This window comes from Sorangium sp. So ce887 (assembly GCF_051521455.1).
In the GTDB taxonomy this organism is placed as follows: domain Bacteria; phylum Myxococcota_A; class Polyangia; order Polyangiales; family Polyangiaceae; genus Sorangium.
Window position 1 is genome coordinate 9,120,683 of record NZ_CP150354.1, and the last position, 115,343, is coordinate 9,236,025.

Below are 115,343 nucleotides of genomic sequence, written 5' to 3' on the forward strand. Positions count from 1 at the left end.
GGCTCAGGGCGATCAGGCTCTGTCGGACGAGCCTTTGCGACGAGCTTTTGCGACGAGCCTTGCATGGATCGCGCCGCGGCCAGCGCGCGGCGCGCTCCGGTAAGGCCCTTCAGCCCATCTCGACTTCGACGCGCACCGTCTTGCCGGCCTGGGCCAGGGGGATCACGTTGCCCGCGACGGTCTTGCCGTCCACGGTGAGCTTCTTCACGCCCTTGCACACCCCCGAGTTCTTGACGCTGATCTCGTAGGTGGCGCCGCGGAAGCGGCGGGAGATGGAGAAGCTCTTCCAGGCCTTGGGCACGCAGGGATCGAGCTTCAGGCCGTCGTACTGGGGCTGCACGCCCAGGATCCCCTGGCTGACGGACACGAAGGTCCAGGCCGCGGTGCCGGTGAGCCAGGCATTCTTCGCTTCACCGAAGACCGGGGCGTCCTTGCCCGCGATCATCTGCGCATAGACGTAGGGCTCGGCCCGGTAGGTCTCGATCTGGCTCTCCTTGGCCGAGGGGCAGATGGAGAGATAGTACTCCAGCGCGCGCTCCCCTTCGCCCAGCAGACACCAGCCCAGGTGGATCCAGGTGTTGTTGTGGCAGAAGATGCCGGCGTTCTCCTTCACGCCCGGCGGGTACGAGGTGACCTCCCCGAGCTCGAGGTGGTAGGTCGAGTACGCGGGCTGCTGCAGCACGATGCCGTTCTTCGTGTAGAGGTGCTTGTGCACGCTCTCGAGCGCCTGCCTGGCGCGGCCGTTGTCCGCGCCGGCGCCGCCCAGCACGCACCAGCCCTGGCTCTCGATGAAGATCTTGCCCTCCTCGTTCTCGTTGGTCCCGACCGGCCGGCTCTCGGCGTCATAGGCGCGGCGGTACCACTCGCCGTCCCAGGCCTCCTTCTCGACCACGGCCAGCATCTCCGCGTACTGCTCGCGCATGCGCTCCGCGTCGGGCTTCTGGCCCATCCAGTCGTACAGGGCGGCCATCTCGCGGCTGGCGTAGAGGAAGAGGCCGGCGATCATCACGGACTCGGCCTTCGAGTCCTTCACGTCGCCCGCGGTCTGGAAGCTCTCGTTGGGCTCGGTGCTGAAACAGTTCAGGTTGAGGCAGTCGTTCCAGTCCGCGTGGCCGATCAGCGGCAGGCCGTGCGGGCCGCGCTTCTTCATCGTGTACGCGATGGACGTCTCCAGGTGGTGCAGGAGGTCCTCCTTGGAGCCCTGCTTGTCGGCGTAGCCCACAGCCTCCTTGAGGATGGCCCTGTCGCCGGTCTCCTTGATGTACGCGCACGTGGAGAGGATGAGCCACAGGTGATCGTCGTAGAAGTCGCCGCCGATGTCGGCGTTCCCCTTCTTCGTCAGCGGCTGGTACTGGTGGTAGCAGGTGCCGTCGCTGAGCTGGGTGGCGGCGATGTCGAGGATGCGCTGGCGGGCGCGCTCGGGGATGAGGTGCACGAAGCCCAGGAGATCCTGGTTCGAGTCGCGGAAGCCCATGCCCCGGCCGATGCCGGTCTCGTACATGCTGGCCGACCGAGAGAGGTTGAAGGTCGCCATGCACTGGTACTGATTCCAGGTGTTGAGCATGCGCCGCGCGTGCTCGTCCGGGCAGTCGGCCTGGAAGTTCGAGAGCAGCCCGGCCCAGTCGTCCTTCAGCTGAGCGAACGCGCCGTCCACGGCGCCGGGCGCCGAGTACTTGGCCAGGATCTCCTTGCCCTTCTGCTTGTTCATGACGAAGGGCGCCTTGAACTTCGGCAGGTCCCCCTGGTCCACGTACGAGAGCACGAAGCTCAGGGTCTCGCTCGCGCCGGGCGCGAGCGAGAGGCTCACCTGGTGGCTGCCGATCGGGTTCCAGCCGAACGCCTTGGAGTTCGTGGCCTTGCCCCTGGCCGGCACCTGGGCCTCGTGGAGGCCGTGGTGGACGCTGCCGCAGAAGGCGTCGCGGCTCGTGTCGAACCCGTCGGCGGCCCGCGTGCAGCCGAAGAGCGTGTAATGGGAGCGGCGCTCGCGGAGCTCGGTCTTGTGGTAGATGGCGCTCCCCTCGATCTCCACCTCGCCGATGGAGTAGGTGCGCTGGTAGTTCGTCATGTCGTTGAGCGCCTCGAAGAAGCAGAACTCCTGGAAGGAGAAGAGCTGGATATCCTTCTTCGCGCCGCTCTTGTTCGTGACCCGGGTGCGCCAGATCTCGACGTTCTCGCCGGGGACGATGAAGAAGAGCACCTCCACCTCGACGCCGTTCTTCTCGCCCGTGATCTTCGTGTATCCCAGGCCGTGGCGGCACTCGTAGCGATCGAGGGCCGTCTTGACCGGCTTCCACATGGGGTTCCACACGACCCCGCCGTCGTTCACGTAGAGGTAGCGCCCGCCGACGTCCATGGGCACGTTGTTGTAACGATACCGGGTGAGCCGGCGCAGCTTGGCGTCCTTCCAGAACGTGTAGCCGCCCGCCGTGTTGGTGCAGAGGCCGAACATCTCGTCCGAACCCAGGTAGTTGAGCCAGGGCAGCGGCGTGTCGGGCCGGGTGATCACGTACTCGCGGCTCTCGTCGTCGAAGTGGCCGTACTGATTGCTCATGGACGCGCGGTCTCCGTGGATTCGGTGGAGTCGAAAGCTGGGTCGAAAGCGGAGGGCTTCTTCCCCATCAGCGACAGAAAAAAACCCGGCGGCAGAGCTGCCCCGGGTCGGTGCCGATGAGTGTTGGGCTTGGGGCCTCCGAGCAAGCTCAGAGGGCCGCCACTCTAGATCCCGGCGCCTCCGGTTGTCAACGGGGCCTGCGGCGGCGTCCGGCGGCGGTTTTCCGGGGGGAATGCGGGGATCCGGGGGCATTCCACGCCACCGCCGGTGTGCGGCAGACAACCCAGGATTGCGACGCGGGGAGAATTTTACACAACGCTTCTCCGCGGGTGGGGGCGCGCCACGCAATGCAAGGAGGTGCAGTCATTTGAACATGAAGGCGGGAAGGCGGGAAGAAAACCTGAACGATCTTCCTGCCTTCCCGCCTTCCCGCCTTCGTGTGGAACCTCTCTGGGCAAATGACAGCACCACCCAATGCAATGAGTTGTTCGAACCGGCGCGTCGCACTCTGCGCGCGTATTCCCGTGATGGCTTAACCACGATCGCGCGACATGCCCCGCGGTCACTTCGTCTTGATACGGAACTCCACGCGTCGGTTCATGGCGCGGCAGCCCTCGTCGTTCGTGAAGCAGATGGCCGCGGCGGCGCCGTACCCCGGCGCCGTCATCGGCGTCGTGACGCCGCGCTGGACGAGGTAGCGGACCACGGCGTTCGCGCGGCGCTCGGACAGCTTGATGTTGTGCTCCACCGTCCCCTGGTTGTCCGTGTGCCCCTCGACCGTCAGCGCGGTGATCTCCGGGTGCGTCCTCAGGATGTGCGCCACCGCGTCGAGGACCGAGAACGACTCGGGCCGGATCTCGTCCTTGTCGAGGTCGTAGAAGATCGGCCGGGCGATCTTGATGCGATCCCCCTCGATGACCGCCTCGGCAGGCGCCGCCGGCTGGACGGGCGCCGGCGGAGGCGGAGGCGGCGGCGTGGCGCTCGCCGCCAGCGACATCTCGGCATTCGCCGACCCGCACCCCGCCGCAAGGACGCCCATGACCACAAGCCAGATCGCTCGGTTCGCTCGCATTTCGCGCCTCTAGCACGGGGCATCGCCCGGAAGAAGCGCCGGCGGCGGCCCGCCGACGTCCGACGCGGGTGCGAGCCGACGCGGCCGCGCGCCGGACCTGCGGAAGGCGCGGCGGCGATCCAGTATCGTTGCTGCGCGCACGCATGTCCGCCCCCGCGAACAACCCGAGCCTGATCGTCGGAATCGACCTCGGCACCACCCACACCGTCGTGGCATGGGCCGAGCGCGACGCCGAGCCCGGCGCGATCCGCGTCTTCTCCATCCCGCAGCTCGTGACCGCCACCGAGGTCGAGGCGCGCCCGCTGCTGCCCTCCCTGCTCTACGCGCCCCTCCCCGGCGAGGCGCCGGCCGACCCGTTCGGCGACGCGCCCTTCGCGATCGGCGAGCACGCGCGCCGGCGCGGCGGCGAGGTCCCCGGCCGGCTCATCGCCTCGGCGAAGAGCTGGCTCTGCCACCCCACCGTCGACCGCACCGCGCCCATCCTGCCGTGGGGCGCGCCCGAGGACGCGGCCTCCCTGCCGCGCGTCTCGCCGCTCGACGCGAGCGCCCGGCTCCTCGCCCACGTGCGGCGCACCTGGGACGACGCCTTCCCGGATCGCCCGCTCGCGGCGCAGGAGGTCGTGCTCACGGTGCCGGCCTCGTTCGATCAGGTCGCGCGCGAGCTCACCGTCGAGGCGGCCCGCAGCGCCGGCCTCTCGGCGCGGCTCCTCGAGGAGCCGCAGGCCGCGTTCTACGACTTCATGCGGCTCGCAGGCGCGGAGGGCCTCGACGCGCTGCTCGCCCGCTCGGGCGGCGACGCGACGGTCCTCGTCTGCGACGTCGGCGGCGGCACCACCGATCTGTCGCTCATCCGGGTCGCACGCGCCGCCGAGGGCCGCCCGGTCGAGGTCTCGCGCGTCGCCGTCGGCCACCACCTCCTGCTCGGCGGCGACAACATGGACCTCGCGCTCGCCCACCTGTGCGAGCCGCGCCTCGTCGGCGGCACGGGGGAGAAGCTCGACCCGGCGCGCTTCGGGCAGCTCGTGCTCGCCTGCCGCGCCGCCAAGGAGCGCCTGCTCGACGGCGGCGCCTCGGCCAGCGGCGTCGCCTCGGCCAACAGCGTCGCCTCGGCCGGCAGCCGCGACGCGCCCGCCCCGCCGGACGAGGCGCCGGTCACCGTGCTCTCGCACGGCGCGCGGCTCGTGGGCGGGGCGCTGACGACGCGCCTCGGCCGCGAGGAGGTCGAGGGGATCGTGCTCGACGGCTTCTTCCCGGAGGCGCCGCGCGACGCCCGGCCGCAGCGCGGGCGGAGCGGGCTCGTCGCGTTCGGCCTGCCCTACGAGCGGGACGCGGCGATCACCCGGCACGTGGCCTGGTTCTTCGCGCGCCACGCCCCCGAGGCGCGGGGGCCGACCGCGCTGCTCCTGAACGGCGGCGTCTTCCGCGCGCGCCGCGTCGCGGAGCGCCTCGCGCAGGTCATCGAGCGCTGGGGCGGCCCGCGGCTCGACGTGCTCCCGCACGCCGACCCCGACCTCGCGGTGGCGCGGGGCGCGGTCGCGTACGGCCTCGCGCTCGCGGGCCGCGGCGTGCGCATCGAGGGGGGCGCGGCGCGCGGCTACTACGTCGGCCTGGAGCCGCCCGCCGGCGGGGGGCCGCGGCCCGCGGTCTGCGTGGTGCCGCGCGGCGCGAAGGAGGGCAGCGTGCACGCGGCGGCCGGACGGACCTTCGCGCTCGCCGTGGGCCGCCCGGTCCGGTTCGACCTGTTCGCGTCGGACGACGCGCGCGCCGATCGCGCGGGCGACCTCGTCCCGCTCGAGGAGGACCGGTTCGAGGCCCTGCCGCCGGTCGCCGTGGCGTTCGACGCGGGGGACGCGGCGCGCGCCGCGGCGGGCAAGCAGGCCGAGGTGCGCGTCCAGATCGAGGGAGAGCTCACCGCGATCGGCACGCTGGATCTCGCCTGCGTCGAGGTGGGCGTCCCGGCGCCGCGCCGCTTCCGGCTGGCGTTCCAGCTGCGCGAGGACGGCCGCGGCGCGCGCGCTGCCGAGGGGGGCGCCCCCGAGGGGGGCGCCCCGGAGCGGGCGCAGGCGAGGCCTCCCGCCGCGGCGACGCTGGGCGGGAGGCGCCTCGAGGAGGCGCGGGAGGCGATCGAGCGGGTGTTCGGCAAGGGGCGGCCCGACGTCGCGCCGCGGGAGGTGAAGAACCTCGTCCGCGAGCTGGAGCGCGTCCTCAGCGAGCGCGCCACCTGGACGACCGAGACCGCGCGGGCGCTGTTCGATACCCTCGCGCCGAGCGCGCGCTCGCGGCGGCGCTCGGCCGACCACGAGCGCGTGTTCTGGTCGCTCGCCGGCTACTGCCTGCGCCCGGGCTTCGGCGACGCGGGCGATCCGGCGCGCGTCGCCGCGATCGCGCCGCTCTTCGCCGAGCGGCTCGCGTTCCCGCAGGAGGCGCGCTCCTGGCAGCAGTTCTGGATCGCGTGGCGCCGCATCGCGGGCGGCCTCGACGAGCCGCTGCAGGTCGCGATCCGGGATCTCGCGGATCCGTTCCTGGCCCCGGCCGAGCAGCGGCTGAAGAAGCCGAAGGGCGTGAAGCCGGAGGCGCTCGACGATCTGCTCGAGCTCTGCGCGTCGCTCGAGCGCGTGCCCGCCGGGCGGCGGAGCGAGCTCGGCGCCTGGATCCTGGAGCGCACGTGGACCGACCGCGACGCGCGGCTCTGGGCGGCGATCGGCCGCATCGGGGCGCGCGTCCCGGCCTACGCGAGCGTTCATCATGTGGTGTCGCCGGCGGCGGCCGAGCGGTGGCTCGACCACCTGATGCGCGAGAAGTGGCAGGAGCTGCCGTCCGCCGCGCCGGCCGCGGTGCAGCTCGCGCGCAGGACCGGCGACCGGGCGCGCGACGTCTCGGACCGGATCCGCGGCGAGGTGGAGCGGCGGCTCGTCAAGGCGGGCGCGCCCGAGGCGTGGGTCAGAGCGGTGCGCGAGGTCGTGGCCGTGGAGGAGGCCGAGCGCGCGGCGTTCTTCGGAGAGGGGCTGCCGGTGGGTCTGCGGCTCGTGAGCGAGTAGGGCTTCGGTTCAGACCGAATTCGCTCAACGAGCCGACAATACGCTGCATGATGGGCAACAGCGAAGAAGGCCTTCGCAACAGGTGGATTGCGCAATCGACCTTCTCGGACGGGCCGATCGGGCGCGTGGTGGCGACGAATTCAGGGGAGCTCTACCGAGTCGAAGATGTCGTATCCGAGCGCCCCCGCCGCCTCGGTGCCGGCCTCAGTTCCAGAAGGTGCAGGCGCCGTCCACGCAGCCGCAGGACAGCCCCGGGCTCGTGCAGTCGCAGGTCGAGGCCCCGCCGCTCACGGCAGGGTTGTAGCAGAGCTCCGAGCCGCAGCCGCCGATGGCGCAATCGGCGTCCGAGGTGCACGCATCACCGCTGTTCCGGATGCAGCGCCCGCTGGCCGGCGTCCTGTCGCCGGAGGCCGCCTCGATGCACGCCTCGAGCTCCGGCGTCGCCCGCCAGCCGCACTCGCCCGACTCGCCCCGCTCGCACTCGCCGTGCTTCGGGTAACACGCGTACTCCTCGCGGAACTCACACGTGGTGATGACGTCCTCGTCCGCGCAGACCTGCCCGCTGCAGCCAGTCACCACGCACGGGGCAGGCTCGCCGCCCCCGAGGCACGCCTCGAGCTCCGGCGTCGCCCGCCAGCCGCACGCGCCCGACTCGCCCCGCTCGCACACGCCGTGATCGGCGTAACACGCGTACTCCTCGCGCCACTCGCACGTGGTGACCACGTCGTCGTCGGCATCGGCGCAGACCTGACCGCTGCAGCCGGTCACCACGCACGGGGCAGGCTCGCCGCCCCCGAGGCACGCCTCGAGCTCCGGCGTCGCCCGCCAGCCGCACTCGCCCGACTCGCCCCGCTCGCATACGCCGTGCTTCGGGTAACACGCGTACTCCTCGCGGAACTCGCAGTCGGTGACCACGTCCTCGTCCGAGCAGACCTGACTGCTGCAGCCGGTCACCACGCAGGACCCAGGCGGGCCACCCGCAGACCCGCCGCCCCCAGGCCCAGATCCGCCGCCCTCGACCGGGCCCTGACAGCCCTTGCCCTTGGCGCCGGTGAGCAGGGGGACGAAGAGCAGAAGCATCGCAACGACGAGCCGATGACGCTTGTTGAACAGATCCATAATCAAGCCTCCTATCCAATGATCGACCCTGCCACCCGGCAGCCGCTGGCGCCAGGATTTGATGGCCGCGTCACCGAACCGGGCCGGCGCGTCCTCGAAGCGTGAACGCGATCTCCCGCCGTGACGAGCCGCTTCTCACAAGGGGCGCGATCCGCCCTCCAGGTCATGAAAGCTCAGCCGGGATCACGGCGCACCGGCGGCGACGAGGCGCACGCTTTGCGGGCGAACCCCGGCCGCGGCTGCCCACGGGGCTGCACACTCTGGCACAGGCCGAACATGCACCGTCGAAATCCGGGCATTTTTGCGGTCTTCTGCCTGGCCTGAGGCTTGCTAGATGCGCCGTGCACGGGACGCGGATAGCGCAACACGCACCGGCGCAGCCATGACGCCCTGTGTCTTCGTGAACGAGGTGAACCATGACCTTCCTGTCTAGAACTTACGCCGGCTGGCTCGTCCTTGTGGCGGCAGCAGCATCGGCCGGACTCGCCGGCTGCAGCAAGGGAGGCGCGACCGGGCCTTCGCCGGAGGACGCTCCGACCGACTTCATCTCTGGCAATCCGAGTGGGAGCGACGACAGAGAGGGCGAGGACGGCGGCAGCGTCGTCGCCGCCGGTAGTACCGGCTCCGGAGACAGCGCCGGGGCGCCGGACGAAGGAGCGGACGACGACCCGGAGCGCGCGATCACCGAGGCCGACATCATCCAGGTCAAGGACGGCAAGCTCTACGCGCTCTCGCAGTACGCGGGGCTCAGCGTCATCGACATCTCGCGGCGCGACCGGCTGAGCCTGCTCGGGCGCTATCGGGCGAGCGGAATGCCCTTCGAGATGTACCTGCGTGACGGCATCGTCTACGCGATGTTCTCGTCGTGGACGCAGTATCTCTACGACGCGGACACCGGCGAGTACACCTATGAGGAGTCGAGCCGCATCGAGGCGCTCGACGTCTCCGACCCGTCGGATATCCGGCTGATCGGCTCGTTCGACCTGCCGGGCACCCTCTCCGACTCGCGCATCGTCGGCGACGTGCTCTATGCCGTCACCTTCGAGAACAACTCGTGCTGGGGGTGCGGAAGCTCGCCGAACACCACCGTCACCTCCCTCGCCGTCGGCGACCCCGCCGAGATCAGCGTGGTCGACAAGCTGAGCTACAAAGACGACGACCCCTACGGCTACGGGTGGCGTCGCAGCGTGAGCGTCACCCAGGACCGCATGTATGTCGCGGGCATCGAGTGGAACGGCTCCGACGACGAGGGACACTCCACCATCCAGGTCATCGATATCTCCGACCCCGGCGGCGACCTCGTCGAGGGCACGAGCGTCGAGGCCGTCGGCCAGATCCAGAGCCGCTGGCAGATGGATGAGCACGAGGGCGTCCTCCGCGTCGTCAGCCAGCCCGGCACGTGGTGGAACAACGCGGCACTTCCCGGCGTCCAGACCTTCACCGTCGCGTCCTCGCAGGAGCTCACGCCCCTCGGCTACACCGAGCTCACCCTGCCCCGGCCCGAGTCGCTGCGCTCCGTCCGCTTCGACGGCGACCGCGCCTACGCCATCACGGCAGAGCAGACCGACCCGCTGTTCACCATCGACCTCAGCGACCCGGAGCACCCCGCCCAGCTCGGCGAGCTCGAGATGCCCGGCTGGGTCTATCACATGGAGCCGCGCGGCGACCGGCTGCTCGCCCTCGGGTTCGACAACGCCTCCGACGAGGGCTCGCTCCACGTCTCGCTCTTCGACGTCTCGGATCTCACGACCCCGACGATGCTGGAGCGCATCCACTTCGGCGGCTCGTGGGGGAACTTCGCCGAGGACCAGGACCGGATCCACAAGGCCTTCACCATCCTGGACGACCTCGGCACGATCCTCGTGCCGTACAGCGGCTTCGAGGTCAATGACGACAAGGGCTGCGGCTCGTACCAGAGCGGCATCCAGCTCATCGACTTCACGACCGACACGCTCACGAAACGCGGCTCCGCCCCCGCGCGCGGCCAGGCGCGGCGCGCCTTCGTCCACGACGAACGGCTCTTCGCCGTCTCCGATCAGGAGGTCGGGACGTTCAACATCGACGACCGCGGCGCCCCGGTCGAGGTCACCGACCTCAGCCTCGCGACGATCGTCAGCAACGCGGTCGCCACCGGCGATCTCGTGGTCCGCATGAGCGCGGACTGGTGGACGAGCGGCCCGCAGCTCGAGGTCGTGTCGGCCGCGGATCCGGCCCGCACCGAGCCGATCGGGAAGCTCGACCTCGCGGCGCTGACCTCCGCGTCGGATGTTGAGTGCTACGGATCCGGCATCGCCGACGCGCGCCTCTTCGCGCACGGGCAATACGCGACCCTGCTCTGGCCCTCGTACGCGGACTGGACCAAGACGCACCTCGCCGTCATCGATCTCAGGGACCCCGAATCTCCCCGGATCGCGAGCCAGCGCGAGCTGCCGTTCAGCAGCCGCGCGCTCTACTGGTACGGGTACTCCGTCGCCGTCATCCCGACGGGCGACTCCGTGGTGCAGGCAGGGAGCACCCTTGTGATCCGCAACGCCAGCGAGGAGTACTACTACTACGACGAAAACGGCGCCCAGCAGCCGGCGCCCGCGGAGACGACGCTCGAGGTCCTCGACCTCTCCAACCCGTCGAACCCGGTGCACCGCTCGGTGGCGCTGCCCTCCGGCGCTGGCTACACGGGCCTGCAGATCGACGGCACCACCGTGCTGACGTCGCACTGGGTGCCGCTGCCGGAGGACCCCTTCAGGGCGCGCTTCTACCTCGACCGCATCGACGTGTCCGACCCGTCCTCGCCGGCCGTGCTGACGCCGGTCAACGTGCCCGGCTCGCTGCTCGCCTTCGACGGCACGAACCGCCGCGCGCTTACGATCGATTACGAGATGGTCGAGTTCGAGGTGCCGAACTATCAGGCGTGTTACAGCGAGTTCGCGCAGAACACCGGCTTCCAGCCGATCGACCAGGAGAACTGGGAGGGACCCGGGATCTGCCGAGGGATGCGCCGCGCGCTCAAGCTCCTCGACGTCGGCAGCGAGACCGCGCGCCTCCGCGACGAGAGCCCGATCGACGACGACACCGGCATCTGGCAGGTGCTCGTGGGCGACGACCGCGTGTTCATGTACACCTACGTGAACTACGCCGTGCCGAACGGCGAGTCCCCGTACGGCATCACCGTGGCCAGCGGGCTCGAGGAAGGCAGCATCGAGCTCGTGACGAAGCCGATCCCGGAGCTCAGCAACGCCTCGCCGGTCCTCGCGGACGGGACGCGCCTCCTCGTGTCCGGCTACAGCCCGCCCTCGCTCGCGGTCCTCGACGCGTCCGACCTCGACGAGCTGACGTACGAGACGAAGGCCGAGCTCTCCTCGTACGTCTACCGGGTGACGCTCGACGGCGACCGCGCGCTCTGCTCGCTCGGGCACCACGGGCTCGAGGTCGTCGACCTCGGGAACTGACCCGCGCGCCGCGCCTTCGCTGCCCGCCGCCCGTCACGGGCAGCGCAGCGAAGGCGCCGCCCGACCCCTACCTCCCCCGTAGATCTGCCCGAGCTTCTGCACGCAATCCCACGCGTACACGGCGCCTGAGCTCAGCAGGAGCCCCGGCAGGATCACCGCCGACCAGGCGAGCGAGAGCCGCACGAGCGGCGCGGGGCGCTCCGCCTCCTCCAGGAACGCGGCGCGGGCGCGGCGCCGGATCGCGTCGGCCCGGGCCGGGTCGAGCGAGACGACCGGCAGCTCGGCGAGGCCTCTCGCCAGCGGATCCTCTTCTGACAACGGCTTCATCGGGAACCTCCCCGCGCGCCTCGGTCCGCGGCGTCCGTGGCGGGGATCGGCGGCATCGATCCCCGCCGGGGCCGCTCAGCATTTCGCTTTTCGAGGCAGGCCGCAAGCTCGGCGCGGGCGCGCGAGAGGCGCTTGCGCGCGGCGTCCTCGCGGAGGCCGAGGACCCGGGCCACCTGCGCCGTCTCGAGCCCCTCGACGGCGCCGAGGAGCAGCACCTCGCGGTGCCCCGCCGCGAGGCTGCGGAGCGCCTCCTCGAGCGCCGCCACCTCGGCGCGGGCGTCCGCGGCGCCCTCGGGCCCGGGCGCGGCCGGCGCGGGCTCGCGGGAGAACAGCGCGGCGCGGGCGAGATCGAGCACGGCGGAGCGGCGGTGGCTCCGGTAGCGGTTCCGGGCGATCGTGAACAGCCACGCGGCGAGATCGGTGTCCTCGGCCAGCCGGCCGGCGGGCGCGGCGCTGCAGTTCGCGCGGCGGCCGGAGCTCGGGAAGCTCAGGTTCATCGCGGCGATGGGGCTGACCACGCTGGTCGCGACGGTCCACGCGACGTGGATCGCGCTCGGCGCGGTGTTCAGCTACCTGTCGGATCCGGCGAAGGTGCCGGACGGCGGGCTTTCGCGGGTGCTCGTCGTGGGGCTGATGGAGAGCACGCGGCCCGGCTCGCTCGGCGGGCTGTTGCTCGCGCTCGCGTGCCTGCTCTCGGCGGTGGGCATCCTGCGCGCCGGACGGGCGCCGTCGGGCGGCGGCGGCGCGCTCCGCGGCGAGGCGCGCGACGCGCACGCGTGAGGGCCGCGCGGCCTGCGCTCCTCGAGGAACGCGCGGCGGGACGGCGCCGGCAGGCTCCGCCCGCCGCCGGCGCTTGGCGCCGGGGCCCGGCTGCGGCACACAAGGTCCATGGGCAGAGCCGAGCTCGGGCAGCTGATCGATCGCGGAGGGCTCGACGCCTCGGACGGCGCGCGGGGGCGCCTCGCGATCGCGGTCCCGGCGGCGTGGGCGTGCGATCGCGCGGACATCGAGATCACCGTGCCAGCCCTCGTCGCCTGCGCCCGCTGCGACGGCGGCGGCTGCGACAGCTGCGCCCGGAGCGGCGCCCACCGCGCCCCGGCCGAGGTCGCTGCGAGGACGCTGCGGCTCCGGCTGCCCCCGGATCTCACCGGCGGCGTGACGCTCCGCCTGGTGCGCCCCTTCGGCGAGCACGCCCCGCTCGACCAGCTCTTCGTCGAGCTCCGCGAAGGCGACGCGGCGTCGCCTGGCGTGCTCCGCGTCACGCCCCCCCCGTCGGACGCGCTCGCGCGCTCCTCGACGCCGGGCGGCGGGCGCCTGCGCGGGCTCGGCGCGCAGCTCAGCACGCCGGCCGTCCTCGCGACCCTCGCCGCGATCGCGGCGGTCGTGGGGCTCCTGCTCGGCCGCTGAGCGCGCCGGTCGCGGGCGTCCCTGGACGCCCCGCGGATCGCGCGCGTCCTCCGTCGGGCGCGGCCGCGCCGCGGATCGCGCGCCGCCGCCCTCGGCAGACGCGGGCGAGGCCGCCCGCAGGGTCTCGCTGCCGTGCAGGGCTCATGCTAGCGAGAGCCTCGCGGAAGCGCGCGGGAGTCGATCGCGCCGCCACGGCCGCGGACGGAGAGCAAGCACATGAGCCTCAGCGAGCCCATGCGGGCCAGGATCGCCACCATCATCCGCGAGAACGACGTCGTCCTGTTCATGAAGGGGACGCGGACCATGCCTCAGTGCGGCTTCTCCGCCACGGTGGTGAGCATGCTCGACGAGCACCTGCCCGAGTACCGGACGGTGGACGTCCTCTCGGATCCCGCGCTGCGCGACGGCATCAAGGAGTTCTCGAGCTGGCCCACGATCCCGCAGCTCTACATCCGCGGCGAGTTCGTCGGCGGCTGCGACATCGTGAAGGAGCTGCACGCGACAGGGGAGCTGGTGAAGACGCTCGGGCTCGCGCAGGGCGAGCCGCAGGCGCCGCCCTCCATCCGCGTGACCCAGGCGGCGATCACCGCGTTCGCGTCCGCGCGGGAGTCCGACGCCGACTTCGTTCACATCGAGATCGACCCCTCGCACACCTACGGCCTCTACTTCGGCCCGAAGCAGGCAGGCGACGTCGAGGTCGAGGCCGGCGGGATGGTGTTCCTGCTCGACCGGGCGAGCGCGCGGCGCGCCGAGGGGCTGTCGATCGACTTCGTCGATGGCGCCTCCGGCGGCGGCTTCAAGCTGGAGAGCCCGAACGACTCGCCGAAGGTCAAGCAGCTCTCGCCCGCCGCGCTCAAGGCGATGCGCGACGGCGGCGAGACGCTCGAGCTCTTCGACGTCCGGACCGAGCAGGAGCGCAAGCTCGCGAATATCGAGGGGGCTCGCCACCTCGACCAGGAAGGCCAGCAGTACCTGGAGACGCTCGCCAAGGACGCGCGGATCGTCTTCCACTGCCACCACGGCGGGCGCAGCCAGGCGGCCGCCGAGCACTACCTCGCGAAGGGTTTCCGGAACCTCTACAACCTCCAGGGCGGGATCGACGCGTGGTCGCAGGACGTGGACCCCTCGGTGCCGCGGTACTGACCGCCCCCGCCCGCGACGCGCTCGCGACGAGGATCGCGCAGGCGTCACACCGAGATTAGATTTTTACAATTACAGCGCAACCTATTCCGCGGATCCTCCAGGGTTGCCCGGGATCGGGTATGCCTACCGTGTGGGTGCTGACGATCAGTCCACGGTCAGGGCGTCCGACGCAGAGGCGGCGCCCACGGCGGCGGCGACGCCCGGCCTCGTGGTCATCTTCACCCGGGGGCGGCCTGCGTGCGCGCCGATCCCGCTCGGGGACGGCGCGGTCGTGCTCGGTCGTGCGTCTGCGGACGACACGGTGGTCGTCGACGACGAGCAGGTGTCGCGCCGGCACACCCGCATCGCGCTCTCGGGCCAGGGCCTGCAGATCACCGATCTCGGCAGCAGGAACGGCACCTTCGTCGACGGCGAGCAGGTCGAGGAGCAGGTCTTCCCGTCGCTGCCGCGCTTGCTCCGGATCGGGGGCACGCTGCTGCGCTTCACCGCCGACGTCGCGCCGTTCCAGCGGGGCGGCGTCCTGGAGCACGTGGACGAGGTCGTCGGCCCCACGCTGAGGCAGACCCGCGAGCTGATCGCCCGCGCGGGGGCGCGCGGCGAGACGCTGCTGCTCACCGGGCCGAGCGGCTCGGGCAAGGAGCTCGCGGCGCGCGCCTTCCACGCGGCGACGGGGCGCGGCGGCCCCTTCGTCGCCGTGAACTGCGCCGCGATCCCGGAGGGCCTCGCGGAGCGGCTGCTCTTCGGGGCGCGGCGCGGGGCGTACTCGGACGCGAACGCCGACGCGGAGGGCTATGTCCAGGCCGCGCACGGCGGCACGCTGTTCCTCGACGAGATCGGGGAGCTCGATGCGTCGGTTCAGCCCAAGCTGCTCCGCGTCCTCGAGACGCGCGAGGTGCTCGCGCTCGGCGACACGCGCCCGCGCAAGGTGGAGTTCCGGCTCTGCGCGGCCACCCTGAGGGATCTCCAGGCCGAGGTCGCGGCGCGCCGTTTCCGGGAGGACCTCTACTACCGGATCGGCCGGCCCGAGGTGCGGATCCCCGCGCTGACGGAGCGGCTCGAGGAGCTGCCCTGGCTGATCGCGGCGGAGCTCCGGCGCGACGGCGCGCGGCTCGCGCAGGGCGTCAGCCTCGTGGAGTCGTGCGCGCTGCGCGCGTGGCCGGGCAACGTGCGGGAGCTGCTCCGCGAGGTGCGGCAGGCGGGCCAGTCGGCGCACGCGGCCGGGCGCGCCGTGGTGGCGGCGTCGGACCTCGCGCCGTCCGCGGGCCTCGACATCACGGAGGTCGCGAAGCGCACGCCGGCGCCGGTGGAGCTGCGGCGGATCGCCATCGAGATGGCGCTGCGGCGCGAGCAGGGGAACGTCACGCGCGCGGCCCGCTCGCTCGGGATGCACCGGAACCAGCTGCGCCGGTGGCTCGTCCGCCACGGGGTCGACGCGGCGACCTTCGCCGGCACGGGCGCAGGCAAGGACAGCGGAGCAGCCAAGGAGTCGTCATGAGCTCACACACCACGGTTCGAACCACGGATCTGTGCGATGACCACCCGGACGCCGTCGCCGTCGCCGATCCGATCTTCCGGGATTACGGCGGGGCTCGCCTGTTTCACGGGCCCGTCTCGACGGTGAAGGTCCACGAGGACAACGTGCTCGTCCGCAAGGCGTTCGAAGAGCCGGGCCAGGGGCGGGTGCTGGTCGTGGACGGAGGCGGCTCGCTCCGCTGCGCGCTCCTCGGGGACAACATCGCCGCGATCGCGCATCAGAACGGCTGGGCCGGGGTGCTCGTGTACGGCTGCATCCGCGACGCGGAGGAGATCGCCCGCATCCCGATCGGCGTGAAGGCCCTCGCGACGCACCCGCGAAAGAGCAACAAGAAGGGCGCGGGGGACCGCGACGTCGCCGTGACGTTCGCCGGGATCACCTATGTTCCTGGCGGGTTTGTCTATGCCGACCACGACGGGATCGTCTTCGCGCAGAGGGCGCTCGTCTGAGGAGCGCGCAGGCGCGCTCGCGCCTCGGCGGGGCAAAAACGCACGTTACCGAGCAATTTCGCCACACCGGAGGAGGGCGCCGCGCGGCAGTTGCTCGCGGGATGGATGGGCTCGGCTCCGGTCTGGACGCGCGGGCGTCGCGCGCCGCGTCGAAGCGCGCTGCCTGGCGCGGCCGATGCATTGGCGCCGGAGCTACCCACACCTCGTAGATACGGGAGGACAAGAATGAGCAACATCACGTCCGAGCTGAAGAGCGATCTGACCAAGAGCCTGGAGTCGCTCCAGACCCTGCGCGACGAGATCCGCGTCAGGCTCCACCTCGCCGGCATGGAGGCGAAGGACGCCTGGGGCAAGCTGGAGCCCACGCTCCTCGACGCCGAGAAGCTCGCCGAGGACGTCTCCGAGACCTCGCGGAACGCGCTGCGCGACATCCTGGAGAAGGTGAAGGAGTTCCGCTCGTCGCTTCCCTCCTGATCGCGGCGTCGACATGACGGCGTGAGTGAAGAGAGCGCCTCTCGACGGCGAGGGCGCGATGGGTGGCGCTCACCAGGAGCCTGGTGGGCGCCACCTGCTTTGTGCGTCCGGGCCTCGCCCGAGCGCCCGGCGCCCCCGCGCTGGATCACCCGCGCAGCGCGGCCGCCACGGCGCGCGCGACGTTGCCCCACCGTGGATCGGCAGCGCAGGCAGCGAGCCGCTCGCCCACGACGTGAGAGCGCCGGTGATCGACGAAGCCGGGCGGCCGAGGGAAGGTGGTGAGCGGCGCGCGCAGGAGGGTCTTCTCGACCTGCCCGAGCATCGCCGTGTTGTGCACGAAGCCGAGCCCGCTCTGGATGTCCGCGAGCGTGGCGCTCGGGTGGCCGCCCCAGGGTGGAACGACGATCGCGTGCGCGGCGGCGGGCGCCTGGTTCACCGCGATCACGCCGTACCGGAGCTCGAGGAGGGCGCGGTCGAGCGCGGCGCCGACGGCGGGGTCCTCCTCGCTGATCGGGTGCGCGATGATCGACGCGCCCAGGGTGCCCTGGAGGCGGTCGTTGCAGAGGCGGGTCGCCGCTTCCAGGAACTCCACCGGATCGCTCGAGCCGATCTCGACGATGGAGAGGACGCCGCAGAGCGGCTCGGTCGAGAACAGCGGCTCGTCGGCGTCCGACGCGGAGAGCCCGGCGATCAGCGTCCACGGGAGCGCGCCCGGCCCGGGCTCGCCGATGCGCACGACGCCGCACGGCAGCGGCGCGTCGGCGGAGCCGTCGAGGCGCTCGCGCTCGAGCGGCGGGCGCCCGGCCGTGAGCGCGGCGTGCCGCGCCTCGGCCTCCGGATGGGCGGCGCGCCGCGGCGGCACCGCGGCGAGCGCGCGGTGGAGCATCCGGAGGAGCAGCGGCCGCTGCACGAAGCCCCTGGGCAGCACGAGGACGTGCGCCGCGGGGTCGCCGAGCGAGGCGCTGCTCACGATCCGGCTCGCGAGGAGCCTCACCTGGAACCAGAGCTCGTCCTCGCCGTAGAGCCACGGCGTCACGAGGACGGGGTGGATGCCGCCGAGCACCGAGGAGACGGGCTTGTCGAGCAGCCGCTCTCCCGACGCCCGCCGGCGCGTCTGCAGAGGGCCCGGGGGCCCCCAGACGAGCGCGTCGTGCGCCGCCGCCGCGCCGTTGACGTGGACCTCCGAGACGGCGGGGTGGGCCGCGAGGTAGGCGGCCGCCTCGGCGCCGCCGTACACGAAGCGGAGGAGTCCGCGCGAGACGAGCGGCGCGAGGGCGCGCTCGAGGAGGGCGCCGAGGGGGGCGCTCCCGGGGCTCATCGCGAGCGCCACGACCCGCCCGTCGACGAAGAGCTCGTGGAGCGCATCCCGGAGCGGGAGGCTCGCGACGTCGCCCGCGCCGAGCACGAGCGCGACGCCGCCCTCGGGGTCGCGCTGCTGGTAGAAGCGCGCCTGCTCTTCCCGGACGCCGGCGCGCGTCGCTCCGGGCTGCATCAGGGCGCGCACGCGGAGGGGCCCGTGGAGCGCGGCGTCCTTCAGGCCCGCCGGGAACACGTCCACCTCGATCCGGCCGTCGGCGCGGGCGCGCACCGCCCCGCGGCCGAGCCGCGGGCGGCCGCGCGCGGCGATGTCCTCGAGCGCCTCGGCCAGGAGGCGCACCTGCGAGAGCGTCGCGCACGGCCCCGTGAGCCACGCCTCGCCGCTCGCCGCCGCGCCGGGGTCGAGCCCCGCGGCGGCGCACGACGCCTCGACCTGCGGGCGCGCGGCGGCGAGCAGGCCCGGGAGCAACGAGCGGAGCAGGGAGGCCTTCTCGCGGGCCGGCATGCGCGCGAACCCGAGGGCCGCCTCGCCCAGCTCGAACAGCGCGCGATCGAGCTCTGCCGGGGAGGTCTCGGCGCCGCGCGCCGCGCCCGGATCGGCCGCCGGCACGGCCGCGGGCCCGCTGGAGGCGAGGCTTCCGGGCGCGGGAACGGCAGCGGTGACGACGTCGGGGACCGGCGGCATTGGGACGGAGACTACAGGCAGCAGATCGCGCGCGCGAGCGCAGCGACGGTTCGCGGCGCGCGTGTAGCCGGCCTGCTCGGGATTCGGTAGAGTCGACCGCCATGGATTGCGCTTTCACCACGGGTCGGGGCCCAGCGCGCGCGCCCTCCTCCGGGATGGCCCCCCGCTCGGCAGCCTGCGGCGTGCTGCTCGGACTCGGCGCGCTCCTCCTCGCGCCCGCGTCGGCGGCGCAAGAGCCCGCTCAGCCGCTCCCGCAAGGCCAGGGACAGCCCGGCGGAGCTGCCCAGCCGCAGACCGGGTATCCTCAGCAGCAGGGTTATCCTCAGCAGCAGGGTTATCCTCAGCAGCAGGGTTATCCTCAGCAAGGCTATCCCCAGCAGCAAGGCTACCCCCAGCAGGGTTATCCTCAGCAGCAAGGCTACCCTCAGCAGCAAGGCTATCCCCAGCAGGGCTATCCTCAGCAGCAAGGCCATCCCCAGCAGGGCTACCCTCAGCAGCAAGGCTATCCCCAGCAAGGCTATCCCCAGCAGGGCTACCCTCAGCAGCAAGGCTATCCCCAGCAAGGCTATCCCCAGCAGGGCTACCCTCAGCAAGGCTATCCCCAGCAGCCGCCCGGCTATGATCAGGGTTACGCCCTCCCGGCCGGACCGCCGCCGCCCCCGATGCCGCCCGAGGCGACCTGCTGCCGCTGGTCGGTCCGCTACAACGCCCTGGATCTCCTCTTCGGCCGGGTGACCTTCGAGGGCGAGATCGCCATCCTCGGACCGCTCACCATCGGCCTCGCGCCGTCCTGGATCTGGGGCTCTCTCGAGGACGCGACGATGGACACGACCGGATACGCGCTCGCGGCCGACATCGGTATCTACGTGGAAGGCAAGCCGCTACGGGGGTTCTGGGTGAAAGGACGCCTCGGCTACGAGTCGTTCGAGGCGGTCTACACGCCTTCCCAGGCCGTCACCGGGAAGCGCGACGTGAGCAGCGCCGTCCTCGGCCTCATCATCGGGAGCACGAACATCTTCAGCCGCGACGGCGGGTTCGCCATGTCGGGCGGGTTCGGGCTCGGCGTCGCGCTCGCCCCCCCGGCGGAGGTCACCGCAGGCAACTACCAGCCGTACGTCTTCTACGAGAAGACGGGCAAGATCAAGCTCATGGGGTCGCTCTCGCTCGGCGTCGCGTTCTGATCACGCCCGCTGCCCCCTGATCGGCGATCGCGCAGGCAGCGCGGCCCCCGCCGCGTCGGCAGGCCGGCGCCGGGGGCCGAGCGCCGCCCCCAGAACTTGGCCCCGCGCGCGGCGCCGTGGGACGTCTGCACCATGCCCTCTCGCATCGCCCGCCGCCCCGGGCCGGCGCTGCTGCTCCCGCTCCTGGCGGCGCTCGTGTCGCTCGCGTTCGCGCTCCCGGCGCGCGCGTGGGTCGAGGTGCACGTCGCCGGAGACGACGTGCGGCTCGCGATCGACCGGGCCGGCGCCGCCACGGTCGAGCACAAGGTCACCTTGAAGATCTCGGGCGGGCCGCTCCGCACGCTCGACATCCGCGGCGTCGACCCGGACGCCGAGCTCGATCCGGGCAGCTACGCCGTGCCCCTCAAGGCCGCGGAGGCGAGCTCGCTCGCGTCCGCGACGCCGGTCGCGCTCGAGCTCCTTCCGCCCGATCTCCGCCCGCGCGAGGACGGGACGCCCCGCCCGCCGGCGCTGCGGGCCCGCTTCGACGGCAAGGGCCTGAGCCGCGGCGTGTTCGTGCTCTTCTTCCGCTACCGCACGGACCTCATGAAGCGAGGGCTCATCCAGCAGGACGGCCCGAGCGCCCGCATCTCGTGGACCGGGCCCCTCTGGGACGACGGCTACGACTCGGCGCGGCTCACCGTCGCGCTCCCGGCCGCGCCCGACGAGCCGCGCGTCGACGAGCCGCGCGCCGACGCGGCGGGCGAGGCGCCGGACGAAGGCGCGTTCGCGGCGCCGACGACGCTCTCCACGCTCCGCCGCTCGGTCGACAAGGACGAGATCGAGCTGCTCCGCCCGTACGCCCCGAAGGCCGAGCCGATGGGGTGGGCGATCCGCGCCGACGCGCGCGCCTTCCAGCCCGAGCCCGCCGCGGCGCCACCGGGCGCCGACGTGCTCGGACGGCTGGCGGACGCCGCGGCCTCGAGCCCCGACCGCAGCCGCACGCTCTACCTCGCCGCCGGCGCGGTCCTCTTCGCGCTCTACAGCGCCCTCGTCGCGCTCAAGGGGCGCGAGCACGAGCGCCTCGCGCGCGCCGCGGGCGTCGCGCCTCGGCCCCTCGTCCCGATCCCGCTCGCGCCGCGCGCCGCCCTCGCGGGGCTCGCGCTCGTCGCGGGCGTCGCGCTGGAGCTCCTGCTGCGGGACGGCACGGCGGGCGCCGCCCTCGTGGTCGCGGCGACCGCGCTCGCGGCGCACCGCACCCCCCGCCCGGAGCGCGCCGGCGCGGCCCTGCGGCGCCCGGGCAAATGGCTCCCCGTCTCGGAAGCCGAGGCCTTTCGCGAGCCTCCGCGGGCGCGCGGCGTCTACCTCGACGTCTCGACGCGCGCCGGCAAGGCGCTGCTCGCCGCGCTGCTCGGCGCGCTCGGCGCGGGCGTCTACACCGTGGCGGGCATCTCGCCGTACCACGCCCACCTGCTCGCGCTCGACGCGACGGCGCTGCTCGCGATCTTCTGCACCGGCCGCCTCGCCGAGCTCCCCGCCGATCCGGCGGCGCGGCCGGTCGCGTTCCTGCGCGACGTCGCGCGGCGCGTGCGGCGGTCCATCAAGGCGCCCGCGAGCGCGGCGCCACGCCCCGCGGCCAAGACGCCCGCGAGCGCGACGGCCAGGGCGACAAGCGCGGCGGCCCGCGCCGCGGCCACGGCGCCGGAGCTCCGCATCGTCGGCCGCCTCCGCATCCCGGACGGCAGCCCCGACGCCGACGAGCTCCGGCTCGGCCTCTCGCCGCGCGCAGCGCTCCCCGGCTTCGTGGCGATCGAGATCGGCGTCGTCTACGCGTCCGGCGCCGGCGGCGCCATCGGGCTGCCCGAGGTCCTGCTGCGCGTCGCCCCGGGCTCGCCGTGCGAGCGCGCCGTCGAGCGGCTCGCGAAGAGCGGCCGGTCCTCGCGCGGCCGGCGCCCCGGCGAGCGCGTGCTCGCCTTCACGCCGCGGCTGCCGACCGCGCGGATGACGGCGGCCATCGCCGCCGCGCTCGCCCGCGCCGTCTCCACCCCGCCCGCGGGCGCCACGCCGACCAAGCCGCAGGGCGCCGGCGCGAGCAGGGCAGCACCGCGGAACGGGAAGAAGGCGGTCTCCGCCGCCGCGTAGCGCACCTGAGGATACCGAGCTCCCGCTCTCCGACAGCGGAGAAGAAGCGGCCAGTCCCAGCTCCCTCCACGCACGCGCCAGCAGCCGGAGCCGGCTCCGCCGCGAGGCTTCAAGCTCCCTACAACTGCCACTCTCTCACGCAGCTCACCCGTCGACGGCGCCGCCCGAGGCGCAAGACGGCGATGCACAAGCGGTGCGTACGTGTGCGACGCAGTCGCGCATCACCGCAGCGCGCCGTGCGTTCACGCGTCCGCGCACGAAAAAGGCGACAGCGACGTTGGATGTCGAGACGGCTCTCTGGCGCTGGCGCCCGCGCTGTTCATCCAAGAAAACGCCCGCGCGCCACTCGAGCGCATAGCAATGTCTGTTGAGACCATGATAGTTTCGTCGTGATCATCATTGTCGCACGCATCGACACTGAAACGGATCGAATCATGCATGGGTCGGCGCTCTCGTTGTCTCTGCAGCGAGGGGTGAGCGCCCCGCTCGACGCTCGGACGAGAAACGCTGGTATCCGGTCACACGGCATTTTCGCACGTGGCTGACGGATCCCGGCGGAGCTCTGCTCTGGCGTCGTCACCCTCGCTTGATATCAGCCGTCCTGGACAGGCCCCCAACAGACAGGGAGCGATCATGACAAGAAAACGCGTCCTCTCCGCAACCACTCTCCCCTCCCTGTCCGCGTGCGCCGCGCTCTGCGCCGCGCTCCCCGCGGGCGAGGCGATGGCCGCTTACCGCTTCGACGCGACCGAGGCGGCGTTCGACGCGACGTACGCGGCGACGCCCATCGATGCCACCGGCGTCGTCGTCGACGAGGCGGGGTCGCCGATCGCGGGGGCGGAGGTGACGGCCATCGGCTGGGGGAGCGGCGCGGTCAACGACGGCGAGCTCGCCTTCACGGACGAGGCGGGCGCGTTCACGCTGGCGGCGCTCGCGCGGCGCTCGGTGCTGCTGCGCGTCGAGGTCGACGGGTACTACAGCGAGATCGTCCCCGCCGACCTGCACCGGCCGCTCGCCGCGGCCAGCGCCGAGGTCGGCCGCGTCGTGCTGACCGAGCAGCGCGCGGGCCGCGCCCGGCTCCTCGTGGGAGGCGATACGATGTTCGGGCGGCGCTTCGTCGACAGCGACGCCGACGGGGTCGAGGGGGAGGCCGGCGACCTGATCCGCCCCGATACGCGGGAGGCGGACGCGCTCGCCGTCCTCTCCTTCCTGCGCGACGTCCTCTCGTCGGCCGACTACACGCAGGTCAACCTGGAGTCCCCCGTCACCGCCAGCGCGGCGACGCCCCACCCGTACAAGTCGTTCACGTTCTTCTCCTACCCCGAGACGGTCAGGGCGCTCGCGCTCTCCGGCGTGGACGCCGTGAGCCTCGCGAACAACCACATGTTCGATTACCTCGAGGGAGGCGTCACCGACACGCTCAGCGCCGTGCCGAGCGCCGGCCTCGACTGGTTCGGCGCCGGGCCCGACGAGACGACGGCGAAGGGCACCGTGCTCTACCGGACGCTCCGCGGCGTCGACATGGCCTTCCAGGGGTTCAACCAGCTCGTCAACGACGGGACGACGGCCTCGGCGTACACGCTCATCGCCTCCGACGGGCCTCCTGCCAAGGCCGGCGCGCTCGAGCTCAGCCTCGCGGAGATCAGCGACTTCATGGAGGAGGACGCGGCCGGGCGCTTCGGCATCCCGGTGCTGCACGGGGGCACCGAGTACAGCGACTATCCGACGTCCGGCATGCGGCGGCGGTTCATCCAGCTCGTCCAGAAGGGCGCCGGCATGGTCGTGGCGCACCACCCGCACACGATCCACGGCGTCGGGCTGTACGACGCCGGCGCCGGCCCCCGCTTCGTCTTCATGTCGCTCGGCAACATGGTCTTCGATCAGGACGTCTTCGAGACGTACCAGTCGTACCTCGCCGCGATCGACATCGACGAGGACTCGAGCGGCAACCGCGCGGTGCACCGCGTGCAGCTCATCCCGTTCCAGAACGAGGACTACGTCCCGAAGCTCGTGGGCGGCGCCTGGCTCGGCCGGGCGGCCCGCCACATCGGCCACCTCTCCACGACGCTGCCGACGGCGCCGTCGCCCAGCGAGGCGGCGGACGGCATGACCGGAGCGGTCGTGTTCGCGAGCGGCCCGCGGGCCGTCGCGGTGAGCGATCCGTCGCAGTACACGACGAGCGAGCACGTCGAGACGCGGATCGTGCCGCTCAAGAGCCGCGCCACGGGGCCCGTCGAGCACGTGCGGTCTTCCGCCGCGGACTCGCTCGCCGCCCTCCGGACGACCGCCGCCGCGAGCTGCGATTACGGCCGGGAGATCATGCTCTACGGCGACTTCGAGGACAGCGACGTCGACGACGCCTTCCACGAAGGCTCGATGTGGTCGGTGAGCGAATACCGCTACATCCAGAACAGCGTCGTCCACGGCGGGACCGGCGCGATGGTGTTCCTGCGCAAGTCGAACAGCACGTCCGAGGTCTCGACGTACATGAACAACCGCGTCAAGTTCGAGCCCGGCCGCAAGCTGACCTTGACCGGATTCGCGAAGGGGGACAACGCCGGGCAGATGCGCGTGCAGGTCTACTGGTACACGAGCGGCGGGGCGAGCGTGTCGAACAGCGTCGTGTTCACGCGCGTGGGCGGCACCTACGACTGGCAGCAGTTCTCCGTCAACCTCACCCCGCCGGCGAACGCGGGCTCCGTGCGGCTCTATTTCCGGGCGGGCGCGCCGGCGAGCGGCGAGGCCACCGCGTTCCTCGACGACGTGTCGCTCGTCGAGTGGGAGGGCACGGTCGCCGACAGCTCCCTCGGGCTCGCGCTCGCCACGCCGAACAACTGGAGCTTCGTGCGCTGCACCGCCGTGGATCCGGCGCTCACGAGCCTCGGCGTGACGATGACGCACCGGTCGTACGCGCTGGCCCCGGCGACGCCCTGAGGGCGTGGCCGCAGAAGAACGACCCCCCCGCGCGATCGCCGGCGGCGTCGACGGCGCCGATCCGGAGGGCCGCGCGCGGGCCCGTGACCTCGACTTCCGTGCTCTGCTTCGATACCATGAGCGCGCGGCGCCGCGTCGTGGACTCGATACCTGCACTGCGCCCGCGCGCCACGGACTCCCCACCATGAAGCCATCGTATCTCGCGCTTTTACTGGCCCTCTCTGCTGTCGTCGCCGGCTGCGGCTCGGACCCGGAGGGCGCAGATCTCGTGTGGCCGATCGGGGGGACGGACGAGCTCCAGCCGATGTCGTCGAGCTTCGGGCCCCGTCTTCAGACCTCGCGCGACGGCGTCTATGACTTTCACCGGGGCATCGATATCCCCACCGTCATGGGCACCCCGGTGTACGCGGTGGCCGACGGGAGGGTGACGCGCGCAGGCCGCTACGACGATTTCGAGGACGTCGTGGTGCAGATCGAGCACTGCGACGAGCCGGGCGCGTGCTTCTACAGCACCTACATCCACCTGGCGTTGCCGCTCGTCGAGACCGGCGATCAGGTCGGGCGCGGAGAGCACATCGGCTACACCGGCCTCGCCGCCAGCAGCCTGTTCCCCCACCTGCACTTCGAGATCCGCGAGGGAGGGACCGAGAAGGTGTATTGCGTGCACCCGCTCCGCTTCCTCCCGACGCCGGGCGGGCTGCCCCCGGCGCTCGCCGTGCGCCGCACCGACGAGGACTCCACGTCGAGCGTCTCGGTCGAGGTCGAGGCCACCCTGCCCGGCATCGCGCCAGGCCTCACCGAGATCTCGGTCGCGACGGAGAGCCGCTCGACCGGCGAGGTCATCGAGGAGCGGGTGTTCAATTACGACGAGTGGAATCGTAAATATACAGCGGAGGGCGACGCCGCGATCATCGACGAACAGAGCCTCGGGGGCATCCGGATCGAGCCGGCGAAGTTCAACGCGGAGTCCTCGGCGTATCTCATCGCGTTCCGCTTCAGCGATCTCGACGGGACGGCGGCGGCGGACGACCTCCGGATCACGGCGCGGGCGCGCGATGTGAACGGTCATGTCGTCGAGGCGAGCGCGCCCTGATCCGCCGCGGCGTCCCCTGAGCCGCCGCGCGCGCCCTGCCGCCGGGCGCGCGCGGCGGCGCAGAGCGCGCGCCCCGCGGCCGCGATCGGGTGAGCCCGCGGCGCGGGGCCCGGCTCAGACCTCGCCGACCAGCGCCGCCATGTCCGCGGGCAGCGGCGACGTCACCACGAACGCAGGCACCGCTTCGCTGCCGCCCCACCCGATATAGTGCGCGTGCAGCGCGTGGCGGCTCAGCCCCTCCACCGCGGGCCCGCCGTAGAGCACATCGCCGGCCAGCGGGTGCCCCACCGACGCGAAGTGCGCCCGGATCTGGTGCCGCAGCGCCCGCGGGGCGCGCGCCTCGACGAGCTCCCAGAGCCCCACCTGCCGCACGCGCTTGTACATCGTCGCCGCCGGCCGCGGCGCGTAGCGCACCACGTCGCGCGGGTGGATGCACGGGTAGACCCGCTTCTTGTCCTTCGGGTGCGGCGCGAGCGGCACCTCGATCGAGCCCATCTCCGGGAGATCGCCGATCTGGCAGATCAGCAGGTAGCGCTTGTCGAGCCGCCCCTCCTTCAGCCCGGCGCCCAGCGCCGCGAACGCCGCGGCCGTGCGCGCCGCGAGCACGAGGCCGCTCGTGTCGGTGTCCAGCCGGTGGCACAGCCCGGGCTCCCGCGGGGAGAAGCCGATCGCCGCCATCTCGGGGTACCGCGCGACGAGGGCGTTCGCGAGCGTCCCGCGCTCCCCGGGATCGAGCGGTGCCGTCGGCATCCCGGCGGGCTTGTTCACCACAACGAGGTCGTCGCGCTCGAGCACCACCTCGAGCGGCACCTCAGGATCCGGCGTCGCCGCCCCGGAGGCCTCGGTCGGCTCGACGTCGACCTCCAGCACCTCGCCCGCCGCCGCAACGTCGCCCTTCGACGCGCGCCGGCCGGCACCGCTCTTCCCCTCGCTGAGCACGCGCACGCGCCCCTCGGAGAACAGCCGCTTCGCACCCGCCCGGCCCAGCCCGGGTAAAAGCTGCACGAGCAGCTTGTCGAGGCGCGTCCCTGCATCCAGCTCGGTGATCGTGATCTTCATAGCTCCTACGGAATCGCCCCCTGCCACCCGAGGCCGAGCGCGGGCGCTCGCCGGCTCCCGACCACGCTCTCTCCTATCACTCCCAGCATGGGCAGGCCGAACCGGTTCCACGAGGGGCTCGCGCCACGGGCGCCTGCCGCGGCCGGACGCGTCAGGCACCACGCGACGCCCGCCCCCAGCAAAAACCCGCCGGCGGCGGCGCCGACCCAGGCCCGCTGCTGGGCCTCGGTCGGAGAATCGAAGACGAGCGGGCTGGCGAGCGCGGCGGCGCCCAGGCCGCCGAGCAGCGCGCCCACGTCGACCGTCAGGACCTCCGATGCGGTGACGTCGAGCTGCGTCGCCGCCGCGGCCGACGCCAGCCAGCCGAGCGCCGCGCCGTAGCCCATCCCCGCGATCGGCGTGCGCTGCACGTCGCCCCGGGCCGCCCACTCGACAAGCCCGCCCAGCAGGAGCCCCAGCCCGCCGCCCGACTGCGCCATCAGCGCGCCGCCCTCGGACATGGGGCCCAGCGAGAGCCCCAGCGCCGCCAGCGTGATCCCGGCGGTGCCCCCGATGAGCCCGGAAGCCCAGCGCTCCTGGCCCGGATCCTCGGCGTGCTTCGCGAAGCGGCCCTGGTAGATCAGGTGGCCCGCGATCGTCGGCCACCACGTGCCGGACCCGAGGTACCACGCGTCGGCCACGCCGACGTCCCACTCCTCCGCGATGATGATCGCCCCGCCGAGCCCGATGCCGGCCCCGACCGCGAGGAGCGGGTAGAGCAGGCGCGGGTCGTCCGAGCCGCTCGATCGCTGGATCGAGAAGCCCACGAGGCCGCCGTAGAGCGTCGCGTTGGCCGCGAGCGTCGCCTTCCCCAGGCTGCGCGCCGGCGTGGCGAGGCGCCCGCGGCACCGCTCGGCGCACGGCGCCTCGTGGCCCGGGAACGGGCCCGCGGCGCCGGCGTCGAGCTCGGCCACGAGGTCGCGGAGCATCACCGCGGCGCGCACCGCGAGGTCGTCGCGCGCGACGCGCTCCACGCGCACCCGCAGCGACCGCGTGCCGCCGGACGCGAGCGCCAGCCTGAGCTGCACCTCGTCGCCGCGCAGGTCGAGGCTCGGCGCGATGAAGAGCCTGTCGCTCGAGCGCGCGCGCTCCATGAGCTCGGCCTCGTCGGGCCGCGATCGCGAGGGGGCGCGGTCGGCCAGATCCACCGACAGGCCGAGGTCCTGCGCGGTGTCCGAGAGGAGCCCGTCGAGCGCGCTCGCGAGCGGCGCGGCGCGCTCCACGGCCTCGGGCGCGAGCGCCGTCGGGAGCACCACGCAAGGCCGCGCGGGCCGCGCAGGTCGCCCGGCGCCCGCCGGGTGCGCGGCTCGCCCGGAGCCCGTGAGCTGCGCGGCCTGGGCGGTTTGCCCGAGCCGCGCGGGCGAGGCTGCGCCCGCAGGCTCGGCCGACGCCGGCAGCGCCGCGGTGAACGCCGCGGTGAACGCCAGGACGCCCGCGCGACCGCGGAGGTGCCAGAGGTCGATCATGGTGTCGATGCTTCGGCCACCGGGCGCGCGCCGCGGTGGCCACCGCCGCTCGGGGCGCCGTTCAGAACATGAACGTGCCGCTCGCGAAGAGGTCGAACGTGTTGCTGTCGTTGACGTAGAAGCGGCGACCGATCGCGTTGATGGTCGGGCGGTAGTTGGGGTTCGGGCTGCCGGTGACGGTGAAGCTCCCGTCATCGTGCTGGCGGCGGCAAGGCCCGGCCGCGCCGATGCTGTCCTTGTACTGCGAGTTGCACGGCTGATCGCCGCCGATGCCGTGCCCCTGGTCGTGGCGGAAGCCGACGCCGAGCTGGAACTTCACGAGCTCGGCCGCCCTCCACGTCACGCTCGCCGAGCCGCGGTACGAGCCGTACGGCTGGATGTCGCTGAGCCCCGTGAAGTACGTCCGCTGCGAGCCCTCGTCGATGACCGACGGCGCGCACGCGCGCGCGTCGCCGCTCCGGCAGGAGGCGACGCTGTACGCCTCGTTCTCGCGGAACGACGCCCACTGCGGCTGCCGCAGCGTCGGCGCGTCGCTCGAGCCGAGCGCGTCGAACAGCTCCGAGTAGTCGCGCCCCTCGGAGTGGTACTCGCCGGTGAAGCGCAGATCGAACGTGAGCCCGGTGAACTTCTCGCGGTTCTCCCAGGGGATGATCATCACGCCGAGCAGCACGCTGCCGACGAGCGGCGGGTGGTTGACCAGCGACGTCTTCAGGTCGGTGAGGCCGTAGTCGCTCGACTCCTGCTGGAACTCGAACAGCGCCTTGAACCCGCCGTACGGCTCGACGTACTTGATCCGCTTCGACAGGAACGTGTGCACCTCGAGGCCGATGGTGCCGCGCGAGACGCCGGGGTCGCGCTGGGCGACGTTCGCCGCCTCGAACTCGCCGTTGCTCGCGCCGTTCCGGTCGATGTCCCCCGGCGCCGCGCACTTCACCTGGCCGCTCTTCGGCGACTCGGTGCAGGCGTGCATCGGCTCGCTCACCGGGAAGCGCCCCTCGACGCCGAACAGCCAGGTCGGCTTCGTCCGGTCGCGCGCCTGGTTCATGATGTTCACGTCGAGGCCGACGGCGAGGTACTCGATGCCGCTCCGGTTCGGTGACGTGAAGGGCAGCGAGAACAGCTGCTCCCCGGGAGCCCCCGCGAGCGCGACGCTCTGGTGGTCGGCGCTGCCGTCGAGATCCGTGAGCTCGCGCGAGTGGTTCAGGATGAGCGGCATCCTGAGGTAGAGCGCCAGGTCGCGGTAGAGACCGACGTCGAGGCGCATGTTGAACTTCGACGTCGCCTCGCTGTAGCTCGCGACGTTGAGCAGGTTCGACGTGTAGCCGCCCGTCGACAGCCCCGGCGCGGCGATGTTCGTCTCGCGGTGGAGCTTCGCGCTCTTCGACGCGTGCTCGAAGCCGAAGCTGAAGTTCAGATCGAAGGTGTCACCCTCGTCGAACGCGTCGACGACGCTCGTGAGCTCGCCGGTCTCCATCATGAGCCGCGGCTCGGTGGCGCTCCGAGGCTCGTCGGCGGCCGCGGGGAGCGCCGAGAGGACAGCCGCCGCAGCGACGGCGAGCGACGCGAACGCCGGGCCCCCAGCCAAGCTGATGGCGAAGCGAGCGAGATGGCCTTCGCAGTACCTTCTGCCGTGCATGCTCATGGTTATCCGTCGGACGGACGCTACCGGCCGGGGCAGGAGGGTGTCAATCCGCGAATCGCTCGCCCGGCACGCACGGCGCCGCCGAGCCCCGTCGATCGCCACCACGGCCCCCGCCACGGGCGCAACCACCGGCGATCGCCGGGCCGCCACGCTCCGTCCGGCGTGTCCGGTCGCGGCCGGCCGCGGGGCGCCGCCGCGGGCGGGGCTCAGCGGGCAGACGAGCGCTCCTCGACGGCGAACGGGTTCTTCCCCTCCTCGCTGTCGGGGAAGATCTCGTTCGTGATGTCCTCCGCGGCGAGCTCCTCGCGGGCGGTGGTCAGGTCGCGCGACGTCTGGTCGAGCCGGTCGGCGAGCACCCCCAGGAACTGCCAGAGCAGCTTGACCGCGAGCTCGTGCTCCTTGCGGAGGATCTCGAAGAAGTCGGCGCGCCGGACGGCGATGAGCTCGCTCTGCTCGACGGCCGAGACGGTGGCCGAGCGCGGCATGCTGCGGATGAGCGCCATCTCGCCGAAGTGCTCGCCCGGGCCGACCTCGCTCAGCACGGCGTCACCGCGGAGGATCCGGACGAGGCCCGAGAGCACGATGAACAGCTCGTCGCCGCGATCTCCCTCGCGGACCACGATCTGGCCGGGCTCGAACGAGAGCACCTCGGCGACCTGCATGACCCGGAGCATCTCGCGCTCCTGGAGGCGCGCGAAGAGCGGCATCTTCGCGAGCACGTCGCGCTTCAGGGCGAGCAGCCGGGCGCGGACGCTGTCGCGGTGATCGCCCTGGCCGAGCCGCACGAGGACGGCGGTGATGTTGTCCTTGCCGCCCTTCCTGTTGGCGAGATCGATGAGGCCGTTCGCGGCGACCTCGCCGTTCTCCTCCTCGAAGAACGGCTCGAGCTCGGCGGTGTGCGCGATGTACCCGTGGAGCCCGTCGGACGCGAGGAGGAACTGGTCGCCCGGGAGCACCTCGATCGTGAGCGTGTCGACCTCGACGCGCTCGTACACGCCGACGGCGCGGGTGATCGCGTTCTTCTGCGCGACCTTCTCGATCTGATCGCGCGTGAGCTTCCCGCGCTTGATGAGCTCGTTGTAGACGGTGTGGTCCTCGGTGACCTGCTGGATGCGGCCCTCGCGGAGGAGGTAGATGCGGCTGTCGCCGACGTGGGCGATGTAGCCGTGCGAGCCGGCGATGAGGAGCGCGGAGAGCGTCGTGCCCATGCCGCGCTTCGTCGCGTCGGCCTTCGCCTCCTCGTGGATCCGGGCGCACGCGCGCTGGACGGCGTGCTCGAGCAGGCTGAGGACCTCCTTCATCGCCGCGCGCCGCACGTTGCTGCGCGCCTGGTTCTCGATGAGGTCCCGCTCCTTCTTCAGCTCCTCGTGGATGATGCGGACGGCGAGGGCGCTCGCGACCTCGCCGGCGGCGTGTCCGCCCATTCCGTCGGCAACCACAAAGAGCGCGAGCTTCTTGTCGACGAGGTAGTTGTCCTCGTTGTGGTCCCGCATGCGGCCGACATCGGTGGCCGCATAAAACCTGATGTTTTCGGACAGGCCCATCGGTTCGGGCAGGCTACCTGAGGGCACGGGAGGAAATCACTAGCGATTGCGCCCGCCGCGAACGGGACGTCCGTCTCGCGTCCCGACGCGCCGCCGCACCGCCGCACCGCCGCACCGCCGCACCGCCGCACCAGGAGCGTGCCGGCGCCGTCGGGAGGCGCTCGGGGTGCGGGTGGGGGATCGACCGCGTGGCCGCGGCTGCGAGCGGCGGTACATTCGGAATGGGTAGAATGGAGGCTCGATGCGGCTCGTCCTCTTCGATAACACCGACCTCGGGTGGGGCAGCGCGCGGCGGGTGAACGGCGCGCGCCGCCGGCGCGAGGGCGCGGAGCATGCGCACGGTCCGGCCCCCGAAGGCGAGGACCTCGCGGTCGTGGGCGAGGCGGTGGGCGCGACGATCGGGCTCACGCCGATCTGGCGCGCCGGAGCGCTCCTCCACCGCCTGCGGGGCGCGGCCGACGCGGGGCTCGCGGCCTCGAGCTGGACCGAGGCGCTCGGGTGGGCGGCGCGGACGGCGCGCGAGCGCGGCCGGAAGATCACGTCGCTGCAGGCCTGGGGGCACGGGGGCTGGGGGTACATGCGCCTCGGAGAGACCCGGCTCGACGAGGCCGCGCTGCGGCCGGGCTCGCCGCTCGACGGGGCGCTCGACGCCCTGAGGGCCGAGCTCGCGGGGCCGGACGCGCTCGTGTGGCTCCGCTGCTGCAGCGCCTTCGGCCACACCGGCCAGGCGTTCGCGCGGGCGCTCGCGGGGCGGCTCGGTTGCCGGGTCGCGGGGCACACGTACATCATCGCGTTCTATCAGAGCGGGACGCACTCCCTGCGCCCGGGCGAGGCGCCGTCGTGGGATCCGCGCGAGGGCGTGCGCTTCTCCGGCGGGGAGCCGGCCGGCGCCGCGTGGTCGTCGCGCACGGCGCCGAACACCGTCTCGTGCCTGACGGCCGATCTCCCGCCGGGCTACTGACGCCGCGCCCGCGGCGCGGCCGGGTCCGCTCCACCGACGCCGCGCGCGCTGCGCGCCCGGCGACGCTCGACCCGCTTCCTCGCGCCGGCGTACCCTTGCCGGCATGACGCCGCCCGAAGCGCAGCGAGCCCGCGCGCTCGATCTGCTGAGCCGAGGAGACATGGCCGGCGGGATCGCCGGGCTCGAGGGGTACCTCGCGGGCGCGCCGGACGACGCGGGGGCGTGGCTCGCGCTCGGGGCGGCGTGCTCGGCGGCGGGCCGCTGGGCGGACGCGGCGCGGGCGCTCGCGCGCTCGGTGGATCTCGACGGCGGCGAGGTCGAGGCGCGCCTCGCCTACGCCCGCGCGCTGGTCCGCCTCGGCCGGCTCGACGACGCGGCCGCAGAGCTCCGGCAGGGCGCCGCGATCGAGCCGCCCGACCCGCGGGTGCTGCGCGAGCTCGGGATCGTGCTCTACGACGAGCACCTCCATGACGAGGCGGCGCGCTGGCTCGCGCGGGCGTGCGAGGCGGCGCCGGAGGACGGGCGGGCGGCCTTCGCGCTCGGGCTCGCGCACGAGGCGCGGCGGGACATCGCGTCGGCCATCGCGGCCTACCGCGAGGCGGTGCGGCGCGCGCCGGCGTTCGCCGACGCGCGGCTCACGCTCGCCGACGCGCTCGCGTCGATCGGAGAGCACGAGCAGGCGCTGCGCGAGCTCGAGGCGCTGCTCGCGCGCGAGCGGAGCCACGAGCGGGCGGCGCGCAACCGCGAGGTGCTGCAGCGCGCGCTCGCCGAGATGCGAGCGCGCCGGCTGCTCGGCAAGACGGAGCGGGAGCTCGCGCGGTCGGCGCTCGTCGTGGAGGCGCAGCTCAGGCGCCGCGAGACGCTGGCGCCGCCCGTGGCCGCGGAGGGAGGCGCGGCGCGGCGGATCGTCCGCTACACGGCGCCGCTCCTCGAGCTCCGCGTGACCCTCGACGCGAGCGGGGGCCCCGGCGGTGGCGCGATCGAGGCGCTGCACCTCGCGCTGACCGATCCGGACCGCGCCGCGCGCGCCGAGGACGATGTCTTCAAGGTCACCGTGATCGGCGAGGACGGCCGGCAAGCGCCGGTGAGCTATGCGACGGGCGCGTCGCTCACGTTCCTGCGCGAGGCGATCGGCTGCCCGATGACGGAGGCGAGCGCGCTCTACGCCTCGCTGCTCCAGGGGAGCCCCTCGGTCGACTGGGGCGGCGCGACGCTGCGGTTCGCGAGCGTCCCGGGCACCGCGGGCAAGCCCGGCGGCGAGCGGCACGGCATCCTGGTCAGCCGGCGCGGCTAGGCGGCCGATCGGCGGCGCCGGGCGGCGCGTCGCCGGCCTTGATCATCCCGAGATCGTGCAGCGACGAGTAGTGGCCGTCCGGCGCGAGGATGACGTGATCGACGAGCGGCACCCCGATCACCTCGCCGGCCGCGGCGACCGCGTCGGTCATGGCCACGTCCTCGGGAGACGGCGCCGAGTCGCCGCTCGGGTGGTTGTGCACAAGCACGAGCGCCGAGGCCGCGTCGGCGAGCGCGGCGCGCAGGATGTCCTTGGCCGTGACCGAGCACCCGTGGAGCCCGCCCTGCGCGACCCGGCGCGCTCCCCGCATCCCGTTGCGGCCGTCGAGCGAGATCACCCACATCTGCTCGTGATCGAGCGGGCCGAGCTGCGCCGCGCACCACGCCGCGATCGAGGCCGAGGTGCGCACCGGAGGCCGCGGGCGCACCGCGCGCTCGAAGGCGCGCCGCCCGAGCTCGAGCGACGCAGCGATGCGGAGCGCCTTCGCGAGGCCGAGGCCGGGGTGCTCGGCGAGCGCGTGCGGACCGAGCCGCGAGAGCCCCTCCAGCCCGGAGAAGCGCGAGAGGAGCGCGGCGGAGACGATCGTCACGGGGGTGCCGACCAGCCCGGTGCCGAGCACGATCGCGAGCAGGTCGGCGTCGCCGAGCGACCAGATCCCTTCCTCGAGCGCTCGCTCGCGCGGGCCGGCGAAGGCGGCGAGCGCCGCGGGGTCGTTGGCGTACGGGTCGGGGAGGTGATCGGACGGCAGCGTGGCGCGCTTCCACAGGCTCATGCGCGGGCGACAAGCACGCGACGGGCCCGGCGGCCGGCGCGGGGGACCTCGGCGATCAGCGCGCCGGCGAGGCGGCGGAGCGGCGGCGGAGGGTGGCGACCGCCAGGGCTGCGCGGCGGGCCCGGCGCGCTGCGGGAGCGGCGCGCGTCACTCGACGCGGACGACCGTCCCCGCGGGCAGGCTCTCGGCGAAGGCGTCGCGCGCCGCGCGCACCTTCGCCTCGATGAGGCCGTCGAACGTGAGCTTCGTGCGGTACTCGACGCCGGACCACCGGGGATAGGAGCCGATGTCCACGTCGCGGTGGGCCTCGACCACGCGGTCGAGCATCGGCTTGAGCTGCCCCTCGTCGAGCGTCGTGAACACCGCGAACGAGATGAACGGCGTGCCGCCCGAGAGCTCCGCCTGGATGAGCGCCTGCTTCGCCCGGAAGATCTGCGGCACGCCGGGCAGCATCCACACGTTGCGCATCACCACGGCCGGCCACGCGGCGCTGCCGCCGGTCACGAGCCGCGCGCCGTCCGGGATGCGCGCCATGAGCAGGTGCCCCTCGGTGAGCCGGTCGCCGTAGTACTCGCGCAGCATGCTCTCCATGTTGGGCGCGCTGACCACCGGCACGCCGAACGCGCGGGCGACGCCGGCGATCGTCAGGTCGTCGTGCGTCGGGCCGACGCCGCCGCTCGTGAAGAGCCAGTCGTGCGACGCCGCGAGCGCGCGCACCTCCGCGGCGATCACCTCGATGTCGTCGAGCACCATGACCGCCCGCTCCAGCTTGACGCCGAGCGCGCGCAGGGTGCTCGCGAGCACGAACAGGTTCTCGTCAGCGATCTTCCCGCTGAGCAGCTCGTTGCCGATGATCAGCGCCGCTGCCGTCCTCATCTCACCCTTGCTCCGCTCAGCCCTCGAACTCGCGCGTCACCGGGCGCCCGTCGGCGTCCATCCCGAGCAGCTCCTCGACGCGCTTCTCCGCGCGGTCGAGGCGCTCCTGCGCCGACCGCGACAGGCGGATGCCCTCCTCGAAGAGCGAGAGCGCGCGCTCGAGCGGCAGGTCCCCGCCCTCGAGCTCCGCCACGATCTTCGCGAGGCGGCGCGTCGACTCCTCGAACGACGTCGCGCCCGCGACCGCGGCCTTGTCGCCGCTCACGGGAGCGCGATCGGCCTCGGTCGCGGACGGCGTCGATGCGGCGCGGGGCTCCGCGCTCGATTCCACGGCCGCGCCGCCCTCGTCCGTCGCGTTGCTCATCGTCATGAGCCAGCGTCCCCCGGGGGTGCGGCCGGCGCAAGCAGGACAGAGCTCACGCCGGGCGGCACCGCCGGCACGAGGAGCACGCCGTCGGGATCGGCCACGACGGGGACCGCCAGCCCATCCGGGCGGACGAGCCGCGCCGGCCGCGAGGACGCGCTCGCGGCCGCGCTCCGGTCGTTCGGGACGATCGCGATCCACACCACACCCGTGGCCAGCGCGGAGCGCGGCGGGGCGAGCGCCGGCGCGCCGGCGCCGGAGAGGGCGGCCCGCGCGAGCGCGCGCACCCCCTCGTCCGGATCGAGATCCCGCGCCGCGAGGAGGACCCGCCTGCGCTGCACCTCGGTGCGCCGCGACAGCCCGCGGACGATCGCGCGGCGCACCGAGGGGTCGTCCTCGAAGCGGTAGGCGCGCGCGAGGAGCGACACGCTGTCGGGCATGGGGTCGCTCCCGAGGCCGAGGGCGACGTGCGCGCGCACGACGGGATCGCTCCCCTCGAGCAGCCGCTTGAGCCTGCCGCGGACCACCTCGTCGTCGCGGGTCGCGAGCGCGCGCGCCGCGAGCGGCGACAGCGGACCCCCTTCCTCCGCGAGGGCGGCGAGCCGCGAGGTCGCGATCGCCCCGCCCCCGGGCTCCGCGAGCAGCGCGACCCCCGCGGAGATCGCCGCCGCGTCGGGCGCGGCGTCGTCGCCGCCCGGCGCGGCGGCGCGGCGGTCCACGCGGCGCGCGGCGAGCTCCGCGAAGAGCGGCGCGAGCGCGGCGAGGGCGCGATCGCCGAGCGCGAGCGCGCCGCGCGCCGCCGCGTGGACCGCCGCGCGATCGCAGGAGGCCGGAGAGCACCCGCCGACGACCTCGACCGCGTCGCGGAGGCCGAGCGCCACGGCGCCGAACACCCCGACGGCGCGATCGCTCGACCCCTTCGGCGCGGCGAGCGCGGCGAGGAGCCGCCCCTCGAGCGCCGCGGGCGCGTCGCGCAGCACGAGCCCGCGCACGACGCCCGCGCGCAGGCCGAGCCTGCGGAGGTCTGCGTCCTTCGCGGCGCGCGGGCCCTCGAAGAGCTCCGCGACGGCGGCCCGCGCCTCGGCCCCGGGCATCGTCGCCAGCGCGAACGCCGCCGCCGTCGCGAGCTCGGGGCGCTCGGTCGTCAGCCGGCGCAGCTGCCGCGCCGCCTCCGCGCCGCCCGCGCGGCCGATCGCGGCGACGGCCCGCGGCTGGGCGTCCGCCGGGAGCAGCGGGAGCGCGCGCGCGAGCGCCGGCGCGAGCCGCTCCGCCGGCGCGAGCTCGGCCATCCTGAGCCCGTCGAGCCGGCCGAGCTCGGATCCGAGCAGCGCGGCCACCGCGTCCGGCGCCTCCGGCGCGCCGAGGTGGACGAGGATCTCGACGGTCGGCTCGAAGAGCCCAGGCTCCGGCCTGCGCAGCCACGCGCGCGCCTTCGCCAGCGCCGCCTCGTCGCCGAGCCGCGCGAGGGCGCGCGCCGCGGCCACCTGCGCCGCCCGGTCGCCGCCCTCGAGCATCGGCCGGAGCGCCGCGATCGCCCGGAGATCGCCGAGATCGCCGAGGAAGCTCACGAGCGCGGGCTCGATCCGCTTGCGGCTCCCGAGCAGGAGCTGGAGCGACTCGGGCGGGTACGCCTTGAGCGCGCGCGCCGCGGCCTCCCCCGCGGCCCCGCCCTGCACGATCGCGTTCACGAGCGCGCCGATCGCGCGCCGCTCGCCGGTGCGCGCGAGCGCGAGGGCGGCCGTGCCGCGCAGCACCTCGCCGAGCGGCGAGGCGGCGCCGCGCGCGGGGCCGCCGCCCTCCGAGAGCTCGCGCGAGAGGAGCTGGCGCACGCTGTCGCGCGGTGCGTGCGCGGCGAGCGCCCGCACCGCGGCGAGGCGCGCCCTGGGATCGCGCGCCGCGGGCGATCCCTGCTCGAGCGCGGCGAGCAGCGCGCTCACCGCCTCCTCGGTGCCGATCGATCCGAGCCGCTCGATACCGCGCAGCCGCGCCTCCGGGTCCCCCGACGAGAGCAGCCGCTCGGCGACGGGCACGCCCAGGCTAGCGCGCAGCGGCGCCGCGCCGGCCTCGGCGTCCGCCGGCGTCTTGCCGCCGTCCTCCGCGGCCTGCGGCGCCCGCGCGACCGGCTGCGGCGCTGCCGGGCCCGCCACCGCCGTGGCCGCGATCGCCGCGGCGAGGCCCAGGGCGCGGGGGCTTCCAGGGAGGAATCGCATACGCTGCGCCGTACTATCCCGCGATCGACGGCCCGCTGTCACTCCCCAGGCTGAGCGGCGCCGGGCCGTGTCAACGCCGCTCGACGCCGCTCAGCGCCGCGTGCGAGCCTGGAATTTGATGGAAGCACGCGCTAGGCCGACCTACGGTGCAGCCGCGAAATGCGCCTGTGAGTGAGGTGACGCTTGATCGACCTGGTACGGACACTGGAAAAGGCCATCACGGTATCCGCCAACAAGGCGTGGCCAGTCTTGCAGCGCCTGAGCCGGCTCGGCGGCGAGCCCAAGCCGTTTCACCCGAAGTGGAGCGACAAGCCGATCCCGAGGGGCGGCCAGCGCTCGAAGCCCCCGCTCGGCTGGCCTCGCGAGACGGACAGCCTGTGCCCGCGCTGCGTCAAGGAGGCGCGCACCGAGATCCTGAGTGGCAAGGCGGACTGGACGAAGCTCATCCACGACAAGCCCGGGGAGATCCGCGCCAGCATCGTCGCGCGCGACGGGCGCGTGGTCATGGAGAAGACGTGCCCGAAGCACGGCTTCTTCTCGGACACGATCTCGATCGACCCGGAGTTCCTCGCCCGGATCGAGCGCCTCTTCGGCGGCCGCGACGTCGAGATGACGCCGGATAAGATCCACAACCACGGATCGAGCACCATCCGGTACGGACGCGGCGCGGTGCTCACTGTCGATCTGACGAACCGCTGCAACATGATGTGCGACCCGTGCTTCATGGATGCCAATCAGGTCGGCTATGTGCACGAGCTGTCCTGGGAGGAGATCACGCGGATCCTGGACGACGCGGCGGACGTGCGCCCGCGCCGCCAGATGTCGATCCAGTTCTCCGGCGGCGAGCCGACGCTGAGCCCGCATTTCCTCGACGCGATCCGGTACGCACGCCAGAAGGGGTACTTCGCGGTGCAGTGCGCGACGAACGGGATCCGCTTCGCGGAGGAGCCGGGCTTCGCCATGAAGGCCAGGGAGGCCGGCCTCCGGATGGCGTACCTGCAGTTCGACGGGGTCACGAACACCGCGAACAGCCACCGGAAGATCGGCAACCTCTACGACGTGAAGCTGCGGGCGATCGAGGAGCTCTCGGCCGCCGGGATCGACGTCATCCTGGTCGTGACGATCGTCAACGGCGTGAACAACGACCAGGTGGGCCCCATCATCGACTTCGCGGTCCAGAACGCCGACAAGATCACGGTCGTCAGCTTCCAGCCGGTCAGCTTCACCGGACGCGACGAGGACATCTCCGACGAGCTGCGCGAGAAGCAGCGCTACACGCTGAGCCACCTCGCGCACGACATCGCCCGGCAGACCGGCGTGACCGACCCGCTCCGCGACTGGTTCCCCCTGTCGGCGCTCAGCCCCTTCGGCAACGTGACCGACCTGCTCGACGGCCCCGACAAGGACTGGGGGCAGATCAACTGCGGGTGCCACCCGAACTGCGGGATCGGGACCGTGCTGTTCGTCCACAAGAAGACGAAGCAGATGGTCCCGCTGCTCGACTTCATCGATGTCGAGGGGCTGCTCTCCGACCTGCGCGCCATCTTCGACGCCGGGTGCGGCCCCACGCTCACGAAGGCCCAGGTCGTCGCCGCGCTGCTGCGCCACTACCAGCCCGAAAAGGCGCCGTCCAACTTCAATCTCGCGACGCTGGTGAAGCAGTTCATGAGCCAGACGGGCGCCGCGCACGCCGGCGAGGGCGACGCCAGCGCGTACGAGTGGCGGGTCCTGTTCGTCGCGGGCATGTGGTTTCAGGATCTGTTCAACTACGACTTCCGCCGCACCGAGATGTGCATCATTCCGTACGGAACGCAGCTCGGCGAGATCAGCTTCTGCGCATACAACACCGGCGCCGGGTGGCGAAACATCCTCGAGAAGATGAAGGCAAACGCCACGGTGGCCGAGTGGTACAAGAAGCACGGCAGGCACCCTGTGCATGCGAAGAATAAGGATCTTCCTTTACCGGCCTACGACAACCCCCTAACGATCATCGAGCACGATCTTGCATTGCACGAGCGCGAGCAGGGCGGCCCGCGCGCGCGGCCGCCGGCGAGGCGGCTGCCGATCGTGAGCTGATTGCGCATCTCCCCCCGCGCGTTGCGCCACCGTCGCCGAGCGCCGACAAAGAGGTCACGCCGGCCCCGGCTGTCGGTGAACGGTCGTAGTGCACCTCACATCGGCAGGGAATCGGGTCGTCGCCGTGGCTGTGTGGGACGGGCGCGCGCACGCGGAGACCGGCGCATGACTCGTGGAGAACGCGCCACGCATGGTGTAGCCTGGCCATGTGACCTTGCACGGTGGCCGCTATGAGAGCTTGCGCGCCATCGCGTCGGGCGGCATGGCCACGGTGTATCTCGGGCGGGCCGTCGGCGCCGGCGGGTTCGAGCGCCTCGTCGCCCTGAAGATGATGCACCCGCACATCGCGGCGGAGCCCGAGTTCGTCGCGATGTTCCTCGACGAGGCGCGCCTCGCGGCGCGGGTCCGCCATCCCAACGTCGTCGCGACCTTCGATCTCGTCGAGGACCCGCTGTTCCTCGTCATGGAGTACATCGAGGGCCCGTCGCTGCACCTCCTGCTCCGCACGTGCGCGCGGGCGAAGCGGCCGGTCCCCCTCGGGATCGTGCTCCGCATCTTCCTCGACATGCTCGCGGGTCTCCACGCGGCGCACGAGCTCACCGGGTCCGACGGCGAGCCGCTCCATCTCGTGCACCGCGACGTCTCGCCGCAGAACGTGCTCGTCGGCATCGACGGCGTCTCGCGCATCACCGACTTCGGCGTGGCCCGCGCCGAGACGAGGCTCATGTCGACGCAGGGCAACGCGCTCAAGGGCAAGCTCTCGTACATGGCGCCCGAGCAGATCCGGGCCGAGCAGGTCGATCGCCGCAGCGACGTGTACTCGGCCGGCGTGGTGCTCTGGGAGATGCTCACGGAGGAGCGCCTGTTCAAGGCCGACAACGACGGTGCGTTGATCGCGCAGATCCTCCAGGGCCCGCCCGCGGGTCCGCGCGGCGTGGTGCCGTCGGTCCCGGCCGCGATCGACGGGATCTGCCTGCGCGCGCTGCGCGCCGACCCGGACGAGCGGTTCCCTACCGCAGCGTCCTTCGCCGAGGCGCTCGAAGAGGCGGCCGCGCACACGCCGGGCCTCGCCGTGTCGTCGCCCCGCGCCGTGGAGGCGCTCATCAAGGAGATCGGCCTGCGCGATGTCACCGCGCCCATCAGCGTGCGGAACGGCCCCGCGTCCGGGCCGAGATCGGCGCGCCCGCCGCTCACGCAGCGCTCTCCTCGGAGCGAGCCCCTGAGCCAGCGCTCTCCTCGGAGCGAGCCCCTGAGCCAGCGCTCTCCGCCGAGCGAGCCCCTGAGCCAGCGCTCTCCTCTGGGCCTGCGGCTCCTCGGGCCGGCGCCGGACAGCTCGGGCGCCGAGGGCAGCGCGCCGGGGCTGGGCGCCGTCGTCTCCGAGGCCGTGTTCCGCCGGCAGCACATCGTGCGCCGCAGCGTGATCGCCAGCGTCTGCGCGGTCGCGCTCGCGGCCGGGGTGGGCGCCTTCGTCGCCGTCGGCCAGCGCGAGCCCGCCGCTCGAGAATCGGCGGAGAGCGTCCCCGTCCCCCCGAGGTCGCCGCTGCTCCCCACGGCCGTGGCCGACAGCGCGACGGTCCACGCGGCCGCGCCGGAGCAGCCCGGCGGGCCCGCCGAGGATCCCGTCCCCGGCGGCTCCGCCCAGGGCCCCGCCCCCGGCGAAATCGCACACGGCCCTCCTCCCGACCGATCCGCTCAGCCCCCCGTTCCCGGCCGAGCGGCCCAGGGCCTCGCCCCTGGCCGATCCGCCCAGGGCTCCGCTCTCGGCAGGTCCGCACACGGCCCTGCTCCCACCGCCAACCGCGCGACGAACGCGGCCCCGCGGCCGGCCCCCAGAGCGACCCCGCCCGTGGCCGTCAAGCCCAGGACGAGCCGGCCGGACACGCGCACAGCGAGCGGATCCAACGTCTCGAAGACGAAGCCGGCGCCCCGCTCATCGGCCGTTCGCAGCGCAGCGCCGAAGGCGCCGGAGCCGAAGCGGAGCGTTCCGCGGGCGACATCCCGGACGCCGTTCAACCCAACAGGGCTGTGACGCGCAACCCAACAGGGCTGTGACGCGCAACCCAGCGGGCTGTGACGCGCAATCCCGCGGGGCGGTGACGCGCAATCCCGCGGGGCGGTGACGCGCAATCCCGCGGGGCGGTGACGCGCGACGTCACGACGGTCGTGAGACGCCATCGGCGCACCTGCGTCCCAAAGACGTCAGCGCTGGACAGACGCGGCACGCGGCGCCTGAGCACCGGCGCGGCGGAGCGCGTCGCGCGACGCCGACCTGGCGATGCTCCTTTTTGCCGCCTCGTCCAACACTCCGGCCATGGAGGCCCGTCCAATGCTCCGGCGACCACGACCTTCCGCTGCCTCGGCTCAGGTCGCGCGACCCGAGGTCGCGCTGTCACACATTGAACGCCTCGCTGCGTCACCTACATCGTCGCAAGAGACAGCAGAAGGTCAGTCGTCATCTCACGAGCGCGACATAGGAGGTAGGCTATTCTTGTCGTGGGGCGGTATGTGCTCGCCCAAGTGAAAGACGCGCCGCGCGTCAGACGTTACCCCGGGGGAACCAGCTCATGCGCTCGCTTTTCGAGCAAGTGGTCGAGTGCTGCGGCCTCGCGCCCACATTCGCCAGGAAGATCATCCAGGAGGCCTGCGACCGGAGCGGTGTGTCGCCGCCCGAAGCGATGACGCCTGCCGATCTCATCCGTTCGCTCCCCCAGATCCGCCAGGCCCTCGGCGTCTTCCTCGAGCCCTCGGAGGTCGCGCTGAAGACGGCCGCGATGCGCGCCCTCGTCAAGGGCTCCTGGCCGTCGATGCCCGCGGTCGTTCCCCCCGCCCAGAACCAGGAGAGCCGGACACATCAGGAGGAGCCGAAGGCCAAATCGAGCTCGTAGAGCTCGTAGTGCGACCGCTTCATTCCGAGCGCGACATAGGTCGACTGGGCACGCGCGTTCGCGGTCTCCACGTAGAGGCGGATGCCGCATACGTCCCCCGCGTCCGCCGCCACCTCGTGGACTCGCCTGTACAGCGCCCGGAAGATCCCGCCGCGCCGCGCCGCGGGTGACACGTAGACGGATTGGATCCACCAGAAAGTGCCGTTTCTCCAGTCACTCCATTCGTAGGTCACCATCAGCTGCCCAGCCACGTCGGAGGCGCGCTCGGCCACCAGATAGAACCCTTTGGCCTCATCCGCGATCAGCGCGGCGGCGCCGCGGAGGGTGGTGGCGGTGTCCAGCACCTTGCCCTCCGTCTCGAGCGCCATGGCCCGGTTGTTCGCCGCGATGATCGCCGCGTCCGTGGGGACCGCCCGGCGGATGACGAGCTCTGTCACGGGGCGACCTCCCGGCGGGCGTCGCTGGGGCGTGCTCCCGGCGAGCGGCCGGAGGGCGGCCTGCAGGGGAGCTCGGGGGCGCGGCGTCGGATCGACATGGCCGACCCCATACCGCGGACCGCGCGGCTGCTCAACGGCTGCGTCCCGGTCCCGCGGCGAGAGCGCTGAAGGCCGCGGCGAAGGCACCGCCGCGGCGCGTTATGTTTCGAGATGCGATCATCGACGTGGGCGGCAGCACTCCGGCGCACAGCGGGCGATCCATGGCGCCTCGCGCCGGCGCGGCGCCGGCCGGCCGCCCCCTGCGCCGGCCGGCGGGGAGGTTGTGCTCCCCGCCCGATCGCGCGTACCCTCCGGGCGCGCAGCCTCCGGAGGGTGCCCCTTGACACTGCTCGTCAGCGACTCGATTGCCCAGCGCGTCCAGCGCCTGGAAATCCCTTTCAACAGCTTCGGGGTCGATCCTTACGGCATCTCCCGGAAGCACCTGGGCCTCTTTTTCTCGCTCCTCGACTTCTTTTATCATCATTATTTCTCGGTGGGCGTGACGGGCACGGAGAACGTCCCTGCGCGCGGGCGCGCGATGCTCGTCGGCAACCACTCGGGGGGAGTCGCCATCGACGGAGCGATGGTGGTCGCATCGATGTTCTTCGAGATGGAGCCGCCGCGGCTGGCAGAGGGGATGGCGGAGAAATTCATCAATCGCCTCCCGTTCACCTCGCTCTGGTCGAGCCGCACAGGGCACTTCACCGGCCTCCCCGAGCACGCGAGCCGCCTGCTCGAGGACGAGCGGCTGCTCATGGTGTTCCCGGAGGGGGCGCGCGGCACCGCCAAGCTCTACAGCCAGCGCAACTCGCTCGTGAATTTCGGGTCCGGGTTCGTCCGGCTCGCGATGAAGACGAAGACCCCCATCCTCCCGTTCGGCTTCGTCGGCGGCGGGGACGCGGTGCCCACCGTCGCCAACTCGTACACGATCGGCCGGTTGTTCGGGGTGCCGTATATCCCGATCACCCCGTACCTCGTCCCGGCCCCGCTGCCGGTCCAGCTGGAGATCACCTATGGCGAGCCGATGACGTTCGCCGGGACCGGCGCGGAGGAAGACGAGGTGATCCTGGGCCACGTGGAGCAGGTGAAGGCGAGGATCGCCGAGCTCATCGAGGCCGGGCGAAGGCGGCGACGCAGCAAGCTCGCGCTGGACCAGCGCGGCGCCGCGCCTCCGAGGCCTGCTTCGTCGAAGGAGCGCGCATGAGGGTCCTCATCCCTGGAATCACGGGCCAGCTCGGCCGCAGGGTCGCGACGCGCCTCCTCGAGGAGGGGCATCAGGTGATCGGCATCGACCGGCGGCCGTGGCCGACCGCGCCGGCCGGCGTCGAGATGCACAACGTGGATCTGCAGAAGCGCGCCGCCGAGGAGGTGTTCCGCAAGAGCCGGCCCCAGGCCGTCATCCACATGGCGACCGTGACGCACCTCGTGGAGCAGACCGAGGAGCGGTATCGGATCAACCTCGGCGGCACGCGCGTCGTCTTCGACAACAGCCGCGCCTGCGGGGCCGAGCACGTGATCTTCGTCGGACGACACACGTATTACGGCGCTGGCCCCGAGTCGCCGCTGTACCACACAGAGGAGGATCCGCCGATGGCGGTATCCACCTTCCCCGAGCTCGCCGACCTCGTGGCGGCCGATCTCTACGCCTGCACGGCGCTCTGGCGCGCTCCCGAGCTCTGCACGACCGTGCTCCGCATGTGCTACACGCTCGGCCCGACGGGCCACGGCACGCTGGCGAGCTTCCTCCGCGGGCCTCACGTCCCGTACGTCCTCGGGTTCGACCCGCTGTTCCAGTTCATGCACGAGCAGGACGTCGTGACCGCCATCTGCCTGGCGCTCGAGAAGCGCATCCGCGGCGTCTACAACGTCTCGGGCCCCCAGCCCGTGCCCCTGTCGCTCATCATCCGGGCGGCGGGCAGGGTGGCGGTCCCCCTCCCCGAGTTCGTGCTGCGCAACGCGCTCGGCCGCTTCGGCCTGCCGAAGCTCCCGCGCGCGGCGCTGACCCACATCAAATACCCTGTCGTCGTGGACAGCGCCGCCTTCCGCGCCGCCACCGGGTTCAAGCACGCCATCGACGAAGCCCAGGCCGTCCGCGAGTTCCGCGATGCGCACCCGGTCCAGGCGGGCCGCCCCTGAACCGTCCGGAGATCTCCGGACATCACCGCTCATAGCGGGATGCAGATTCGTGTGATACGGGCTCAGCCGCTAGGCAGGCGAGTGAGGCGTACGAAAGTACGCCGCAGCGAGCCGAACGACGCGGCTGAGCCCGTAGCGCACGAAGATGCGCCCCGCGATAGGAGGTCCCGTTGTTGTCGGACAAGGTCAAGCAGTTCGCGCCGGCCAGGCTCACCGCGGACGTCAGCACGCTGCCCGAGCCGGAGAGAAGGGTGCTCGGCAAGCTCATCGAGGCCTCGCGGCGGCTCGATCCCGTGTTCGACCGGCAGGCCTACGCCGCGAACCCCGAGCTCCGCGAGCGGCTCCTCTCGGACGCCACCCCGGAAGGTCGGGACAAGCTCGCCTATTTCGACATCATGCGGGGCCCGTGGGACAGGCAGGATCACCACCGCCCCTTCGCCATCGACAGGCCCCGCCCGCCCGGCGCCGGCTTCTACCCGGAAGATCTCGCGGCCGACGAGCTCCACGCGTGGACGAAGCAGCACCCGGGCGACAAGGAGGCGTTCGAGGGCCTGTTCACCCTCATCCGCCGCGACAACGGCGGGCTCGTCGCCGTCCCGTACAGCCAGGCCTACGCGGCGTGGCTCGGCCCCGCCGGCGCGCTCCTCGAGGAGGCGGCGGCGCTCACGGCGGACGAGAGCCTCCGCAGGTTCCTGAGGTCGCGGGCCGCGGCGTTCCGCTCGGACGACTACTATGCATCCGACAAGGACTGGATGGATCTCGACAGCCCGGTCGAGGTGACCATCGGCCCTTACGAGACCTACGAGGACGAGCTCCTCGGCCTCAAGGCATCGTTCGAGTCGTTCGTCACGGTGAGCGACCCGGCGGCCTCCCGGAGGCTCTCCAAGTACAAGGAGCTCCTCCCGGAGATGGAGCGCAACCTGCCCATCCCCGATGAAGTGAAGACGCAGCGCGGCGGAGAGAGCCCCATCCAGGTCGTGGACCTGGTCTTCAGCGCAGGCGACGCCCGCAAATCGGTCCAGACGATCGCGTTCAACCTGCCGAACGACGAGCGCGTCCGCGCCGAGAAGGGGGCCAAGAAGGTCCTGCTCCGCAACGTCATCGAGACGAAGTTCGAGCTGATCATGCGGCCCATCGCCGAGCGCATCCTCGACCCGGCGCAGCTCGAGCACCTGTCCGCCGACGCGTTCTTCAACGAGACGCTCTTCCACGAGCTCTCGCACAGCCTGGGCCCGGCGTTCACGCGCGCCGATGGAGAGCGGGTCGAGGTGCGGCTCGCGCTCGGCGCGACCTACTCGGCCATCGAGGAGGCCAAGGCCGACGTGATGGGCGCCTACAACGTCCTCTTCATGATCCAGCGAGGCCACTTCGCCGAAGACTTCCGGGAGAAGCTCCTCGTCTCGTATTTCGCGGGGCTCTTCCGGAGCACCCGCTTCGGCGTGGCCGAGGCGCACGGCAAGGGCGCCGCGCTCCAGATCAACCGCTTCCTCGAGGAGCGCGCCGCCCACTTCGAGCCGCAGACCCGGCGCTTCACGGTCGACGCCGCGGAGCTCGAGGCCGCCATCACCCGCCTCGTCCGTGACCTCTGCCTCCTGCAGCACCGCGGCGACAGGCAGGCCGCCGGCGAGCTCCTCGCCCGCTACGGGGAGGTCTCGGAGCCCATGCGGCTTGCGCTCGGCGGCCTCGCGGGGATCCCGATCGACATCCGGCCGATCTACCCGCTCGCCGGCGAGTGAGCCGCGCTCACGGCGAGCGAGCGGCGCTCACGGCCCGAGCTGGACCAGGAACGCGTCGCCAGCGCCGCGGCTCGTGACCGCGCCGCTCCCGAGATCGAGGACGCCGTCGAAGCGGCCGGTCACCCAGCTGCCGCCGAGGGGATCGACGGCGACCGAGGTGCCTTGCTGCTCGCCCGAGTCGCCGAACGAGCGCAACCAGATCGGGTTGCTGGCCGGGTCGAGCTTGGCCACGAACGCGTCGGCGGCGCCCGTGGCCGAGCGCACCACGTCCCCGAGCTCGATGCTCCCCTGGAAGGCCCCGGTCAGCACGACATTGCCGGCCAGATCGACCGCGACCGACGCGCCCTCCTGGTCGGCGTCGTCGCCGAAGTCCTCGCACCACTGCAGGACGCCGTTCTCGTCGAGCCGGATGACGAGGATGTCCTTGTCTCCCGCGGTCGTGCGCACGGACTCGCCGACGGTGACCGAGCTGCGGAACGAGCCGGTCACGACGACGTTGCCCGCGCCGTCCACCGCGACGCCGAGCGCCTCGGCGGCGTTTGTCGCGTTGGCCGACTTGCTCCAGATGAGGTCGCCCGAGGGGTCGAGCTTCGCGATGAACAGGTCGCTCTTGGCCACGGTGGAGAGCCCCTTGTCGTCCCCCCCGAAATCGATGCTCCCGCCGAACCGGCCGACGAGGACGATGTCGCCATGGCCGTCGACGGCGACGCCGGTGCCGGCCTGGTCCTCCGCGTCGCCGAACTGCCTGGCCCACTGGACGTTGCCGGCGGCATCGAGCTTGGCGAGGAACACATCGCTCTTGCCCTGGCTCTCCAGGAGGAAGCGCTCGCCCTGGCGGCTCTCGCCGAAGTCGAGCGTGCCCCAGAACTCGCCGGTGACGAACGCGTTCCCCGCCTCGTCCACGGCGACCGCCGTCGCGTGCTGGGTGGCGCCGTCGCCGAAGCGCCGGCTGTACTGGTGCGCCCCGGAGGCGTCGAACCGCGCCACGATGACGTCGGCGCGGCGCCCGCGGCCCTTGCGCACGCCGCCGCCGAAGTCGACGTCGCCCGACGCGCTGCCCGCGAGCACGACGTCGCCGCCCGGCGCGAGCGCGACCCCCCGCGCGACGCTGTCCGCGAAGCGGCGGCTGAACCGGAAGCGCCCCTCGCGCGTGGAGGCGTCGCGGGAGAACGAGACGAGGAAGGCGTCCGGCTCGGCGAGCGCGCCCATCTCATCCGACGGGCCCGCGCCCAGATCGGTGCTGCCGGACGCCGACCCGACCACCACGGCGGCGCGCTCGCCGACGGCGACGCCCATGCCGTGCTGAGCGCCGGTGCCGCCCAGCGCGACGCTCTGCACGGGATCGCCCGTGCACGCCCGCCCGTCGCAGTTCTCGTCCTCGGGCGTGGCGCAGCTCTCGAACGCGGGCAGCACCTGGTCGACGCAGGCGCCGGCTTCCGTCCCGTCGTCGCTGCACGTGGCGACGCCGGGCTTGCAGAGGCCGACGCCCTCCGTGCCCTGCGGCCCGGCGTAGCAGGCCGTCGCGACGCGGGGGACGCAGACCTCCACCTCCGGGCTGCCCCCGCCCCCGCCCCCGCCCACCCCGCTGCCGCCTCCCCCCTCGCCCACCGGGTCCAGCGCGACGTCGGGGAACGGCGCGAGGAAGGCGCACGCGCCCATGCCGGAGCAGGCCAGGGCGAGCGCCGCGACGGCGCCCTTTCCGAGGCGGCGCGCGCGGCTCACAGGACCCCCTGCACGGCGACGCCCGCGCCATTCACGCCGACCCACGGCGAGAGCGCCGTCGGGCCGGGGGCGCGCGGCGCGGACGACGGCCGCCGGCCGGCGGCGTCCTGAGACGCCGCGCGCGGCGAGGCAGAGGGCCAGAAGAGGTACGTGGCGAAGCCGCCCGCGACGAGGGCCGCCCCGGTGAGCACCGTGCTCGTGATGGCGAGCGCCTGCCCGCGATCGTGCAGCGCCTGCCGCTCGCCCAGCGAGCCCGGAGCGGGGCTCGCGTTCTTCTTCAGGAAGGTGTGCCGCACGTCGTAGGCCATCACGCCCGTGACCACGGCGGCGGCGCCGAGCGCGGCCGCCGCCCCCACGACGGCCACCGGCGGGATGCTCAGGCCCGGCGCGGGCGCGCGGGGCGGCGCCGGGCGAGCCGGCGCGCTCGGCCGCAAGATCGCGAGCGGGCGCCTGCGGCCGAGCTCGGCCCGGAGCTCGACGACTGCGCCCGTCTCGGCCTGCACCGTGGCCTCGAACCGCTCTGCGTAATTCTCGGCCCTCACCGCGATCCGCCGCGCCCCGGGGCTCACGAGGATGGCCGCGCCGACGAGCGCCGGGTGGATCGGCTCGCCGTCGATCGCGACGCGCACGCCGGTCGCGTCCTCGGGCAGCTGCAGGACGATCTGCGACGTCTTCGTGCGGAGCTTCTCGATGCGTGACCGCGACTCGCTGGCGAGCGCGAGCTCCTTCCGCGCGGTCGCGCCGGACATGGCGAGCTCAAACGCGTTGAGCGCCTCGACGACGTGGCCGAGCGCCTCGTGACAGACGCCGAGGTGATACCAGAGCGCCGGTGACACGACGATCTTGCGGATGCGCTCGTAGGTCTCGAGCGCCTCCGCCCACCGTCCCTGGTCCTCGGCGGCGAGGCCGAGCGCGAAGAGGTGCCGCGCAGACGCGAGCTCCGCGGCGCTCGGCTGCCGCGGCGCAGCGACAGCCGCCGTGTCGCCCGCGACGGCGCCCGGCGCAGCCGCCGCCGCCGTGTCGCCCGGCGGACCGCGGTCGGCGCCCTCCGGGTAAGGCTCGGCGAACGCAGCCGGACCGACGCCGACCACGGCGAAGAATACCACTCCGCCGATGGTGATCCGATGCTCCACCCACGCCTCCTTCCTCAACGAAGCGATAGAGGCAATCTAAACGTACTCACGCTGCACTATTCTAGACAACTGGAAAATTGTTTGAGATTGGTGCCCGATCCTGGAACGCTCTTGCACAGCCCGCGAGAGCTTCAGCATGGTCGGATTCAGGACGACACAGGAGTCGCAGGTACGAGCTGTGATAGCGCCCGTCGATCTTGTGCCAGGCCAACTCCTCGGCCGCTATGAGCTGCTGATCGCCATCGCGCAGGGCGGAATGGGCACGGTGTGGGCGGCCCGGGAGCGCGGTGGGGCGGCGGGCAACAAGATCGTGGCAGTCAAGACGATGCTGCCGGCGCTCTCGAGCGATCCGCGCTGCAAGCGCATGTTCCTCACGGAGTCTCGCATCGCGGCCCGGATCAAGCACCCGAATGTGTGCGCGATCCTGGATCAAGGTGAGCAGAGCGGGGTGCTCTACTTCGTGATGGAGTGGATCGACGGCGACGCGCTCGTGGCGCTGCTCGGCGGCAGCACCCGCAAGCAGGGCCGGCCGCTCCCCCTGCCCGTCGCGGTGCGGATCGCGATCGAGACGGCGCGCGGCCTGCACGCGGCCCACGAGCTCCGGGACGAGGACGGCGCGCTGGTCGGGCTCGTGCACCGGGACGTCTCGCCGCACAACATCCTGATCACGCGGGAGGGCTCGGTCAAAATCGCCGATTTCGGCGTGGCCAAGGCCATGGCGCAGGTGGACAACCCGACGACCAACACCGGGCACATGAAGGGCAAGATCCTCTTCATGGCGCCCGAGCAGGTCTACAGCGAGCAGCTGGACCGGCGGTCTGACATCTTCGCGCTCGGGATCGTTCTCTATCAGCTGACGACCGGCACGCACCCCTTCGCCGCCAGCCACGACCTCGCGACGATGGCGCGCATCGCGCGGCCCGAGCCGGTCGATCCGCCGAGCTCGCTCGCCCCCGGCTACCCGCCCGCGCTCGAGGCGGCGGTGATGCGCGCGCTCGCCAAGGATCCGGCCGAGCGGTTCGCGACGATGGCCGAGCTCGCGGACGCGCTGGAGGCGGTGAACGCGACGCTGGGCGGCCGCCACGAGGAGGTCACGGGGTACATCCGCGACGCGCTCGCCTCGCGCTCCTCGCGGCGCGCGGCGGTGATCAAGGACGCGCTGCGCGCCGCGGACGGCAGGTCGCGGGGGCGGCCGCTCTCCCGGCTCGATCCGCGCCGCCGCGCCCGGACGATCGCCACCGCGGCGGCGCTCGTCGCCTCGGGCGCGCTGCTCGGCGCGGCGACGCTCCTGTGGATCGGCCTCGGTGAGGGCCCCGCCGCGCCGGCCGTGGAGGTGCCCGCGGCGCCGCCCCTCACGGTGGAGCCGCGCCCGGGGGTCGCGACCGCCGAGCCGCGCGCGCCGGAGCCGCCGCACGCCTCGGCGCCGGCGCCCTCCGCCTCGCCCGCGACGCCGCCGTCCTCCGCCCCGGCCGCGACCACGAGCCCGGGCCCGCCGCGCCCGCGAGCGCCCGCCGAGACCGGGCGCGCCAGGTTCCGCGAGCCCGGCTTCTAGCGCCGCGCGGGGCGCGCGCGGCGCGCGCGGCGTTAGACGCTCGGCGCGCGCCGCGCCCCGGCGCGCCTCGAGGAATATTCGGGCGGCGCCGGTTGTCCTCGGGCGGCCGGGCTTGCTATGAGCTCCCACCCGTTATGCACGACGTACGCGCCCTGAACGAGCTGGTCGCCAAAGAGAGCGCCTTCATCGAGACCCTGCTCAACGAGGTTGGCAAGGTCATCGTCGGCCAGACGTACATGATCGAGCGCATCCTCATCGGGCTGCTCACCGGAGGGCACGTGCTCCTCGAGGGCGTCCCGGGGCTCGCGAAGACGCTCACGGTGCGGACGCTCTGCGACGCCATCGAGGCGAAGTTCTCCCGGATCCAGTTCACGCCGGATCTCCTGCCCGCCGACCTCATCGGCACCGTCATCTACAACCACCAGAAGGGCGACTTCACCTCGAAGCTCGGCCCGATCTTCGCGAACCTGGTGCTCGCCGACGAGATCAACCGCGCCCCGGCGAAGGTGCAGAGCGCGCTGCTCGAGGCGATGCAGGAGCGGCAGGTCACCATCGGCGACACGACCTACCCGCTGCCGAGCCCGTTCGTGGTCATGGCGACCCAGAACCCGATCGAGCAGGAGGGGACCTACCGGCTCCCGGAGGCGCAGGTCGACCGGTTCATGCTCATGGTCAAGGTCGGGTACCCCGCGCGCGCCGAGGAGCGGCTGATCATCGACCGCACGACCGCGGTGATCGAGGGCAAGGCCGCGAAGGTGACGACGCCCGAAGACCTGGTCTCCGCGCGCAAGGTCGTGCGCGACGTGTACATGGATGATCGCGTGAAGGACTACATCGTCGACGTGGTCTTCGCGACCCGCGAGCCCGGGCAGAAGGGGATGCGGGAGCTGAGCAGCCTCATCGAGTACGGGGCGAGCCCGCGCGCCTCGATCGCGCTGGCGCTCGCGGCGCGCGCGCACGCCTTCCTGCGCCACCGCGGCTACGTGACGCCGGAGGACGTGAAGGCGATCGGCCCCGACGTGCTCCGGCACCGCGTCGTCTTGACCTACGAGGCGGAGGCCGAGGAGGTGACGTCCGAGCAGATCGTCCGGCGCGTGTTCGAGGTGGTCGAGGTGCCGTGATCAAGGCCTCGGGCTCGAAGAACCCGCTGCCGCCCGAGCTCCTGAAGCAGCTCCGGCGCATCGAGATCCGGACGCGACGGCTCGCCAACGAGCAGCTCTCCGGCACGTACTCGTCCGTCTTCAAGGGGCAGGGCCTCTCGTTCCGCGAGGTCCGCGCTTACATGCCCGGCGACGACGTGCGCTGGATCGACTGGAACGTCTCGGCCCGCATGAGCGAGCCGTTCGTGAAGGTGTTCGTCGAGGAGCGCGAGATGACCGTCATGCTGGTCGTCGACGCCTCGCAGAGCGAGCAGTTCGGCACGCGGCGCGCGTCGAAGGCGCGCATCGCCGCCGAGATCGCGGCGCTCTGCTCGTTCAGCGCCATCAAGAACAACGATCGCGTGGGCCTCGTGCTCGCGACCGAGGCCATCGAGAAGCTCGTGCCGCCGAAGAAGGGGGACAAGCACGTGATGCGCGTCATCCGGGAGATCCTCGGGCACGAGCCGAAGTACACGGGGACGAACCTGAAGCTCGCGCTCGAGACCCTGGTCAAGGTGGCGAAGCGGCGGAGCGTGGCGTTCGTGATCAGCGATTTCTTCGCCACCGGCTTCGAGCGCTCGCTCTCGCTCGCGAGCGCGAAGCACGACGTGATCCCGGTGATGCTTGTCGACCCGCGCGACGAGGAGCTGCCCGACGTGGGGCTCGCGACCTTCGAGGACCTGGAGACCGGCGAGGAGGTCGTGGTGGACACCGGTGACCGGGCGGTGCGCGACCACTACCGCACCGCCATGCGCAAGCTGCGGGGCGACCGGGACAAGCTCTTCAAGAAGCTCGCGCTCGACGCCGTGGTGGTGAAGACGGGGGAGAGCTTCGTGACGCCGCTGCGCGACCTGTTCGCCAAGCGGGCGCGGAGGCTCAGGCGATGAGGCCGCGCCGCTCCTGGATCAACGGCGCGGGCACCTCGCCCGCCGCGCGCCTGCCCGCGTGGGCCGCGCTCGCGGCGGCGCTCGCGTGCGCGGCGCCGGCGCTCGCGCAGCAGCCGGACGCGGGCGGTGCCGGCGGGCCCGCCGCTCGGGACGACGACGACGCGCCGCCGCCGCCGCCGCCGCCGCCGGCGCCCGCCGCGACGGAGCGCGGCGGGAGCGTGTGGGCCTCGTGCGCGGAGCACGTGCCGGCCGGCGCGACGCGGCCCAAGATCCAGGAGACGTTCCCGAAAAACGGGTTCAGCGGGTACGCCGCGCCCCTCGAGATCACGGTCGCGCACGGCAAGGGCGAGACAGTGCTGCCGGAGGGGTTCAAGGTCCAGGGCGACAGCGACGCGGCGCGCGCGCTGGAGAAGGCGGGGTTCATCCTGCCCGAGGCCGACGCGGGCGCCGGGCCGACCAGCACGACGACGGCGACCGACACGGGCGCGACGACCCGGCTGGTCATCCCGTTCGTCCCGCTCCCCAAGGAGCCGGGCAGGAGCGTGCTGCAGCTGCCGCCGGTGCCGATCGCCGTGTCCCGCGCGAGCGGGGAGCTCGTCACCGTCTGCACCCGGCCGCACGAGATCGTGGTCGAGGATCCGATCGCCAACGAGCGGGATCCCAAGGTCAGGCCGAACCCGCCGCCGCGGCCGCAGCGGGAGGAGTGGGTGCTCGCGAAGCAGCTCACGGCCGGCATCCTCATCGGCGCGGCGCTCGGGCTCATCGTGGCCTGGCTGGTCCGGCGCTGGATGCGCCGGCCCCGCGTTGTGGCCGCCCCGCCGCCCAAGCTGCCGTGGGTCGCCGCGCTCGAGGAGCTCGAGGCGCTCCGACGCTCGAGCCTGCTCAGCGAGGGGCGGACCGACGAGTACTTCGATCGCGTGAGCGACAGCGTGCGCAAGTACCTCGGCGCGCGGTACGGCTTCGACGGCCTCGAGACGACAAGCGACGAGATGCGCGCGCTGCTCGCGCGGGTGCGCCCGCCCGTGCCGGTGCTGCCGCAGATCGCGCGGTTCCTCGCCGACTGTGACCTCGTGAAGTTCGCGCGCCTCCAGCCGAGCGAGGCCGACTGCCTCGAGGCGATCGAGCGCGGCGAGGTCGTCGTGCACCGCACGACGCCGCCGGCGGTGCGGCCCGCCGAGGGCACAGGGCCCGGAGGCCCGCCCGCCGCCAAGCAGCCCCCGCCCGCTCGCCCGTCCCGGGCGCCGGAGGAGGCGCCTTGAGCCGCGCGAGGCGGGCGGCGCTCGCGATCGGGGCGACGCTGGTCGTCGCCGCGCTCGCCGGCGTTTACCCCTACCTGGCCCGCCGCGACGCCTGGACGGGCGCGAGCTGGCAGACCCCGTGGTTCTTGCTCGCGCTCCTCGCGGTGCCGGTCGTCTGGTACTGGGGCATCTTCGCGGAGGACGCGCGCAAGCCGCGGCTCCGGCTCGGCACGGTCGCGCCGCTCGTGCGCGGCCCGCGCGGCCTGCGCAGCCATCTGCGCGACCTGCCGGGCGTGCTGCGCACCGTCGCGCTCGCGCTCCTGATCCTGGCGATGGGGCGGCCGGTCAGCGTGCTCCGCGAGCAGCGCACGGACGACAGGGGCATCGACATCGTCGTGGCGCTCGACCTGTCGGGCTCGATGCGCGCGATCCTCGACGCGCGGCCGAGCGACCTCCCCGGCCAGCCGAAGCTGCCGCGCAGCAAGCGGCTGACCCGGCTCGACACGGCCAAGCTCGTCCTCCAGGACTTCATCGGCCGCAGGAAGACCGATCGCCTCGGCGTCGTCGTCTTCGGCAAGGCCGCGTACGTGCTGTCGCCGCCGACGCTCGACTACCACCTGCTGACGCAGATGGTCTCGCAGATGACGCTCAACGTGATCGACGGCAGCGCGACGGCGATCGGCGACGCGCTGGGCACCGCGGTCGCCCGCCTGCGCAGGAGCGACGCGCAGTCGAAGGTCGTCATCCTCCTGACCGACGGCGACTCGAACGCGGGGGCGATCTCCCCCGAGTACGCGACCCACCTCGCGACCTCGCTCGGCGTGAAGGTCTACACGATCCAGATCGGCACCGACGACGAGGTCGAGGTCGAGGACGGCGTCGATCTCTTCGGGCAGCCGCGCTACGTGCGGCACCGCTTCCCGGTGAACCCCGCGCTGCTCCAGGAGATCGCGCAGAAGACCGGCGGGGAGTCATACGTGGCGACCGACGCGAAGGCGCTCGCGGACAGCATGCACGACGTGCTCGACCGGCTGGAGACGACCCGCTTCGAGGCGTCGAGCGCCGCGTACGAGGATCTCTTCCCGTTCCTGCTCCTGCCCGGGGTGTTGCTGATCGGGCTCGACGCGCTCCTGCGCGCCTGGTTGCTCCGGAGGTTCCCGTGAACTTTGCGGCCCCGTGGTTCCTGCTCGGCACGGCGTTCGCCGCGCTGATCGGCCTCCTGCTCATCCTCGGCGGCTTCGGCGTGGCGCGCGCCATCAAGCGCTTCGGCGACGAGGATCGCGTGAAGGCGCTCACCACCGCCGACCCGGCGAAGCGCCGCGCGTGGAAGGGCGTCCTCCTCGTGCTCGCGACCGCGCTCGCGTTCGTGGCCGCGGCGCGGCCTCAGTACGGCAAGGGCACGCGGCTCGTGCCGGCGACCAACGTCGACGTGGTGGTCGTGCTCGACTACTCGAAGAGCATGTACGCGCGCGACGTCGAGCCTTCCCGCATCTTCCGGGCGAAGGTCGAGGTCGCCCGCCTGATCAAGGATCTCGAGGGCGCGCGCTTCGGCGCGGTCGCGTTCGCCGGCGAGCCGATGGGCTTCCCGCTCACCGCCGACGGCGCCGCGATCGCTCAATTTTTCCGCCAGCTCGACCCGAACGACATGCCGATCGGCGGCACCGCGATCGCGCGCGCGCTCGACCAGGCGAACGACCTCCTGAAGCGCGATCCGAAGTCCACCGAGCACAAGCGGATCATCCTGGTCGTCACCGACGGCGAGGATCTCGAGGGCTACCCGCTGAGCGTCGCCCAGGCGATCGGCGCCCAGGGCACGACGATCCACGTCGTGCAGATCGGCGGTCGCACGCCGGAGCCGATCCCGGAGATCGGCCCCGACGGCCGCATCGTCGGGTGGCGGACCGACCGCCAGGGCAAGCCGCTCACGACCGAGCTGTCGCTGTCGGGCGAGCAGCAGCTCGCGTCGATCGCGCAGGCGACGCCGGGAGGGCAGATCATCCGCGCGGAGAAGGGGACCACGGGCATCGAGACGATCGCGGCGGAGCTCAGGCGGCAGATGAAGAGCGAGCTCTCGGAGCGGGTCGAGACGGTCTATGCGGACGTCTACTTCTACCCGCTCGGCCTCGCGATCCTGCTCCTCATCGCCGAGGTGTTCCTCAAGGACGCTCCGCGCCGGCGGTTCGTGGCGACGAGCCCCAAGGCCACGCCGAAGCGCGCCGCGCTGCTGAAGGGGCGCGCGGGCGGCGCAGACCTCGCCGCGGAGGCGGGGCCGGCGGCGGAGGGCAACGCGGGAGGGCAGCATGCCGCGTCGTGATCGCAAGCGGGTAGATCTCTCCGGGTTCTTCGAGCGCCACGGGCGCTGGCTCGCGATGGGGCTCGCCGCGGCGTGCCTCACCGGGGCCGCGTTCTCGGCGGCGACGGGGTGCAGCGGGTGGGATCCGTCGTCCCCGTTCGAGCGGAACGCGCCGGCCGTCGATCAGGCGATCCGCGATCTCGACGCGGGCGACCTCGAGTCCGCCGAGCAGGCGCTCGAGAGCTACCTGGGGACGGGCGCGTGCAGCGACGCCGGCATCGGGCTGCCGGACTCCGTGCGCCAGAAGCCGAACGGCTCGTTCGACCTCGGGCTGACTTTGTTCCACCTGGCCGAGCGCTACGGCCACCGGTTCGGCGACGAGGGGCTCGCGGACGGCGGGCCGGAGCAGGAGCAGAACGACGCGCTGCGCGGGATCGAGATCGACTGCGCGCTGATCCTGGTGAAGGCGATCGGCGCCGATCCGAGCGTGCCGGCCGACCTGCGCGCGCGCGCCCGCTACCTCGCGGGCAACCTCGAGTTCTTGCGGCGCAAGTACGAGGACGCCGTGACGTATTACGACCAGGCGCTGGCCATCATCCCCGGCATCTTCGAGGAGGCGGGCGGCGACGGCATCGGCCGGGACGCGGCCTGGAACCGGGCCATCGCGCTGCGGCGCATCGAGGAGCAGAAGGACGCCGCGCCGCCGGACGCCGAGCCCGATGCCCCTCCGGACGCCGAGCCCGACGCACCGCCGGACGCCGAGCCCGACGCCGGCGACGACGGCGGCGATCAGGACGCCGGCGACGATGGCGGCGAGCCCGACGCCGGCGACGACGGCGGCGATCAGGACGCCGGCGACCAGGACCAGAGCCCTGACGCCGGCCCGCAGGATCAGCCGCCTGACGCGGGCCCGCCCGAGCAGCCCGAACCGCCGCCCGAGCAGCCCCAGGAGCAGCCGCCGACCGGGCGGCAGGACGATCGCATCCTCGACCAGCTCGAGGAGGCGCCGACGTACCAGGAGCAGGAAGCGAAGAGCAAAGCCGGCATGCGCCGCGGCCGCGCGATGGAGGACAAGTGACGCGCCCGCCGCGCTCCGTCGCCTCGCTCGCGCTCGCCGCGCGCTCCCCCGCCCCGCTCGCGCTCGCCGCGCTCGCCGCGCTCGCCGCCCCGCGCCTTGCGCCGCTCGCGACGGCGCTGCTCTTCGCGCTGCTCGCGCTGCTCGCCCCCCTCCGCGCGCGCGCCCAGCAGCCGGAGCTCTCGGCGCGCGCGAGCTCCACCGAGGTCGAGGTCGGCGAGCCGTTCACGGTCGAGGTGAAGGCGCTCGTGGAGCGCGGCGCCGGCATGCCGTCCGATCCGGAGCTGCGCGTCCCGCCCGACCTCTCCATCGCCTCCGGCCCGAGCATCGGGACACAGATGAAGACGCAGCTCAGCGGCGGCGTGATGACCACGCAGCTGGGCATCAGCGCGACGTGGCAGATCGTCGCGAACAAGCCCGGCCGTTACACGATCCCGGGCCCCACGATCGTGTGGAACGGCAGGCGCCTGCCGGCGGATCCGATCCTGATCAAGGTCGTGCCCGCGAGCGGGCGGCCGCGCCGGCCGAACAACCCGTTCCTGCTGCCCGGCGGCCCGCTGCACGGCTTCCCGTGGCCGTTCAGCGGTCCGGGCGGCCTCCTGGACGACGAGGTGGTCGAGGACGAGCCCGAGGACCAGGCGCCGGAGCTCGCGATGCCGAGCGAGCCCGCCCCGGTGGTGTTCCTGCGCGCCATCCCCGACAAGACGACCGCGGTGGTCGGCGAGCAGGTCACCGTCTCGTTCTACCTGTACTTCCGCGAGAACGCGGAGATGAGCGAGCCCCGCGCCGCGCCCACCGCGGACTTCCTCCGCCACCCCCTGCTCGAGGACCCGCGCCACGAGCGGCCCGTGTACACGCGGGTCGGGGGGCACCGCTACGCGGCCCGCCTCGTCGACAAGCTCGCGCTGTTCCCGCTGAAGGCGGGCGAGCTGCACACGGGCAGCATGCAGGCGCGCATCACGGGGCGACGGATCGGCGCGCGCGTGCTGCGCGAGTCGAACGACGTGGTCGTCCGGGTCACGGAGCCGCCGCTCGCCGGCCGCCCGTCCGGCTACGTCCTCGGCGACGTCGGTCAATTCACCCTGAAGGCGACGGTGCAGCCGCGCCAGATCGAGCAGGGCGGCTCGGTGGCCGTGACCGTGCAGGTCACGGGCACCGGGAACTTCCCGCAGTCGCTCCGGGTGCCGGAGCGGACCGGCCTCGAGTGGCTCGACCCCGAGAAGCGCGAGTCGCTCGAGCCGCGCGGCGGCGCGATCGGCGGCTTCCGTTCGTTCGGCTACGTCGTCCGCGTCCAGGAGAGCGGCGCGGTGGATCTCGGGAAGATCGAGCTCCCCTACTGGGATCCGGCGCAGAAGCGCTACGTCGTCGAGAGCGCCGAGCTCGGCGTCGTCCAGGTGACCCCGGTCGCGCCGCCGGCGCCGTCCGGGCCGCCGTCCGGGGCGCCTGGCGCCGGCGACGGCGCCGCCGGTAGCGCCGGGTCGTTCGCCGGGATGCCGGGGCTCCGCACGTCGCTCGGCCCGTACTCCCCGCCCGCGACGCTGCCCCTCGACGGGGCGCCGTTCTGGCTGCTCCTGGCCGCGCCGCCGCTCGTCGTCACGCTGTTCGGCGCGGGCGATCGGCTCGTGCGCCAGGCGCGCGAGCGCCGCGCGGCAGGCGCGAGCTCGCCCGCCCGGCTCGCGGCGGTCGCGCAACGCGAGGCGGAAGAGGCCGCCGCGCAGGGGGATCTCGGGGCGACGGCCGCGGCGATCGAGCGCGCCGTGCACCGGGCGATCGAGTCCGCGACGGGCCTCCGCTCCCGCGGCGTCCTGCTCGCGGCGCTCCCGGACGAGCTCGGCCAGCGCGGCGTCCCCGAACCGCTGTCGGCGCGCGCGTGCGAGGCGCTGGCCGCGTGCGAGGCGATCCGGTTCGAGCCGGCCGCGCAGGAGGGCGGCGCGGCGGCCGCCGCGGCGCTCCTCGAGAAGGGCCACGCCGTCATCACCGAGCTCGCCCGAAGGAAGCCGGCATGAACGGCCGCCGCCGCAGGCGCCGTCTCGCCGCCGCGCTCCTCCTCGCCGCGTGCCTCGCGCCGGCGCTGCCCCCCGCGGCGCGCGCGCAGCCGGCGGAGCCGCCGGAGGCGCTGTTCCAGCAGGGCACGGCGGCGCTCGGCCGCGGCGAGTACGGCGCGGCGGTCGACACGTTCGAGCTGCTCGCCGACCGCGGCTTCGTGCATCCGGACGCGAGCTACAACCGCGGCCTCGCCTACGTCACGCGCATCCGCGAGGGCGCGGATCGCCCCGGCGACCTCGGCCGGGCGGCGGCCGCCTTCGAGGAGGCGCTGCGCCTCCGCCCGGGCGACGCGGACGCGGATCGCGCGCTCGATCTCGTGCGCGCCGAGATCACCCGCCGGCGCTCGCGCCGCGCCGCGGATGCGGTCGACGCGCGCCCCACGCTCGACCGCGTCATCGTCGGCCTCGCCTCGGAGCGCACCTGGGCGGCGGCCGCGCTCCTCGCGTCGCTGCTGCTCTCGCTGGGCGTGGTCCTGCGGCGCCGTCCGGCCGGCCCCGCGCACGTCGCGGGCAGCGTCCTCGCGCCGACGGCGCTCGTCGCGCTGCTCGCGCTGGTGCCGCTCACCTATGCGGCGCGGCACCTCCGCCTCACGACCCGGGCAGGCGTCGTGGTCGTCCCCGAGGTCCGCCTCCTCGACGAGGGCGGGCGCGCGCTGCCCGCCGCGGCGCAGAGCCCGATCCCGGAGGGCGCGTCGGTCGAGGTCGCCAGGAGATCGGGCGGGCTGGCGGAGGTCCGCTGGGGAGCGACGGAGGGGTGGGTTCCGGCGTCGAGCATTCGGTTGCTCGCTCCATGAGCCGCACCATCGTGTGCTAGGTTGTCCGCGTGTGGGTACGCCGCGCAGCCATTCGCCCCGTCCCCTCGTACGCTCAGGTGCCTGCGCGCGTCCTGTCCGAAATCGAGGATCAGCTCGCCGAGGATGACGACGACTCGCGCAAGCAGCTCGACGACGCGTTCACGCGCTTCGAGCAGACGCAGCCTGCGCTGGCGGACCGGATCTCCTCGGTGCTCTCCGGCCCGCTCGACGAGACGGCGCTCGCCCTCGGCTACTTCCTGACGCTGGCCATCTGGCTCGCCTTCGACGAGCTGTTCGGCCAGGACCTCGACGAGGTCACCGAGACGGCGCTCACGGGCGTCGAGGAGTCGCTGAACCTGGACGAGCAGATCCGCCTCCACGACCCTGCCGAGGCGGTCGACTCGGACGACGTCATCGCGATGGAGCAGCCCGACGTCCTCGCGTTCGTGCAGGAGCACCTCGACGCCGCCCTCGAGGCGAACGCGCACGAGGTCGACGTCGACGACGTCCACGCGATCTACCGGGTGGTGCTGATCGAGGTGCTGGCGCTGAGCTACGCCGTTCGCCCGCCCTCGAACTGGGTAGCCCTGACGACCGAGTTCACGGCCTAGCGGCGTCGCGGTTCCCCATTCAAATATTCGCGCTCCGAGCGCCGCTCTTATCTCGCGGAGAAGGTGGCGAGGAACGCGGGCATCTCGACGCTGCGTCCGTCCTCGAGCAGGACGGTACGGCGCGGGGCGTTGATGGCGTCGAGCACGGCGACGAGCTCGCGGAACGGGGTCCTGTCGTCGCTGTGGAGCACGGCCTGGTCGGCGCGGCGGTCGCTCGGGGCGCGGTGCTCGCCGCCCCGCTCCCACTCGCGCTGGATGGCCTCGCTGAGGTCTCTGTAGCGAATCGCGGTGGCCCCCGCCGCGCCGATCTCGACAGGATGTTTTTGTACGCTCACCTCGCTCAGCACGGTCGCGCCCTGCTTCCACACCAGGTTGAAGCTGTCCTCACCGACGTGGACGTGCATCGTCTTGAGAGGCTCCTTCTGGCACTCCTCTCCGCACCCGGCGGCGGCCGGCGCCTCTGCGCTGGTCTTGAGGCGCGAGCTCGTGACCCACACCGCGGTGATCAGGAGAAAGGCGATCGTCACCATCAACAGATCGATGAACGGGATCATGTTGATCTCGCTGTTCCGCGCCCGCCTCTCGCCACCCCCCACGTCGACGCCCGCCATGGCTGCCTCCTTGTGTGTTCGTGATGTCGCGATGAGCGCTCATGACGCCGCGAAGCGCCACGGCTCCACAACCACGCTGCGACGGAGGGACAGAGGACGGCGCGCGCAGAATGTTCCTGGAAGGCACCGGACCGAGCGGCGCATCCGTGCGGGGTACGACAACGGGCAACCGCGGAGAGGCACGGACACGCCCGACCCTCTCACCCCTGCGCGCCTACAGACGACGCCCCCTGAAGGGACGGACGATCGCGGGCGAGCGCACGATCCGAGCGCTCCGCCTCGTCCACTATCTCGGCGGCGCTCCGCTCTGCGCTTTCCAAAACTAACGCAAAGCGCAATTCACCACGCTTCGCCGCAATACTTCTTTGAGGTAATTTTCCACCTATAGCGCACACGCTCTCGATTCCAGGCGCAAAATACGACACATTGCGCAAAGGACGAGATTGCTCGGTGGTGCCACGGTTGACGCAACGAGCCTAGAACGATGCGTCATGGCCGAGCTATCCCTTGACATACAATCCGTTATAACGGATGATAGGGCTAGGGGTTGGAGGTAAATCGGATGCGCGCCCAGAGTGCTCAGGTGATCGATCTGGAGGAGTACCGACAGCAGCGGCGGGTGGCTCGGAACGAGCGTGCCCTCGAGAACGGCAGGGAGATGGAGATGTCGTCGGGCAGCTCGTTGACCATGCAGGCCGCCCTCTGGTGGTTCCCCGTGTGGACGTGGACGCCAGTCTGGCAGCTGCGATGAAATCGGTCCGCCAGAACACGCCGCGCGCCTCTTCCGGGTTGGTTCCCGGCGAGCCGTTCGATTCCTCGTTGCCCGTGCCGGGCTACACGAACGGCGTGGATGCGTCCACTGGGGCGACGGAGAGCTCCTCACCGCTCGCCGGACCGCGTTCGCACCGCAGGCCAGAGAGCTCTGCTGGCCTTGCGGGCTCGTACGCCAGCCGAGCGACGGCGGACGGGCCGCAGAAGGAGCCGTCGCAGCGGGACGTGGACGAGACATCCGACGGGGCCTGGACCTACGAGATGGCCCCGCACGATGCCTCCTCGGCGCTCACCGGCATCGTCGGTGCCAACCTGCGCCGCCTCCGGACCAAGCGCGGGCTCTCCCTCGAGCGGCTGGCGAAGGCGTCGAGCGTGAGCCGGGCGATGCTCAGCCAGATCGAGCTCGGCCAGAGCACGCCGACGATCAACGTGCTCTGGAAGATCTCCCGGGCGCTGGGCGTGCCCTTCTCGACGCTGATCAGCGATCAGTCGCTCGGCGGCACAGCGCTCATCCCGGCCGCGCGCGCCAAGGTGTTGACGTCGCACGACGGCTCGTTCTCCTCGCGCGCCCTGTTCCCGTTCGATGTGCCGAGGACCGTCGAGTTCTACGAGCTCAGGCTCGCTCCCCTCGCCACGGAGCACGCGGATCCGCACCCGCCGGGCACGATCGAGAACCTCGTGGTGACGTCAGGAACACTGGAGATGATCGTCGGCGCCGAGCGCCACCTGCTCGCGACGGGCGACGCGATCCTGTTCGAGGCCGACGTGCCTCACCAGTACAGGAACCCCACCAAGCTGACCGTCATCATGTACCTGGTGATGACGTACGTCGAGAAGACGGGCTGACCGGTGCGATCGGCGGATTGAGCCGCCGCGACGCGGGGAACGCCAGGAGAAGAAGCGAGCCTCGTGCCCTGCGCCTGGAGGGGATCAGGCGCTGCGACAGGAGCGCGCGTTCACTTGCTCATGCTGGCGACGTTCGAACCGCCGCCCATGTTGCTCATCCCGCTCGTGCCGCTGCTCATGCCCATGCCGGTGCTCATGCCCATCATCATCGGCATGCTGCCGCACATCAGCATCATCGGCATGCCCATGCCCATCATCTTCATCATGGCTTCGCAGCGCTGGCGCAGCATATCCATGCTCGCGCCATCCATGGGCATCATCTTGCAGACCATCCCCTCCTTGTCCATCTCACAGGTCATCCGCGCCATCATCGGCATCTGACCCATCATCTGGGGCATCATCCCCATCTGGGGCATCTGACCCATCATCTGGGGCATCTGACCCATCATCTGGGGCATCATCCCCATCATCTGAGGCATCATCCCCATCATCTGAGGCATCATCCCCATCATCTGGGGCATCATCCCCATCTGGGGCATCTGACCCATCATCTGAGGCATCATCCCCATCGAGCCCATCATCGGCATGCTCATCATCGGCATCATGGCGTGTCTCTCCGCGAATTCGTGGTTACGTCTGCGGCCCAGGCTAGGCGCTCACGCAGGTAGGGGCAAGCAGCGCCACCGAGTCGCGCCACTTTTCCTCCGGTGAAGCAGACGTGTCGCCGCCCTCGACGGATGATGCGCCAATGAAGCAGAGAGTCATCCGTCATCACGAGGCGCCGCATTCTCGTGGAGGTCAACGGGGATGTCCGTCACCGGCGGTGAAGCCCTGGTCGTCCGTCCCGGCTCAAGCGGCCTCACGGTCGAGCTGGGTCGCCACCGCGGTGGAGAGATAGCGCGCGAGCGCATCGTCGAGCGCCGAGAGCAGGAGCCCTCGCTGACTACCGAGCGCGCTGTACCGGGGACGCGGCGCGACGAAGCCGAGCGCGCTGCCAGGGCAACGGACGACGAGCGCCGTGTCCAGGCGCGCCAGCGCGGCGCTCCGCGCAGCGAGCTCAGCCCAGGTCACCGCGTCGCGGTTCGCCAGATGCCAGAGGCCGCCCTCGCCGTCGATCAGGAGATCGAGGGTCGCGTCGGCGAGGTCGGGTGTGTAGGTCGGCGTCACGATCAGATCCTCGGCCGCGCTGAAGGGGCGGCCGTCACGGAGCGCGCGCAGGGCGGCGGCGACGAAGCCGGCCTCGTCCCAGGGGTCGATGAGCGCCGCCGTGCGCACCACCAGCGCCGCCGGAAGGATCGAGAGCACCTGTTGCTCGGCAGCCGCCTTGCTCCGCCCGTACGCGCTGAGCGGCCTCGCCGGGTCGGTCTCGACATAAGGTGTCGTGCCGGTGCCGTCGAAGACCTGATCCGAGGAGAACGTGACGAGCCGGACGCCGCGCTCACGGCACGCCGCAGCGAGCACCGCGGGCCCGGAGGCGTTCTCGCGCGCGCAGCGGTGAGGCTCGAGCTCCGCGTCGTCGATGCGCGCATGGCCCGCGGTGTTGATGACCGCCCACGGCGCGTGACGCTCGAGGGCGCGCTCGACCGAAGCGGGATCGGCGATGTCCATCTCGAGGCGGCTCAGCAGGCGGTGCGGCAGCCCGCGGTGAGCGCACAGGCGCGCAAACGCGTTGCCGAGCGTGCCCGTGGCGCCGGCGATCACGATCGGCGGCCCCTCGGGCCGCCCGGTCGGGCCGCCGGACGGCTCGACGCGCGTCGCGCCGTCGCGCTCTTCGACGCTGACCGCCGGATAGAGCAGCCGCTCCGGGCGGCGCCACCACCCCGGAGACGAGAGCACCGGGTGGTCGAAGGGCTCCCCGCGCGCGAGCGCACGGACGAGCCGGGCCAGCGCGGTCGGTCGCGGCGCCTCGCCGCGGACGTCGAAGACGCCCGGCTCGTAGCGCCCGCGATCGCGCACGACGAGGCTGTCCCAGTCGAATGAGCCGAGCAGCGCCCACACGGTCATCGCCCGCACGTCCGCGCCCGCCGCGCGCGCGTCCACCGCCGCGCGGTACGCCTCGGCCAGCCAGCGGAGCTGCTCCTCGCGGGAGCCGCCCAGGTGCGCCTCGGTGATCGCGACTGGCCGCCGGTAACGCTCCCAGACCTCCAGGAGGCACGGGAGATGCCCGCCCACGCCTTCGGCGACCACGCGCACGGCCTCGAGATCGGCGTAGACGTGCCTGTCATTGCCGCCGTGCATCCCCGGCGGATAGCGATCGAGGCGCTCGTCGATGAACCGCTCGCTCGTGATGTAGTAATTGATGCCGAGGATGTCCGGCGGGCAGGGCGACGCGACGAACGCCTCGAGCTCGCCGGGGGACACGCCCCACTCGAGGAGCTGGGGATAGAACGGGTGATCCCGGTCCACTCGACCCATGAGCAGATCGAGGCTCAACCACCTGCGGTGATTCTCGTGCTGCGCCTGGTACGCGAGCAGCGGCGTGCTGAACGTCCGCCCGAGATCCTCTGTCTGCACCAGGCGCGCGCGGGGGTTGATCTCGCGGACGGCGCGCATCGCCGCCGCGATCGCGCGGCACTGCGTGAGGAGCGCGCGGACGAAGGCGCGGCCATCCTGCCCGTGCGGGTACCAGTGGCCATAGAGGCCGGAGAAGCGCGCCGTGGTGAGCGGTTCGTTCACCGGCGTGTAGTCCTCGACCCACGGGTAGCGCTCGGCCACCGCGCGGGCGAAGCGCGCGAGCCCCTCGACGAAGCTCGGATCGAGGAGGCTCGTCCGGGGTGGCCCGCTGCCGTGGTGGACGAGCCCCACGATCGGCCGCACGCCGAGGTCGCGCAGCCTCCCGAGGCGCGCGTCGGCCCACGCGAAGCGCGCGCAGCCGTCGGGCGCCGTGCGCTCCCAGAGCACGGGGTACCGCAGCGCCCGGATCCCGAGATCGGCGAAGCGGTCGAGGTCGTCGAGCCGGTGCGCGTGGCCGTTCCGATCGAGCTGATCGTGGTACACGTCGCGGACACGGTTCACCGTGCATTCGACGCCGCCCCAGAGCTCGATCGCCGGATCGCCGCCCTCCCCGGCCGCCCTGCTCACGCCGCCTCCGCGAGGGATCGCCAGCCCGGGGCGCCCGTCAGCTTCGTGTAGAGGGTGAGGGCCTGGGCGACGACCTGGTCCATGTTGTAGTAACGGTACGTGCCGAGCCGGCCGGCGAAGTGGACGCCGGCGGTCGACCGGGCGAGCTCCTCGTACTTGCGATAAAGCGCCGCATTCTCCGGCCGCGGCACGGGGTAGTACGGGTCACCCTCGCCCTTCGGGAACTCGTAGACGATCGTCGTCCTCGGGTGCGCCTGGCCGGTAAGGTACTTGAACTCGGTGACCCGGGTGTAGTTGTACTCGTTCGGATAGTTGATGACAGGCGCCGCCTGGTACACCTCCTGGTCCTTCGTCTCGAACTTAAACTCGAGCGAGCGATAGGGCAGCTTCCCGAACCGGTAATCGAAATAGGCGTCGACCGGGCCTGTGTAGATCACCTCGCGGTGCGGGACGGCATGGCAGATCTCGCGGTAGTCCGTGTTGAGCAGGATCTTGATGCCCGGGTGGTCGACCATCCGCTCGAACATCCGCGTGAACCCGTGGAGCGGCATGGCCTGGTAGGTGTCGGCGAAGTAGCGGTCGTCCCGGTTCGTGCGGACCGGGACGCGCGCCGTCACCGAGGCGTCGAGCTCCGACGGGTCGAGGCCCCACTGCTTGCGCGTGTAGCTGCGGAAGAATTTCTCGTAGAGCTCGCGCCCCACCTTGCTGACGATCACGTCCTCCGACGTGCGGATGCTCTCGCGCCGCTCGGCCCTCGAGGCGAGGAAGCCCTCGACCTCCAGCGCATTGAGGCTCAGGCCGTAGAGGCCGTTGATCGTGTCGAGGTTGATCGGGATGGGCAGGAGCTGCCCGTCGACCCAGGCGCGCACGCGGTGCTGGTAGGGACGCCACTCGGTGAACTGCGACAGGTAATCGAAGACCTCCCGAGAGTTCGTGTGGAAGATGTGCGGTCCATACCTGTGCACGAGGATGCCAGCGGCGTCGTGATGGTCGTACGCATTCCCGCCGATGTGCATGCGCACGTCGCAGAGCAGGACCTTCTTGCCGGCGCCGCGGGCGAGCCGCTCGGCGAGGACGCACCCGGCGAAGCCTGCGCCGACGATGAGGTAATCGAACATGGCTCACCTCCTCGTCGCGGCCCGGCCGCGAGCCTCCAGCGCCCCCTCGAGGAGCCGCTCCATCCTGGCCCAGGTGGCGTCCCACGAGCCCTGCCCGAGGAAGTCGTCCGCGCGCGCGAGCAGCGCGCCGCGCTCCTCGGCGAGGGCCGCCTCGACGGCGGCCACGAAGTCGCCGGGCGCGTCCGCGATGCGCACGAGCCCGAGCTCGCCGTAGGGCCGCACCACGTCGCGGATCGACGTCGAGACGACGGGCCTGCCGCCGGCCAGGTACTCCGGCGTCTTCGTGGGGCTGATGAACCGCGTGGCATCGTTCCGGGCAAAGGGCAGGAGCGCCACGTCCCAGCCCCCGAGATACGCGGGGAGCTCTTCATATCGCCTCTGCCCCAGGACATGAATGTTCGGCGCGCGGGGCAGCGTCGCCCGGTCGATCTTGACCACCGGCCCCACGAGCACGATCTGCCAGGCCGGCCGCAGCGCGGCCACGGCGGCGAGGAGATCGAGATCCATGCGCTCGTCGATGACGCCGAAGAAACCCAGGCGCGGCCGCGGGATCTCCGCCTGGTCGGCGGGCTCGACGCGGGAAGCGGCGCGCGCGCGGGCGAAGTGCGCGACGTCGACGCTGCTCGGAAACGCGTGCACGCGCGGGTGCAGCGCGCGCTTCGCCTCGTAGAGGCTCGCGCCGCCGGCGAAGACCAGGTCGGCGCGGCGCAGGAGCTCGGCCTCGCGCACCTTGAGCGCCGGGGGCGCCCCGGAGAAGGCCGAGAGCTCGTCCATGCAATCGTACACCGTCGCCGCGGGCACGAGGTGCCGAGAGAACGAGAGCGCCATTGGCGTGTAATACCAGAGCACGCAGTCGCTCATCGCGTGGCGCTTCATCATGCCGTCGAGGAGCTCGCGTTGCATGGCGGAGGCCCGCGACGGCTCGGTGCCGGAAGGCAGGTGTGGAGTCGCGACGCAGAGGCCGCCATGCTGGGTCGCGGTCTCCTCGAGACGCGGAGGCCCGCCGTCGAACACCGGCTCTTCGAAGAAGAAGACACCGCGCCGCCGCGCGCAGCGCGTGAGCAGTTGCTGTGGCCGCTGAAACACGAAGCTGAAACGCAGGTGCGAAAAGCAGATCACGTCTGGCTGCGATCTCGCGCTCATCGATCCCTCCCGCTCGAGTCTCGGTGTGCACCTGGGTCCCGGCCCCGGCTCCGGACAAGCGCTATTCAAGGAGCATGCCCAGAAGCGCGCGCCGCGATGCGGCGTCAGCGCTCCTCTCGCGGATTCACCGCGCGATTGCGGGGCAAAGGCGTGTACTTGGAGGGGAACAGGCCCTCCTCCCGCCCTCTCTCGCGCTGGGCTCCCCCGGCCGCGCTGTCATCGCGCCGCCCCCTACCGAGGAGCCCGGGCCCTCGCTGCGTGTCCCAGCCCTTTCCCGCGTCCATCGCGCCCGCCTTCGCCGAGACGACCGTCGGCGCCCGCCGCGCGCGACTGGCTCTGACCCCGGCGCGCTCCGCCCGCGCGCTCCGGCGGGTGCTACCGTTCGGCATGTCCGATTTCCGCCGCTTTCGAGGCACCGAACGCTACCTCACAAGCGAGGCGCTCGAGGCCGCCGTCAACTGCGCGCTGGTCCTGGAGCGGCCGCTCCTCGTCAAGGGAGAGCCCGGCACCGGCAAGACGCTGCTCGCCGAGGCCGTCGCGCAGAGCCTGTCCGCCGAGCTCATCCCCTGGCACGTCAAGAGCACCACGCGGGCCCAGGACGGGCTCTACGTGTACGACACCGTGCAACGGCTCTACGACGCGCGCTTCGGCGACGGCGACGTGCGCGACATCCGGCGGTACATCAAGCTCGGCCCCCTCGGGAGGGCGTTCAGCGCTTCCATGCGGGTCGTGCTCCTCATCGACGAGGTCGACAAGGCAGACCTCGAGTTCCCGAACGACCTCCTCCACGAGCTCGATCGGATGCGCTTCCGCATCACCGAGACGGGCGATGAGATCGCCGCCCGGGAGCGGCCGGTCGTACTCATCACCAGCAACAACGAGAAGGAGCTGCCGGACGCCTTCCTGCGCCGCTGCGTCTTCCATTTCATCGATTTCCCGGACGCAGAGCTCATGCGGGAGATCGTCCGCGTCCACCACCCCGAGCTCGATCGGTCGCTGGCCGATCAGGCGATGCAGGTCTTCTACGAGATCCGGAAGAACACCCGGATCCGGAAGCGGCCCTCGACGAGCGAGCTCATCGACTGGATCGCCGTGCTGCGCAGGGCGGGCGTGAGCGAGGTGAAGCTCGACAAGACGCTGCCGTTCCTGGGCGCGCTGCTCAAGAAGGAGCAGGACCTGACGGCCCTGGCCGACCAGCTGGCCGGCGGCAGGCGGTACCGGTCGTAGCGATGTTCGTCGAGTTCCTCTACGAGCTCCGGGCCCGCAAGGTCCCTGTCGGCGCCCAGGAGGCGATCGGCCTCGCGCGCGCGCTCGCCGCGGGGGTTCACGAGAGCTCGCTCGACGGCTTCTACCACGTCGCGCGGGCGCTCCTTGTCCACTCCGAGGCGCACCTCGACGACTTCGATCTCGCGTTCGCCCAGCACTTCCGCGGCGTGCACGTGGAGGCCAAGGCGATCGCGGAGGAGCTCCTCTCGTGGCTCCGGGATCCGGTCAAGATGCGCGCCCTCTCCGAGGAGGAGAAGGCGATGATCGAGGAGCTCGACCTGGAGGAGGTGCTCCGGCGGTTCGAGGAGCGCCTCCGCGAGCAGCGGGAGCGCCACGACGGGGGGAACCGGTGGATCGGGACCGGCGGCACCTCGCCGTTCGGCCGCGGCGGCTTCAACCCGAGCGGCATCCAGGTCGGCGGCTCCGCGGGCGGGCGCAGCGGCGCCGTGCAGAACGCCGACGCGCGCCGCTACCGGCCTTATCGCAGCGATCTCACGCTCGACGTGCGCCAGATCGAGGTGGCGCTGCGCAAGCTGCGCGCCTTCGCGCGCGAGGGAGGCGACCGCGAGCTCGACATCGAGGCGACGATCGACGCGACGGCCAGGAACGCGGGCGAGATCGAGATCGTCACGCGGCCCCCGCGCCGGCCGAACACGCGCGTGATCCTGATGATGGACGTGGGCGGCTCGATGGATCCCAGCGCCGCGCTCGTGTCACAGCTGTTCAGCGCGGCGAAGCGCGCGACGCACTGGAAGGAGCTGAGGAGCTACTACTTCCACAACTGCGTCTACGAAAAGCTGTATAGAACCGAAGGGTTACAGGACCCTGTCCCGGTGCGGGAGCTGCTCCGCGAGTGCGGCAAGCAGCACAAGCTCGTGATGGTCGGAGACGCCTCGATGGCGCCCTACGAGCTGCTCGGCTCGTCGGGCTACGGCGGCGGGGCGGGCTCCTCGTTCGAGCCCGACGCGCGGCTGCCCGGCGTCGCGTGGCTGATGATGCTCCGCGACCATTTCGACCGCGCCGTGTGGCTGAACCCGGACGGGATCGGCCCCTACCCGCACCCGACCGTCGACGCGATCAAGGGGATCTTCCCGATGTTCGCGCTCACGCTCGAGGGCCTGGGAGAGGCCGTCTCCGAGCTCGTCCGCGGCCGCGGCCGCGCCTGATCCAGGCGAGGAGCGCGGGCGCGGGGTCAACGGCCCGCGCGCCTGAACACCTCCGCCGTGGTCGACGCGACGAGGGCGCGATCGAGCCAGCCATCCAGCGCGCGCTCGCTCCTGCACGACGAGATCTTCGCCGCCGCCGCCTTCGTGAGCCGCAGCCCTCGCCGATCGAGGACGCGCCTCAGCGCATCGCGCTTGCCCTCGAGGATCCCTTCCTCGCGCCCCTCTTCGCGCCCCTCTTCGCGCCCCTCTTCGCGCCCTGCAGCGAGCACGGCGTCGAGGTCGTCGTAGCCGCGCCGCTGGAGCAGGTTGGTCAGCGTGGCCTTCTCCGCCTCGCTGCGGTCGTAGAGCGCCTCGACGGGGACCGCGTTCTTCAGGATGCCCGGCGCGCTCAGCAGCTGCCCGGGGAGCACGACGCGCATCTTCCGGCGGGGCTCGTGCACCTCGACCCGCCGCGGGCCGTTGAGGCGTACCACCCACAGGAGCTTCGTGCCGGCCTCGAGCAGGTCGGCGATCTTCTCCTGGAGCTTCTCCTCGTCCTGCCCCACGTCGGCGTACTCGATGGCGAGCTCCGGTACCCCCTTCACCCAGCCGGGCCTGTCGGGCACGTTCCCCACCGCGACGTCCGGCGCCCGGAGGGTGCCCTGGCCCAGGGTGTAACCCGTGTCCACGCCCGCCTCCTTGACCGCCGGATCCCACCCCACGACCGAGCTGCCCAGGTGGTTCGGCCCGGAGGCACGCCCCCCCGTGGGGGCGCAGTAAACGGGGTGGCCGTTCGACAGCTCGTACGGGTCGCCCGAGCGGACGTGCTCCGCGCGAAAAGGGCCGCGTCCCGACGGATGGCGCTTGGCTTGCCCGTGCATGAGAGGACGATAGCACGCGGGTGGCGCGCCCCGGCGCGCCGGCGCTACCGGCCGGGGCTACCGACTACTGGCTCGGCAGCCACATGCGGAACGCCGTGCCCGTGCAGCGGCCCATCGTCGCCGCGATCTCGCCGCCGTGCGCCTCGACGATGACCCGGCTCAGCGCGAGCCCGAGCCCGGTCCCCTTCACCTTGGCGGTCACGAGCGGCTCGAAGAGGTGGTCGACCACGCAGGGGTGGACGCCGGGGCCGTTGTCCTCGACCTCGAGGTACGTGCGCTCGTCGCCGCACCACGCGCGCGTGACGATCGAGCCGCCGGGGGCGTTGTCGAGCGCCTCGATCGCGTTGAGATAAAGGTTCGAGAAGACGCGCTCGAGCAGGATGGGGTCGCACAGGAGCGTGAGGTCGGCCGGCACGACGGCGACCTCGAACCGGACCGCCGTGCGCAGGACCAGCGCGTGCCGGGCGCTCTCGATCAGCTTGCCGACATGCGCCGGTTCGCGCCGCAGCGGCTCGCCGCGCGCCAGCCCGAGGACGCTGCCGATGACCTCGTGCGCCTTGCGGATCTCGCACGTCACCCGGTCGAGGTGGCGCAGCAGGCGGGGCCGATCGTCGAGATCGCGCTGCGCCAGGTAGAGCGACGACTCCGCGACCGCGAGGGCGTTGCGCAGCTCATGGGCGACGCTCGCACCAACCGCTCCCGCCGCGGCGAGGCGCGCGGCGCAGCATTCGGTTTCGTGACCCTCTTTTGCCATAAAGCAGAGCGCAGCGTAGCCCATCCGCGGGGGATCGCCCGCGCGCTCCCCGCAGACGACGCGCCGCCGTCACCCGGAGGATCTTTGCGACGCGACCGTCCCGGGCTGGCTCACTCGGCGTCCGCGGCGAGCGCGAGGGACGGCGCCCGCTCCGGAGCCGACTTGACGCGGCGCGCCCGATCGAGGTCGAAGAGCGAGAAGCGCTCGCCCGCGGCGGAGCCCGCCGGCGCGGCGCGGCCGAACAGCTGAAGCCGCACGGCGCGGTGCGGCGGCGGCGTGATTGCGCCCGGCGCCTCGCCGGGCTCGCCCGCGATCACCGCCGCGACCTCGGACGATTTCACCGCGCCCGAGCCGCGGATGTCGACCTCGACCTCGACGGCGACGAGGTCGCCGACGAGCCCGGCGCGCGCGAGCGCCGAGAGCACGTCCGGCCCGCCGACCTCGGCCCGCACGAGGTACTGGCGCACGTCGACCATCTTCGCGAGCCGGTCGATCTCCCGGCGGATCGGGAGCGACGCGGCCGAGAGGACGGCGCTGCAGCGGGCGGCGAGGAAGGCCTCCGCGTCGCCGCCGATCGACGAGCGCGCGAACGCGAGCGCGTACCGCGCGCCGGCGATCAGCTTGCTCAGGGCGGGGTCTTCCGGGCCGAGCTTCACGGCGCCGCGGAACGCGAGCCCGCGGGGGCTCGCGGCCGACATCGAGGCGACGAGCGCGTCGAGCGCGGCGGGGTCGAGATCGCGCTCGAGGCGGAGGTCGACGTACTCGTCGAGGCTGATGACGCCGAGCGAGAGCGCCGGAGAGAACGTCATGTCGGGCTTCGGGTGGAAGCCCGCGGTGTAGGTCATCGGCATGCCGACGCGCCGGATCACGCGGGGCAGCTCGCGCACGACGTCCAGGTGGCCGAGCAGCGCCACCGGCCCGGTCTTCTCGAAGCGGAAGCGGTAGCGGAAGCCGCCGCGCCCCTTCGTTGCGGGCCCTTTCCGCTTCGCGTGCGGGGGCGCCTCGCCGCCGGCGGGGGGAGGCGCCGCGGCCTCGGCGCGGACCGGATCCTCGCCGCCGGCGCGCGGGAGATCCGCGTCGCGCGGGGCGTCGTCCGCGCCGGCGCGGGAGGGCTCCGCGTCGCGCGGGGCGTCGTCCGCGCCGGCGCGGGAGGGCTCCGCGTCGCCGGCGCGCGTCGGCTCGGCGGGCGGGCCGCCGGCGGCAGCCGACGGCGCGGCGGCTGCGTCGGTGAGCACCGGCAGCGAGCGCTTGTGGGCGCCGAGCCGGTCGAGGAAGGTCAGCCGCTCGTCGCGCATCAGCGTCATATCGCAGGCGACGCCGCAGTCGTAGCAGACGAGCCGCCGCGTATCGGCCGTGGCGTCGTCGAGGTTCGTGTGGTGCACGAACATGCCGGCGACCTTGCCGCACGGCGGGCTGAGGCGGCTCTGGAGCGCCTTCCGGTACTCCTTCGCGAGGAAGCCATCCTCGAGGCCGACGTCGATGTGATCCCACGGCAGCCGCGCCGTGACCGGGAGGGTGCCGAGGTACTTCGCCCGGTCGACGCCGGTGTGCGTGAACGCCTCCTCCCACACGGACAGCTTGATCTGATCGTCCCACGAGTCGAAGCGGGCGCCGCCGCGCCACGCCCGCTCGAGGACGTCGGCGAGGGGTCGGTCGCCGCGGGCGAAGATGCCCTCGAGGACGCTGGCGTTGGCCTCGTGGGTCTTCAGCGTGACGGCGCGGTAGGGCCGCACCGTGTCCTTGAGCAGCTGCTGCTTGCGCCCGACCTCGGAGCGCGTGTCCATCGCCGCCCACTGGAAGGGGGTGTGGGGCTTCGGCACGTGCGTCGACACGCTGACCGTCACGTCGACCGGCTTGCCCTTGCCGGCCGCCCTCCGGCCGGCGCCGGCCGCGCGGGCGCCCGTCTCGACGATGCCGCGCACGTCCTCGTCGGTCTCGGTCGGGAGGCCGATCATGAAGTAGAGCTTCATCTTGCCCCAGCCGCGGCTGAACACGCGCTCGGCCGTCTCGAGGAGCTGCTCCTCCGTGACGTTCTTGTTCACGACGTCGCGCATCCTCTGGGTCCCCGCCTCGGGCGCGAAGGTGAGGCCCGTCGCGCGCACGCGCTTGAGCTCGTCGAGCAGGTCGGGCTCGAGCCCGTAGGCGCGCAGCGACGAGACGCCGAGCGAGATGCGCTCCTTGGTGAGGCGCTCGGTGACCTTCTTGACGAGCGGCGCGATGCACGAGACATCGGCGGTCGACAGCGCCGTGAGCGAGACCTCGTCCTGGCCGGACTTCTGCACCGCGCGCATCACGGTCTCGACGATCTGCTCGGGATCGCGCTCGCGGACGGGGCGGTAGATCATCCCGGCCTGGCAGAAGCGGCACCCCTCGGTGCAGCCGCGGGCGATCTCGATCGACATCCGGTCGAAGATGGCCTCGGGGCCGCCGGTGGGGCTCTCGTCGGGGAACGGGTACTTGTTCAGATCGACGAGGGCGCGCTCGATCGGGAACGGGATCCCGGAGACGAGCGGGCGATCGACGACCTCGAAGCCGGTGTCGGGGTCGAGCCGGGTCGCGTAGAGCGAGGGCACGTACACCGCGCCGAGGCGCGCGATCGCGACGAGCCGGTCGCGCCGCGGCACGCCCTCGCGCTTGAGCCGGGTCCACAGGAGGGCGACCTCGGTCGCCTTCTCCTCGCCGTCGCCGATGACGAGGGCGTCGAGGAAGGGGGCGATCGGCTCCGGGTGGGTCGCCGTCGGGCCGCCCGCGATCACGATCGGGTCGTCCTCGCCGCGGTCGGCCGCGCGCAGCGGGACGCCGCCGAGGTGCAGCATCGTGAGGATGTTGGAGTAGGTGAGCTCGAACTGCAGGGAGAAGCCCACGACGTCGAAGTCCCTGAGCGGGCGCGCCGACTCGAGCGAGACGAGCGGCAGCCCGCGCTTCACGAGCTGGGCCTCCATGTCGACCCACGGCGCATAGCAGCGCTCGGCCAGCGTGCGCGGGTCGTCGTTGAGGAGCTTGTAGAGGATCTTGAAGCCGAGGTGGCTCATCCCGATGTCGTAGACGTCCGGGAAGGCGAGGCAGACGCGCGCCTCGACCGACGCCCAGTCCTTCACGACCGAGCCGACCTCGCCGCCCGCGTAGCGCGCAGGCTTCTCGACCTGATCGAGAAAGGAGGCGTACGGGTGACCGGCGAGCAGGGGGAGGCTGTCCATGGCGCTCCGGCGCGTAGCATGGTCGGCGCGTAGCGGCACCCGCGGGCCCCGGGTTTGTCCGGCGCACGGGCGCCCCCGGCAGGCTCGGCCATGCGTGGGGCTACCACCGCCACCGCCGCCGACGGCCGAGCCGCAGCGCCCGGAGCGGCGCGGCGGCCCGCTCGGGCTATGCTCACGCGGTGCGCGAGCGTGACACCCACCACCACGTGGAGATCGACCAGCAGCGGCATATCGAGTACCGCGATCCCAGCGAGTTCGACCGGATCGCCTTCGCCATGCGCGCGCTGGACCGTCTCCGGCCAAAACGGATGACGGTGGCCGTCTACCCGGCCCTCGCCGCGCTCCGCATCGAGCGCGGGAAGAACCTGCAGCGCGGCGAGGGGGGCTCGTGGGCGATCGTCGGCATCCCGCCGCACGCGAGCCGCGAGCACATCGCCTACGCCCTCGCCGAGCTCGCCGGCGTCGAGTCGGTGCCCTACGCGGTGCAGAGCCTCCTCGCCGCCGACAGGAACGCCGAGGCCTAGAGCCCAGAGGCACCGGCCCGCTGCTGCCGGAAGTTGCCACCATCCCGAGATCTCCGGAGCCGGGAGCGCGCGGCGGATGGTATTGCGCCCCGCACCAGGGAGAGCGACGCTGCCCCCGTGCCTGCTCCGATCCGGCGACATATCGAGCGCCACCGCGCCGCAAAGGCGGTGTGGAGCGTCATCGTCAGCCTGGATCGCCACAACGGGCCGCGGGCCGCGAGCGCGATGGCCTTCGACGCGTTCCTCAGCCTGATCCCCCTCGCCGCCTTCGCCGGCTACGTGCTCAGCCGGACCAAGGAGTGGTCGGACCTCGTGGCGCGGCCGCTCCTCCAGGCGGCGCCGCCGGAGGTCGCGAACCTCGTCTCGGAGGAGCTCCTCCGGCTCTCGCAGTCGTCGGCGGTCGCCCCGATCAGCATCACCGGCTTCCTCTGGATCACGTCCTCCGGGCTCTCGACCGCCATGGGCGTGTTCGACACGATCTACAACACGCGCGAGCGCCCCTGGTACGTGCGCAGGGCGATCGCTGCGGCGTGCGTGATGGCCAGCCTGGCCGTGGTGCCCGTGGTCGCCGGCGTCGGCGTGCTGATCGGCTCGCTCTCGGGCTCGATCGGCGCCCGGATCGTCGCCTTCGCCCTCCCCGCGGGGCTCGTCACCTGCATGGTGGCCGCGTTCTTCAGGCTCTCGATCCAGCGCCCCAACATCGAGCGGCGCCGGGTCTTCCCGGGCGCGGTGCTCACCGTGGTGCTCTGGTCGGTCGTGTCGACCCTCTTCTCGCTCTACGTGACCACGTTCGGCCGCTACGCCACGTTCTACGGGAGCCTCGCGACCGTCGCGATCTTCCTGTTCTGGCTGTGGCTGCTGGCGCTGGCGCTGCTCATCGGCGGCGAGCTGAACGCGCGCCTGGAGCGCGAGCGCGACGGGGTGCTGTCGGTTCCGCCCCCGGGCAAGTGGAGCGCGCTGGCGCTCTCGGACCTGGCCCAGCTCTCGGACCTGGCCCAGAGCGAGACGCCGCTGCCCCAGAGCGAGACGCCGCTGCCCCTGAGCGCCACGCTGCCCCACGGCGCCACGCTCCCCCGCGGCTCCACGATGCAGCGCCGCGACGGCCAGGGCGCGGGCGAAGCGGACGAAGGCGAAGAGCGCGGCGCCCCGAGCTCGCCGCCGCAGCAGCGGGCCGCGGGATAGCGCGGCGCGCCAGGAGGCCGCCGCCCCCGGCGGCCGCGCGCTGAAGGACGGACGGCCGCCGCCCGACGGCTCGGCTCGGCACGGGCGGTGAAAGCTCCGTCGATCGTTCGCCGCTCGGCGCTCACTCGGCGCGCATTCGCACGGTGGGTGCGCGCACTTCGCGCAGGGGAATGTCGAGGGCGGGCGTGAGGGGGAGCAGTCGAGCGTGCACGCGCACTACGGAGCGGGGGGTGACGGGGGCGGCAGCCGACGCGCCGCGCCTCTGCCAGGAGACGCCGGGCTGTACTTTCTGGGAGCGCTGCACGAGCTCGTCGCCGTCGGCCTGCACCGGCCGGCCCTCGAGGCGCTGTGCGCGGGGCAGCGCGACCTCGCGGAGCCCCCCATCGACCGCGCCTACCTGATCAAGATCCTCGACGAGGAGATCTGCCGCCAGTTCGGGCACCCGCTGCGGCCGCTCATCGAGCTCGTGCTCAACGCCGCCGACGCGGCCCGCGCGCCGCAGCCGCTCGTCGACGTCGCCGTCAACGACGGGCGCGTCGACGTCAGCGACACCGGCGCCGGCATGGGGCTCCGAGCAATCCTCTCACGGCTGCTCATCCCGTTCGCGACAGACAAGCGCCCCGGGATCGATCTCGGCCGGTTCGGGGTCGGGTTCTTCTCGGTGCTCGGGCTCGGGCTCTCGGACCCGGAGAGCTTCAGCCTGCACGTCACGACCGGCGACGGCATCGAGGGGTGGGCGATCCGCGTCGTGGCCTGGCCCAGCGCGGGCGACGTGGGCGACGCGGGCGACGCGCCCGAGCCCACCCCCGAGGTGCCCGAGCGCGCCTGCGGCCGCGCGTCGCCCGAGCTCACCGCCGCGCTGATGTGCTCGGTGCGCCGGATCGCGCCGCTGCTCGGGACGCGCGTGCGCGTCACGTCGTCGCTGCTCGAGGCGGGCGCGGTCCGCGCCTACCTGCGCGACGCGCTCCACTTCTTCCCCGCGAGCCGCGCCCTCGTGCTGCTCGACGGCGCGGCCGTGAACGACGGCCGGCTGATCTCGGGCGGGCAGCTCATCCAGGAGCGGATCGCGCGCGCGCCGCAGACCCCCGGCGACTGGCGCGCGTCTTCCGCCGGGGCGGACGACCCCGACGCGGCGAGCGGCCCGCGCGCGCAGGAGGAGCGCGACGGCCTCGAGGAGGAGCGCGACGGCGCGCTCCTCGCGCGGTTCCACGTCGGCGGGCGAGGGCTGCTCCCGAGCATCTCGGCGGCCACCTTCCATGGGGGGGTCAAGATCGACGCCTGCCTCGCCCTGGCCGAGCTCGCGCTCATCGATTTCCCGGCCGCCGTGGAGCTGACCGAGGGGCGCGACGCGCTCAAGATCGGGCCGGAGTTCACCGCGGTCGCGACGGCGTTCTACCGGCGGCTCATCCAGCTCGCCGCGGCGAGCGGCGAGGGCCGGCGCACGCGCGACCGGCTCGCCGAGATGGCCGCGCAGATCAGCGCGCTCATGCTGCAATCCGCGGGCTGGGACGAGGTGGCCCTCGATCTCGCGCGCGCCCTGCTCGGCCCGGGGCGCTGCATGGTGACCCCCGAGCGGCGCGAGGCGCTGCTCGGGTTCCTCGGGCCGAGCGTCGCCGATCGGCTCTTCGTGCCGGAGAGCTTCTGGGCGGAGCGCGAGTGGCAGCCCCACCTTCCCGGCGAGCGCGAGCTCCTCGAGGACGAGCTCGATCTCGATCCGCCGGAGACGCTCGCGGCCCTCGCGCGGCGCCGCGGCGACCTCGCGGGGCTGCCGCTGATCCTCGCGCGCGCGGCGAGCCCGCACACGACCATGGTCGCCCTCTGCCGGAGCCGGCCCCAGACGGACCGCGGCGCGGGCGCCGCGCCTCCGCCAGGGGCTCCGGGCGCGCCCCCGCTCCCCGCCGCTGCGTGGCGACGCCCGGCTGGACCGCTGCCGTGCCTCGGCACGCGCCGGGTCCTGCTCATCCGCGACGACAGCGCGGCGGTGCGGCGTCCCTCGGGCTGGTGCGACTGGTACGCGCTGAGGGCGGCCTTCGATCGGGCCTCCGGGGTGCGCGAGGCCGATCTCGAGCGCGATCTCATCGTCGGCGAACCCGTGGACGGGGCGGCCTGCGCCGCGCCCCGGCCCGGCGAAAGGACCTCCGGAGGCGAGCCATGACCCAGATCTCGTACGGGCTTTTCTCGGAGCTGCTCCTCGTGCGGATCCACGGGCGGGCCGAGGCCTACCTTCAGGCGAGCAGCGCGGAGCGCCTCGCGCTCGTCGCCGCCTGCCGCAGCGAGGCCACGGTGCCCGACCTCGCGCAGCGCATCCTCTCGCGCACCATCTATGCGCAGGCGTCGTCGCGGATCGGCCCGCTCCGCGAGCTGCTCCAGAACGCGCTCGACGCCTCGCCCCCCGGCGCCCGCATCGATGTCCGCTCGACCGAGGACGGGCGCGAGATCTCGGTCACCGACCAGGGCCGCGGCATGAGCCGGACCGAGCTCCTCGCCGACCTGCTCGTCCCCTTCCGGAGCGGCAAGGCGGGCGAGCCCGACGCGATCGGCGAGCACGGGATCGGCTTCTTCTCGGCGCTGGAGATCGCGCCCTGGATCGAGGTGGTCACGGCGACGCCCTTGGGCGGGCACCGGCTGCTCGTCGCGCCGCTCGGCGCGGGGCCACCCTACGAGGACTTCTCGTGGACGCTCCTGTCCCTGCACCGCCTCTCGCCGGCGCCGCCGGACGACGGCGGCCCCGCGCGCGCCCCTGCGCCGCCGCGCCGCCCGACGACGGGCACCTCGGTGCGGCTCTCGCTCGCGCAGCCGATCTCGCGGCCGGCGCTCGCCGCGGAGGTCACCGCGGCGGTGGGGCTGGTCGACCCGGCCGCCGCGCGGATCTACGTCGACGGCGCGCTGGTCAACACGGCGCGGGCGCGCCTCCGCCGCGCCGCCGAGGTGCCGCTCCGGCTCCCGCCGTCGGGCGCGCTCTGCGGCGCGCTCGAGCTCCTCGTGGGCCGGGGCGACGGCATCGAACCGCAGCTCACGATCACCCAGAAGGGGCTCACGGTGGCGACGCGGATCGACCCCTTCCCCGGCCCCGAGCTCGGCCTGCACCGCGAGCTCGCGCGCGCGATCACGGCCGCCGGCTTCGGCCTGGTCGCGGAGCTGCCGCTCGGCGTGCCGCTCAACAAGGGCCGCTCGGCGGTCGCGGCGAGCGCGTCCACGGCGGTCGAGGCGGCGCTCGTGGCCGCGTTCGAGCGCTTCATCCTGCGCGACGCCCTGTACGACCGCGAGCTCCTGCGCGCGGTGGATCACCGGCTCTCGTCGGTGCTCGACCGGTTCGTGCACGCGGCGCTGCTCGGCGAGACCCTCATGATCGCGTCCGCCCAGGGGGTGGACGAGCTCGATCCGGCCGCGCGCACCCCCACGGTGGCGGCCCCCGAGCAGGTCATCCGCTTCGCGAGCGGTCTGCTCGACGCGCCGCTCTTCCGGTCGCTCGTGGTCGACGCCGGCCAGCGGCCTCCGGGGGCGGCGCTGTCCCCGCTCCTCGGCCAGCTCCACGTTCGCAGCGCGCCGCTCACGCTGCGCGAGCTGCTCCAGGCGCACCGGGCCGGCGTGCTCCGCCCGCTCGAGACCGCCCCGCCGGGCCCCGGCCGGAGCGCTGCCCGCTGGCCGCTCGGCGCCTCCGCCGCGGCGCCCGGGGCCGCCGCCGGGCGGGAGGCGCCCGGCGCGCGCCCCGGGGAGCTCGTGTACCTCGCGCTCGACGAGCCGCTCGCGCAGGCGTTCTGGCGGCGCCTCGCGAGCGAGGGCGCGGCCTCGCAGCCCCTCGAGGCCGCCGCGGCGGCGGCGCCTACCCGCGCGCCGGGCGCCGCGCCGTGCCCGATGCCCCGCACCTCGCGCGACGCGCTCCTGACGATCGCGGCCGAGGTGCCCGGCGTCCGCGCCGTGGCCGCGGCGATGACGGTCATCGAGCGGCTCGACGCGGTGATCTCGGAGTCGGCGGACCTGACGCCATCGCCGATCTGGGTGCACCAGGATCTCTACGGCCCCGACGAGATGGCGCACACCGACGGGAGCGGGATCAGCGTGAACCTCGCCTCGTCGCGGGTGCGGGCGCTGCTCACGGCGGTGCTCCTGCGGGACGACGCGATCGCCTTCACCGCGCTCACCGATCTCCTGCTCCACGAGAAGACGCACGTCTCGCTGGCGAGCTACGTCCCGCGCCCCACGGCCGAGCACGGCACGAGCTTCTACCGCCGCAAGGACTGGATGCGCCGCCGCCTGCTCGCGGCGATCGCGAGCGGCGCGGTCGCCGACCCGATGCGCTGGCTCGCGGTGGCGCGGCGGGGGCTCGCGAGCGCGGCGCTGCCGGCGCCGGCCGAGCTCTCGCGCGCCTTCCAGTCGGCTGCAGCCGCGGCGTGAGGCGCGCTCGGGCTCGCCTGAAGCGATGTGCGCTGGCCCCCTGTGGAGGCGAATCCAGCTCGACCCGGAGGATGTCCGGAAGCCCCGGTGTGGGGTGAATTGAAGCTCGAGCCTGGAGGCCGATGCCAGCGGCGACACACCGTACGTGGCTGCACGGCAAACCGTGATCACGGTGACGCGTCGGCTGGCACAGCACGGCACAGATTCCCGAGGGGCCAGCTCGCGCCGGCGTGGCCCCTGGACCGCGAGATCAGCGGGAGACGAGGTCCTTCATCCAGGCGACGTCGTCGGGCGTCGTCTCCAGGATGTCGCCGGCCCACTCCTCGTCGGTCATGCGCTCGAAATCCTCGGTGATCTTCTCGAAGTACGACGAGGCGAGCCCCACGAACGCGCGCGGCGTGCCGCAGGGATCGGCGGTGACGACCATGAGCCGCGGCAGGCCGGTGCCCACGTGCAGCACGCGTCCGACCGGCGCCCCGCCCTCGTCGGTGGGCTGGGTGTGCACGTCGGCGATCGTCGGGTCCTGGGTCACGCTCTCGAGGACGTCGAAGAAGAGCTGGGCGTACCAGCCCTCGGCGCCCGCCGGCGAGCCGCAGCCATGCTGCACCCGGACCGCCTGGTTGATGAAGGCGAGGTGCTCCTCGGTGAGGGGCAGCCCGGCGCGCTCGTTCGCGGCCATCTCGCCGAGCGTCCGCGCGACGCTGTGCAGCCGCGCGAAGTACGCCGGCAGCCGCTCCGTGAGCCACGACGCGCCCGACAGATCGAGCGACTCGACGACGCGGCCGCCGTGCTCGGCCAGCTCGGCGATGCGCGCGTAGAACGCCGGGTACGGGTCGACGTAGGCGTCCGGGAAGTCGCACGTGGTGCCGCCCGTGTACGACTGCTTGGCGTAGAGCAGGGTGTCGTGCCGGAGCTCGGCCCAGGAGGCGAGCTGCGTGTTGAGCAGGCGCCGGCCCCACGCCTCGGTCTTGGCCACCTCGGGCAGCCCCGCGGCGTCGGCGAGCGCCCGCGCCGGCGACAGCTCCCGCAGCGCGCCGAGCCAGCGGTTGTAGAGGTTCTTGCTCCAGAACTCGCCCGGGTGCGCGTCGACGAGCACGCGCATCATGTGCAGGTCGGGCGCGTAGGGGAACTGCCCGAGCTCGGGCGCGAGCAAGAGCCCCGCCTGATCGTTGCCGAGCGCGGCGAAGCCCATGTCGAGCGGGTTCGGCATCATGCGCTTGACGGCGCCGCCCTTCACCCGGTCGTAGACCACGTTCGAGAAGACGTGCGAGTCGACGACGTACCGCTGGCCGAGCAGCGCGAAGCTCGACGACAGGGGCATCGTGCCGTTGTCGAGGCCGTTGATCATGATGTGGCTCGAGATCCGCTGCGTCCCGTGGCCCTTCTTCATCACGACCTCGACGATCGTGTCGTCCGGGACGCCGGCGAGGCCGGCGGCGTCGCTGAGGCCGAGATCCGCGAGCAGCACGTCGAGCTCGGGGAGCGTCATGTAGTCGCTCTCGCCGACGAAGGCCTGGATCGCGTCGTCGATGCGCGTGTAGCGGTCGAGCGTCTTCTCCTCGGCGAGGGCGCGCAGCACGTACGCGCCCTCGAGCTGGCGCCGCTGGAAGACCTGCTTGCCGTCCTCCTGGGTCTCGAGGAAGCGGAAGTCCACGCGGCCGAGCCACATCATGCTGCGGAAGTAGCGCCCGAGCTCGGGCGTGTCGGTGTAGTGGCCGCGGGGCTTGAACTGCGAGAAGTCCATGAGCCGGTCGGAGCCGAAGAGGCGCACCGCGCCCATGCCCTGGTGGGCCTTCGCGCCCTCCACGAGCTCGTCGATCTTCGCGGCGTCGGCGCCCGCGACGGGCGCGACGGGCGTGTCGGTCAAGACCGCGAGCGCCACGGCCGTGTAGAGGTCCGCGTCGGCGCGCGCCTCGGCGCCGAGCTCGCCGCCTCCGCCCGCGGCGAGCCGCGCGCGCATCTCGGCGAGCATCGTCGCGAGCTCGGGGGCGAGCGAGGCGAGCTCCACTTGCTTCAGGATCGCGTCGTACGAGCGGTGGACCGCGTACAGGATGGAGTCGGCGGACACGTAGAGCGGGAGGTCGAGCGCGTAGATGCTCTCGTAGCCGTAGACGAAGGTCGGGAAGCTCTTCTTCTCCGAGATGACGAAGCCGTTCGCGGACAGCTTCGCGAGCTCGTCCGCGTCGAGTCGGAGCGTGGTGTCCTGGAGGAGCGACAGGCGGTCGGCGTCCGCCGGCGCGTAAGGTAGGCCCGAAGCGAAGGCGACGCGGTACTTCGAGGCGAAGTCCGCGTCGGTCATGCTCGCCGAGGACTCCCGCTCGGCGAGCAGCGCGCTGAGCTCCGCCTGCTGCTCGGGCCCGAGCGGCGCGGACGGCGCGGGCGGCTGCTCGGATTGCGTGCCGCCGGTGCCGGACGGCGGGCGGCCCTCGATGGAGCAGCCGCCGGCGAGGGCGAGGAGGATCGGGACGATGGAAAAGTGAAGGAGCGTCCTGGGCATCGTGTTCCCCTTTCGGAGCGCGCCTCTCCGGAGGCGCGGCGAGCCCGACATGGGCAAGGACGATGCCGGGCTCGCAGTCGCGGCCACGTCGCCTGTCAGATCAAGCCGGCTTCTGGAGCTGCTTCATGGCGTATCCAATGCCGGTCTGCAACGAGCCGAACGTGTAGATGCCACCGAGGTTGAACTCGAGCTCCATGAGCGCCACGGCGACCTCCGGCCGGATGCCGGTCAGCACCACCTGCGCGCCGAGGAGCTTGACCGCCTTCACCGAGTTGACGATGCCCTGCACCGCCCGCGCATCGATCTTCCGCACGCCGGTGATATCGATGATGACGATCCGCGCCTCCCGCGCCACGACGCCGTTCAGCAGCGTCTCCATGATCTGGATCGAGCGGCGATCGTCCACGGAGCCAATCACCGGCATGGCCAGGATCTGATCCGCGATCGGCATGAGCGGCGTCGAGAGCTCCTCGAGCAGGAGCGCCTGGGTCGCCACCACCTGCTCGAGGCGCTGGCGCTCCTCCTCCTCGAGGCGCTTGCGCTCGGTGAGATCTCGCGCGACGCAGACGAGCCCCTGGCTCTCCCCGACGCTGTCGGCGATGATGGAGGTCGAGAGAGAGACAGCGGCGATCTCCCCTGTCTTCTTCTGGAACGCCGTCTCCTCGATCAGGACGCTGCTCTCGTCATCGCCCATGACGCAGGGGAACGCGGCCGGAAAGATGCTGCTCGCAGGCGCGCCCACGAGCTCCTCTGCGGCGTAGGCCGACAGGCGGCACGCCGCGGCGTTCACGCTGGTGATGGTGCCCGCCTTGTCCACCACGACGACCAGATCGCTCATCGACTGGAGGATGTTATCGACGTACTCCCTGGACACCACCCTGGAGGAGAGCTCCTCGGCCACCATGTTCAGGCCGAGCGCCAGCGCGTCCCAGGAGTCGCCTCGCTCGCTGATCTCCGCTCGCTTCGAGAAGTCGAACGACACGATGGAGTTGAGCATCACCATGATGTCGTTGAGCCGGCGCTCCAGCCGCTCCTCCCTCGCTCGCCGCTCGAGCACCTCCTCCACCAGCGCCTCGGCGGCGCGATTCGCCAGGTCGAAGCTTGCTCCGCCTGGGACCGCGCCCTCCGCTGGACTCGCCCCGAGGAGGATCGAGCAGAGCTCGGCAACACGAGAGTCGGTCGACTGCTCTCCTTCGCTCACGAACGGAACCCTTTCAACCACTCGACCGCGGCCGCCTCGTCGGAAAAAATCTTGGACGGGTTGGCGCGTCGCCCGTTGATCGCGCTGTAGACCGCGAGCCAGATGTTCGCGATCGTCGTGCTCAAGGGCGAGTCGGTCAGCATCGCCAGAGCAGGCCAGCTCGCGATCGACTCGGGGCCCCCATAGTAGGATCGGGCGTCGCGGTCAATCGCCTTCACCTTGGTGAGATCGACGAGCGCGGGCCGCCGCACGCCGTCGCCGATCGCGCAGATACCGGCGATGACCTCTCGGGCGATCTGGAGCGTCTGATGGGTCCCGGGCGCGAACTCGACCCGAATAATCCCGTTCACCTCGTCGAGCCAGATCTTACCGGACGAGAAGGTTACCACCGTGCTGTTGTCCACCCTATTCTCCTCACGCCGGCCATCCGCTCGCGGAGACCATCCGGCCGCGAACACACCGGAACGGCCGCTCCGTACGGGTGCCCCATAAACTTCTACCGTAATTCTATCGGACAGAGTAGCGTTTCATTGTAGACACATCGGGGCGAGCAGCACAGCTGCACGCCCGAGCAGACGCGGAGCGAAGGATCACAGGAGTGCTCCATGTACTCCGCTCTGCCTGCTGCGCGCGGCGCGGCCACCCGGGGCCCCGCGCGCCTCACCGTGGTCCTCAGGGGCGGATGTCCGCGGCGAGCAGGCACTCCCGGAGCCGCTCTGCCAGGACCCTGACGTGAGGCTCCCGGAGCATCGTGTGATGAGATCCCGGTACTTCATCGATCTCGATCGGTTGTGACGAGATCCCATCCATGGGCTGATAGAGAGTCCCGTAGGGCTCGGTCGCCGGGCCAAAGGGGCCGGGCGGCGGCTGCTCCGCTGCCCGGAAATAGACCACACGACCACCATAACAGGGCATCACGTAGGAGCGCGCGGCCCGCCCGTGAGCCGCCCCGAGCCGCTTGACCGCGGCGGCGAAGCCCGGCGCCACGCCGCGCGCTGCGCCGAGGACGAGCTCCGTCAGCTCGCCCTCGTCGAGCCGGCAGAGCTCGTCGTACGCCATCCCGGGGCGGGCCATCCTCGCGGACTCGACGAGCTGCCACAGCCGGCGCTCAGGGCTGCTCGGGATCGAGATGTAGCCATCGATCATGGCCAGGAGCGCGACGCGCTCACCGCACCTCACGAGCTGGTGGGCCATCTCGAACGCAACGAGCCCGCCGAGCGACCAGCCGCCGAGCAGATAGGGGCCCGCCGGCTTCACGGCCCGGATGGCCTCGATATAACGCGCGGCCATGTCCTCGATCCGCTCGTCAGGCGCGGCGCCGTCGTCCAGCCCGCTCGCCTGGAGGCCGTAGAAGGGCCGCTCCGTCCCCAGGTGGCGAGCGAGCTCGGTGTAGCAGAGCACCGGCCCGCCGAACGGGTGGACGCAGAAGAACGGCGATCCCTCGCCGCCGGGCCGGATCGCGACGAGCGGCGACCTTCGCGGCGCTCCGCCGTCCTCGGGCGCGCGCTCGCCGCCCGGCGGCGCGGGCAAGCTCAGCGCGTCCAGCGCGCGCTCGGCGAGCGCCGCGACGGTCGGATGCTCGAGCAGCAGGTTGATCGGCAGCTTGACCTTGAAGCCCAGCTCGATCCGGTCGCGGAGCTCCAGGCTCATCAGCGAGTCGAGCCCGAGATCGAGCAGGCTCGCGCCCGGCGCGATCTTCCCCGGATCGTCGAGCCCCAGCGTCTGCGCGGCGGAGGTCTGCAGCCACCCCTCCATCGCCCGCCGGCGCTCGCCGGCCGGGGCCGCCCTGAGGCGCTCGACCAGGGCGACCGCCGCCGCGCCGCCCGCGTCCGGCTCGGGGGCGGGCGCGCCGCCGGACGCGCGCGGGGCGGCCGGGGCGTCCGGCGCCTCCGGTCGCTCGCGCTCGATCCAGTGCCGCGTCCGCTGCCAGGCAACCGTCGGCAGCGAGACGCAGCGCCCTCCAGCCGGATAGAGGCGCTTCCACGCGACGGCATGGCCGTGCGCGTGGAGCGCCCCGAGCGACTGCAGCAGGCACCGCCGCGCCGGGAACCCTCGCCGCAACGAGAAGACCGCATGGGCCTCCGCCCCCCGCGCGGAGAAGCACTGCTGGAGGTGGCCGGAGAGGACGGGGTGCGGGCCGACCTCGAGGAAGATCCGGTACCCCGCGGCCAGCGCGGCGTCGACGGCGCCCGCGAACCGCACCGGCTCTCTCATGTTCCTCGCCCAGTACGCCGGATCGAGCTCGCTCCCCGCGACCGGCGCGGCGGTCACCGAGCTGAACAGGGGCAGCGCCGCCCTCCGCGGAGAGAGCCCGGAGAGCGCGATCTCGAGCTCGCGATCCAGCGGCGCCATCTGCGCGCTGTGGAACGCGTGGCTCACCGGTAGCAGGCGGCAGTCCACCCCGTCCTCGCGCAGGCGGCGCAGCACGTTCGAGAGCGCCTCCTCCTCGCCGGCCAGCACGGCCGAGCGCGGATCGTTGACGGCCGCGATGGTGAGACGATCGCCCGAGCCCTCGAGGACACGCGCCGCCTCCTCGGCCGGCACCGCGACGAGGGCCATCTTCCCGCGGCCCTTCGTCCGCTGCATCAGGCGCCCGCGCAGCACCACCAGCCGGACGGCCTCCTCCAGGCTCAGGACGCCCGCGAGGTGCGCGGCCGCGACCTCGCCGACGCTGTGCCCGACGACCGCGCCGGGCCGGATGTCCAGGGACCGCCAGAGCTCGGTCATCGCCACCTGGACGGCGAGGAGCGCCGGCTGGGCCACCTCCGTCTCCTGCAAGCGCGAGGTCGCCTCGGGCGCATCGAGCTCGCCCAGGAGCGACCAGCCCGCGTGGCGCCGCACGAGCGCGTCGCAGGCCTCGAGCGCGGCGCGGTAGCTCGGCTCCTCCGCGAAGAGCTCCCGGTGCATGCCGAACCACTGCGATCCCTGCCCCGAGAACACGAAGACCACGCTGGCCCGCGCTCCCGGCTCGGCGACGCCCCGGGTCGCCCCCGGAGGCGCCTGTCCGGCGACGCAGGCGTCGAGGGACGCCGCGAGCTCCTCCCGAGAGCTCCCCACCACGGCCAGGCGGTGGTTGTGGTGGCTCCGCCGGACGCTCGCCGTGTAGGCGATGTCCGCGAGGCGCGGAGACGCGCCGGTGACCGGCTCGCGCAGGAGATCCCGGAACGCCCGTGCCGCCGCGAGGAGCGCCTCCGGGGTCCTCGCCGAGAGCGGCAAGAGCACGACCGGCGCCTCGCCCGCAGAGGCGGCGGTGCTCGGCGGCGCCTCCTCCAGGATCACATGCGCGTTGGTCCCGCTCAGGCCGAACGCGCTCACGCCGGCGAGGCGCGCGGCGCCGCCCGCCTTCCACGCGAGCTTGCGCGTGGGGATGACGAGCGACGTGCCCTCCAGCTTGATGCGCGGGTTGAGCGCCCTGAAGTGAAGGTTCGCCGGGATGGCGCCGTGCTGGAGGGCGAGCACGGCCTTGATCAACCCCGCCACGCCGGCGGCCGACTCGAGGTGACCGATGTTCGTCTTCACCGCCCCGAGGACACACCCGGCCTCCGTCGCACGCGGCCTCCCCACGACCTGCGCGAGCGCCTCGATCTCGATCGGATCCCCCAGCGACGTCCCCGTCCCGTGCGTCTCGACGTAACCGATCTCCGAGGCCTGCACGCCGGCGTTCTCCAGGGCCTGCTTCAGCATCGATTGCTGGGAGAGGACGTTGGGAGCGGTCATCCCCGTGGAGCGGCCGTCCTGGTTGACCGCCGAGCCCCGGATGACGGCGCAGATGGGATCGCCGTCGGCCTGCGCGTCGGAGAGCCGCTTCAGGAGCACGAGCCCGCACCCCTCGCCGCGAACGAAGCCGCTCGCCTCCGCGTCGAAGACCTTGCATCGGCCGTCCGGCGAGAGCGCCCCTGTCGTCGAGATGAGCCGCATCATCACGGGCGACAGGATGACGTTGACCCCGCCCGAGAGGGCGAGCGAGCACTCGCCGCTCCGCAAGCTCTGGCACGCGAGGTGAATCGCGACGAGCGACGACGAGCACGCCGTATCGACGGTCAGGCTCGGCCCCTGGAGGCCGAGCGTGTAGGACAGCCTGCCTGACGGGAAAGAGAAGAAGTTGCCCGTCATGGCGTGGATGTCCTGCGCGCCGGGATCGAACGCGCCGCACAGGTGGGCGTAATCGTTGGTGCTCATGCCCAGGAACACGCCCGTGCGGGTCCCCACGAGCCGCTCCGGGACCTGCCCGCCGCGCTCCAGGGCCTCCCAGGCCACCTCGAGCAGGAGGCGCTGCTGCGGATCCATGGCCATCGCCTCCCGGGGCGAGATGCCGAAGAAGCGCGCGTCGAACAGGTCGACCTCCCGGAGGAAGGCGCCCCAGCGGACCGCGCGCGCCCGCGGATCCGGGGCCTCGTCGGGCGCCGGGTCGAGGCGCCACCGCTCAGCGGGGATCTCCGTGACCGCGTCCACGCCGTCCTCGAGCAGCCGCCAGTAGGCCTCCGGCGTCGACGCGCCGCCCGGGAACCGGCACGCCATGCCGATGACGGCGATCGGCTCGGACCTGGCGCGCGCGAGGGCGTCTCGCTCGGCTCGGAGCTCCCGGATGGTGGCGATCGCTTGCCGTAAACGAGCCTCGTAATCTGTCACCGGCGCGCTCATACCGATCTCCTCCCGCTGGCTAGCGTCAACTCCTCGTCAAGAAGGCTCAGCAACTCACGTTCATCGAGATCGCCGAGGACATCGGCGAAGGTCCGCTGGTTCGCCTCCTCAGCGGGGGCATCGGCCGCCTCGATCTCGGTGAGCAGGTGGTCGGCGAGCGACGCGATGTTCGGGTACGTGAACAGCAGCGTCGCCGAGAGGCTGAGCCCGAGGCTGGACTCGAGACGGTTGCGGAACTCGAGGCTCGTCAGCGAGTCCATCCCGAGGCTGGCGAACACCTCGAGCGGGCCGATCGTGGCCGGATCCACGCGGAGCACACGGCCGAGCTGCTCCTTCAGGTGCCCTTCCAGGCGAAACCGCCGCTCCTCGGGCAGCTCCCTCTCCAGCGCCTCGCGGACCCGGACGATGTCCGACGACCTCGGCGCCGCGCGGGCGCGCTCGCGCGTGAGCCGGTCCCAGTAGCGCCACCGCGCGACGCTCGGGTAGGACTCGAGCCACCGGTGCACGTTGAACCGGACGACCGCGATCTGGGGCATGTCCGCCGCGAGCAGGCGCTCCAGCATCCGCAGCCCGTCCGCCTCCGTGAGGCTGTCCATCCCCCGGTCGCCCACGCGGCCCATGACGTCGGCCTGCCGGACCGCGATGCCCACGTCGGAGAAGATCCCCCAGTTGATGCTCAGCGCGGGCAACCCGAGCGCGCGCCGGTGATGCGCGAGGGCGTCCTGGAACGCGCTCGCCGCTGTGTAGTTCCCGTTGCCCGGCGCGCCGAGCAGCGAGGCCACCGACGAGTACATCACGAAGAAATCGAGCGGCCTGCTCGCGGTCAGGGCGTGCAGGTTCCACGCGCCGTGCATCTTCGGGGCCATGGTCTTCCAGAAGCGCTCGGCGCTCTGCTCCATCACCGTGCTGTCGGCGATGACCATGGCCGCATGGACGACCCCGCGGAGCGGCGGGGCGCGCCGCTCGATCGCCGCGAGGAGCTCGATGACCTGGTCGCGGCGCGACACGTCCGCCTGGGCCACGACCACCTGCGCGCCCCGCGCCTCGAGCGCGTCGATCGCGCGCCGCGCCTCCTCGGATGCGCCGCTGCGGCCCGCCAGCACGAGGTGGCGAGCGCCCCGGGCCACCATCCAGCGCGCCAGCGAGAGCCCGAGCCCCCCGAGCCCGCCGACGATGAGGTAGCTGCCGTCCGGGCGCAGATCGACGCCGCCGGCGAGCCTGCCCCGCAGCGCGCCGCGCGCCATCCGCGCGACGTAGCGCTCGCTCGCCCGGAGCGCGATGTGATCCTCGTCGTCCGTGGCGTCGAGCTCTCGCACGAGCGAGGCGGCCTCCTCCGGCGCGCGCGCCGGGGAGAGGTCCACGCGCGTGCACCGGAGCTCCGGGTGCTCGGAGGCGAGCACGCGGCCGAAGCCCAGGAGCGGAGCCTGAGAGACCGACACCGGCGCGGCCTCCGCCACCGCCTGCGCGCCGCGGGTCACGAGCCACAGCCTCGGCGTGTCGCGCCATCCCCTGCGCAGGAGCGCCTGCGCGAGGAACGTCGCGCTCAGCGCCCCGAGGTGCTGATCCCGCTCCAGCGTCTCCAGCGTGACGCCGTCCGCGGCCTGCGCGTCGAGGCTCCACAGGTGCACGACGCCCCGGCACGCCGGGCGGCCGCCGAACGCGTCCTCGAGCAAAAACCGGAACGCCATGGGGTCCGCGAGGTCCAGCGCGTAGAGCCCGGACCCGAGGCGCGCCGTGATCTCGCCTGTCACCGCGACGACGCAGGTGTCGCCCCGCTGGCGCAGGAGCTCCGCGAGCTCCGCGCCGGTCCCGGCCTGGTCCGCGAGCACGAGCCAGGCGCCGCGCTGGGAGCGGCCCTCGCCGTTCGCCGGCACCGGCGCGCGGCGCTCCCATTCGACGGCGTACAGCAGCTCGTCGTCGTCGTCCGGCGCCGCGAGGTGCCCCTCGGGCCAGGACGCCCGAGGGCCCTCGTCGATCCAGTAGCGCTCTCGCTGCCAGGGGTACGCCGGCAGCGAGACGCAGCGGCCTCCTGACGGATACTGCCGCTTCCAGTCCACGGGGTAGCCGTGCGCGTAGAGCGCCCCGAGCGCCTCCAGCAGGCATCGCTTCTCGTCCCGCTCCCGCCGCATCGACGGGAGCGCCGCGCCCGCGGGCGCCTTCGCGCGCAGCCCCTCCTCGATGGCGGGCGACAGGACCGGGTGCGGGCTCATCTCGATGAACAGCGCGTGCCCGTCGTCCGCGAGCCGCTGCACGGCGCCCGAGAACAGCACCGGATCCCGCAGGTTCCTCGCCCAGTAGTCCGGCCCGAGCTCCTCGCCGCGGCAGATCTCCCCGCTCACGGTCGAGCGCATGGGCACCCGCCCCGCCACCGGCGCGAGCCCGTCGAGCGCCGCCCGCAGCTCCCCGAGGAGCGGGTCCACCTGCGGGCTGTGCGACGCGACGTCCACCTTCACGCGGCGGCAGAACACCCCTCTCCGCGTGAGCTCCGCCAGGATCTCGTCCAGCGCGAGGGGCTCGCCGGACAGCACCGTCGACCGCTCGCTGTTGCTCACCGCCACCGACACGCTCCCCGCGTACCCGGAGATCGCCTGCCGGGCCTGATCCATGGGCAGCTCGACGAGCGCCATCGCCCCCGCGCCGCTGAGCCGCCGCAGCAGCTTGCTCCGGCGGCAGATGACGCGCGCGGCGTCGTCCAGCGTCAGCGCGCCCGAGACGTGCGCCGCCGCCACCTCGCCCATGCTGTGCCCCACCACGGCGTCCGGCTCGACGCCCCACGAGCGAAAGAGCGCCGAAAGGGCCACGCCGATCGCGAAGAGCGCTGGCTGCACGACGTCGATCTCCGCGAGGCGCGATCGCTCCTCGCCCGCGTGGAGCTCCTCCAGGAGCGACCACCCCGTCTCCCTCGCGATCGCCGCGTCGCACGCGACAAGGGCCTCGCGGAAGATCGGCTCCTCCGCGAGGAGCTGCCGCCCCATCCCCAGCCACTGCGAGCCCTGGCCCGGGAACACGAACACGACCCGGGGCCGCGCCGCCGCGCGCGCGTCTCCGCGGGCGACACCGGCGGCCTCCTCGCCCCGCCCGTAGGCCTCGAGGAGCCCGGCGAGCTCCTGCCGCGAGCCGCCGGTGACGGCCAGCCGATGCTCGTGGTGGCCGCGCCGCGCGCTCGCGGTGTACGCGAGGTCCGCGAGGTCCACACGAGCTCCGGCGGGATCCTCGACCAGGAGCCGCCGGTAAGCCTCCGCCATGGCCGAGAGCGCGGCCGGGCTCCTCGCGGAGAGGGGGAGGAGCACGACATGCGCGCGGTCGACCGGCGCGGGCGGGGCGGGCGGCGGGGGCTCCTGCACCACGACGTGCGCGTTGGTCCCGCTGATGCCGAAGGAGCTCACCCCGGCGATCCGCGGCGCGCCTCCGGACGGCCAGGGCAGCGGCGCCACCGGGACGGCGAACGGCGTGCCTTCGAGCGAGATCCGCGGGTTCAGCGTCTGGAAGTGCAGGTGCTTCGGGATGATCTCGTGGCGCAGCGCCAGCACGACCTTGATGAGCCCCGCCACCCCCGCCGCCGCCTCCAGGTGGCCGATGTTGGTCTTCACCGAGCCGAGCCAGCAGGGCAGCCCGTCAGGCCGCGGCCCGCCCAGCACCTCCTTCAGGGCCGTGAGCTCGATCGGATCCCCGAGGGAGGTGCCGGTGCCGTGGGCCTCGACGTAGCCCACCTGGGCCGGCGAGACGCGGGCGCTCTCCAGCGCCTGCCGCAGGAGCGCCTGCTGCGAGAGCACGTTCGGCGCCGTCAGCCCCGAGGAGCGCCCGTCCTGGTTGACGGCCGAGCCCCGGACCAGCGCCCAGATCCTGTCGCCGTCCCGCTGCGCATCCGAGAGCCGCTTGAGCACGACCATGCCGCAGCCCTCTGCCCGCACGTACCCGTTCGCGGCGGCGTCGAACGTCTTGCATCGACCGTCGGGAGAGAGCGCGTGGGTCTGGCCCACCAGGCACATCGTCAGCGGGGACAGGATGAGGCTGACGCCCCCCGCGATCGCCATGTCGCTCTCGCCGCTCCGGAGGCTCTGGCACGCGAGGTGGATCGCGACCAGCGAGGAGGAGCACGCCGTGTCCACGGTCATGCTCGGCCCCTCGAGGCCGAAGACGTAGGACAGGCGCCCCGCGGCGGTGCTCGCCCAGGTGCCGGTCGCGCAGTAGGCGTCGAGCTGCCGGGGATCGAGCGAGGCGACGCGGTGCTGGTAGTCCTGGGCCGCCATGCCGACGAACACGCCGGTCCGGCTGCGGAGGAGCCGCTCGGGCGGCTGCCCTGCGTCCTCGAACGCCTCCCAGGCCACCTCGAGCAGGAGCCGCTGCTGCGGGTCGAGGCTCGTGGCCTCGCGAGGCGCGATCCCGAAGAAGCGCGCGTCGAACGCGTCGACGCTGTCCAGCAACCCGGCCCAGCGCGTCCCCGACGGGCCGTCGGGGATCGCGTCATCGGGCCACCGGGTCGCGGGGACCCGCTGGATCGCGTCGACGCCGTCCTCGAGCGTTCGCCAGAACGCCTCGGGATCGCCTCCGCCTCCGGGCAGCCGGCACGACAGGCCGACGATGGCGATCGGCTCGACCTCCGGCGCCGCCGCGGGCTGCGCTGCCACGCTCGGGGCGCGCGGCGCCGGCGCTGGCGGAGGCGACGCGGGTCGAGCTCCGGCGCCAGAGCCGAGCTGCTCGACGAGGTACGCGGCGAGCCCGGCGACGTGGGGGTAGGTCCAGAGCAAGGTGGACGGCAGCGAAAGCCCCAGGCCGGCCTCCAATCCGTTGCGCAGCTCCAGGCTCATCAGCGAGTTGATGCCGAGATCGTTCAGCGGCACGTGCCGGTCGATCGAGCCCGGATCGAGCCGCAGGACCCTGCCCGCGAGCTCCCGGACGAGGCGCTCGATCAGCGAGGACCGCTCCTCCGGCGTCGCGCCGTCGAGCATCGCCCGGAGGCGCGCGACCTCGGGCGCGCGCTGCTTCGCGCGATCACCCTCGCTGCGCAGGTGCTCCCAGAAGGGCAACGCCGCGGCGGTCGGGTAGAACTCGAGCCACCGGCGCAGGTCGAACCTCATGACGCCGGCCTGGGCCGCCCCTCCCCCGAGCAGGCGCTCCAGCGCGGCCAGCGCGTCCGCCTCGGTGAGGAGCCCCGTCCCGCTGCGCGAGAGGCGCGCCGCGGCGCCGTGGCGCCCCTCCGCCGGGGTCTCCTCGGAGAAGAGGCCCCAGTCGATGCTCAGCGCGGGCAGCCCCATGGAGCGCCGGTGGTGCGCGAGCGCGCCGAGGAACGCGTCGACCGCCGCGGAGCCCGCGTCGCCAGGAGCTCCGAGGAGCGGCATCGCCGAGGCGTGCAGGAGGAAGAAGTCGAGGGGCCTGTCCGCGGTCAGCTCGTGCAGGTTCCACGCCCCGCGCGCCCGCGAGGCCGCCGCGGTCCAGGAGCGGTGCACGTCGCGCTCCTGCGCGCCGCCGCCCGCGGCGGCCGGCTCCGCGTGGACGACCCCTCGGAGCACGCGGAACCGCTGCTCGATCGCCGCCACGACCTCGGCCGCCCGCGACGGCTGCGCCACGTCGACCTCGGCCACGACCACCTGAGCGCCTGCCGCTTCCATCGCGGCGATCGCGCTCCGGGCCGCCTCCGTTGCGCCGACCTCGCCGGTGAGCAGGAGGTGGCGGGCGCCCTTGTCCACCATCCACCGCGCCAACGAGAGGCCGAGCCCCTCGAGGCCCCCGGCGATGAGGTAACCGCCATCGGCGCGGAAGCTCGCGCTCGCGCCGGGGCTGGCCCCGGGGACGCCGCGCGCGAGCCGCGCCACGTACCGCGCCGCGCCGCGGAGCGCGATCCGGTCCTCGCGGTCGGCCACGTCGAGCTCCCGGAGCAGCGCGGCGGCCTCGCCGACCGCGGGGGTCGGGCTCAGATCGACGCGCTTGCACCGGAGCTCCGGGTGCTCGGCCGAGAGCACACCCCCGACGCCCCAGAGCGGCGCCTGGGCCACGGACACCGGCGCCGGCTCGGTCACGGCCTGCGCGCCGCGGGTCACGAGGCAGAGCTGCGGCGCGTCGCGCCACCCCCGGCGCGAGAGCGCCTGCGCCAGGGACAGCGCGCTCAGGCCTGTGAGGCGCAAGTCGCCCTCGAGCGTCTCCGGCGTCGTCGCCTCCGCCGCCGCGGCGTTCAGGCCGAGGAGATGCACGACGCCCCGGCACGCCGCATCCCCCTTGAACGCGTCGTCCAGCAGCGCCGAGAACGCCGCGCCGTCCGAGGGGTTCACCTCGTAGCGCCCGTCCCCGAGGCGCGCATAACGCTCCCCCGGAACGGCGCGCACGCACGCGTCGCCGCGCTGGCTCAGGAGCGCGGCCAGCTCCTCGCCCGTGCCGGCCCGATCCAGGAGCAGGAGCCACGCGCCGCGCGACGGGCGCGGGGCCGTGGGCGGGAGCCCGGGCTGGCTGCGATGCCAGGCGACGGAGTAGAGCAGCTCCTCCGCGACCCCGGGCGCCTCGGGTGTCGCCGAGAGATCGGGCGCGGGCGCGACGCCCTCGATCCAGTACCGCTCCCGCTGCCAGGGGTACGCCGGCAGCGGGACGCAGCGCCCGCCCGACGGGTACTGCCGCTTCCAGGGCACCGGGTAGCCGTGGGCGTGGAGGGCCCCGAGCGCCTGCAGCACGCTCCGCCGCTCTCCCTGGTCACGCCGCAGCGTGGGGACCGCCTTCCCACCCGTGCCCCGCTCCGACAGGAGCTCCTGGAGGTTGGCCAGGAGCACCGGGTGCGGGCCGACCTCCAGGCAGATCTCGTGGCCGTCCGCCCACGCTGCGGCGACAGCCCGGGCGAACTGCACGGGCTCACGGATGTTCCGCGCCCAGTACCCCGCGTCGAGCGCCTCGCCCTCGAGGCGCTCGCCCGTCACGGTGCTGTACATCGCGAGCGACGCCCGGACCGCCGCGACCTCCCCCAGCGCGTCCCGGAAGTCTCGCTGCAAGGGCTCCATCTGCGGGCTATGGAAGGCATAATTGACCCGCAGCATGCGGCAGGGCACCTGCCTCGCCCGCAGGCTCACCACCACCTCCTCGAGCGCGGCCGCGTCGCCGGAGAGCACCACGGAGCGAGCGTCGTTGATCGCCGCGATCGAGATCCGGTCCGCGCGCCCCTCCAGGACGGCCGCCGCCTCGTCCTCGGACAGCGCGACGGAGGCCATCTTCCCGAGGCCGGTGGCGCGCTGCATGATCCGCCCGCGGATCGTCACGAGCCGGACCGCCTCGTCCAGGCTGAGGACGCCGGCGACGTGCGCGGCCGCCACCTCGCCGACGCTGTGGCCGATCACGGCGTCGGGCGTGACGCCCAGCGACCTCCACAGCGCTGAAAGGGCCACCTGCACGGCGAAGATCGCCGGCTGGACGACCTCCGTTTGATCCAGCCGCGAGGTCGCCTCGGGGGCGGCGAGCTCGGCGAGCAGCGAGAAGCCCGCGTGCTGCTTCACGAGCGGCTCGCACGCCTCGATCGCCGCGCGGAAGGTGGGCTCCTCGGCGAGCAGCTGCTGCCCCATCCCCACCCACTGCGAGCCCTGCCCCGAGAACACGAAGACCACCTGAGGCTGCCATCCGAGCACGGTCTGCCCGCTCGCCGCGGCAGGGTGCCCTTCACCACGCGCGCACGCACCGAGCGCCTCGGCCAGCTCCTCCCGGGACCGCCCCACCACGGCGAGGCGAAACTCATGATGGCGGCGCCGCACGCTCGCCGTGTAAGCGATGTCCACGAGCCGGGTGTCGGCCGGAGCGCTGCCGAGGAAGCGCTGATAGGCCTCGGCCAGGGTGGCGAGCGCCCGAGGGGTCCTCGCCGACAGGGGCAGCAGCGTGAGGGGGGCGTCCGGAACAGCGGGCGGCGCGGCGACATCGGGCGCCTCCTCCAGCACGATATGGGCGTTGGTCCCGCTCATCCCGAACGAGCTCACGCCCGCCCGGCGGGACCGCCCCCCGCGCGGCCACGGCTCGGCCGCCGCCGTCACCGCGATCGGGAGCTCGGCCCACGGAATGCGCGGGTTGAGCGCGCGCGTGTGCAGCTGCGCCGGCAGCTCCCCGCGCCCCAGCGACAGCACCACCTTCATCAGGCCGGCCACCCCCGCCGCCGACTCCAGGTGGCCGATGTTCGTCTTCACCGAGCCGATCTTGAGCGGCCGGCCTCCGGGCCTACCCTCGCCATGGACAGCCGCGAGCGCCTCGACCTCGATGGGATCCCCCAGCGCCGTCCCCGTGCCGTGCGCCTCGACGTAATCGATGTCGCCGGGCGAGAGCCCCGCGCTCGCCAGCGCCTGTCGCACGACCGCCTCCTGCGCCTTGCCGTTCGGCACGGTGATGCCGGCGCTGCGGCCGTCGCTGTTCACGGCGGAGCCACGGATGACCGCCAGGATGCGGTCGCCATCGCGCACCGCGTCCGACAGGCGCTTCAGCACGACCATGCCGCAGCCCTCGCCCCGGCCATACCCGTCCGCGTCCGCGGAGAACGTCTTGCACCGCCCGTCCGGCGCCAGCACGTGGAGGCGCGACAGGTACACCGGGAGATGCGGGGCCAGCATCAGCTGGACCCCGCCCGCGACGGCCACCCGGCACTCCCCGCCCCACAGGCTCCGGCAGGCGAGGTGGATCGCCGTCAGCGACGACGAGCACGCCGTGTCGACGGCCATGCTCGGCCCCTCGAGCCCGAGCGCGTGCGAGAGCCGGCCCGCGGAGAAGCTCGTGAACGTCCCCGAGAGCGTGTAGGCGTCCATCGCCTCGAGGTCCGCGTGCGCCCGCTGCAGGATGCTGTAGTCGCTCGGCCCGATCCCGACGAAGACGCCTGTCAGCGGCTGCTCGCCGGGCACCACGCCCGCGTCCTCCATGGCCTCCCAGATGACCTCGAGCAGCAGCCGGTGCTGCGGATCGAGGTGGATCGCCTCCCGCGGCGCGATCCCGAAGAAGCGCGCGTCGAACCGATCGGGCGCCGTGGCCAGGAAGGCGCCCTCCCGGACAACCATCTTGCCGGCCGCGTCCGGATCGGGGTCGTAGTACGCTGCGGCGTCCCAGCGGTCCGCCGGGATCGGCCTCACGGCGTCGACCCCCTGCTCGAGCAGCCGCCAGAAGTCCTCCGGGCTCTCCACGCCCCCCGGCAGGCGGCACCCCATCCCCACGATCGCGATCGGCTCGTTCCCGGTCGCGGCGCGCCCTCCGGCGCCGCTGGGGGCCGCGCCGTCCACGCCCGCGCGCTCCTCGGTCCCCGCCAGAGGAGCCTCGCCGGGGCTGCTCGGCGACAGCTCGTCGAGCAAGAAGTCGGTCATCGCGACGACGTTCGGGTGGTTGAACGTCACGCTCGACGACAGCGGCCGGCCGAGCGCGCGGCCCAGGCGCGTGCACAGCTCCACGGCCATCAGCGAATCCATGCCGAGATCGAAGAAGCCCCGGGTCAGGCTCACCTCGCCGGCCTCGGCGAACCCCAGCGTCTCGGCGACCGAGGCCTGGATCCATCGCTGGAGCATCCGGCGCCGCTCCCGCGGCGGCGCCGCCGTGAGCTCGTCGCGGAGAACGGGCTCGGCGACGCCCGGCGTGGGCTCGGCGGCGCGCGGCATCTCCGACAGCAGCGGGCGCGGGCCGCTGCTCTCGAGCACCGCGCAGAACCTCGGCCAGTCGACGTCGGCCACAACCACCTGCGCCGCCCCGGCGGTCAGGCAGAAGGACAGGGCCGCCATGGCCTGCTCCGGGCCGAAGGCCCGCACCCCGCGCTCCTCGAGCGAGGCGATCGCGCCCGTCGCCATACCGCCGCCGCGCCACGGACCGAAGCTCACGGCGACCGCGGGCGCCCCCGCGGCGCGGCGCGCCCTGACGAGCGCGTCCTGGAACGCGTTGGCCGCCGCGTAGCTGGCCTGCCGCGCCGATCCCCACACCGAGGCGATCGACGAGAAGCACACGAACGCGTCGAGGGGCCGGTCGCGCGTCAACGCGTCGAGCACCGAGGTCCCGTGGACCTTCGGCGAGAGCACCCGGCGGAGCCCCGCGCTGTCCAGGGCCAAGAGCGGCGTCTGATCGGAGACGCCCGCCAGATGAAACACCGCGGAGAGCGGCGGCAGCCGGGCGTCGATGTCCGCGAGCACGGCGGCCATCGCCCCCGCGTCGGCCGCGTCGGCCTGCGCGACGGTCACCGACGCCCCGAGCGCCTCGAGCGACGCGATGAAGGCGCCGTCGTCGCCTGACGCTCCCTTGCGGCTCGTGAGCACGAGGTGCCGCGCGCCCCGCTGCGCCGCCCACCGCGCGACATGCCTGCCCAGCGCGCCGAGCCCCCCGGTGATGAGCGCCGTGCCCGACGTGGACCAGGCCGGCGCGCCGGCCGGCGGCCCGCCGCTGCAGCGCACGAGCCGCTCGACGAACCGCCCCGACGGCCTGAGCGCGACGTGGTCCTCCGCGTCGGGGCTCAGCACCTGCGCCAGGAGCGCGGGGACGTCGTGTTCCCCGGGCGAGGACGGCAGGTCGACGAGCCCTCCCCAGACCTCCGGATGCTCGAGCGCCAGCGTCCGGCCAAGCCCCCAGAGCGCCGCCTGCGCGGGCGCCGTGACCGGGTCGCCCGCGCCCACCGACACCGCCCCGCGGGTCACGAACCAGATCCGCGGCCGCTCGCCGCGCTCTGCCTGCAGGGCGGCGCGCAGCAAGGCCGGCGCGCTCTCGACGCCTCGCTCGAGCGCGGCGTCCAGCGTGTCCTCGCCCTGAGGCGCGGCGCCGAGGCTCCACAGGTGGACCACGCCGCGCACCGGCCCGCGCTCGGCCGCGCGCTCCGCCCACCACGCCGCGAGGCTCTCCGGCGTCGGGTCGCAGGTCCACGTCGGCTCTGCCACGCGCCGCGCGGCGCTCCCCAGGCGGAGCCGGGAGCATGTCGCGCCCGCCGCCTCGAGCGCGTCCGCCAGCCTGTCTCCTGTGACTCCCTCGTCGACGAGCGCGACCCAGTGCCCGGGCGTGGAGGAGCGCGGGCGCGGCGGCAGGGGCTGCGGCTTCCACGAGAGCTCATGGAGCCACGGCTGGATCTCCGCCTCCGCGCGCTCCTGATCCACCCTTGCCCGCAGCGCCTCGAGCACCCGGCCGACGAGGCCGAGCTCCTCGGCCGAGAGCGCCGCCGAGAGCCCGAGCTGCGCCGCGAAGGCCGCCGCGTCGGCCGACCGGAGGAGCGACGGGAGCGCCGGAGGGGGCGCGCCCGGCGCCTCGCGCCGCCGCGTGTCCCCGGGCGCCTCCAGCCAGTATCGCTTCCGCTGCCATGGATAAACCGGCAGCGGCACGCAGCGCCCGCCCGTCGGATACATCCGGGCCCATTCGACCGGGCACCCGCGCGTGTGGAGGGCGCCCAGCGACTCGAGCAGGCAGCGCCGCTCGTCGCGGCCCCGGCGCAAGGTCGGGGCGACCAGCCCGTCGACCCCTCGCGCCGAGAGGCACCGCTGCACGTTGGCCGAGAGCACAGGGTGCGGCCCCACCTCCAGGAAGATCCGGTGTCCGGCGCTCACGGCGCTCTCGATCGCGCGCGCGAGCAGCACCGGCTCCCGGAGGTTCCTCGCCCAGTACGACGCGTCGAGCTCCTCGCCGCCGATGCCGTCGCCCGTCACGGTGCTCACCATGAGCCTGTCCGCGCGGCGCAGCGCGATCTCCCCGAGCGCGCTCGCGAGCTCCCCCCGGAACGGCTCCATCTGGGGGCTGTGGAACGCGTAGTTCACCGGCAGCTCGCGGCAGTGCACCCGGGCGCGCCGGAGCTCCGCCACCACCTCGCCGAGCGCCGCCGCGTCGCCGGACAGCACGACCGAGCCGGGGTCGTTGACGGCGGCGATCGAGAGCCGCCCCTCGTATCCTTCGAGCGCGCGCGCCGCCTGCTCCGGGGACGCCTGGACGGAGACCATCTTCCCGAGCCCGGTCGCCCGCTGCATGAGCCGTCCCCGGTGGTGGACGATGCGCACCGCCTCCTCGAGGCTGAGCGCCCCGGCGACGTGCGCTGCCGCGATCTCCCCGACGCTGTGCCCGATCACGGCGTCCGCGGCGATCCCCCAGGAGCCGAGGAGCGCCGCGAGCCCGACCTGCACCGCGAACAGCGCGGCCTGGGCCACCTGCGTCTCGTGCAGGCGCGACGAGGCCTCCGGCGCCTCGAGCGCTTCCAGCAGCGACCAGCCGGCGAGCGTCGCGAGCAGCCTGTCGCACGCCTCCACCACGTCGCGGAAGACCGGCTCCTGGCGGAGGAGCGCCCGCCCCATCCCCGGCCATTGCGACCCCTGGCCCGAGAACACGAGCGCCACCGTGGGGCGCTGCCCCGGCGGCGCCTCGCCCTGCGCCGCGCCGGCACGCGCGACGCCGCCGCGCGCGAGGTCGTCGAGGGCGCCGGCCATCTCCTCCTGCGAGCAGCCCACGACGGCCAGCCGGTGCTCGAGATGGCTGCGCCGGACGCTCGCCGTGTAGCAGACATCGCGCAGCAGAGCGCTCTCCGGCGAGCGCAGCCGGGACGCCACCGATCCCGCGAGCGCGAGGAGCGCCGGCCTGGAGCGCGCCGAGAGCACGAGCAGCTCGGGCGGGGCAGGCTCGCCCGCCTCCGCTCGTCGGGGGGCCGCGTCCGGCCCGGGAGCGCGCGGCCCCTCGATCGGCGCCGGCAGGGCGTCCGGCGCGCCGGGTGGAGCCAGCCGGCGCCACGCGACAGGCGCGCCGAGCATGTACAGGGCCCCCAGCGAGTCGAGCAGGCACCCCCGGGCCGCCTCGTCCCGCCGCAGCGACGGCAGCGCGACGCCGCTCCGTCCGTTCCGGGCCAGGCTGGACGCGACGGCATGGGTGAGGATGGGGTGCGGATCGAGCTCGAGAAAGACGCTGTATCCGTCGTCGATCAGCCGATCGAGCGCGCCGGCGAGGTGCACCGGCTCCCGCAGGTTGCGCGCCCAGTACGCGGCGTCCTGCGCCGCGCCGTCGAGGCGCGCCCCCGTCACGGTCGAGTAGATCGGCGTCCCGCCGCCGCGCGGCGCGATCCTCCCGAGGGCGCGCTGGAGCTCGGGGCACAGCGCGTCCATGTGCGGGCTGTGCGAGGCGTAATCCATCCGGACCTGCCTGCCCGTCACCCCCTGATCGGCGAGCGCCTGGAGCAGCGCCGCGAGCGCCGCCGTCTCCCCCGAGACCAGGGTCGATCCCGGGCTGTTGCTCCCCGCGATCCAGAGGCGGCCCTCGTGGCCCTGGAGCGCGTGCGCCGTGTCGGGGACGGAGAGCTCCACGACGGCCACCCCGCCCGAGCCGCTCTTCTGCCGGACGAGCCTGCCCATGGCGCAGATGACCGCGGCGGCGTCCTCGAGGGTCAACGCGCCGGCGACGCAGGCCGCCGCGACCTCGCCGATGCTCTGCCCCACCACCGCATCCGGCTCGATGCCCCAGGATCGCCATAACGCCGCGAGCGCGACCTGGATCGCGAAGATGGCAGGCTGGACGACGTCGGCCTCCTCGAGCAGGCGCTCGTCGCCGGTCGCCAGCGCGGCGAGCAGCGACCAGCGCGCGTGCGGCTGCATCGCCGCGTCGCATCGCTGCAGGGTCGACCGGAAGACGGGCTCATCTTGCAGGAGATCGCGCCCCATGGAGAGCCACTGCGAGCCGTGCCCTCCGAACACGAAGGCGATCTTCGGCGGCTGGCCAGTCGCCTCGCCGATCGAGCCGCCCGGCTGCGCGTGCACGGCCAGGAGGGCGTCGAGGCGCGCGGCGAGCTCTTCATGGGAGGAGACGGTGAGCGCGAGCCTGTGCTCCTCCCCGCTGAGCCGCGCCGCGGCCGCGCCGCAGAGCGCCTGCACATGGGGCCGCTCGCCGCTCGAGGTGGCGAGCGCATGGACGCGCCGGACCAGCGCCGCGAGCTCCCCGGCGCTCGGCGCGGACAGCGGCAGGAGGTGCGCATCCCGGCGCCGCGCCGCCTCGAGCACGACGTGGCAGTTGGTCCCGCCGAAGCCGAAGGAGCTGACGCCGGCCAGGGCCGGCCCGTGCTCCTTCTCGGGCCACCGCTCCGTCGCTCGCTGCACCGAGAGCCGCAGATCGTCGAACGGGATGTGCGGATTCGGCTGCTCGAAGTGGAGGCTCGGCTGCAGCTCCAGGTGCCGCATCGAGAGCGCGACGCGGATGAGCCCGGCGATGCCCGCGGCGCCCTCGAGGTGGCCGATGTTGGTCTTGACGGACCCGATCCGGAGCGGCCGCTCCGGCGGGCGGTCTGCGCACAGGACGGCGCTCAGCGCCCTCGCCTCGATGGGGTCTCCGAGGATGGTGCCGGTGCCGTGGGCCTCGACGTAATCGACCTGCTCCGGCCTCACCCGCGCGCGCGCGTAGGCCTCGCGGAGGAGGGCTTCCTGCGCCTTCGGGTTCGGCGCGGAGAGCCCGTTGCTGAGCCCGTCGTTGTTGACGGCGCTGCCGCGGATCACGCAGTAAATGGGGTCGCCGGCCGCGAGCGCGAGGGAGAGCGGCTTGAGCACGACCACGCCGCCGCCCTCGCCGCGGGCATACCCGTTTGCGCGCGCGTCGAAGGCCTTCGAGCGGCCATCGGGCGCGAGCGCCCCGAACTTGGAGATGGCGACCATGCTCTCCGGGGCGACGATCAGGTTCACGCCTCCGGCGAGCGCGAGGTCGCACTCTCCAAGCCGCAGGCTCTGGCACGCGAGGTGGACCGCGACGAGCGCCGAGGAGCAGGCGGTGTTCACGTGCAGGCTGGGCCCCTGGAGGCCGAGCGCATAGGAGACCCGGGCGGCGAGGATGCTCAGGTCCTGCCCGGCGGCTGTATGCTGGACGATCGCGTCGATGTGGCCGCCATTCACCCTCGCGTAATCGCCCCACATGGCGCCGAAGAACACGCCGGTCTGGCTGCCCTCGAGCGACCGCGGCGGCACGCCGGCGTCCTCCAGCGACTCCCACGAGAGCTCCAGCATCAGCCTTTGCTGGGGGTCCATCTGGACGGCCTCGCGTGGCGAGATATCGAAGAATTGCGGATCGAAATGGTCGACTTGGTCCAGGAACCCGCCACGGCGCGCGCTCATCTTCCCGGGAGCGCCGGGATCGGCGCTGTAGAGCGCGTCGACCTCCCACCGCCCCGGAGGGACGTCGGAGGTCGCGTCCACGCCGCCCCGCAGGAGCCGCCAGAAGGCGTCACGGTCCGGCGCTTGCGGGAACCGGCAGGCGACACCGACGATGGCGATGGGCTCGGCGCCCCGCGCCCCGAGTGCCCCCTCACCCGGGCGCGCGCCGCGAGGAGCAGGCGAGAGGCTCGGTCCCTCGGCCACGTGACGCGCCAGCCGCTCGATCGTGGGGCACTCCCATATCAGCGTGGGGTGGAGCGGCCGCCCGATGGCCTCCCCCAGCGCGGCGATCAGGCTCATCGCAGCCATGGAGTCGAGCCCGCAATCGCTGAACCTCGCACCGGGATCGATCGACCGTGGCGGCGCGCCCGAGCGCTCCGCGATCCTCTCCGTGAGCCATTTCTGTACCTCGGCAATGGTGGAGCGCTGCGTCAGTGGGTCGCGCGACATAGCCGTCTCCTTCAGGAGGGGTGAAGAGACCTCGCCTCCGATGGAGCTCCGGCGCCGGCCAGATCTCAGGGCCGAGACACCGAGAGCACAGCCCCTCCCCCATGGCAATCATTACAGGAGACAAGGGCTTACGCAAGTTTAGTTAAATGTATTGCCGATCAGTAACCAATCAAACGTTCGCGAATGCCATGAGCGGATCTTAACGATGATTTATGCAGAATTCGTGAATCAACTCGAGTCATCGTTGTTGGGTCGCTCGGGTCGCTCGGGTCGCTCGGGTCGCTCGGGTCGCGCCGCGCCGTGACGAACCCGGAGGTGCTCACGGGCTTGCTGGAAAAATGCGCCATGCGCCTCGCTCCCGGTCGGGAGGGCGGAGACCGTCGGCTTTTTCGGGGAGCTTCTGGCACCGTGGCTTGCAGAGCGAATTAAGGTCGAGACAGTGACGTATCGATTCCAATCTACTGGAGCAGCATGAGCACTCCATTGTCAATCATATCCGCGCGTTGGCGCGGCTGGCGAGCGACTCCGACAAGATGAGCTGATGTAATCACCATCCCCCGCCCCCATCGCTCATCGAAGCTCGCGGGCGAGGAGCAGGACGCCGGGACAGAGCCCTGGATCGAGTGCGGCCCCGCTCAACGCCGGAGCCGCCGGCGAGGCGTCACCCCACAGGCACGCGGCCGCTGCCGATGTCCTCGGTCTCGGCGCATCTCCGGCTCGGAGGCACGACCAGCGAAGGACCGCCCCCTTCGCCCTTCGCCAGCTCACCACCCCCCACGTCGGATTCTTGCTCCGCACGGCAAATGCCGCGCATCCATCGCGCCAGCGAGCTCCGAACCAGCCCGGGGTTCCGCTGCATGTTGGGCGTGACGGCGGCGAGTCGGATCAACTACAAGGGGCGCTGGAGGCTAACCCCATGTCCATCACGTTCTATTACTCTCCGATGTCCAGCGCCGGGCGCATCAGCCTGTCGCTCTCCGAGCTCGACCTCCCCCACGAGGTCGTCCGGGTCGACCTGCGCGCCGGAGACCAGAAGAAGCCGGAGTTCCTCGCCCTCAACCCCAATGGCAAGGTGCCGACCCTCGTGATCGACGGCACCCCGATGTTCGAGGCGGTGGCGATCCAGATCGCCCTTGGCGAGCGCTACGGCGTCCAGAAGGGCCTGTGGCCGGCCCCCGGCTCGCCCGAGCAGCTCACGGCCCTGACCTGGCTCGTCTGGGGCCAGGTCAGCCTCGCCTCCGCCCTGTTCCGCTACATCGCGAACACAAGCGACTATTTCGCGGAGGAACTGCGCGACGCGAAGCAAGCCGAGCAGGCCCTGACCGAGACGCGCGGCCTGCTCCGCATCCTCGACGGCCACCTCGCCGGCCGCCCCTACCTCACCGGCGAGCGCTGTACCCTGGCGGATCTCGACCTCGCGTCCGTGCTCGGCTGGGGCCTCCCGGCGGCGAAGATCGACTTCTCCGAGCAGAAGCACCTGCAGGGCTGGCTCGGCCGCGTCACGGAGCGACCGGCCTTCAAGGCGGCGATGGTCGAGACCTGAGCCCGCGGGCGCCCCGCTCGCCGAGCGGGCGAGGCGCCCCCTCCCCTGCATCGCCCGCACCGCCCGCGCCGCCAGGACCGACTGTCATCCAACGCTGTCGGCGCGCTGTCGGGCCCCGCGCCCGGGCGCCCTTGCGCGCGCCCGACCCATGCTAGAACTCGGCCGCAATGACGGTCCTTCAGGTCGCCGACCTCAGCTTCGGTTACGGCGCCGACAAGCTCTTCCAAGGCATCACCTTTTCCCTGGAGCCAGGCCAGCGCGCCGCGCTCGTCGCGCCGAACGGCGCGGGCAAATCGACGCTGCTCCGCCTCGTCGCCCGCGAGCTCACCCCCGATACGGGCTCGGTCGTGATCCGCAAGGGGATCCGGGTCGCCTACTTCCGGCAGTCGCACGAGCTCCACGCCGCGGGCACGGTGCTCGAGGCCTTCCTCTCCGGGTTCTCCGAGGTCCTCGAGCTGCGCCACGCCCTCACCGCGGCGCAGCACGACGCCGCCAGCGGCAGCGAGGCCGACCTCGCCCGGCTCAGCGACCTCACCGATCGCTACCACATCGTCGGCGGCGACGACCTCGAGCGCCGCGTCGAGATCATCGCGGCCCACCTCGGGTTTTCGCCCGCCGACATGGAGCGCCCGGTCGAGAGCCTGTCCGGCGGCGAGCGCGGGCGCCTGCAGCTCGGCGTCGTGCTCGCCATCGAGCCCGACCTCCTCCTGCTCGACGAGCCCACGAACCACCTCGACATCGAGACCATCACCTGGCTGGAGAAGCACCTCGCGGGCCTCGGCGGCGCGCTCCTCTGCGTCTCGCACGACCGCGCCTTCCTCGACGCCGTCTGCCCGAACACGATGGAGCTCGGGCAGCGCAGCTTCCGGGTCTACCCGCTCAAGTACAGCGACTACGCGGTCGCCCGCGAGGAGGACCTCGCCCGGGAGCGGGAGCTCGCCGAGCGGCAGGAGGCGTTCGTCGCCAAGACCGAGGACTTCATCCGGCGCAACATCGCCGGCCAGAAGACGAAGCAGGCGCAGAGCCGGCGCAAGATGCTCGACAAGCTCGAGACCGTCGACCGGCCCGAGGACGTCTGGGCGGTCGCCGAGAAGGTCCGGTTCCGGTTCGCGCCCGCGCCGCGCAGCGGGGACATCGTGCTCGACGCGCGCGGGCTCGGCGCCTCCCGCGGCGGGCGCACGCTCTTCTCCGGCGTCGACCTCCTCCTCCGGCGCGGCGACCGCGTCGGCGTCGTCGGCCCCAACGGGACCGGCAAGTCGACGCTGCTCAAGCTGCTCGCCGGCGCGGGCGCGCCCGAGGACGCCGGCGACGTGCGGCGCGGGACGAACCTCTGCCAGGGCTACTTCGACCAGCACCTCGGCTCGCTCGACCCGTCGAAGACCGCGGTCGAGGAGATCCGCAGCGTCCGCGCCGACATGAACGTCGATGCGACGCGCCAGTACCTCTCGCGCTTCCGCTTCTACGGGGACGACGCGCTCCGGAAGGTGCAGGGCTTCTCGGGCGGCGAGCGGAGCCGGCTCGCGCTGGCGAAGCTGCTGCTCGAGCCGCGCAACCTGCTCTTCCTCGATGAGCCGACGAACCACCTCGACATCCCCGCCGCCGAGATCCTCGAGGAGGCGCTCACGGGCTTCGAGGGCACGGTGCTGCTCGTCTCGCACGACCGGCGGTTCCTGGAGCAGGTGACGACGCGCACCGTCGCCGTGCGCGAGGGGCGCGTGGACATCTATCCTGGCGGCTTCCGCGACTACCGCGACAACCTCGAGAAGCTCGCTGCCGAGGCGGCGGCGCGCGAGGCGGAGGAGCGCGCGGCGGCCGGAGGCCGGCGCGGGGCGCAGCGGGGCGCGAGCGGGCCCGCGCCCGCGCCGCGCGAGGAGCCGGCGAGGGGCGCCGCGGCCGACAAGGGCGCGAAGCCGGCCCGCGCGGTGCGGCGGAGCGGCGCCACGATGCCGCCGCCGGACGCGGGGGGCGCGGGGGACGCGGGGGACGCGGCGGCGCGCCGGCGGACGTTCGAGAGCGACAAGGCGGCGGCGCGGGCCGCGGAGCGCAAGCGCAAGCGGGTGAAGGAGCTCGAGGCGGAGATCGCGGCCGGCGAGGCGAAGCTCGCCGAGATGCGCGAGACGCTGAAGAAGGACCCGGGCGGCGACTGGGCGAAGCTCGCGGCGGCGGCGCGCGAGGAGCAGGCGCTCGCGAAGCGCGTCGACGCGGCGATGGCGGAGTGGATGGCGCTCAGCGAGGAGCTCGGCGCCTCGGCGACGACGGTGGGAGGCGAGGCGTGAGGCCGGCGCCGGGCGGCGGGCGCGGGGCGCGGGGCACGCGCGGCGTGCGCGTCGCGTGCGTCGCGTGGACGGCCGGCGCCCGGCTCGCGGCGGTCCTGCTGGCGCTCGCCGCGGCGGCGCTCGCGCCGGCGTGCAAGGAGCAGCGCGACGACGGCACCGCCCCGGCGCAGACCTCCGCCGAGCTGCCGCCGCTCGAGCTGCGCGACGAGACGGCGAGCCTGATGCTCACGTGGGTCGACGAGAAGGGCGACACGCACGTCGAGCTCCACCCGGCCGACGTACCCGCCGAGGGCCGCTCGATGGTGCGCGCCATGCTCTCGGACCGGACGGAGGGGACGCGCGACGTGTTCTACGTCGCGGATCTGACGCAGAAGCGCCCGGACGGCACGTATGCGGTCCGCACGATGCCGCGGCGGGAATGGGAGTCGCTGCTGGAGAAGCGGCGCGCCGAGCACATCGCGAAGACGGCGCCCCCGCCCGCGGCGGCGCCGGGCCCCGGCGGCTCTGCGGGCGCGGGCGCGCCGGCGGCGCCGAGCCAGCTCGGCGGGGTCACGGTGATCATCTACGGCGCCTCGTGGTGCAAGCCGTGCCACCAGGCGGCGGACTACCTGCGCGCGAAGGGCGTCGCCGCGGTCGTCAAGGACATCGAGGAGGACGCTGCCGCGGCCGCCGAGATGCAGGACAAGCTCGCGAAGACTCACCAGCGCGGGGGCAGCATCCCGATCATCGACGTGCGGGGGCAGATCCTCGTCGGGTTCAGCCCGAGCGCGCTCGACCAGGCGCTGGCGAGAGCGGGGCGCGGGACGACGCTCTGAGGCGGCGGGGAGCGGGGCGGCCGGAGATCCGGGGGGCTGCGGGGACCGCCGGCTCGAGGGCCGCGCGGCGCAGGCCCCCGGACCTGCGATCCCGGGGGCGACTTTGATCTGAGGCTCGGCGCGACACCATCCGTCGGGCGTCGCCTCGATCAAGCGCCTGCACCGGTCCGCCAGCGCACCGAGACAGAGCGGCCCGCTCAAAGCTCGATGGGTCGGTTGACGCAGGAGGACAGGGTTCGGTTCCACTGGTGCGAACGCCGAACTGCGCGACCGTCGGTTCGGGCGCTCTCACCTTTCTGGTGCCTCGGGGGTAAGGAGGATGAAAGCAGCAACCTGGATTCGATTCAGATTTTTTCTGTCCACTCAGCTCGTCGAGCCCTCGCGTACATCGTCCCCTTCACGTGGCACCCGCAGAGAAATGATCTGCGATGCGTTTCAGCGCGGGGCACAGCTTGGAATACACTTTGAGCGGCACGTCGATGGCAGCCATTCGCGTCCGAAGCCTGACGTCAATTCCTACCATTGTGCCGGGATCGCGGACACGAACAAGGGCTCTTCGGTAAAACTCGGGCCGAATGATTTTTATATTTACCATTGTCATTACGGACAACGACATGTGGCACAAATGCGCGGTCGGGCGTCAGCAGCCGACGACGATTTGCCGGTATGATGGTTATCGCTACCTAATCAATGGCCCTCTGCTGGTGACGGGGCCATCTGCGTCAGATGCTGCGACGCCTCAGAATCGAGAAAGCAGCATGGCGCAGGATCTGAGTTCCGCGTTTGCTGCGCGCAAATTCGTCTAATGCATTGCGCGCATCATCATTGGGCGAGACGTGCTCGAGCCACGACAACGCACGCTCAATGTAAGACGTGGACCGCTGTTGCAATGCGAGACTAAGAACCTTCTGTACTAAATCTCTTGCGCCTGTGCGCAGCTCTTCGTCATCCATCATAACACGACCCGTCTGCGAATCGAATTCCGTGTACTCCATGTCGAGAAGAGGCAGATAGAACAACATGTTCTCAGCAGTTGCAGGGATGAGTCTTTCTGTTCGGGGAACAAATTGCAGCCATTGGCCCTGCTCGTCGACGCCTATTGCAAGCGAAGAGGTGACGACAAGCGCTCGCCAGCGTCGCACCTCATTGGTGTCGCGCACCGGCGACTCCTGCCAACTGCCTACTGAAATGGCTCTTGTCAACATAGCCGTCACCATGCAGCTGAGTGAGACACCTTAACGCCATGTAGCCGAGTGAGACACCTTAACGCCAAAAGACTGCATGAACTCCGTGAACTGCGTTCGGATCTCCGGCGTCCAAAGGTGTCCTAAATGACCGCTGCGCTCATCGGTCCGAAGGCGTGCGTCCTCACGCCAAATCGTGCCACCGACAGCCGAATTGCTTCCCATAGCGAGCCCCTCGTGACCCAAGGGGTGATTCGTCATCCTAAACACTCTGGATTTGGGGTCGTAAATGAAATCGACAGGTTTCGGCCCTTGAAAATTCCTCACATAATTGGCCGACTTCACACGAGAGCTCAGCTCAACCATCCCGCGCGGGCCGCTTCCAACAAGAACTCCCACCTTTGCAGCGTCAGCGACGCCCTTCTGCTCCGTACTCGCCGCAGCAGGCGGTCCTTCGGGCATCGTACTTCCGGGCTTCGACTTGCTCCCGGTGCTGATTGCCGATTTGACCGAACGGAGGTCGTTTGCAAGATAAACTATGGCCCCGGCGATCTGAAGTGCTTCCACGACCTTCCCGGCGGTCGGGTTCTCCTCTGTCAGGTACTTGTAGACAGCCCTCGTTACTGGATCGGGCAAACGGTCGGCAGAGCTTCTGCCGGTTCCCTCGGGTGCCACGTAGACCGATCCCGGCAGTGGATCACCGCGCCCCGGCGCTATAGAATGCGTCGGTTCCGCCTGTGGCTGTGGCCGTACATGTTCAACCGTCGTCACGCCGGTGCGGATCGATTCGAATTTTCCCCGGGCCAGCGTGACTGAAACGCGCTCCTTAAATTTTCCCGTCGCGGAAGCGGTGAACTCTGCTCGGGCTTCCGGAGAGATAGCCTTGACATGCCGGTGCAGTTGCACGTCGGACATCTGCGCGATGCGCTGGTCGGTGGACTCCCTCCCACTCGGGTCCCTCAACCTGATCGGATTGCCCCTCACGTACTCGTACAGGTTCGGACCGTCCACCATCCCCGCCGGATCTGCGCTCGTCCACCTCCCGAGCCACGGCGCATAGTACCTCGCCCCGTGATAGTAGAGCCCCGTTTCCTCGTCCTTCTCCTTGCCCGTGTACCTGTACCTCCTCTGCGAGACCTCGACCCCCGACGCCGCCGACCAGTACGCCGTCGTCCCATACGGGTGGTACTCCTCGTAGCCGATCACCAGCCCCGCCCCGTCCACCTCCAGCGACGCCGACCCGAGGTGGTTGTCGAGCTGGTAGCGCACCCGCGGCGTCACCGTGAACGGCCCCGAGGTGTCCACCGTCTTCGTCTCCACCATCGCCACCCGTCGCGCGCCATCCATCACGTGCAGCGTCTGCCGCTCCAGCACCAGCCCTGAGCTGTTGCGCCTCCGGTACACCTCGTAGCCGCCGAGGTAGATGCGCTCGTCCACAACCCCGCTGTGCTCCCAGACCTTGCGCACGCGCTGGCCCGCAGCATCGTAGTCGTAATAGACATCGCCGCCGCCGTCGAGATCCGTGCTCCGCACCTGGTCGTTCTCGTCCCAGGTCAGCGCCGTGATGTGCGGCATCGACGTCATGTTGCCGTGCGCGTCATGCGCATAGGTGCGGAACGGCCCGTTCTCCGGGTTCCCGGTCGTGCTCGTCAGCCGGTTGTTCGCCGTCTCCTCGTACGCATACCACCGCGTCCAGCTTACCGTGCCCGCCTGGTGCACCATCCTCCGCAGGTTGCCCACCGCATCGTAGACGTATTGCTCCGTATAGTTCCTCAGCGCCTGCGCGTCGTTCGCGTGCGGCAGCGACTGGATCGGCAGGTCGTTCTGGTCACGCGGCGCGTCCGACAGCCCGCCCGCGTGCTCCCGGCCCGTCGCCTCGATCAGCCGGTAAACCGCGTCGTACACGTACTGTGCGCTCGGCGATACCACGGCATTGTTGAAGAACACCGTCTGCTGCGCGCTGTCCCCGATCTCCACGATGTTCCCGACTGGGTCGTACACATACGTGAGGTTCTGCAGCACCGCGCTGTCCGAGCTCCGCATCGTCTTCAGGCGCGAGAGCCGGAACGTCAGCGGGTCATACGTGTACGCCGTCGAGGTGCCGTTGCCGTACTCGATCCGCTCGCGCTGCCCCTTCACGTCGTAATCGATGTCGTCGACGAACGTCGTCCACGTCACCGCGCCTCGAATGCGCGCCTCGACCCGCTCCAGCAGCCCCGCCTCGTTGTACGTCGGCTTGACCTCGCTCGTATCCGGCGCCGTCACGCTCGTCGGCCGGTTCAGCGCGTCGTACACCGTCTGCGTGCCGAAGCTCTCCACCTCCAGCAGCGGCTCGGCCGCCGCCCCGATGGCGGCCACATCCGTCAGCGCCGCCAGCACCGACCAGTCGGCGTCGGCGTGCACGTCGCTGCGCAGCCGCCGCGACGCCTGCAGCACGTTGCCCTTGAAGTCGTACGCCTGGCTCGTCACCACGCCCGCGCCATCATACACCTAATACGCCCTGCCGCGCAGGTTCAGCGCCGTCGGACCTCGTGGCCTGTTGGCGCCTCGACCGCTTCGCCCGGTCGGTTCGCCACCTCGTGACCGCGCTCGACGACTTCCGGGCCAGGGGCATCGACTTCATCTCCATTCACGACGGCATCGACACGAGCACACCGGCCGGGAGGTTCAGCTTCACCATCATCGCCGCCGTGGCTAAGCTGGAACGGGAGCTGATCCGGGAGAGGACCAAAGCCGGGCTCCAGGCCGCCAAGAGGCGTGGCGCCGAGCTCGGCAGACTCAGGGTCGAGTTCGACCTCGGGCGGGCTGTCGAGCTTCGACGGGCGGGGAGATCCATCCGGGAGGTCG

At 72.6% G+C, this 115,343-nt stretch carries 76 protein-coding genes (2 of these 76 running past the window's edge); 43 read left to right on the plus strand and 33 right to left on the minus strand.

The annotated features are described in order from the left end of the window. Positions 1-103: the 3' portion of an amidohydrolase family protein gene (locus tag WMF36_RS34095; RefSeq protein WP_437574971.1), read on the plus strand. The gene continues 806 nt to the left of window position 1, outside the view; 103 of the gene's 909 nt are visible here — the last part of the coding sequence; its start codon lies beyond the left edge, outside the window; its stop codon occupies positions 101-103. A 6-nt stretch (positions 104-109) separates the two neighbouring features. Here the strand turns inward: WMF36_RS34095 and WMF36_RS34100 are convergent, their stop codons facing one another. Both WMF36_RS34100 and WMF36_RS34105 read right to left on the minus strand, forming a co-directional pair. Next, positions 110-2,551 carry a GH36-type glycosyl hydrolase domain-containing protein gene (locus WMF36_RS34100; protein WP_437574972.1) on the minus strand — a complete coding sequence of 814 codons (2,442 nt, stop codon included), beginning with the start codon at positions 2,549-2,551 and terminating at the stop codon, positions 110-112. 562 nt (positions 2,552-3,113) lie between these two features. Continuing rightward, positions 3,114-3,623 carry an OmpA family protein gene (locus WMF36_RS34105; RefSeq protein ID WP_437479573.1) on the minus strand — a complete coding sequence of 170 codons (510 nt, stop codon included), beginning with the start codon at positions 3,621-3,623 and terminating at the stop codon, positions 3,114-3,116. A gap of 143 nt (positions 3,624-3,766) precedes the next feature. Here WMF36_RS34105 and WMF36_RS34110 point away from each other — a divergent pair, with 143 nt between their 5' ends. Further along, positions 3,767-6,661 (plus strand): Hsp70 family protein, encoded by a 2,895-nt coding sequence (locus WMF36_RS34110; RefSeq protein WP_437574973.1) that lies wholly within the window; start codon positions 3,767-3,769, stop codon positions 6,659-6,661. 204 nt (positions 6,662-6,865) lie between these two features. Here the strand turns inward: WMF36_RS34110 and WMF36_RS34115 are convergent, their stop codons facing one another. Continuing rightward, on the minus strand, positions 6,866-7,780 hold the full coding sequence (locus WMF36_RS34115) for a hypothetical protein (RefSeq protein ID WP_437574974.1): 915 nt from the start codon (positions 7,778-7,780) through the stop codon (positions 6,866-6,868). 416 nt (positions 7,781-8,196) lie between these two features. Here WMF36_RS34115 and WMF36_RS34120 point away from each other — a divergent pair, with 416 nt between their 5' ends. Beyond that, positions 8,197-11,226, plus strand: a complete 3,030-nt coding sequence (locus WMF36_RS34120) for a beta-propeller domain-containing protein (protein ID WP_437574975.1) — start codon at positions 8,197-8,199, stop codon at positions 11,224-11,226. Positions 11,227-11,259: 33 nt separating this feature from the next. On the opposite strand, the gene WMF36_RS34125 is transcribed toward WMF36_RS34120, so the two are convergent. Together WMF36_RS34125 and WMF36_RS34130 are read right to left on the minus strand one after the other, a co-directional pair. Then, positions 11,260-11,553, minus strand: a complete 294-nt coding sequence (locus tag WMF36_RS34125; RefSeq protein WP_437574976.1) for a hypothetical protein — start codon at positions 11,551-11,553, stop codon at positions 11,260-11,262. Next, positions 11,550-12,050, minus strand: a complete 501-nt coding sequence (locus WMF36_RS34130; protein ID WP_437574977.1) for an RNA polymerase sigma factor — start codon at positions 12,048-12,050, stop codon at positions 11,550-11,552. Before WMF36_RS34130 ends, WMF36_RS34125 begins: the two co-directional genes overlap by 4 nt. Before the next feature lie 7 nt (positions 12,051-12,057). Here WMF36_RS34130 and WMF36_RS34135 point away from each other — a divergent pair, with 7 nt between their 5' ends. The 6 genes from WMF36_RS34135 to WMF36_RS34160 all read left to right on the plus strand — a co-directional run bounded on the left by WMF36_RS34135 (position 12,058) and on the right by WMF36_RS34160 (position 16,560). Continuing rightward, entirely contained in the window at positions 12,058-12,333 is a 276-nt protein-coding gene (locus WMF36_RS34135; RefSeq protein WP_437574978.1) for a hypothetical protein, read from the plus strand. A gap of 108 nt (positions 12,334-12,441) precedes the next feature. Then, complete coding sequence (locus WMF36_RS34140; protein WP_437574979.1) at positions 12,442-12,960, plus strand: hypothetical protein; 519 nt, start codon at positions 12,442-12,444, stop codon at positions 12,958-12,960. Positions 12,961-13,176: 216 nt separating this feature from the next. Then, a complete protein-coding gene (gene grxD / locus WMF36_RS34145) occupies positions 13,177-14,103 on the plus strand; it encodes a Grx4 family monothiol glutaredoxin (RefSeq protein ID WP_437574980.1) in 927 nt (308 codons plus the stop codon). A 130-nt stretch (positions 14,104-14,233) separates the two neighbouring features. Then, positions 14,234-15,598, plus strand: coding sequence for a sigma 54-interacting transcriptional regulator (locus WMF36_RS34150; RefSeq protein WP_437574981.1), 1,365 nt, complete (start codon positions 14,234-14,236; stop codon positions 15,596-15,598). After that, positions 15,595-16,086: a ribonuclease E activity regulator RraA gene (gene rraA / locus WMF36_RS34155; protein WP_437574982.1), complete on the plus strand. Its 492-nt coding sequence runs from the start codon at positions 15,595-15,597 to the stop codon at positions 16,084-16,086. Before WMF36_RS34150 ends, rraA begins: the two co-directional genes overlap by 4 nt. A 225-nt stretch (positions 16,087-16,311) precedes the next feature. After that, positions 16,312-16,560, plus strand: a complete 249-nt coding sequence (locus WMF36_RS34160) for a hypothetical protein (protein WP_020739535.1) — start codon at positions 16,312-16,314, stop codon at positions 16,558-16,560. A 145-nt stretch (positions 16,561-16,705) separates the two neighbouring features. Here the strand turns inward: WMF36_RS34160 and WMF36_RS34165 are convergent, their stop codons facing one another. Together WMF36_RS34165 and WMF36_RS34170 are read right to left on the minus strand one after the other, a co-directional pair. Next, positions 16,706-18,562 carry a hypothetical protein gene (locus WMF36_RS34165; protein ID WP_437574983.1) on the minus strand — a complete coding sequence of 619 codons (1,857 nt, stop codon included), beginning with the start codon at positions 18,560-18,562 and terminating at the stop codon, positions 16,706-16,708. 11 nt (positions 18,563-18,573) lie between these two features. Then, entirely contained in the window at positions 18,574-19,155 is a 582-nt protein-coding gene (locus WMF36_RS34170; RefSeq protein WP_437574984.1) for a hypothetical protein, read from the minus strand. A 69-nt stretch (positions 19,156-19,224) separates the two neighbouring features. Between WMF36_RS34170 and WMF36_RS34175 the strand changes: the two genes are divergently transcribed. The 4 genes from WMF36_RS34175 to WMF36_RS34190 all read left to right on the plus strand — a co-directional run bounded on the left by WMF36_RS34175 (position 19,225) and on the right by WMF36_RS34190 (position 25,891). Continuing rightward, on the plus strand, positions 19,225-19,743 hold the full coding sequence (locus tag WMF36_RS34175; RefSeq protein WP_437574985.1) for a hypothetical protein: 519 nt from the start codon (positions 19,225-19,227) through the stop codon (positions 19,741-19,743). Between the two features lie 132 nt (positions 19,744-19,875). After that, on the plus strand, positions 19,876-21,864 hold the full coding sequence (locus WMF36_RS34180) for a hypothetical protein (RefSeq protein WP_437574986.1): 1,989 nt from the start codon (positions 19,876-19,878) through the stop codon (positions 21,862-21,864). Positions 21,865-22,497: 633 nt separating this feature from the next. Continuing rightward, complete coding sequence (locus WMF36_RS34185) at positions 22,498-24,798, plus strand: CapA family protein (protein ID WP_437574987.1); 2,301 nt, start codon at positions 22,498-22,500, stop codon at positions 24,796-24,798. Positions 24,799-24,982: 184 nt separating this feature from the next. Further along, positions 24,983-25,891 carry a M23 family metallopeptidase gene (locus WMF36_RS34190; protein ID WP_437574988.1) on the plus strand — a complete coding sequence of 303 codons (909 nt, stop codon included), beginning with the start codon at positions 24,983-24,985 and terminating at the stop codon, positions 25,889-25,891. Positions 25,892-26,005: 114 nt separating this feature from the next. On the opposite strand, the gene WMF36_RS34195 is transcribed toward WMF36_RS34190, so the two are convergent. From WMF36_RS34195 to WMF36_RS34210, 4 genes are all read right to left on the minus strand, one after another. Then, positions 26,006-26,950: an RluA family pseudouridine synthase gene (locus WMF36_RS34195; RefSeq protein ID WP_437574989.1), complete on the minus strand. Its 945-nt coding sequence runs from the start codon at positions 26,948-26,950 to the stop codon at positions 26,006-26,008. Between the two features lie 5 nt (positions 26,951-26,955). Then, positions 26,956-28,455: a hypothetical protein gene (locus WMF36_RS34200; RefSeq protein WP_437574990.1), complete on the minus strand. Its 1,500-nt coding sequence runs from the start codon at positions 28,453-28,455 to the stop codon at positions 26,956-26,958. A gap of 61 nt (positions 28,456-28,516) precedes the next feature. Next, a complete protein-coding gene (locus WMF36_RS34205; RefSeq protein ID WP_437574991.1) occupies positions 28,517-30,091 on the minus strand; it encodes a hypothetical protein in 1,575 nt (524 codons plus the stop codon). Positions 30,092-30,303: 212 nt separating this feature from the next. Then, positions 30,304-31,641 (minus strand): Stp1/IreP family PP2C-type Ser/Thr phosphatase, encoded by a 1,338-nt coding sequence (locus WMF36_RS34210; RefSeq protein ID WP_437574992.1) that lies wholly within the window; start codon positions 31,639-31,641, stop codon positions 30,304-30,306. Between the two features lie 241 nt (positions 31,642-31,882). On the opposite strand from WMF36_RS34210, the gene WMF36_RS34215 reads away from it, so the two are divergent. Both WMF36_RS34215 and WMF36_RS34220 read left to right on the plus strand, forming a co-directional pair. Then, complete coding sequence (locus WMF36_RS34215; protein WP_437574993.1) at positions 31,883-32,602, plus strand: hypothetical protein; 720 nt, start codon at positions 31,883-31,885, stop codon at positions 32,600-32,602. A 103-nt stretch (positions 32,603-32,705) separates the two neighbouring features. Then, complete coding sequence (locus WMF36_RS34220; protein ID WP_437574994.1) at positions 32,706-33,896, plus strand: tetratricopeptide repeat protein; 1,191 nt, start codon at positions 32,706-32,708, stop codon at positions 33,894-33,896. Here the strand turns inward: WMF36_RS34220 and WMF36_RS34225 are convergent. From WMF36_RS34225 to WMF36_RS34240, 4 genes are all read right to left on the minus strand, one after another. After that, a complete protein-coding gene (locus tag WMF36_RS34225; RefSeq protein WP_437574995.1) occupies positions 33,880-34,668 on the minus strand; it encodes a JAB domain-containing protein in 789 nt (262 codons plus the stop codon). The genes WMF36_RS34220 and WMF36_RS34225 overlap by 17 nt on opposite strands. Before the next feature lie 147 nt (positions 34,669-34,815). After that, positions 34,816-35,544 carry a competence/damage-inducible protein A gene (locus WMF36_RS34230; protein ID WP_437574996.1) on the minus strand — a complete coding sequence of 243 codons (729 nt, stop codon included), beginning with the start codon at positions 35,542-35,544 and terminating at the stop codon, positions 34,816-34,818. Between the two features lie 16 nt (positions 35,545-35,560). Beyond that, entirely contained in the window at positions 35,561-35,908 is a 348-nt protein-coding gene (gene xseB / locus WMF36_RS34235) for an exodeoxyribonuclease VII small subunit (protein WP_437574998.1), read from the minus strand. Positions 35,909-35,910: 2 nt separating this feature from the next. Continuing rightward, on the minus strand, positions 35,911-38,118 hold the full coding sequence (locus WMF36_RS34240) for a HEAT repeat domain-containing protein (RefSeq protein WP_437574999.1): 2,208 nt from the start codon (positions 38,116-38,118) through the stop codon (positions 35,911-35,913). A 249-nt stretch (positions 38,119-38,367) separates the two neighbouring features. On the opposite strand from WMF36_RS34240, the gene WMF36_RS34245 reads away from it, so the two are divergent. The 3 genes from WMF36_RS34245 (at position 38,368) to WMF36_RS34255 (ending at position 43,079) form a co-directional block, all read left to right on the plus strand. Then, on the plus strand, positions 38,368-40,194 hold the full coding sequence (locus WMF36_RS34245) for a radical SAM protein (RefSeq protein ID WP_437575000.1): 1,827 nt from the start codon (positions 38,368-38,370) through the stop codon (positions 40,192-40,194). 208 nt (positions 40,195-40,402) lie between these two features. Beyond that, positions 40,403-42,223, plus strand: a complete 1,821-nt coding sequence (locus tag WMF36_RS34250; protein ID WP_437575001.1) for a protein kinase domain-containing protein — start codon at positions 40,403-40,405, stop codon at positions 42,221-42,223. A gap of 535 nt (positions 42,224-42,758) precedes the next feature. Then, a complete protein-coding gene (locus WMF36_RS34255; RefSeq protein ID WP_437575002.1) occupies positions 42,759-43,079 on the plus strand; it encodes a hypothetical protein in 321 nt (106 codons plus the stop codon). Here WMF36_RS34255 and WMF36_RS34260 read toward each other — a convergent pair. Further along, a complete protein-coding gene (locus tag WMF36_RS34260; RefSeq protein ID WP_437575004.1) occupies positions 43,046-43,516 on the minus strand; it encodes a GNAT family N-acetyltransferase in 471 nt (156 codons plus the stop codon). The two genes, WMF36_RS34255 and WMF36_RS34260, sit on opposite strands and share 34 nt — an antisense overlap. Positions 43,517-43,895: 379 nt before the next feature. Here WMF36_RS34260 and WMF36_RS34265 point away from each other — a divergent pair, with 379 nt between their 5' ends. From WMF36_RS34265 to WMF36_RS34275, 3 genes are all read left to right on the plus strand, one after another. Next, positions 43,896-44,759 (plus strand): lysophospholipid acyltransferase family protein, encoded by an 864-nt coding sequence (locus WMF36_RS34265; protein ID WP_437575005.1) that lies wholly within the window; start codon positions 43,896-43,898, stop codon positions 44,757-44,759. After that, on the plus strand, positions 44,756-45,691 hold the full coding sequence (locus WMF36_RS34270) for an SDR family oxidoreductase (RefSeq protein WP_437479652.1): 936 nt from the start codon (positions 44,756-44,758) through the stop codon (positions 45,689-45,691). Before WMF36_RS34265 ends, WMF36_RS34270 begins: the two co-directional genes overlap by 4 nt. A gap of 170 nt (positions 45,692-45,861) precedes the next feature. Then, positions 45,862-47,427: a dipeptidyl-peptidase 3 family protein gene (locus WMF36_RS34275; RefSeq protein WP_437575006.1), complete on the plus strand. Its 1,566-nt coding sequence runs from the start codon at positions 45,862-45,864 to the stop codon at positions 47,425-47,427. 27 nt (positions 47,428-47,454) lie between these two features. On the opposite strand, the gene WMF36_RS34280 is transcribed toward WMF36_RS34275, so the two are convergent. Together WMF36_RS34280 and WMF36_RS34285 are read right to left on the minus strand one after the other, a co-directional pair. After that, positions 47,455-49,149 carry a hypothetical protein gene (locus WMF36_RS34280; protein WP_437575007.1) on the minus strand — a complete coding sequence of 565 codons (1,695 nt, stop codon included), beginning with the start codon at positions 49,147-49,149 and terminating at the stop codon, positions 47,455-47,457. Continuing rightward, positions 49,146-50,282: a hypothetical protein gene (locus WMF36_RS34285; RefSeq protein ID WP_437575009.1), complete on the minus strand. Its 1,137-nt coding sequence runs from the start codon at positions 50,280-50,282 to the stop codon at positions 49,146-49,148. Before WMF36_RS34285 ends, WMF36_RS34280 begins: the two co-directional genes overlap by 4 nt. Positions 50,283-50,481: 199 nt before the next feature. Between WMF36_RS34285 and WMF36_RS34290 the strand changes: the two genes are divergently transcribed. The 10 genes from WMF36_RS34290 (at position 50,482) to WMF36_RS34335 (ending at position 61,916) form a co-directional block, all read left to right on the plus strand. After that, positions 50,482-51,834, plus strand: a complete 1,353-nt coding sequence (locus WMF36_RS34290) for a serine/threonine-protein kinase (protein WP_437575010.1) — start codon at positions 50,482-50,484, stop codon at positions 51,832-51,834. 134 nt (positions 51,835-51,968) lie between these two features. Next, positions 51,969-52,955 (plus strand): AAA family ATPase, encoded by a 987-nt coding sequence (locus WMF36_RS34295; protein ID WP_437575011.1) that lies wholly within the window; start codon positions 51,969-51,971, stop codon positions 52,953-52,955. Continuing rightward, complete coding sequence (locus tag WMF36_RS34300) at positions 52,952-53,860, plus strand: DUF58 domain-containing protein (RefSeq protein ID WP_437479665.1); 909 nt, start codon at positions 52,952-52,954, stop codon at positions 53,858-53,860. The genes WMF36_RS34295 and WMF36_RS34300 overlap by 4 nt, the downstream gene beginning before the upstream one ends. Then, on the plus strand, positions 53,857-55,119 hold the full coding sequence (locus WMF36_RS34305; RefSeq protein WP_437575012.1) for a hypothetical protein: 1,263 nt from the start codon (positions 53,857-53,859) through the stop codon (positions 55,117-55,119). Before WMF36_RS34300 ends, WMF36_RS34305 begins: the two co-directional genes overlap by 4 nt. After that, complete coding sequence (locus WMF36_RS34310) at positions 55,116-56,261, plus strand: vWA domain-containing protein (protein WP_437575013.1); 1,146 nt, start codon at positions 55,116-55,118, stop codon at positions 56,259-56,261. The genes WMF36_RS34305 and WMF36_RS34310 overlap by 4 nt, the downstream gene beginning before the upstream one ends. Beyond that, a complete protein-coding gene (locus WMF36_RS34315) occupies positions 56,258-57,412 on the plus strand; it encodes a vWA domain-containing protein (RefSeq protein ID WP_437575014.1) in 1,155 nt (384 codons plus the stop codon). Before WMF36_RS34310 ends, WMF36_RS34315 begins: the two co-directional genes overlap by 4 nt. Further along, a complete protein-coding gene (locus WMF36_RS34320) occupies positions 57,399-58,469 on the plus strand; it encodes a tetratricopeptide repeat protein (RefSeq protein WP_437575015.1) in 1,071 nt (356 codons plus the stop codon). Before WMF36_RS34315 ends, WMF36_RS34320 begins: the two co-directional genes overlap by 14 nt. Beyond that, positions 58,466-60,472: a BatD family protein gene (locus WMF36_RS34325; protein WP_437575016.1), complete on the plus strand. Its 2,007-nt coding sequence runs from the start codon at positions 58,466-58,468 to the stop codon at positions 60,470-60,472. The genes WMF36_RS34320 and WMF36_RS34325 overlap by 4 nt, the downstream gene beginning before the upstream one ends. Next, positions 60,469-61,305 (plus strand): tetratricopeptide repeat protein, encoded by an 837-nt coding sequence (locus WMF36_RS34330; protein ID WP_437575017.1) that lies wholly within the window; start codon positions 60,469-60,471, stop codon positions 61,303-61,305. The genes WMF36_RS34325 and WMF36_RS34330 overlap by 4 nt, the downstream gene beginning before the upstream one ends. Before the next feature lie 77 nt (positions 61,306-61,382). Then, positions 61,383-61,916 carry a hypothetical protein gene (locus tag WMF36_RS34335; protein WP_157907912.1) on the plus strand — a complete coding sequence of 178 codons (534 nt, stop codon included), beginning with the start codon at positions 61,383-61,385 and terminating at the stop codon, positions 61,914-61,916. A 47-nt stretch (positions 61,917-61,963) separates the two neighbouring features. On the opposite strand, the gene WMF36_RS34340 is transcribed toward WMF36_RS34335, so the two are convergent. Beyond that, a complete protein-coding gene (locus tag WMF36_RS34340; RefSeq protein ID WP_437575018.1) occupies positions 61,964-62,527 on the minus strand; it encodes an ExbD/TolR family protein in 564 nt (187 codons plus the stop codon). 562 nt (positions 62,528-63,089) lie between these two features. On the opposite strand from WMF36_RS34340, the gene WMF36_RS34345 reads away from it, so the two are divergent. Both WMF36_RS34345 and WMF36_RS34350 read left to right on the plus strand, forming a co-directional pair. Continuing rightward, positions 63,090-63,278 (plus strand): hypothetical protein, encoded by a 189-nt coding sequence (locus tag WMF36_RS34345; RefSeq protein ID WP_437575019.1) that lies wholly within the window; start codon positions 63,090-63,092, stop codon positions 63,276-63,278. Positions 63,279-63,523: 245 nt separating this feature from the next. Further along, on the plus strand, positions 63,524-64,144 hold the full coding sequence (locus WMF36_RS34350) for a helix-turn-helix domain-containing protein (protein WP_437575020.1): 621 nt from the start codon (positions 63,524-63,526) through the stop codon (positions 64,142-64,144). A gap of 110 nt (positions 64,145-64,254) precedes the next feature. Here the strand turns inward: WMF36_RS34350 and WMF36_RS34355 are convergent, their stop codons facing one another. From WMF36_RS34355 to WMF36_RS34370, 4 genes are all read right to left on the minus strand, one after another. Then, complete coding sequence (locus tag WMF36_RS34355; RefSeq protein ID WP_437575021.1) at positions 64,255-64,749, minus strand: hypothetical protein; 495 nt, start codon at positions 64,747-64,749, stop codon at positions 64,255-64,257. A 244-nt stretch (positions 64,750-64,993) separates the two neighbouring features. After that, on the minus strand, positions 64,994-67,225 hold the full coding sequence (locus WMF36_RS34360; RefSeq protein WP_437575022.1) for a family 1 glycosylhydrolase: 2,232 nt from the start codon (positions 67,223-67,225) through the stop codon (positions 64,994-64,996). Beyond that, a complete protein-coding gene (gene glf / locus WMF36_RS34365; RefSeq protein WP_437575023.1) occupies positions 67,222-68,343 on the minus strand; it encodes a UDP-galactopyranose mutase in 1,122 nt (373 codons plus the stop codon). Before glf ends, WMF36_RS34360 begins: the two co-directional genes overlap by 4 nt. A 3-nt stretch (positions 68,344-68,346) precedes the next feature. Next, positions 68,347-69,486, minus strand: a complete 1,140-nt coding sequence (locus WMF36_RS34370) for a glycosyltransferase family 1 protein (protein ID WP_437575024.1) — start codon at positions 69,484-69,486, stop codon at positions 68,347-68,349. Between the two features lie 387 nt (positions 69,487-69,873). Between WMF36_RS34370 and WMF36_RS34375 the strand changes: the two genes are divergently transcribed. Next, positions 69,874-70,713, plus strand: coding sequence for an AAA family ATPase (locus tag WMF36_RS34375; protein WP_437581990.1), 840 nt, complete (start codon positions 69,874-69,876; stop codon positions 70,711-70,713). 2 nt (positions 70,714-70,715) lie between these two features. Then, positions 70,716-71,918: a vWA domain-containing protein gene (locus tag WMF36_RS34380; RefSeq protein WP_437575025.1), complete on the plus strand. Its 1,203-nt coding sequence runs from the start codon at positions 70,716-70,718 to the stop codon at positions 71,916-71,918. Between the two features lie 26 nt (positions 71,919-71,944). Here the strand turns inward: WMF36_RS34380 and WMF36_RS34385 are convergent, their stop codons facing one another. The 3 genes from WMF36_RS34385 to WMF36_RS34395 all read right to left on the minus strand — a co-directional run bounded on the left by WMF36_RS34385 (position 71,945) and on the right by WMF36_RS34395 (position 76,729). Next, the gene (locus WMF36_RS34385; RefSeq protein WP_437575026.1) at positions 71,945-72,778 is read right to left on the minus strand and encodes a Uma2 family endonuclease; all 834 of its coding nucleotides are present in this window, start codon (positions 72,776-72,778) and stop codon (positions 71,945-71,947) included. A 64-nt stretch (positions 72,779-72,842) separates the two neighbouring features. Continuing rightward, positions 72,843-73,532 carry a sensor histidine kinase gene (locus WMF36_RS34390; protein ID WP_437575027.1) on the minus strand — a complete coding sequence of 230 codons (690 nt, stop codon included), beginning with the start codon at positions 73,530-73,532 and terminating at the stop codon, positions 72,843-72,845. Positions 73,533-73,642: 110 nt separating this feature from the next. After that, a complete protein-coding gene (locus tag WMF36_RS34395; RefSeq protein ID WP_437575028.1) occupies positions 73,643-76,729 on the minus strand; it encodes a TIGR03960 family B12-binding radical SAM protein in 3,087 nt (1,028 codons plus the stop codon). Positions 76,730-76,908: 179 nt separating this feature from the next. On the opposite strand from WMF36_RS34395, the gene WMF36_RS34400 reads away from it, so the two are divergent. The 4 genes from WMF36_RS34400 (at position 76,909) to WMF36_RS34415 (ending at position 82,830) form a co-directional block, all read left to right on the plus strand. Then, complete coding sequence (locus WMF36_RS34400) at positions 76,909-77,253, plus strand: hypothetical protein (RefSeq protein WP_437479713.1); 345 nt, start codon at positions 76,909-76,911, stop codon at positions 77,251-77,253. 117 nt (positions 77,254-77,370) lie between these two features. After that, positions 77,371-78,435: a YihY/virulence factor BrkB family protein gene (locus WMF36_RS34405; protein ID WP_437575029.1), complete on the plus strand. Its 1,065-nt coding sequence runs from the start codon at positions 77,371-77,373 to the stop codon at positions 78,433-78,435. A 205-nt stretch (positions 78,436-78,640) separates the two neighbouring features. Then, positions 78,641-80,590, plus strand: coding sequence for an ATP-binding protein (locus tag WMF36_RS34410; protein WP_437575030.1), 1,950 nt, complete (start codon positions 78,641-78,643; stop codon positions 80,588-80,590). Continuing rightward, positions 80,587-82,830: an ATP-binding protein gene (locus WMF36_RS34415; RefSeq protein ID WP_437575031.1), complete on the plus strand. Its 2,244-nt coding sequence runs from the start codon at positions 80,587-80,589 to the stop codon at positions 82,828-82,830. Before WMF36_RS34410 ends, WMF36_RS34415 begins: the two co-directional genes overlap by 4 nt. A 250-nt stretch (positions 82,831-83,080) precedes the next feature. Here WMF36_RS34415 and WMF36_RS34420 read toward each other — a convergent pair whose 3' ends face one another. From WMF36_RS34420 to WMF36_RS34440, 5 genes are all read right to left on the minus strand, one after another. Further along, a complete protein-coding gene (locus tag WMF36_RS34420; protein WP_437575032.1) occupies positions 83,081-85,327 on the minus strand; it encodes a DUF3160 domain-containing protein in 2,247 nt (748 codons plus the stop codon). A 100-nt stretch (positions 85,328-85,427) separates the two neighbouring features. Continuing rightward, the gene (locus WMF36_RS34425) at positions 85,428-86,528 is read right to left on the minus strand and encodes a PAS domain S-box protein (protein ID WP_437575033.1); all 1,101 of its coding nucleotides are present in this window, start codon (positions 86,526-86,528) and stop codon (positions 85,428-85,430) included. Continuing rightward, positions 86,525-86,932: a DUF7793 family protein gene (locus WMF36_RS34430; protein WP_437575034.1), complete on the minus strand. Its 408-nt coding sequence runs from the start codon at positions 86,930-86,932 to the stop codon at positions 86,525-86,527. Before WMF36_RS34430 ends, WMF36_RS34425 begins: the two co-directional genes overlap by 4 nt. A gap of 268 nt (positions 86,933-87,200) precedes the next feature. Continuing rightward, a complete protein-coding gene (locus WMF36_RS34435; protein WP_437575035.1) occupies positions 87,201-91,157 on the minus strand; it encodes a type I polyketide synthase in 3,957 nt (1,318 codons plus the stop codon). 8 nt (positions 91,158-91,165) lie between these two features. Then, on the minus strand, positions 91,166-106,678 hold the full coding sequence (locus WMF36_RS34440) for an SDR family NAD(P)-dependent oxidoreductase (RefSeq protein ID WP_437575036.1): 15,513 nt from the start codon (positions 106,676-106,678) through the stop codon (positions 91,166-91,168). A 916-nt stretch (positions 106,679-107,594) separates the two neighbouring features. Here WMF36_RS34440 and WMF36_RS34445 point away from each other — a divergent pair. From WMF36_RS34445 to WMF36_RS34455, 3 genes are all read left to right on the plus strand, one after another. Then, a complete protein-coding gene (locus WMF36_RS34445) occupies positions 107,595-108,221 on the plus strand; it encodes a glutathione S-transferase family protein (protein WP_437575037.1) in 627 nt (208 codons plus the stop codon). Positions 108,222-108,388: 167 nt separating this feature from the next. Beyond that, positions 108,389-110,497 (plus strand): ABC-F family ATP-binding cassette domain-containing protein, encoded by a 2,109-nt coding sequence (locus tag WMF36_RS34450; protein WP_437575038.1) that lies wholly within the window; start codon positions 108,389-108,391, stop codon positions 110,495-110,497. After that, positions 110,494-111,312 (plus strand): glutaredoxin domain-containing protein, encoded by an 819-nt coding sequence (locus tag WMF36_RS34455; RefSeq protein ID WP_437575039.1) that lies wholly within the window; start codon positions 110,494-110,496, stop codon positions 111,310-111,312. The genes WMF36_RS34450 and WMF36_RS34455 overlap by 4 nt, the downstream gene beginning before the upstream one ends. 722 nt (positions 111,313-112,034) lie before the next feature. Here WMF36_RS34455 and WMF36_RS34460 read toward each other — a convergent pair. Then, entirely contained in the window at positions 112,035-112,472 is a 438-nt protein-coding gene (locus tag WMF36_RS34460; protein ID WP_437575040.1) for a hypothetical protein, read from the minus strand. A 75-nt stretch (positions 112,473-112,547) separates the two neighbouring features. After that, entirely contained in the window at positions 112,548-114,968 is a 2,421-nt protein-coding gene (locus WMF36_RS34465) for an RHS repeat-associated core domain-containing protein (RefSeq protein WP_437575041.1), read from the minus strand. Positions 114,969-115,075: 107 nt separating this feature from the next. Between WMF36_RS34465 and WMF36_RS34470 the strand changes: the two genes are divergently transcribed. Next, on the plus strand, positions 115,076-115,343 hold the 5' portion of the coding sequence (locus tag WMF36_RS34470) for a recombinase family protein (protein WP_437575042.1). The gene runs 80 nt beyond the window's last position; only the first 268 of its 348 coding nucleotides appear in the window; its start codon is at positions 115,076-115,078; the stop codon falls past the right edge of the window.

Excerpts from the sequence above, each read along its gene's own strand:
- WMF36_RS34100 (WP_437574972.1), bottom strand. The coding sequence starts at position 2,551 with ATGAGCAATCAGTACGGCCACTTCGACGACGAGAGCCGCGAGTACGTG.
- WMF36_RS34105 (WP_437479573.1), bottom strand. The coding sequence starts at position 3,623 with ATGCGAGCGAACCGAGCGATCTGGCTTGTGGTCATGGGCGTCCTTGCG.
- WMF36_RS34110 (WP_437574973.1), top strand. The coding sequence starts at position 3,767 with ATGTCCGCCCCCGCGAACAACCCGAGCCTGATCGTCGGAATCGACCTC.
- WMF36_RS34115 (WP_437574974.1), bottom strand. The coding sequence starts at position 7,780 with ATGGATCTGTTCAACAAGCGTCATCGGCTCGTCGTTGCGATGCTTCTG.
- WMF36_RS34120 (WP_437574975.1), top strand. The coding sequence starts at position 8,197 with ATGACCTTCCTGTCTAGAACTTACGCCGGCTGGCTCGTCCTTGTGGCG.
- WMF36_RS34125 (WP_437574976.1), bottom strand. The coding sequence starts at position 11,553 with ATGAAGCCGTTGTCAGAAGAGGATCCGCTGGCGAGAGGCCTCGCCGAG.
- WMF36_RS34130 (WP_437574977.1), bottom strand. The coding sequence starts at position 12,050 with ATGAACCTGAGCTTCCCGAGCTCCGGCCGCCGCGCGAACTGCAGCGCC.
- WMF36_RS34135 (WP_437574978.1), top strand. The coding sequence starts at position 12,058 with ATGGGGCTGACCACGCTGGTCGCGACGGTCCACGCGACGTGGATCGCG.
- WMF36_RS34140 (WP_437574979.1), top strand. The coding sequence starts at position 12,442 with ATGGGCAGAGCCGAGCTCGGGCAGCTGATCGATCGCGGAGGGCTCGAC.
- grxD (WP_437574980.1), top strand. The coding sequence starts at position 13,177 with ATGAGCCTCAGCGAGCCCATGCGGGCCAGGATCGCCACCATCATCCGC.
- rraA (WP_437574982.1), top strand. The coding sequence starts at position 15,595 with ATGAGCTCACACACCACGGTTCGAACCACGGATCTGTGCGATGACCAC.
- WMF36_RS34160 (WP_020739535.1), top strand. The coding sequence starts at position 16,312 with ATGAGCAACATCACGTCCGAGCTGAAGAGCGATCTGACCAAGAGCCTG.
- WMF36_RS34165 (WP_437574983.1), bottom strand. The coding sequence starts at position 18,562 with ATGCCGCCGGTCCCCGACGTCGTCACCGCTGCCGTTCCCGCGCCCGGA.
- WMF36_RS34175 (WP_437574985.1), top strand. The coding sequence starts at position 19,225 with ATGCCGCCCGAGGCGACCTGCTGCCGCTGGTCGGTCCGCTACAACGCC.
- WMF36_RS34180 (WP_437574986.1), top strand. The coding sequence starts at position 19,876 with ATGCCCTCTCGCATCGCCCGCCGCCCCGGGCCGGCGCTGCTGCTCCCG.
- WMF36_RS34185 (WP_437574987.1), top strand. The coding sequence starts at position 22,498 with ATGACAAGAAAACGCGTCCTCTCCGCAACCACTCTCCCCTCCCTGTCC.
- WMF36_RS34190 (WP_437574988.1), top strand. The coding sequence starts at position 24,983 with ATGAAGCCATCGTATCTCGCGCTTTTACTGGCCCTCTCTGCTGTCGTC.
- WMF36_RS34195 (WP_437574989.1), bottom strand. The coding sequence starts at position 26,950 with ATGAAGATCACGATCACCGAGCTGGATGCAGGGACGCGCCTCGACAAG.
- WMF36_RS34200 (WP_437574990.1), bottom strand. The coding sequence starts at position 28,455 with ATGATCGACCTCTGGCACCTCCGCGGTCGCGCGGGCGTCCTGGCGTTC.
- WMF36_RS34205 (WP_437574991.1), bottom strand. The coding sequence starts at position 30,091 with ATGCACGGCAGAAGGTACTGCGAAGGCCATCTCGCTCGCTTCGCCATC.
- WMF36_RS34210 (WP_437574992.1), bottom strand. The coding sequence starts at position 31,641 with ATGGGCCTGTCCGAAAACATCAGGTTTTATGCGGCCACCGATGTCGGC.
- WMF36_RS34215 (WP_437574993.1), top strand. The coding sequence starts at position 31,883 with ATGCGGCTCGTCCTCTTCGATAACACCGACCTCGGGTGGGGCAGCGCG.
- WMF36_RS34220 (WP_437574994.1), top strand. The coding sequence starts at position 32,706 with ATGACGCCGCCCGAAGCGCAGCGAGCCCGCGCGCTCGATCTGCTGAGC.
- WMF36_RS34225 (WP_437574995.1), bottom strand. The coding sequence starts at position 34,668 with ATGAGCCTGTGGAAGCGCGCCACGCTGCCGTCCGATCACCTCCCCGAC.
- WMF36_RS34230 (WP_437574996.1), bottom strand. The coding sequence starts at position 35,544 with ATGAGGACGGCAGCGGCGCTGATCATCGGCAACGAGCTGCTCAGCGGG.
- xseB (WP_437574998.1), bottom strand. The coding sequence starts at position 35,908 with ATGAGCAACGCGACGGACGAGGGCGGCGCGGCCGTGGAATCGAGCGCG.
- WMF36_RS34240 (WP_437574999.1), bottom strand. The coding sequence starts at position 38,118 with ATGCGATTCCTCCCTGGAAGCCCCCGCGCCCTGGGCCTCGCCGCGGCG.
- WMF36_RS34255 (WP_437575002.1), top strand. The coding sequence starts at position 42,759 with ATGCGCTCGCTTTTCGAGCAAGTGGTCGAGTGCTGCGGCCTCGCGCCC.
- WMF36_RS34270 (WP_437479652.1), top strand. The coding sequence starts at position 44,756 with ATGAGGGTCCTCATCCCTGGAATCACGGGCCAGCTCGGCCGCAGGGTC.
- WMF36_RS34295 (WP_437575011.1), top strand. The coding sequence starts at position 51,969 with ATGCACGACGTACGCGCCCTGAACGAGCTGGTCGCCAAAGAGAGCGCC.
- WMF36_RS34305 (WP_437575012.1), top strand. The coding sequence starts at position 53,857 with ATGAGGCCGCGCCGCTCCTGGATCAACGGCGCGGGCACCTCGCCCGCC.
- WMF36_RS34320 (WP_437575015.1), top strand. The coding sequence starts at position 57,399 with ATGCCGCGTCGTGATCGCAAGCGGGTAGATCTCTCCGGGTTCTTCGAG.
- WMF36_RS34330 (WP_437575017.1), top strand. The coding sequence starts at position 60,469 with ATGAACGGCCGCCGCCGCAGGCGCCGTCTCGCCGCCGCGCTCCTCCTC.
- WMF36_RS34340 (WP_437575018.1), bottom strand. The coding sequence starts at position 62,527 with ATGGCGGGCGTCGACGTGGGGGGTGGCGAGAGGCGGGCGCGGAACAGC.
- WMF36_RS34345 (WP_437575019.1), top strand. The coding sequence starts at position 63,090 with ATGCGCGCCCAGAGTGCTCAGGTGATCGATCTGGAGGAGTACCGACAG.
- WMF36_RS34355 (WP_437575021.1), bottom strand. The coding sequence starts at position 64,749 with ATGATGCCGATGATGAGCATGCCGATGATGGGCTCGATGGGGATGATG.
- glf (WP_437575023.1), bottom strand. The coding sequence starts at position 68,343 with ATGTTCGATTACCTCATCGTCGGCGCAGGCTTCGCCGGGTGCGTCCTC.
- WMF36_RS34370 (WP_437575024.1), bottom strand. The coding sequence starts at position 69,486 with ATGAGCGCGAGATCGCAGCCAGACGTGATCTGCTTTTCGCACCTGCGT.
- WMF36_RS34375 (WP_437581990.1), top strand. The coding sequence starts at position 69,874 with ATGTCCGATTTCCGCCGCTTTCGAGGCACCGAACGCTACCTCACAAGC.
- WMF36_RS34380 (WP_437575025.1), top strand. The coding sequence starts at position 70,716 with ATGTTCGTCGAGTTCCTCTACGAGCTCCGGGCCCGCAAGGTCCCTGTC.
- WMF36_RS34385 (WP_437575026.1), bottom strand. The coding sequence starts at position 72,778 with ATGCACGGGCAAGCCAAGCGCCATCCGTCGGGACGCGGCCCTTTTCGC.
- WMF36_RS34390 (WP_437575027.1), bottom strand. The coding sequence starts at position 73,532 with ATGGCAAAAGAGGGTCACGAAACCGAATGCTGCGCCGCGCGCCTCGCC.
- WMF36_RS34395 (WP_437575028.1), bottom strand. The coding sequence starts at position 76,729 with ATGGACAGCCTCCCCCTGCTCGCCGGTCACCCGTACGCCTCCTTTCTC.
- WMF36_RS34415 (WP_437575031.1), top strand. The coding sequence starts at position 80,587 with ATGACCCAGATCTCGTACGGGCTTTTCTCGGAGCTGCTCCTCGTGCGG.
- WMF36_RS34420 (WP_437575032.1), bottom strand. The coding sequence starts at position 85,327 with ATGCCCAGGACGCTCCTTCACTTTTCCATCGTCCCGATCCTCCTCGCC.
- WMF36_RS34440 (WP_437575036.1), bottom strand. The coding sequence starts at position 106,678 with ATGTCGCGCGACCCACTGACGCAGCGCTCCACCATTGCCGAGGTACAG.
- WMF36_RS34445 (WP_437575037.1), top strand. The coding sequence starts at position 107,595 with ATGTCCATCACGTTCTATTACTCTCCGATGTCCAGCGCCGGGCGCATC.
- WMF36_RS34450 (WP_437575038.1), top strand. The coding sequence starts at position 108,389 with ATGACGGTCCTTCAGGTCGCCGACCTCAGCTTCGGTTACGGCGCCGAC.